Below are 111,507 nucleotides of genomic sequence, written 5' to 3'. Positions count from 1 at the left end.
CGCCGGAAATGGAATTTTTCCTCGTGGCTCGGAACACCGACCCGGCCAAGGAAATCGAACCCATGATGGGCCGCTCAGGCCGCCCTGCCGCAGCACGTCAGGCCTATTCCATGACGGCGGTCGACGAATTCGGGCCGGTGATCGACGACATCTATGACTTTGCCGAAGCGCAGGGTTTTGAAATTGACGGCATCACCCAAGAAGGCGGAGCGGGCCAGTTGGAGATTAACCTGATCCACGGAGATCCCGTGGAACTGGCCGACCAAGTCTTTTATTTCAAACGCCTGATCCGAGAAGCAGCCTTGCGGCACGATTGTTATGCAACCTTCATGGCAAAGCCGATCGAAAACGAACCCGGTTCCGCAATGCATATCCACCACTCGGTGATTGATATCGAAACCGGCCAAAACATCTTTAGCGGCCCGCAAGGCGGCGACACCGACGCCTTCTTCCACTTTATTGCGGGCCTTCAGAACCACTTGCCCTCCGCCATCGCGGTATTGGCCCCCTATGTGAATAGCTACCGCCGGTACGTGCGCGATCATGCTGCTCCGATCAACCTCGAATGGGCACGCGACAATCGCACAACAGGTATCCGAATTCCACTGTCCAGTCCCGAAGCCCGCCGCGTTGAGAACCGCATCGCCGGTATGGACTGCAATCCTTATCTCGGCATCGCCGCGTCCTTGGCATGTGGCTACTTGGGGCTGATCGAACAGGAACGGCCTGACAAACAGTACAAGGGGGACGCATACGATGGCGAGGAAGCCATCCCGCGTATTTTGGGCGGCGCACTGGATTTGTTCGACGAGGCAACAGCCCTTCATTCTGTGCTAGGAGAAGAATTCGCTCGCGTGTACTCCATCGTGAAACGCGCTGAATATGAAGAGTTTCTTGCCGTAATCTCTCCTTGGGAACGCGAGCACCTGTTGCTGAACGTCTAAGAATCACACAGCACAACGAACGGGAAGCCGAGGCGAGCGCATGAACCTGCTCTACAGCAATGATCGCAAGGGAGAGTATCCCGACAGTTGGTATGCCGCCACTGCAGAACCCTTGCCCCCTTTCGCCGCTTTGCAAGGAGACCGGCAGACCGACGTTTGCATCGTCGGTGGGGGTTATACCGGCCTGTCCACTGCGCTCCATCTGGCGCAGCGCGGGATTTCCGTGATCCTGCTTGAGGCGCAACGCGTAGGCTTCGGCGCCTCGGGGCGCAATGGCGGTCAACTCGGCACCGGCCAGCGTATGGAACAAGACGGGCTCGAAAAGCTGGTCGGACAAGATGATGCCACGAAACTCTGGAAACTCGCCGAAGAGGCCAAATCACTTGTCCGAAATCTGATCGACACCCACGACATCCCCTGTCACTACAAACCCGGCATCGCCCATGCGTGCTTCTCCGAACGGGAAACGCGCGAAGAACACGCCTACACCGACCATCTGCGCGAGCGGTATGGCTATGACCAAATCGAAAAGCTTGACCGGGATGCGATGCAGGCCGTGTGCCCGTCTCCCAAATACGTTGGCGGGAGCCTCGACTTGGGCGCAGGCCATTTGCATCCGCTCAGATACGCACTCGGCCTGGCCCGAGCGGCACATTCTGCCGGCGCTGAGATTTTCGAAACCAGCGAAGTCACTGGCATCTCGGAAGGCAGCAAAATCACCATCCGCACTCGCGCTGGCAAGGTCACCGCGGATCACCTTGTTCTTGCCTGCAATGGTTATCTCGGAGACCTTGAACCAAAGGTTGCCGGGCGAGTGATGCCCATAAACAATTTTATTGCCGCAACCGAACCTCTCGGAGAAGAGGCGGCCAAGGTGCTGACGAAAGATGTGGCGATCGCAGACACAAAATTTGTCATCAACTACTTCCGCCTTAGCAATGACAAACGCCTGCTTTTTGGTGGAGGAGAAAGCTATGGCTATCGCTTCCCAGCCGACATCGCGGCCACGGTTCGCAAGCCCATGGTCGAAATCTTCCCACATCTTAAGAATGTAAAGATAGACTACGCTTGGGGCGGCACTCTTGCGATCACCATGAAGCGCATGCCTTATTTGCGACGACTATCCAACAAGGTCATTACCGCATCCGGCTACTCCGGCCACGGGGTTGGCACAGCGACGCACGCAGGCCAACTCATCGCGGCAGCCATCGCTGGTCAGGCAGATGGGTTTGACACGATGGCTCGGGTGCCTGCCACACCGTTCCCTGGCGGCGCTCGCCTGCGCAGCCCGCTTCTCGCGCTCGCAATGACGTGGTTTAGCTTACGGGACCGTCTCGGCGTCTAGCGCAACACAGAACGGCGATTTCATACAATCTTCACGTAAAAAGTGCGGAAATGCCTAGCCATGCCCGCCCGATTGATTTAGATTTTTGAAAGTCGAGCTTAAGAAAGATGAAATCTATGACTCTTCCGCCGAACGTTTACGACGCCGAACCGATCCCAGAAGCAGCCCGAGCCGAAGTCGAGCGCTTACTACAAACTGGCGATCTGTTCCGCTACACGGCACCTGAGAACGCGCCGGTGTCCCTGCTGGAATCCGAGTTCGCGGCAATGCTTGGAACCAAGTATGCTCTTGCCGTATCCTCCTGTTCTGCCGCGCTTTTCCTGTCCTTGAAGGCCTTGAATCTACCGCGTGACGCGCGTGTTCTCCTTCCCGGATTCACGTTTGCCGCAGTGCCGTCTTCGGTCGTTCACGCGGATTGCGTTCCCGTACTTTGCGAAGTCGGGGAAAACTACCGCATCGACATTGAAGACTTCGAACAGCGACTCGACGACGACATCGACGCCGTCATCATCAGCCACATGCGCGGACACACCTCCGATATGGACGCGATCATGGACTTGTGTGGCGCGCGAAACATCCCTGTCATCGAAGACGCGGCGCATAGTCTCGGCACCACGTGGAACGGACACAACATCGGTACGATTGCCAACGTTGGATGCTTTTCTTTCCAGTCCTACAAGCTGGTCAACTCGGGCGAAGGCGGAATTATGGTCACCGACGACGCTGACCTGATTGCCCGCGCTGTCATCATGTCCGGTGCATATGAACACAACTGGAAAAAGCACAAAGCCCCCGAAGGCGACAACACAGGGGAGCTTGAAGAAGCATTTGGTCGCTGGCAAAATCAGTTGCCACTCTACAACCTGCGCCTGTCCAACATGGCAGCCGCCATTATCCGCCCGCAGTTGGGCGAAGTACCGCGTCGGGTGCGCGATGGACGCGCCAATCACGATTACGTCGCAGCGATTCTCAATGGCTCCGACTGGCTCCAGGTTCCCGAGAAACTTGACCCCGAGGAACGTGCTCCCGACAGCATCCAGTTCAATTTGGTTGGCTTGGACACCAAGCAGATCCTTGCATTCCAGGAGGCAGCCAATGCCCGCGGTGTGAAAGTTCAGGTCTTTGGCCAGTCAACCGACAACGCACGTGCCTTCTGGAACTGGCAATTTGTGCCCAACCTACCCGAGCTGCCAAAAACCCGAGCTATGTTGATGAAAGCATGCGACGTGCGCTTGCCTGCGCGCCTCAAAACAGAAGAACTGGACATCATTGCCAGCGCCCTAACCGGTGCAGCAGAAGATGTCATGGGACGTGCCGCAGCCTAAAGGCACGTCAACCCAGCGACTAAAAAAGGCAGGGCCTCGGCCCTGCCTTTCTATTTCAACTTGGAAAGCTTGTCTTGCAACTCCGCAAGCTGCTTCTTGATGTCGTCAAGCTCCTCGCCCTCGCTTGGCTTTTCGCTTGCTTCACCCGGTTGCGTCGAGCCCCAGTTCATCCCGCCAGTCATTGCCTTCATAAAGGCTTCTTGCTGGGCCTGCATGGCCTCAAATCCCGGCATCTTCATCCCGCCGCCCATACTCTCCATGACTTTTTCCTGGCTCTCGCGCAGCATGTCGAAAGAGGTCTGCAAAAACTGGGGCACCATGGATGTTGCTTGCGTCGTGTAGGCCCGAACGAGATCGTTCAACACATTCACCGGCAGGACATTCTCGCCCCGGCTTTCGTGTTCGGCAATGATTTGCAAAAGGTACTGTCGGGTCAGGTCGTCACCACTTTTCAGATCAACGATCTGAACTTCGCGGCCCGACCGGATGAAGCCGGCTATGTCGTCCAGCGTGACGTAGTCGCTGGTCTCAGTGTTGTACAGGCGCCGGCTGGCGTAGCGTTTGATCAAGAGTGGTTTGTTGTCGTCCGCCACTTCAGTCTCCCCAGATTTTTGTGCGCTGCGGAAAAGCTTATGCGAGTGCAGAAAAATGAGCAAAGAAAAAAGAAAGGGCAGGCCAATGGCCTGCCCGCGCGATCCGCTACTGCTGGGGAGGAAGTGAGTAGCCGACCGTCGCCGATTACTTGGCAGTCGCTTTTTTCGCTGCGGTAGTCACCTCATCGGTAGCCTTTTTTACAGCGGCGGTTGCCTCTTCGGTGGCTTCTTTGCCAGCCGCCATGAGCAACTCGACGGTGTCCATCTGAACCTTTTTCGCAACTTCAGCGAAAGCGGCCATGTTCTCAGCTGCAACTTCAGCCTGAGCGGAAGCGAAGTCGGTCATTGCTTTGGCATAGTCGGCGGGCTCGGCTTTCGCCTTGGACATATCAGCCAGTTTGGCGATGGTGTCTTTGGTCCACTTGGAAGAGATCTCAGAAGATTTCTCTGCTGCAGACAGAGCAACGCCTGCCAGTTTTTCGTTCAGAGACGCGGTGTTTTTGAACGCGCCTTCAAATGCAGAAGTGTCGACCGGGAATGCACCCATCATGTCTTTCAGGAATGCGGTTGCATCGGTAGCTGCTGCTTTAGCCATAGTCTCTAGTCCTCAAATCGGGTGCGGGCAGTAAATTCTGGGGAGGGCCCGCGTTTCTAGTCTCGAGACCAATATCTATTCTGCGCCGCAGCATTTCAAGTTTTTTCTTGCTGCGCTGCAGCAAAAATATTGAAATGTCTTTTAAATCAGATAATTGCCCGCTTCAAAACATATGAACCAGGCGCGTCGGCCATGGCTTTATGTGTCGAATCGCCGGGGACACGTGCTGCAATTTTCTTTCCAGACCTCGAAGACAGCCATGTATCCCAACGTGGCCACCAGGATCCTTCATGAAAAGTAGCCCCCGCCATCCATTCGTCGGCGGAGCCTTTCAGGTCCTTGTTCGTATAGTGACCATACTTTTTCTTACTCGGTGGGTTAACGATGCCCGCGATGTGGCCCGACTGCGAGACAATAAAGGTCTTCGATCGGCTTTTGGCTTTCTGAAAGCCGGAGTAGCAGTCTTTCCAACGTGCGATGTGGTCTGTCTCGCAAGTGACCGCGCACATCGGCACATCCACATCGGAAATATGCAAACGCTCGCCGCAAAACTCGACACCCTCATTTACAAACTGGTTGTCCTGACAAAGGCGCCGCAAATATTCATGCGCCATCTTGCCCGGAAGTCCCGATCCGTCTCCGTTCCAATATAGTAGGTCAAAAGCAGGTGGCGCCTCTCCCATCATGTACGACTTGATCGCTGGCCCATACACTAGGTCGTTGGACCGCAGAAAACTGAAGGTGCGTTGCATGATGAACGAACGCAAGAACCCCGTCTCCTCGATCTCCCGATCAATTCCATCGATGAAATCATTCTGAAGGAATGGCGTAAACTCTCCCTGATCGTTGAAATCGGTAAGCGTCGTAAAGAAGGTCGCCGACTTGATAGACTTGTCCCCACGGTGCTTCATAAGCGCCAGAGTGAGGTTGAGAGTCGTCCCCGCGATACAATAGCCGACGGTATTGATCTGCTCCTGCCCGCTGATCTGTTTGACTTGGTCGATCGCGGTCAAGAAACCCTCTTCGATATAGGTGTCCATACCCACATCGGAATAACTCGGGTCAGGGTTAACCCAACTGACCACAAAGACGGAGTACCCTTGGTCGGTGAGCCAGCGGATCAGGCTGTTCTGCTCTTTAAGGTCGAGGATGTAGTACTTGTTGATCCACGGCGGAAAGATCAGCAAAGGCACCTCATAGACATTCTCGGTCGTGGGTGAAAACTGCAACAACTCGAACATACGATTGCGGAAAACCACTTTGCCGGGGGCTGTCGCAATGTTGCGTCCGATTTCGAACGCAGTGTCATCCGCAAGCTTTACCAAAAGCTCACCGTTGTTGGCCTCGAGATCATCAATCAGGTTTTCAAGACCGTCGACCAGTGACTGTCCGTCCGTCTCCAAAGCCTTTTCAAGCGCCTCTGGGTTGGTACCCAAAAAATTGGTGGGGGCCATCATATCGATGATCTGCTGGCTGAAATATTCAACCCGCTGGCGCTCCTTGATGGACAGTCCTTCAAGATTTTTTACAGCTGTCTCGACTGCCTCTTTATTGAGCATGTACTGCTGCTTGATGAAGTTGAAGTAGGGGTTGGTTTGCCACATTTCGTGGGAGAATCGCCGGTCCCTTGGCGTGTCATCCTGCGGTGCAGCAAACTTGCCTTGCATCAACATGTGCTGCGCATCAACGTAGTGCTTAACCGACTTTGCCCAGAGATCCATCTGACTTTCGAGGACTTTTCCGGGGTTGTCTGCCATTGCCTGCCAATAGACAGCAGCCGCATTGACAAACATTCCGGCTTCCGGCGCATTTAGCTCTGATCTCAATGGCTTATGCTGCCCCATAATGTCCAAAAGGCGGCGCGATAATTCTTCGACTTTGGCCAGATTGGCGTTCAAGAGGTCCAAATTCTGGCCCGGAACTGTGTCTTTTGTTGTCATCTTAACCTAATCGCCCTAGTCTCGCTGCTACGCAGCATTCACATGGCTCCCCCTTAAAATATCATAGGGAGCTTTCAGAGTTGGGGATACCCCAACGTAAAGGAGAACCCCATGCGTTACATGGCCACGTATGATTTTATGGAAACCATGCGCAACACCAACCAATGGTTGGGGGCCACCGCCACCGCTATGGCGTCTTCTCCCGCAATGGCGTTGTTCCCGAACCCAGCCATTCAGTGGATGGCGGCTTGGGGCGAAGTCACCGAACGCAGTTTCCAGCGGATGATTGTCAAACCTGACTGGCACATTGACAGCTTTACCTGCGAAGACGGCAAGGATCACATCGTCAACGTCAACACAGTTGTTGAGCGTCCGTTCGGCGACTTGATCCACTTTGACGTTTCCGGCCGCAAGCCGATGGACCGCAAGGTCCTGCTCGTGGCGCCGATGTCCGGCCACTACGCGACCCTGCTTCGCTCCACTGTTAAAAGCCTGATCCCTGACTGCGAAGTCTACATCACAGATTGGCATAATGCGCGCGACATCCCCGTAAGCGAAGGCAAATTCGATATTGAGGATTACACGCTCTATCTTGTCGATTTTATGAAAGAACTCGGTGCCGACACACACGTTATTGCAGTTTGTCAGCCTGCCCCGTTGACCTTGGCAGCAACAGCCTACCTCGCAGAGGAAGACCCCAAGGCTCAGCCTCTTTCGCTCACGCTGATAGGCGGACCAATTGATCCGAATGCCGCCGCTACTGACGTTACCGACTTTGGTCATCGCGTTACCATGGGCCAACTCGAAGAGACCATGATCCAACGTGTTGGCTTCAAATATCCCGGCGTTGGAAGAATGGTTTATCCAGGGCTGCTACAGCTCTATTCCTTTATGTCCATGAACGCCGACCGCCATTCCAAGGCGTTCTCCGATCAAATCATGCGCGTCGCTCAGGGCGAAGCCTCCGAGCATGACGCCCACAATAGATTTTACGATGAATACCTTGCTGTCATGGACATGACTGCGGAATTTTATCTAACAACCGTTGAACGCATCTTCAAAAAGGGCGAAATCGCCAAGAACGAATTTGTTGTCGCGGGCCGCAAGGTGGACATCGGAAAAATCACCACTGTCGCTGTTAAAACCGTTGAGGGCGCCAAAGACGACATCACCGCGCCCGGACAGTGCATCGCCGCCCTCGACCTCTGCACAGGCTTGCCCGACAATAAGAAGGCGAGCCATGTTGAACCTGGCGCAGGACACTACGGGATTTTCGCGGGCAAAAGCTGGCGCAACAACATCCGCCCATTGGTGCTCGAATTTATCGACGCAAACAGTCCCAAACCCAAACGCAAAGCGGCTAACAAGAACGCCGCTTGAATTTAAGAGACATAAAAATTCGGGGTCCAGCGGACCCCGAATTTCTTTTGACGCACCGTTCCCGCCCTTGGAGTTCGAGCGATTGTCCCTATCTTGGGTCCACGCAATCAGGACAATCCGATGATCCCCTACTCCTTGCTCGACCTCGCCCCGATCCCTTCTGGCCAAACCGCAGGTGACGCTCTCCGTCACACACTGGATCTTGCACAACATGCTGAACGCTGGGGCTACGCGCGCTACTGGCTGGCCGAGCATCACAATTCACGTGGAATCGCGTCTTCGGCCACCGCTGTCCTGATCGGCCAGGTTTTGGCGGCCACGCGATCGATCCGCGTTGGTTCTGGCGGGATTATGTTGCCTAATCACGCGCCTCTGGTGGTTGCCGAACAGTTCGGCACGTTGGCTACACTGTACCCCGACCGCGTTGATCTTGGCCTCGGACGGGCGCCCGGAACCGACATGAATACGATGCGGGCACTCCGTCGCGGTATGTCAGGAGCAGATCGTTTCCCCGAGGAAGTGATTGAACTCATGGGTTTTTTGCAAGAGCCGAACGAAGCCCAACCAGTGCGGGCCGTTCCGGGCGAAGGCACAGGTGTGCCTGTATGGATTCTTGGCTCCAGCCTCTTTGGCGCGCAGCTTGCCGGCCAACTCGGCCTGCCTTACGCCTTCGCCAGCCATTTCGCACCGGACGCGCTGGAAGAAGCCGTCACGCTCTACCGTCACCGGTTTCAGCCGGGCATCACACAAGAGCCTCGCTTCATGCTCGCGGTGAACGTCTTTGCCGCGGAAACCAACTCCGAGGCAACCCGCATACGCACGTCTATGCAACAAGGCTTCCTAAACCTTCGCAAAGGCAGCCCCGGCCCATTACCCGCTCCTGTTGATGATTTTCTAGAGGTTGCCACCGAGGGTGAGGCCCGCGCCGTCAACCACGCTCTTCGTGTCACGGCACAGGGAGATCGGGACCACGTCCGCAAAGATCTTGAAACATTGATTGCGCGTTACCAACCCGATGAACTCATTCTGACGAGTATGATTCACAATCATCAGGCACGCCTGAAGAGCTTCGAAATTGCGGCCGACGTGATGCGTGATCTGGACTAGGGCTCTCTGCACCCCAACTTGCGCTTCAGCCAACGCCAATCCATTGCGACTATCGTGACACCCAATGGTAGCATCCAGAAACCTACCACAGGCAAAAACCCGACGAGCCCGCATAAGATCAACAGAACACCAAGCCCAAATCGAAACCCGTTTGGCACTTTCAAGCGCACCCAGGCCTTGAAGCGGCGGATGCGGCGTTTCAGATCGGTTTTGTCATTTGCATTCATTGCAAGACAAATGGTTGTCCCATCCAGTCTTGCAAGGCCTTGGTAGTCGCTTCAGGCTGCTCCAGTACCGGCAGATGCCCTGCGTCGGCAATAACCCGCAACTCTGCATATGGGATCAGCTCCGCCATGAACTGGTGACGTTTCACGGGAGTTAAGCCATCGTGCTCGCCGCATAAAACAAGCGCCGGACACTTAAGCCGTCGCAGCGTTTTCTGCTGGTCCATGCGACGTTGCAGCGCGCGCGCCTGTTGGACAAAAACCTCAGGGCCCATGCTTCGCGCCATAGCTTGCACCTGTGCCAAAACTTTTGCCCGCCCAGCCCCCGGCGCAAGGTACTCCGGGCGCATGAAATCGGCCATAACATCATCCAGCTGACCAGCCATCGCTTTGACAATCCATGGTTCGTAAGCCGCCGCCGAAGTCGGAGACTCCGACAATGGATTGGTGTCCAACAAGGCTATTCGGGTCACTCTCTCCGGTGCGCGACGCAAAATTTCCATGGCCACGATGCCGCCCATGCTCAGCCCTGCCAAAGCAAACTTTTCCGGCAACTGGGACAGCAAAAACGCGGCAATGTCGCCAATGCGTTCGCCTTGTGTGATTGGCGCAATTGTCACGGCGCGATCACGTGAAAGCGCCGCCATCTGGTGCGTAAACACACGCGCATCACACATCATGCCCGGAAGCAAAACCAATGGTTCGCTCATGCCCGTTCCCCAGTCTTGTTCTTTTTCGCCAATCTGCCCGAAATCGGCAAAAGGTCAATGCTGTCAGTACCCTTCCCAGCGAAATTCACCCTTTGGCGACAGCTTGGAAAAGGGGTTGTGCGCAACTTCCCAAATGTGTCCGTCAAGATCCGCAAAATAGCCGATAAACCCTCCCCAGAATACTTCGCCAGCCGGGCGCAAAATCCGCCCACCTGCTTCTTCCGCTCGCGTCAGAAGGGGCGCAACATCGGCCTCGCTACGCACATTATGGCTTAGAGTGATGCCCGAGAACCCACCAACACTTTCCGCCGGCACCCCCAGATCGTCAGCCAATGCTGCGCGGTCATATAGGCCGAGAGTCTGTCCAATGAGATCAAAGGCGATCACACCATCCGGACTCGGCACGCGCTGCCATCCCAGAGCTTCATAGAAGCCTGCAGCTCTTTCCAGATCACTGGCTGCCAATGTGATCAGACTAATCCGTTGCTCGAACTTCACATGAGACATGAGAAACCACCTACAAGCTGTTAATAAAATTCAATATTTCCGATACATCACCTTCGATCTCGGCCGGAGAAATGATCGCGCCGGAAATCACGTGTTCAAAAGGGTCCGATCCTTCTGAAAGGGTTTGGGGCGCAAGCGTTACAGGTCCGCCCCACCGTTCCGCCACCGCGCGTGTCTTTGCAGGTTGAACCACTCTGTCTCCGTCAGAAAAAACGAACATTGCCGGTTGAGTCAGGCCTTCAAAATCTTGACCGTCCGTGTGTTTTACGAGCGCCGCCATCTGCATCACCGCGACCGTTGGGTATGCAGTTGTCCAATATTTCGCGTGTGCGTCATTTGACGCCTCAAACGCCCGCTCCGAGCCAACGATCAATGGAATCCAGTGGCGCGCACCTGGCCACGTCAGCAATGCCGCTGCCGGGTCGTAGATTTCAAAGTTCGGCGATACAAAGACCAATCCTTTGACGTTTGCCATAACCTCGGGTTGATCAGCCATTGCCGCGATAACTGTGCCGCCTGTTGATGTCCCTATGACAACGACATCATCGGCAATGCGCCGTGCGACAATCATCGCTTCCGCAAAATCATCGGCCCATTGTTGGGCGGTAGCCGCGGCCAGCGCTTCACCGTCCCGTCCGTGACCTGCAAGACGTGTGAATACGAGGTTCGCACCCAGTTCTTCTGCAACAAGGTCTGGAACCGGCCGGATCTCCTCACTTGTCGCGGAAAAGCCATGCACATAAACGATGGCCAAATCTGTGCGCGCGCCCTTCTCACCTGCCCAGATAACCCGCTTTTCCACACCTTCGGTGATGTCGGTAAAGCGCGCTTCCTGAGCCGCAAAATATGCTTCGACGTCAGCATCCACATCGGCCTCAGAAATCGTCGGTTCGACAGAAATGCTTTCATATGGACCGAAAATCCACATCGCGCCCGCAACCAGGATCAACAAAACGATCAAGCGTCCGAGAAATTTTCCAAATGTCCGCATTATGCAACTTCCGACGCTTTCAGCACCGCCTCCACCTTTGTTTCAATCAATTTTAGACAAAATTGATCCGAAAACCTATGGTCCTTCCCTTTTACCATCAACAGCTGCATGTCTGTGCCGTCCGCGTGCTCAATCAATTTGATCGCCGTTTCGCTGGTAACCGCTGTGTCCTCGGTGCCCTGCAGGAACCAGACAGGGAACGGCAGGGAAAGGGGTGTGCGCAAAACAAGACGTTTGCGCCCATCCTCGATCATCCGCCGCGTAATGCGGTAAGGCTCCATATAGTCGGACGGCAAATCGACGTATCCAACGGCTTCCAGGGCCGCCTTCTGCGCGTCGTCAAAGCCCGCCCAATAGCTGTCCTCGGTAAAATCCGGCGCTGCGGCGATTGTAACCAAGCCGACGATCCGCTCAGGCATCGCCTTTGCCAGCAAAAGCGCCTGCCAACCGCCCATCGAAGATCCAACGACAACCAAAGGTCCTTCAGTTAGCGCGCTGACTGCAGCCACCGTGTCTTCGTGCCAATCGCCGATGCAACCGTCCTCGAAAGTGCCGCTGCTTTCTCCATGGCCTGAGTAGTCAAATCGCAAAAACGCCTGGCCTCGGGTCCTTGCCCACTCCTCCAAATGGATTGCCTTCGTGCCCTCCATGTCAGACTTCAAACCTCCGAGAAAGACCACGGTAGGCCCAACCCCGTCGGTCTTGTGGTACGCGATTCGCCGCCCTTGCGGCGTTTTCAGCATCGACACCATGCCAACTCCCCAAAAAACTTCTGGCTGATTTAGCCTGCAAACACAGACCTTTGGAAGAAAATTCGCCGCTGACCGCACGTCGCCAATAGGTTACCATATTGTCACGTGATCTATTGGTAACCTATAAGACTTCTATGGACGCGATCTTTAAAGCTATGGGCGACCCAGCCCGCCGCACCCTTCTGGACAGCTTGCGCCGGAAGAATGGGCAAACCTTGCAAGAGCTTCAAACACAGCTCGAAATGACCCGTTTCGGCGTCATGAAGCATCTCTCTGTGTTGGAAGAAGCCGGATTGGTCGTGGCCCACAAAAGAGGCCGTTTCAAACATCACTACCTGAACGTTTTACCACTTCAACAGGCCATAGATCACTGGATCGATCCTTTGATCGAGAAACCCAGCGCCAGAGCAGTATTGAACCTAAAATCTCAATTGGAGAGCCCTGAAATGACTGTGCCTGCCCCTGACTTTGTTATGCAAACCTTCATAGAAACCACCCATGACCGCCTTTGGGATGCCCTGACAAAGGGCGACCTCGCCGCCCAGTATCACTTTGCGTGCGACACCGTACGCGGTGATCTGTCAGCCTCAGGCGACCGGCAATCGTTTTTACTGCCAGACGGGTCCCGCATGCTCGATTTTGAACTCACAGCGATCGACCCCAAGAGCCGGATCGAATTGACATTCGAGCCGCATTTCTTCGGACCTGACGCCCCCGCGTCCAAATGCGTGTATCTGGTCGAAGCTTCTGGCGATGCCATGAAACTCACCATCGAACATTACAATATCCCGCAGGGCCAAGATGGGGTCGGAGAAGGTTGGGCGCGCCTTGCATCGGCCCTAAAGTCCTTCCTTGAGGTCGGCCCTGCCCGCCGCTTCGGCTACCCACTGGGATAAATGTCATGCCAACGGAAATCGGTATTCTCACATGTCTTATGATCTTTGCCGCCTCGATGTGGATTCCCTTTATCGTGGGTGTGAACAAATATGAGGTTTCAGGCGATAGCTTTGCCCGGCCAGCCGACCTGCGCGAATACCCTGAGTGGGTGCACCGCGCACATCGCGCACATCTCAACCTGCTGGAACAACTCCTCCCGTTCGCCGGACTGGTACTTATCCTGAACCAGCAGGATGGCTTCACATCACTTACTTTATGGGCAGCCGTTGTGTTTTTTGCGTTGCGGGTCGCTCATGCGATCGGAATGATTTCCGGCATCGCGCGCTTGCCGGTGCGTCCTATGATATATCTGGGTGGATGGGTCTGCGTTCTCTTGATGGCCTATTCCGTTTTCCGCATCGGATTTAACTGACAATTCGCGGGCGCTCTGACAGGAGCGCCCCGATCTGTTTCTTGACTTGCCTAAAAACCCGCGTAAAACACGCATCGAACCATATACCCGCAACCGGGCGTTCCGTGGGCGCCAAACTGACGAGGAGCTTGAGGCTAATGGCCGATATTTCCCTTACTTTTCCTGATGGTAACGCACGTTCCTATGAGAGCGGCATTACTCCTGCCGAGGTCGCATCCTCGATTTCCACCTCGCTGGGCAAGAAAGCAATCTCCGCGACGGTCGACGGCAAACACTGGGATCTCCAGTGGCCAATTGATTCAGATGCAAGCATTGCAATCAACACCATCAAGGACAACGACGCCGAAGCGCTCGAACTGATCCGTCACGACTGCGCGCACATCATGGCGCGCGCGGTTCAGGAGATCTGGCCTGATGTCAAAGTGACCATCGGCCCAGTAATCGAGCACGGTTGGTATTACGACTTCGATCGGGAAGAACCCTTTACCCCTGAAGATCTAGGTCTCATCGAAAAGAAGATGAAAGAGATCATCAACAAGCGTGAGCCCGTGACCACCGAGGTCTGGGACCGCCCGCGCGCGATCAAACACTACGAAGACAACAACGAGCCCTACAAAGTAGAACTGATCGAAGCGATCCCTGGCGACGAGCCGCTGCGCATGTATTGGCACGGCGACTGGCAGGATCTCTGCCGTGGTCCTCACCTCGCCCACACCGGTCAGGTACCTGCAGACGCGTTCAAACTCATGTCAGTTGCTGGCGCCTACTGGCGCGGCGACAGCGACCGCGCGATGCTGCAACGCATCTACGGGGTCGCCTTCAAGAACAAAGAAGACCTCAAGAAACACCTTCATATGCTGGAAGAGGCCGAAAAGCGCGACCATCGTCGTCTTGGGCGCGAAATGAACCTGTTCCACCTACAGCCGGAAGCGCCAGGCCAGATCTTCTGGCACCCGAACGGCTGGACCATTTACACCATGCTGCAGGACTACATGCGCCGCGCCCAGAAACGCGGTGGATATGTCGAGGTGAATACGCCTCAGGTTGTAGATCGCAAACTTTGGGAGCAGTCCGGACACTGGGACAAATACCAGGAGAACATGTTCATAGTCGAAGTGGACGAAGAACACGCTCGCGAGAAAGCGATCAACGCGCTCAAACCAATGAACTGTCCCTGCCATGTTGAAATCTTCAAACAGGGCCTGAAATCCTACCGTGATCTGCCACTGCGTATGGCCGAGTTCGGTTCCTGCGCGCGATACGAGCCATCAGGCGCCCTGCACGGCATCATGCGCGTGCGCGGGTTCACTCAAGACGACGCACACATCTTCTCAACCGAGGAACAGATCGGTGCGGAGTGTGCCGAGTTCATCCGCTTCCTTTCCGCGGTTTACAAGGACCTTGGGTTCGAGGAATTCCGCATTCTGTTCTCCGACCGCCCTGAAACGCGTTCGGGAAGCGACGAAGTGTGGGACAAGGCTGAGAAAGCTTTGCTCGATGCAACGCGCGCCGCAGGTGTTGAGCCCGAAATGAACCCGGGTGAAGGGGCATTCTACGGACCAAAACTCGAGTTCTCCCTGACCGACGCTATTGGTCGGGTCTGGCAATGCGGCACCTTCCAGGTCGATTTCGTTCTGCCCGAGCGTCTGGATGCGCATTACATCGGAGCGGACGGCGAGAAACACAGGCCGGTTATGCTGCACCGCGCGTGCCTTGGCTCCTTTGAGCGGTTCATTGGCATTCTCATCGAGGAACATGCAGGGAAACTGCCTTTCTGGATTGCCCCGCGTCAGGTCGTGGTGGCCTCTATTGTTTCGGATGCAGACGATTACTGTCTCGAAGTGGTCGAAGCACTCAAGGCCGCCGGTGTCCGCGCAGAAGCGGACCTGCGCAACGAAAAGATCAATTACAAGGTGCGCGAGCACTCGGTTGGCAAAGTTCCGGTAATTCTTGCCATCGGCAAGAAAGAGGTAGAGGACCGCACGGTTTCGGCCCGTCGCCTCGGTGAAAAACAAACACAAGTTAAGTCTTTGGACGAGATGGTGTCCCAGCTTTCTGTCGAGGCAACCCCGCCAGACTTGCTCGCCGACTGACACCGATACTAACCTGAAACAAACTTATGGGGTGCGAATTCGCGCCCCATTTCCTTTTGTATATGCACCGCAGATCAATGACCCTGACAGGTAATCGCTGGCGACCAATGACTTGACCATAGACGGCGCGCCCTACCCTGCGGGACCCATCATCGCAAGCGGCGATCGACTCTTATCCTACTACATCCCACGGTCACCTTTGTCGTTGTTAGGATCGGCACGGGCACCTCTAATCCCGGCAACAACCTCTTTATGTTCGCAGCATCGACAGTTTTTGGCAGGTCAAACTTTCAATATTTCCGGCGTCAGCGACGGTCCAATGCCCCCTAATACACGATCTGCTTCGCCGAGTGCCCGTTGATGGCCACACCAAAGGGCGATTCCACAACCTCAGACCTTTCCGAGGCCCATGAATTGTTACAGAAGCGGGCATCGACCGTGCTCTCGGGTTCGACAGCCGTCGATTTACCGCGCTTGATCTTTGTAACAATCGCCGTTTTCGCCCCGGTTGTGTGACAAAACCGGTCTCGGCGCCGGCAAACCAAATGCGGATTTCCACCTGTTCTCGCAACTTCGCGTTCCGCATTCAGTGTGACGGACTGATCGTCTTTTCGGCCAGAGCGAAGTGCGTGGCCCGATCAAATCCTTGGCCGACGAGCGGGCAATCCTAACTGACCGGAAATCGCAAACTGTGATCTATTTTCACTTTGTACTGGAAGGCAAGGTTTTCTCAAAGCCCAAGGAAAATGGGCCGAAAGCCTTTTTTCTGACGCGGAAACCGCCCCCGCTCTGACCGCAGCACAAATCGCAAAGATAGACAATTTGCGCCCAGAATTCTTGGAGGGATCTGTACCGCGCTTCACGCAGGCACACCTGCTTCAATGCCCGGTGCAAGCCGGCATTTTTTGCGTCTAACTCGACAACATTTCCCTTTGTTACAGCCGATAACATACCTGTGGCACACAGGCGTGTGATTGGCACGTTACAGTGCTGGAACCTTAGTGTTGAGACATGCCGAGGCGGAAATGCCCGGCCGAGTTCAACACCGAAAGGGAAATGAAGATGTCGAACACCGTCAAAACTCTCGCCGTTGCAGGCGCCGTCGCAGCTGCTCTGAGCGCACACGCAACAACCGCTTCTGCCGCTGAAAAAGAGAAGTGCTACGGCGTTGCTCTGGCAGGCGAAAACGACTGCGCCGCCGGCCCCGGCACAACCTGCGCAGGTACCTCCACCGTAGATTATCAGGGCAACGCATGGAAACTGGTTGACGCCGGCACATGCGCGGACATGGAACTGCCTGCAATGGCAGATGGCTCCGCCCGCATGGGTGCCCTGGAAGCTCTGGAGCGTGATATCCCGGGTTGATCCCGACACGCGAGGCCCCGGGTTCATCCCCCCGGGGCCTCACACTTCAAGCAGGGATGGGTTATTCTCCCCCAATATCGACGCCAACTCTGGAGACATGCCATGCTGGATGAAACCCGTATTACTGCCCTGCCCAATAGACCCGGCGTCGGATACAAACCCCAACACTACAGCGATCTGATCTCTGACGCCGGCGACGTCGCATGGCTCGAGGTTCATGCTGAAAACTATATGGGTTCAGGTGGACGGCCACTCGCACAACTCCGACATCTTGCCGAACGTTTTCCGATTTCCGTTCACGGTGTTGGCTTGTCCATTGGCGGTGAAGGCGCACTTGACCCCGAACATCTGGCGCGGCTGAAACACTTGGTCGGTTGGCTAAATCCAACGGTTTTCTCAGAGCATCTTGCTTGGTCTACGCATGATGGCGCATTTCTGAATGACTTGCTGCCGCTGCCATACACACAAGCGACCCTGACCCGCGTCGCAGATCATATAGATCAACTGCAAAATACCATCGGGCGGCAAATGATGCTGGAAAACCCGTCAAGCTACCTCGCCTTTTCCGAGTCCACGTGGTCCGAACCGGACTTTTTGCGCGAAGTGTCTGAGCGGACAGGCTGCGGACTGCTGCTTGACGTGAACAACGTCTTCGTCTCGGCCACCAATCTGCACTACGACCCAAAGGACTACATCGCGGATTACCCGCTTGATAAAGTTGGCGAAATCCACCTTGGCGGTCACGACGAAGATGAAGACGATCACGGTCGCCCTTTGTTGATCGACAGTCACGGAAAACCAGTGGTTGACCCCGTCTGGGCGCTTCTGGATCACACACTGGCACTCTCCGGTCCACGTCCCATCCTCATTGAGTGGGACAATGATGTGCCGGAATGGACCGTGCTGCATGACGAAGCCACACGCGCAACAGCGGCATTGTCAAAGGTGCCGGCATGATCGTCTCTCAAACCGAATTCCGCGGCGCATTGCTTGACGGAGCGCGGGACCGCCCTCTGGGATTGGTAGACGACAAAGGCCGTGCCGCAGGCCGCAGGTTCGACGTCTATCGCAACAACGTCGCCGTCTCCCTGACCGAGGCTCTCGCGCAAGGTTTCCCGACCATCGCAAAGCTACTTGGCGAGGAAAACTTCAACGCGATCGCAGGCGTCTTTCTTCGACAATCGCCTCCTGCTTCACCACTCATGATGCACTATGGAGCGGGGTTTCCTGAATTCCTCTCAGCTTTTGAGCCGCTGCAACATCTGGGCTATCTTGGGGATGTTGCTAAGCTGGAGCTTGCTTTGCGTCGTGCGTACCACGCCGAAGATGCCAGCCCGATTGCGCCGGATGCGCTGGCAGAAATCGATCCATTGCAACTTGGCAACGTGGTTATGACCTTTGCCCCGGCTCTCGAAATCCTGCAATCGCCGTGGCCGCAGCACGCCATCTGGGCTTTCAATATGGCCAACGGACCGAAACCCGAGGCCACCGCACAAGATGTTTTGATCACCCGAGCCGAGTTCGATCCGACACCGCACGCTCTTCCTGCCGGCGCTTACGCCTGCATGGCGGCGTTGATGGAAGGCAAAACACTGGGCGAAGGCGTCTCCGCTGGCTCCGAAGTTGCTGCGAACTTTGACCTTGGCGCGTTGCTCGCGCTTCTGCTCGGAGGAAACGCGATCACATCGCTGAAAATTACACCCTGAAAACAGGGGATTATTGAAGGGAAGGACCATGAGAAATCTTATCGCACTGTATAGCAGCCTCACCGAAAGGTTGGACCAGCTTGAACAACATGTGCCGACGTTGGCTCGGCTTACGTTTCTCGCTGTACTGTTCTTCTACTTTTGGAATTCTGCGCTGCTCAAGATAGATGGCAGCATCTTCTCCCCCTCTTCTGGCGCCTTTGGCCAGATTTTCCCCAAAGCCGCCGAAGCCGTCCTCTGGGACGTAAGCCAGATGTCGCTCTTTCAGCGTCTTGTCATTTTTGCGGGGACATTAGCCGAATTCGTTTTGCCGGTCCTGATTGTGATTGGACTGCTCACGCGTCTGGCTGCTTTGGGCATGATTGGCTTCGTTGCTGTGCAGACTCTCGTTGATGTAACTGGGCATGGAGCCAAACTCGGGTCGCTGTTCGACAGTCCGCAAGAGCTTTTGGATCAGCGCACAATGTGGGTATTTCTTTTCGCTGTCCTGGTGATCAGGGGGGCCGGTCCGCTGTCGCTCGACCGGCTTTTCAAAGCAAGAGCCTGATCAGAAATGAGCTTTCGGCTCATCCGGTTTTCCTGCAGCCAAGGCCAGAATACCGCCCAAACCCGCAAAGCTGATCGGGAACATCGTGAAAACATTGAACCCGAAAGCGGCATACATGCCCAGGGCAGATAGGATCAAAAGCACACCGCCCCAAAGCGCGCGTGCTTTTGCCATTGCGCCACCGGCAATCGCAAGCATTGGCGCCAACAAAGCGCCCGCGCGCACCAGCTGTATATTGTCTACCTGCTCGGCGACGTCTGGGATCTCCCCCCAGCGCTCGATGGCCTCAGTATAGCCCCAACCGAAAAAACCGATGATCATACCGATCACGCCCGCAATAATTCCAAGCGTTAGTGCCGCGTTGCGCATTGCATTCTCCTGTAACCTGCTGCCTCACATAGGGGCGCCGAAGGTGTTATCCAAGCGCAGCCTGCACTTCCTTGGTCCATCCGAGATAGAGCACGTCGCCGCTTTCGATAAGCGGTCGCTTCATCAAAGTCGGATAAGCAGAAAGCAATTCCAAGACCGGCTTTTGACGCTCTTCGGCGTCAAGCTGGCGCCACGTGGTCGAACGGGTGTTTAACAATCTGTCGCCAAATTCATCAAACGCGCGGGTCATTATATCTGCAGGAACACCATCTGTCCGCACATCGATGAACTCAGCATTATTTAGAGCTTTCAAAGCCTTGCGGCAGGTATCACAGTTTTTCAGACCGTAAAGTCGCACGATTTGGCCTCCCTAGCCGACAATTTCTCCAAAGGCTTACCGCACTGAACCGATGGTTTCGAGTTGGTTTTGCTTGATTTTTACATCGGCCATGCAATCCTCTTAGCAGGTGCAACTCATTTTCTGCATCCGTGCAAATTTATATCGGTGATTGGATCGAGGTGCGCCCCCGGAAACAACGGTCCGGGTTGTACTGGAAAATAGAGGAGAACGGTATGCCACGCGGTACCGTAAAGTGGTTCAATACCACAAAGGGATTTGGATTTATTGAACCGGAAGAAGGCGGCAAGGACGTATTTGTCCACATTTCTGTCGTCGAAAGATCGGGCCTCAAGGGGCTCGCGGACAATCAGAAAGTCGAGTACGAAATGACGCAGGGCCGGGACGGCCGCGACATGGCCGGCGAACTTAAGTTATTGTAATATCTAAGGATTGGGGCGCATTTAGCGCCCCGCCCTGCCTTCTCAGCTACAACCTTTTTGACCTGCCGGGCAGCTCATTGATTTGCCGTGGCTGCTGCCGCCTGCGCGGTTGTAATAGGTTTCGCTCGTGGTCGGTTCGCCACAGCAGATGACCCCGCCCATAGTCACAGGCTGCAAGCCCTGCGGACAGTGGTTTGCGCTCGCAGGATACGGATGGATCAACAGGCCTTCCGGTTTGTTAACTGGGCCAATAACCGGAGCATTGCTGCTCCATGTTTGCGCCACTGCAGGCGCTGCGGTGACCAATGTGGTGGCCACTGCCAAGACAATAAAACGTTTCATCGGGCACTCGCTCCGGCTGCTGCAACAACAATTTGTCAAAAATAAGACTAAATCTTTCGTCTAGAAACTGTCAATTTCCCTTTGGGAAACAATGTGTTTCGCCCCACGCTTCAAGTCGTCTCTCTGCGCATGTATTCCCGCACCACCGAACGCGGCTCTGCGCCTGCTAGCAACTGTTCGTATTCAAGACGCCAATGGTTGGAGTCAAATTCAGGAAAAAAAGTGTCTGCGTCCTCGATAACCGTATCAACATCCGTGATCAGCATCCGGTCCGCGATTTTCATCATCTCGCGATAGATTCCCGCTCCGCCTATTCCGTAAACGCGGTGGTACCCTTCCGACCGCGCCAGCGCGACGGCCTCATCGACAGACCCCACCACGACTTCCGCCGCATCGCGTTGTGAACTCACCACAATATTAAACCGCCGCGGCAAGGGTTTCTTCGGCAGGCTGTCCCACGTGTTCCGACCCATGATAATTGCGCCGCCCAACGTCTCGCGCTGGAATGTCATCAAATCCTCGGGGATATGCCACGGAATATCACCATCTCTCCCGATAGCTCCGTTTGCCGCCCGTCCAACAACCAAAGAGATCATATTTATACCGCCACTACGCCTTTGATCGTTGGATGAGGATCGTATCCCTCAAACACGAAGTCTTCGAATTTGAAATCAAAGATCGAGTTGACCTTACGGTTGATTTTCAGGGTTGGCAGGGCCCTCGGGCTACGGCTGAGCTGTAGCTGCACCTGGTCCATATGGTTGGAGTAGATGTGCGCATCCCCTATCGAGTGCACGAAGTCACCCGGCTCATAGCCCGTCACATGCGCCAGCATCACCTGGAGTAATGCATAGGACGCAATATTGAACGGCACCCCAAGGAACATGTCGGCAGACCGCTGGTAAAGCTGAAGGTGCAGTTTTCCGTTCAAAACCCGCACTTGCCACATCGTGTGGCACGGCGGCAAAGCCATGTCAGGTACGTCACCCGGGTTCCATGCACTGACAATCAAGCGACGACTGTCGGGCGTTGTTTTGATCATCTCGACCAGATCGGCCACCTGATCCACTCCGCGCTCGGTATAGATCGGCGTACCGCGGGCATCTTGTCCAGCCGGTACCAAAGCGGGGAATGCGCGCCACTGATGTCCGTATACCGGACCCAAGTCGCCGTTTTCATCCGCCCATTCGTCCCAGATGCGCACCCCGTTTTCCTTGAGGTATTTTATGTTGGTGTCACCAGCAAGAAACCACAATAACTCATGGATGATCGACTTCAGATGCAGCTTTTTGGTAGTGACCAAAGGAAACCCGTCCGCAAGGCGATAGCGCATCTGCATACCGAAATAGGAGGTTGTGCCAGTGCCCGTCCGGTCACCCGAAACTTCGCCATGTTCCAGAATGGTTTTTAGTCCGTCGTGATACTGCTGCACCGTCTGCCCTGCCCGATTTGTGCCGCGTACCTTGCCATTCCTAGCGATTCTGCCGCGACCTGCTTCTGTGAATAGGCAGACTATATATTGTGGTCTCATCGGTGCAAACCGCAGGTTTGCCGCAAAATGTGCAGGGTCATTTAATCCGAGAGGCAAATTTTCCGGAAATTGATCGGCTCGCCTCTAGCAAAGCCTGCGCCGCTGGTGTTTCCTGACGCCAGCTCAAAAAGGGAAACAAATATGCACGTAAAATACCTGCACACCATGGTGCGTGTCGCGGACCTCGAGGCGTCGATGGCCTTCTATGCTTTGCTCGGCCTCAAGGAAATCAAGCGCTACACCGTAGAAGAAGCTCGCTTCACATTGGTTTATCTGGCGGCGGACGGTGACCACGACGCACCTCTGGAACTGACTTACAACTGGGATGGCGACGAGGGCCTGCCTTCTGACAGCCGCCATTTCGGTCACCTCGCCTATGAGGTCGGCAACATCTATGAAATGTGCCAGCACCTTATGGACAACGGCGTCACCATCAACCGCCCGCCGCGCGACGGGCGCATGGCGTTTGTTCGCTCCCCTGACAACATCTCTGTCGAGCTTCTCCAGCAGGGCGACGCCCTGCCTCCGGCTGAGCCATGGGCCAGCATGGAGAGCACCGGTCACTGGTGATCCGCGCAGCTCTTGTTGCCACACTGACAATGGCTCTCGCCGCAACAGCGGCGCGGGCCTCCGACTGTCGCCTTGCGCTCTTACTCGCGATGGACGTTTCCTCATCGGTCGACCCCTACGAAGACGCGCTCCAACGCAATGGCCTCGCCAACGCCTTGCTGTCGCCGCAAGTCCGCAGCGCGTTCTTTGCCGCCCCCTCGCCGGTTGCACTGGCTATTTTTGAATGGAGCGGTACGTCCCATCAGACTGTCATCGTCGACTGGACTGTGATCGACCGACCGGCAGCCTTGCTCGCCGTTGCCGAAACCGTCACAAGCACACCGCGCAGCGCCAACCAGTTTTCCACAGCAATCGGCCACGCACTCGGCTTCGCCCATGATATGTTCCGGCGGGCGCCAGACTGTCAGGATTTCACCCTCGACGTCAGCGGCGACGGCCCGAACAACGACGGCTATCACACCGGCGTTGCCTATGGTCGGTTCCCTTTCGAAGGCGTCACGGTGAATGCACTGGCCATCGAAACCACAGGAACGAAAGGCGCGTCGTTGACCGCCGTCCCGGGAGACATGGAACGGTATTATCGCGAGCGCCTGATCCGCGGCCCCGACGCCTTTGTCGAAGTCGCGGATGGCTTTGATGATTTTGAACGCGCCATGCGCCGCAAGCTTGAACGCGAATTGGGGGTCGCCATTCTAGGAAGATTAAGCCCCGCTGCCAAACGCCGGCCTTGAAATGCAAACAAGGCCCGCCGCATCGCGACGAGCCCTGTTTTTGCGGCAACGATCTGACAACAGTGCCTGCGCAATACCAAAAGCGCGCGCACTGTGTCCTGATGCACCTCAGTAAATGTAACGGATCTGATCCGTCCAATACCGCTCCATCCGGCGAAGCGAATGGGTGATTTCGGTAAAGCCGTTTTCGCCCAGTACACCTTTGGACTGCAGTCCTTCGGCGTGGCGCAGGAACAGGGCTGCAACGATGTCGCGAATCTCGCGGCCCTTTTCAGTCAAACGCACGCGAACAGAGCGGCGGTCGATTTCGCAGCGCTGGTGGTGCATATAGCCGGTCTCGACCAGTTTCTTCAGGTTGTAGCTCACATTGGAGCCCTGATAGTAACCGCGCGACTTCAGTTCGCCGGCAGTCACCTCGTTGTCGCCGATATTGAACAGCAACAGCGCCTGAACCGCGTTGATTTCCAGAACGCCTACGCGCTCAAATTCATCCTTGATCACGTCCAACAGCAGGCGGTGCAGTCGTTCCACCAGTGCGAGCGAATCCAGGTACTCGGTCATGAACGCCTCGTTAGAGCCGCTCTCCATATTCGAATGAAAGCTCATCCTTATCTCCGTCATCTTGCATTGGAGGCAAATTGACGGAAATTAGCGAACAAGTCGTTAAGTCGTGCAAAAAGCGGGTCAAATTCGGTTTAGTTTTGCCCACTAATTGCGATAGATATGGCGGAAATCAGCCGATCGAACCTTTCTGGGGCCGATTTTTGGCCTGTGACCCATTGATAGAGGTCCTGATCGTTCTCCAACAGCAGCGAGTCATAGAGATCCAACTCGGAATCACTCATCGTTGCCAGATTGTCCTCGGCATAACGCTGCAGGATGATGTCCATCTCTTTGATGCCACGGCGCATCGACCGCATCATCATCCGCTTCAACCGGTTTTCGCGGGTCTCGCTCATCTGCCTGACCTTCTCAGAGTTTCTTGCGCAACGCCTTTTCCAGCTTCGCCAACTGTTCCAGATCGTTTTTCATCCGCGTGCGGATATCGCGGATTTGCTGCAGGATCGCAAGCAGGTCGGCGTCCGTCGTGCTTTCGCCCTCCTGAGGGGCGTCTACGCCGTCGCCTTCCCCCACCAGCAACCAGCGGATCGAAACGTTCAGCACCCCGGCCATCATCGCCAATCGGTTCGCTCGCGGCTCCGAAAGATCCTCTTCCCAAGCTGCAATTGTGGACTTCTTTACCCCGATCCGCTTGGCAAGTTCGCCTTGTTTCAAACCCGCCGCTTCACGCGCGGCTGCCAACCGGTCGCCAAATGTCGCGACATCCTCGGTGTACCAATCTTCTTCCGGCGTCAGATCTGTTTCCTGTGTCAATTTCTGCTCTCCCGGTAATGGTTCTTGATCGGCTGTTGCGCGCACCCTAAGACATGGAACCAGTGAACACAAACGAGGCCCCCAATGTCCTTCCTTTCCAAGACCCTGTCCCGCGTGAAACCGTCTCCGACCATCGCGGTTACGACGTTGGCAGCCGAATTGCGGGCTCAGGGAAAGGACATCATCGCCCTTGGTGCCGGCGAGCCTGATTTCGACACTCCGGAAAACATCCGCGAGGCGGGAAAAACCGCAATCGATACCGGCAAAACGCGCTATACCGCGCCCGATGGCATCCCCGAACTCAAGGAAGCGATCTGTGCCAAATTCAAGCGCGACAATGGACTGGAGTATTCACCCGCCCAGATCACGGTAAACTCCGGCGGCAAGCAAACTCTCTACAATGCACTCATGGCCACCATCAATCCGGGAGACGAAGTGATCATCCCCGCGCCTTATTGGGTGTCCTATCCTGACATGGTGCTTCTGGCTGGCGGCGAGCCGGTGATTGCTGAAACCTCGCTCCAGACCCATTTCAAAATGACCGCAGACCAGCTTGAGGCCGCGATCACTCCGAAAACCAAATGGCTGATCTTCAATTCGCCTTCCAATCCCACTGGCGCCGGCTATTCCCGGAACGAACTCAAGGAACTGACGGATGTGTTGCTGCGCCATCCCCACGTCTGGGTGATGACTGACGACATGTACGAGCATCTTGCCTACGACGATTTCACGTTCTGCACGCCCGCACAGGTCGAACCACTCCTTTATGACCGCACTCTCACTTGCAACGGCGTTTCGAAAGCTTACGCCATGACCGGTTGGCGCATTGGCTACGCGGGCGGCCCCCAAGAACTCATCGCAGCCATGCGCAAAGTTCAGTCTCAGTCGACTTCCAACCCCTGTTCAATCAGTCAACAGGCCGCACTGGAGGCTCTCAATGGCACGCAAGATTTCCTTGCTCCCCACAACGAGATCTTCGTGCGCCGGCGCAACCTCGTGGTTGAGAAACTCAACGCTATCGACGGCATTTCATGTCCAGTGCCAGAGGGCGCATTCTACGTTTATCCATCCATCGCCGGATTGATCGGGAAAAAGACCCCCGAGGGCAAAGTGATCGACTCTGACGAAACTTTCTGCACCGAACTGCTGCAAAGCCACGGTGTCGCCGTGGTCTTCGGCGCAGCGTTCGGTCTTTCGCCCAACTTCCGCGTCAGCTACGCTACATCAGACGACGCTCTGAGCGAGGCCTGCGACCGTATCCGCGCCTTCTGCGAAACACTGAGCGCATAAGACAAAGGGGCCAGGGCAATGGGCGGCGATCTTCCAGAATATTTCTTTCGCGTGCGTGACAACGGCGCGATGGTGTTTCGCGTCGACACGCAAAACCAGCAGCGTCGTATCGAAATGGATCAGATCGCCGTGGTGAACGTCAAAAATGGCGAAATCAAAGCCAACGGCGACCGCAAATTGTCCGACACTGACATCGAAGAAATCAGCGCCTGGATGGAAGAGCGCCGAGAGCTTCTGGCCGAACGCGACATCGATGACATCCTGCGGACTGTGGATCACCTCAACCAGACGGCCCAATGGGCACAGTCAAAGGCCGCCCCGGAACAACTGGAAGAAGTCACAGACGCCTTGCTTCTGGCCATGCATGACCTGCGCTCGGTGCTCGTACGCAAAAAAGCGGACCGGTTGTTAAAGGGAAAGTAAGCCTGCACTTAGCCTGCGAACTTAACCCGAAGTCGCGCAAGGTCGGTCACCCAGAACCGGTACAGCAGAAGAATTGCAGCTGCCGTCAGGCCAAGCACCAGCCCAAGCCAGACACCTTCGCCGCCAAGGCCAACAACAAAGCCAAGCACATAGGCGCTCGGAACACCAATCATCCAGTAACTGATTGCTGCCATAACCATTGGCCCTCGCGTGTCCTGCACGCCGCGCAACAGGCCCAGCGCCAGAACCTGCGCCCCGTCCATAAACTGAAACAGCGCCGCCATATATAAAAGTGAAACGCCTGCTGCCAGAATGGCATCACGCTCCGGTTCGTCCGGCTTGATAAAGGCGCCCAACAGCGGCTCGGGGAAAATCACAAAGACTGCGACCGCGACACAGGCGAAAACCATCGACATGGCAATCGCCACTTTGGCACCGCGGGCCATATGGTTCGCATCCCGACGCCCCATCGCATTGCCCACCCGCACGGTGGCAGCATTCGAAAGACCGAGATGCAGCATGAACGCAAGGCTCGCCAGTTGCAGCGCGATCCCGTGCGCCGCAAGTTGGATCGTACCCAACCATCCCATCATCACCGACGAAGCGGTAAACAGGCTCACCTCAGCCAGATTGGTCAGGCCAATCGGTAGCCCAAGCCGGAACACGCGTGCAAACACTTCCCAGTCCGGGCGCCAAATACGTTGGAACAACGCATGCTCGGGCAGTGCTTGTACCGCATAGATGACGACACCGCCTAGCGATACAAACTGAACGATGATCGAAGCCACAGCCGCGCCCTGAACGCCCATCTCAGGGAAACCCCAGTTGCCAAATATCAGAGCGTAGTTGACGACTGCGTTGACGGGAACTGCCGCAACCGTAACCCAGAAAACGACCCGCGTCCGCTCAAGCGCCGCGAGGTAGCTTTTGAGCACCATCACCAGAAGCGCGGGTGTCAGCCCAAAACCTGCAACACGCAAATAAATTTGCGCCAATTCGGCGACTTCGGGCTCTTGCTTGAGAGCGAGCAGTATCGGTGCCGACGCAAAAAACAGCGGCAGCAACAGAACACCAAAAATCACGGACAACCACAGCCCCATACGGGTCACACGCCGCAGAAGAATCTGGTCGTCCTGCGCGTCCGCCTCAGCCACCAGAGGCATCACGGCTATGGCAAAGCCCGACCCGAGAATAAACAGCACAAAAAAGAAACTGCTGCCGATCACCACCGAGGCCAGTGCTTCAACCGAATACCAGCCCAACATCACAGTATCGGTCAGACCGATACCGAACTGCGCAATGTGCCCGCCGATCAACGGCAGGCCAATGCGCAACAATGCACGCACGTGTCCCGATGTGCTCATGACTGTGTTCATTACTCAGCCTTATGTCCGATGGAGTGAGGCCGCAATAGGCCCCTCGAAGTTGAATGATCTTCTTGGTTTTGCCACCATATCCAAACGACTGTCCTTTCAAAGCTTTATTTAAGGTTGCCTCATGTCATCGGAATTTTCCCGCCTGCTCCTTGAAACCCGCGCTTTCCTCAACGAGTTGGCAGACAACAACACGCGCGACTGGTTCACAGCCAACAAGCCGAGGTACGATGCAGAACTGCGCCTTCCGGCTATGGCATTGCTGGATACCATCGGGGCTGACCTTGAACGCGCAATTGGCGCGCCGCCAACACCGAAACTCTTCCGCCCCCAGCGGGATGTCCGCTTCTCCAAGGACAAGACCCCTTATCACCTGCATCTTCACATGCTCTGGTCCACGCCCCCTGTTGGTTGGTTCCTTGGTATCGGCCGCGACTACCTGTCTGCTGGCGGCGGTGTCATGGGGTTTGACAAAAACGGTCTCACGGACTGGCGTGAAGCGATCGACAGTCCCAAGGGCGAGGAACTATCCGAGATCATCGCCGACCTTCAGTCAAACGGGGGACGCCTCGACGCTCCTGAACTGAAACGCGTGCCCGCGCCCTTCGACAAAGACCACCCCCGTGGCGAATTGCTGAAACGCAAATCGATCACGATGTGGTTTGACCTCTCAGATCAGGACGTCTCAAGCAAAGGACTCGAGCGCGCGACGCTGGATGCGTTCGAGAAATTGGTGGCGCTGCAGCTGGCTTTGCGCGACATTTTCTAGGTACGTCTTTGCCCCCCGTCGAAGTCGACAACTCTTGCGAGCTGCGCTGCCCCGATCTTCAAGTCACCAAAATACTTCCTTCGGACCTCTATGGCATCAAGCACGCTCATGCCTCCCCCTTGGATCCCGGGAATTCATCGGCCATCAACCGGACCAGCAAAAAACCCGCCGCCCCAAACGGGGCGGCGGGTTTTCTCACTGTCTACAGAACCGCAAAGCTATTCTATTAGTCCATACTCAACAGCTTGATCATGCGAAAGCCAGCGCAGTTCGTGTGAAGGCGTGTCCAGAGAGTCCAAAACAATTCTCGAATCTACACCTCCCGCTTCAAAATATTTGACCCGCTCCGAGAGCATTTTCTGGGTTGTCGATAGGCTTGTTTCGTCACCATCTACAGCCATGGCATGAACGCCAAATTTTGCCTTGTCGGAGTAGTATCTTTTTACACCACCCGCATAAAGTTCAACACATGCAGAAGCACAGGCTCCATCAATTGAGGTGGCAATCTCGCGCTGCCTCAAAAATTGTCCTGCCGCCAAAGCCTCTCCAAGAAGGCCTCCGTTTGACTGCTCGATTACCAGATAGTCAAAGTCACCCAGTTGCTTGAGTGCATTCGAAAATCCACGAGATATCGTGCCGTTGAAATACACAACCGAGCCAGCAGATGTTTCTTCTTTTTTTAGTTCATACAAGCTTGAAAACAGTCCCGGAACCGGTTCATCGCGCTTAGGGGGCGTTTTGGGCGTGGGCTCCGACTTTGTTGTTGGGTATTCTTCCAAGTATGCGAAGCACTTTTCGACGATCGCATTGGCGGCAGCCATGGACCCCCTCAGAGAAAACCAGTAATATTCTTCGCGCTCACCGTATTGGTACACATAAAGTTTCAAACCCTGTCTAATTTCATAAAGCAGGCGGTCTACTCTTTTCCAATCGTTGGGACCGCTCAAATCTACGAACAGAGAGTTGCCGCGGCCATTTGCGGGCATGTCCCAACGAGGATGACGGTCGATTTGCAATTGAAATTTTCGTCCCGACTTCCACCCACTATAATCTGCAGCAGCATCAAAAACCTGCAGATCAGCATTCATATTACCGTCGATATTTAAGCTCAACGCAATACCATCGCCTCGAACTTCCATAACGCAGGCGTTCCATCCTTCCCCTTCGTCGCTGAAAACATAGTCAACAGACCAATGTTTGTAGGAATGCAGTTGGATGGACTTCAGCTCCGCAACCAAAACGCTCGGAGCCCAAATTGCCGCAAACAATAGAACAATGAGTTTCAAGGGATTTCCTTTCTTGTTTGGGAACAAAGCTTGGGATTTCGACGAGGTCGAGATCCACAACTGTGGACCAACCGCGCCAAAGGTTCGCTTAAACTGAAAATTTTAATGAACCCTGAACGGTTCATATCCAAACAAAAGTGCGAGCAAAAACCCGCCGCCCCAAACGAGGCGACGGGCGTCTTCACCGTCCACAGGCCTTGTGGCCCTCGTTATGCCTTTCGCGTGTCAGGGTGCAGCGCTGTCCCGAGGATATGATCCGCCTTGTGGATCACGTGGCTGGCCTCGTTCACGATCAACGGGTCGGGCGCCTTGACGATCTTTTCGTCCTTGCCCGGATAATCGAGAGAATTCAGGAAGTGCAGCATACAGTTCAGGCGCGCACGCTTCTTGTCGTCTGACTTTATCACCGTCCAGGGTGCATCCGCCGTATCGGTATAAAAGAACATCGCTTCTTTGGCTTCAGTGTAGTCATCCCACTTGCCGAGCGACGCCTTGTCGATCGGGCTCAACTTCCACTGTTTGAGCGGATCTGTCTCGCGGCTTTCAAAACGACGTTTCTGCTCATCCTGAGTGACAGAGAACCAATATTTGTACATGCGGATGCCGGAACGCACGAGCATGCGTTCAAACTCTGGCGTCTGTCGCATGAACTCAAGGTATTCCGCCGGTTCACAGAAGCCCATGACGCGCTCGACACCTGCACGATTGTACCAGCTGCGGTCATACAAAACGATTTCGCCAGCGGTAGGCAGGTGGTTCACATAACGCTGGAAATACCACTGCCCCTGCTCTTCCTCAGTTGGCTTGTTCAAAGCCACGACACGGGCCGCCCGAGGGTTAAGGTGTTCGGTAAAGCGCTTGATCGTCCCACCCTTGCCGGCCGCATCACGCCCCTCAAAAAGCATCACAAACTTCTGACCGGTTTCCTGCGCCCAGAGCTGCACCTTGAGCAACTCGGCCTGAATCTCGGCTTTTTGCCGCTCGTATACGCGGCGCGACAGTTTGATATCATAAGGATATTCGCCGCGCTCGAATGCCTTGCGGATGGCTTCTTTGGAGGGATTTTTGGCTTTGGCGGGCGGGGTCAGCGGAGGTGCATTCGGCCCCGATTGCAGTCCACCATTCACCTTCTGCGCTTCCTGAGTGGTTTCGGCCATGTGCGTCTCCTTTCTACTGACATCCTGAACTCGCCCAAAAGACTACTTCATCTACCAAACTTCTGCTTTGATGCAGCGCAAACCTTGTTACCAAATTGTTACCCGCATTCGGCAACGTGCCTTTTGAACCCCGCGTCACTTTCGCATAGCAAAGATGCTTTTTCGGTTTTTTTCGCTTCTAATTTCCGCCATGCAACAGGAGGACTTCTGATGATAACAATGAGAGCTGCTTTGGTGTCGCTGACTCTGGCCACGCCCGTTCTGGCCGAAAACCGCATAGACCAGATTCGCCCCGATGCGCCGGAACTGGCCGCACATGGCGATCACGTGGTGGGCGTCACCACACGCACATTTTCAAACCCAGATCAGTTGGATGTGCTGAATTCCACAGCCGACGCGTTGGTGAACTACACCCGTGATCTGACTGTCGAGATCTGGTATCCGGCCGCAGAGGGCACTGCGCCTGGCGGCACTTATACCGCGCCCCTGCGTGATCCGTCCGTCGAAGTGACATTGCACGGCATGGCTGCGCGTGACGCAGAACCGGCCACCGGTGAAACCTTCCCGCTGATCGTGATTTCCCACGGCTATCCGGGCAATCGTTTCCTGCTCAGCCATCTAGGTGAAAACCTTGCTTCCAAAGGCTATGTTGTGGCCTCTATCGACCACACCGACAGCACCTATTCCGATCAGGCTGCGTTTGGCTCAACCCTCCTGAACCGCCCCATCGACCAGAAGTTCGTGATCAACAGCATGGAAGCACTTGATGGCCCTATCGGCGCCATCACCGACGCCTCTACCACTGGCGTAATCGGCTATTCCATGGGCGGCTACGGCGCGTTGATCTTCGGCGGCGCTGGCCTTGTAGCAGGCGTCGAGCAATCTCCGTTCGCGCCACCCCAAGGCACGCTGATCCACAATGTCGCTGGCACCGACACGCACGAAGCCCTCGTGGACGAGCGCGTCAAGGCCATGATCGCGATCGGCCCGTGGGGTCGCAACTACGGCCTTTGGGACGACGCCGGTCTTGCCGGCCTGCGCAAGCCAACCATGATCATGGCCGGTTCTGTGGACGACGTGTCCGTGTATGACGCCATGCGCCAGATTTTCACCGGTGCGACCGGGACAGACCGCCACCTGCTGACCTTTGAAAACGCCAACCACAATGCCGCCGCGCCCATGGGCTCTCCACTCGAGGGTTGGGCCATGTCCGAGGCGCTCGGTTTCCCCGCGTTTGAGCACTATGCAGACGCCGTCTGGGACAACACGCGCATGAACAACATCGCACAGCACTTTGCGACGGCCTTCATGGATCTGCACCTCAAGGCCGATGCAGACAAAGCGGCTTATCTTGATCTGGTCCCGAATGCCAAGGACGGCGTGTTCTCGGCAGAGGAAGACGGCACTTTGAAGGACGATCACACCTATTGGAAAGGTTTCCCGGCCCGCACCGCGATCGGCCTGCAGTTCGAGACCTTGAACAAAGGCGAATAAACCGAAACGAAGCTCCCGAGAAAAATCGGGAGCTTCTTTTTTGTCTCAACAGGTCAACCGTCTTCCCGCCAGAAAGATGCCACCTCGTTTGGCGCAAGCGGCGGAAACCTGTTTTTCCAATAGACTTGGTGAAACTTCAGCCCCAATAACGTGACAATCCCGTCGTGCGGAGGTGGAGTGGCCTTCATGTAGTCGGGCGTTATCACAAACACACGCGTTCCCGGCCGTGCAAATATCAAGTTGGAAATCTCGGCGCCACGCACCATTGCAAGCCCGCGACATCGCCGGAAGGCCCAAGCCTGCCCTGCCAGATCATGCACGCCGCAATCAAACGGCAGCACTGAAAGTCCTTTTCGGCCAAGCGTTTCAACCGCGGCGTCGACGTTTCTGATCGCCCGACGCGTCTCGCCATATCCCTTGACCGCAGCGCCGCCATCTTCGGCATAAAACGGCAATTCCTTGGACCGCCGCAAAATCAGATGGCTGTCCCAAGGAACCGACTCTGATTGCTCCAGATGCGCCAGCAACCAGTTTCGCACCATCAAAACATCATGCTGAAATGCTCCAGACAATTCAGGCGCCGACAAATCATTCCAGTGTTCCGGACGGTTGTCCTTTACGAATTCCTGCACAGCCAAGAAAGACCGACCGATGCCCTCCGGTAGCGCGTTCCAGCTTTTATGCAGACAAAGCAAATCCCAGCGCGGCACCCGTATGTCGACCTCACCGTGCATGGTGTCCGCATCGACGACGAGAATGCTCAATCCGAGCGCGCTTCCGACTTCGTGGATCAGCGGCGTCATCTTCGGACCACAGTCTTCGAAAACATATGTCTCCCGTGCGTGATCGCGTGAGAGAATTTGCGACAGGGCTGGGAACAGATACCCCCAGGAAAAATGGAAATAGTGTTCGTGGGATCCGAATTTGATGCCTCGGTCATAGTTCAGCACCACGGTGCGCCGGTTATCCAACCCCTGCTGCATGTAGGATGCCCTAGACCGGTGCCTTTACCGACGCCGCACCGAGCGCCGCCGCGTTGTCGATGCAATAACGGATCGAGCGTTCGAAGGTTTCCTGCAAACCTGTCTGCGGTGTCCACCCCAACGACTGTATTTTGCCGATGTCCGGCATGCGACGGTCACAGTCCTCATAACCCGCACCGTAAAATTCCTCGGAAGCCACAGGCTCGATTGTCACCTGCGCGCCCGCACCTGTCTCCTGCCGGTAAATACCGCGCATCAGTTCTGCCAGTTCCGCAATGGTGGTCTCGTTCGCTGGATTGCCGATGTTGAAGATTTGGTTCCTCGCACGTTCAGGCTCCCGCATGATGTGGACCAGCGCCGACGTCGCGTCTTCGATATAGGTGAAACAACGCCGGCTTTTTCCGCCGTCGACAAGCTGCATCGGGCGTTCCTGTAAAAGCGCGTTCAAAAAGCTGGCAAACACACGGGGCACGTCATCCGCATCATCGCCGAGCCAGTCCATCAAAGGGCCCACAAAGTTGAACGGACGCACAATTGCGTAGTCCAAATCGCCCGCAAGCCCATGCGCATGGATGATACGATCAAGCAACTGCTTGGATGTACTGTAAATCCAGCGGTGATTGTCGATCGGACCCAATGTACAATCGCTATGGTCTTCCGAAAAAGGTGCCTCGCTTCCACCTGTCTTTCCATACACTTCGCTGGTGGAAAAATGGATCAGGCGTGTCTTGTTCCGGACCGCTGCGTTGATCACGTTCATAGACCCATGCAGCGTCACATCGATCACACCCAACGGGTTGTCCAGAAAGGTTTTGGGCAAAACATGCGACACGAGATTGACGACAATGTCCGCCTCTTGAACGGCCTCTTCCAGAACATCTGTGTCCTGCAAGACGTCGCAGCGCCGAAACGCGCAGGGCGCTTCAGACGCAAACCGCAAAGCCAGTTTCTCGTCAGTCGTATCCAGTACAAACGGGTCAAAGTCGCTGCTTTGCGCCAAGGCCAGTGCAAGATTGCTGCCCACAAAGCCGGAGCCACCAACCAACGCAACGCGCTGGGGCACTGAAACGTCCCGAGCCATTGAAATTCCCCCATCAGCATTCACTTACTTGCAAGCTGTCGAAGCGTGGCGCGAAACGCAACAAAATACTGTTTTGGGGGTTAGAAATATAGCGCCTGAGGTCCTTGACCGTTCAGGAGTTGGACAAAAGTCGTGGCAGGAAAGCAAGCGACCGGCCGCATAGTCCTTTCCAGTCATTTGCGCGCTTCCCACTTTCCCCTCTCGGAACTCCCTGCCATAATACGCGCCAAGCAACACCAACAAGAGCAGCCCGCGAATGCCCAACGACCTTTTGGCCGACACGCAGCCGACCGATTACGACGCCTCCTCCATCGAAGTCCTTGAGGGCCTCGAACCCGTTCGAAAACGTCCGGGCATGTATATCGGCGGCACCGACGAACGGGCGTTGCACCACATGGTCGCCGAAGTGCTCGACAACTCGATGGACGAAGCTGTCGCTGGCTTTGCCAACCGCATCGAGGTCGAACTGCACGAAGACTACTCGATCACCATTCGTGACAACGGTCGCGGCATCCCTGTCGATCCGCACCCGAAGTTTCCCGACAAATCCGCGCTGGAGGTCATCCTCTGCACGCTTCACGCAGGCGGCAAATTTTCCGGCAAAGCCTATCAGACGTCAGGTGGTTTGCACGGCGTTGGCGCATCCGTTGTGAATGCCCTGTCCGATCTGATGGTCGTTCAAGTGGCGCGCGACAAGAAACTGTTTGAACAGCGCTTTTCGCGCGGCATCCCGCAGGGTCCGGTCGAACAGGTCGGCGCAGCACCGAACCGACGCGGCACCACCGTAACCTTCCACGCGGACGAACAAATCTTCGGCCACCACCGTTTCAAACCGGCCCGCCTGTTCAAATCGATCCGTTCCAAGGCCTATCTCTTCTCTGGCGTCGAAATCCGCTGGAAAACCGCCATCGACGACGGCGAAACCCCAAAGGAAGCCACCTTCCACTTCCCCGGCGGGCTGTCTGACTATCTCAAGGAAACCATGAACGGCGCTACCACATACGCCGAACAGCCTTTCTCGGGCACCGTGGACTTCCAGGAACGTTTCAACACGCCGGGCAAGGTCGAGTGGGCGATCAACTGGACGCCCTCACGTGACGGTTTCATCCAGTCTTACTGTAACACCGTCCCAACGCCAGAGGGCGGCACCCACGTCGCCGGTTTCTGGGCGGCTGTGCTCAAAGGCATCAAGGCTTATGGCGAGCTTGTGAACAACAAGAAAGCCAGCCAGATCACCCGCGACGACCTGATCACCGGCGGCTGCGCGCTGGTCTCCTGCTTTATCCGCGAACCGGAATTTGTCGGCCAGACCAAGGATCGACTTGCCACGGTCGAGGCCCAGCGCCTTGTGGAAAACGCGGTGCGCGACCACTTTGACAACTGGCTGGCGTCTGACAACAAATCTGCCGGTGCCATTCTCGACTTCCTCGTGCTGCGCGCCGAAGAACGCTTGCGTCGCCGCCAGGAAAAAGAAACCGCGCGCAAGACCGCAACCAAGAAACTCCGCCTGCCCGGCAAATTGGTGGATTGTTCTGCCACCAACCGCGAAGGCACAGAGCTTTTCATCGTGGAAGGCGACTCCGCGGGCGGCTCCGCCAAAATGGCCCGCAACCGCAAGACGCAGGCTCTGCTGCCCCTGCGCGGTAAAATCCTGAACGTTCTGGGCGCGGCCAGCTCCAAGCTTGGCTCCAATCAGGAAATCAACGACCTGACACAGGCGCTTGGCGTCGGTTTGGGCACAAAATTCAACGTCGACGACCTGCGCTATGACAAGGTCATCATCATGACCGACGCGGACGTCGACGGCGCGCATATCGCCGCGCTCCTGATGACTTTCTTTTACACCCAAATGCGCCCGATGATTGACGCCGGCCACCTCTACATGGCCTGCCCGCCCCTCTTCCGCCTGACCCAAGGCGCCAAGCGGGTTTACTGCGTGGACGAAGCCGAGCGCGACGTGTGGCTTGAAAAAGGTCTGGGCGGCAAAGGCAAAATCGACGTGAGCCGCTTCAAAGGCCTTGGCGAAATGGACGCCAAAGACCTGAAAGAAACCACGATGGATCCTGAAAGCCGCAAGCTGATCCGCATCACGATTGATGAGGACGAACCGGGCGAAACCGATGGTCTGGTGGGCGACCTGATGGGCAAAAAGCCCGAGAAGCGCTTCCAGTACATTCAGGAAAACGCGCGGTTTGTGGAGGAGTTGGATGTTTAGCGCGCTGCCTTAGGAAAGTCTGCTTGCAGCGCATTTTGCCATTTTTGGAAACCCAGCAAACGACTTTGAAGAACTTCAACGCTTTTACAATAATCGTGTTCGACAAGAAGATCGCTAATCCGTTTTGCTTCCCTTTCAACACAACAGGGCTCTAGCCAGCTATTCAAATAAATTCGCTTCAAGGAAGCTTTAGGGAAGCTCAGCGTGTGATCGTCACGCGACGGCTGAACTATGCGATACTCTCGTTCGTCGCTATTCTGAGCTCGCTTAGTGAATGCTGCGTTTTTTGGGCGTTTGCCACAAAATTTCAGCTTTCCGTTTTTGGCTGTCGAGTAGATAACATCCCCATGTTGAATACCGAGGCGGTCATTCAAACCGCCAACGAACTCAGATTTGTCAAACCAAAGGCAAACTCCAAGTTCTTTGCCTCCATAGTCTGACCACATGTGAAATCTATCCGGCCCTTGGCTCATGCAAAGTACTCGCGCGCCATCTGGATATGCGTGATCAATTGCAAACGCGTCATTTCGATCGGGCCAAGAGGACGGATCGCCCATGTAAAGCCCATTGTTTGACGGAGTACCTTCTAGGTGCTCTAGCTTTGTAAATTTTTTGAGCCAATCTTTCCTTTTCGATTTCGTCATCAAATACATCTCCGTTGATCGCACCTAGCATCCTGACAATTCTCAAAACTTCAACCTGTGTCAGCGCCTGACCCGAGGGTGGGTGCGGAACGCGCCCTCCCATGGGGGAGGGTCGGGCGCGGCGGAATGCAAGGCATTCCGCATTAGGTTGTGGAACACGCCACACCCTGCCAAACTCCCCCCCCATGCGCCCTGCCCTCACCCTGACCCTCGCCCTCCTACTCGCCTTGCTGCTCCCTGCAACGGACGCCCTCGCCCAAGCCCGCAAAGACAGCGCTCGGCATCAGAACCACTTCATGTCCCCGCAAAGCCAGCAGCGCTCCAATCAGCCGTCTTTGAACACCAACAAAGGCACCCAGCAATGGCCGCAGGACCAACCGCGCACACAGCTCTTTTGTGACCAATACGCCCGCGCTGCTGCGGGTATGCGGGGCCGCGTGCAAGGCGGACAGACAGGGGCGCAACTGGGTTACGGGCTGGGCTACATCGGCACGCGCGACCACTACGACGCGCTTGGTGCTGCCGCCATTGCCGGTGCAATCGGCTCCTCCGCCGGGGCCGCACAGGACCGGAAGTTCTACGATTTCCATTTCGGCGAGTGCATGATCGGCGGCCGGTTGGCCACCACCCCTAGGTAACGCCCCACCGACACGTGAACCTTGTTTCAGCCGCCAGAGGCTATGCTGCCCCTATGGCCGCGTTTTTGCAAACTTATCAACTGCCCCTGATCCTTGGTTGCTTTGTGTTGGGCTGCCTCGCCGCCTTCACACTGTTCAAACGCACAGAGGACACCCGCGCATGGCAAATTGCCGACATTGTCTGGGTCGCGCTTGGCGGCGTAGGCGCCGTGGTCGCCATCGCTGCAGGCATCTATCAGGAAGACAGCACCGCCCTGAATCGTCAGATCACCGTCGCCTACACCGCCTCGCGCAGCTTTGACACCGACGCGGCCCGTTTCCGCCTGCGTTACTGCGCGAACCCCGACACACAAGACGTGAAAACGCTTTGCGAAAAGGTCGAATTCCTTTCAGCCTCCTCCGCTGGCAACACCGCCCTTCCCCTGTTTCTCGACATCACCAACCGCCGCACCCCTCTTGAAGGCATATCACTTCTCTTTGGCCAGCCGCGCGCGCAGGTCGCCATGCAGCAGGCCGCCGACAAGCTCACTGTCGAATTCCTCGCTTTTGAGACCCGCGATGTGGAGACAGTCATGGCGCTGGAGGCGCTTGAACCATTGCGCGCCGACATTGCCGCCGACTACCGTGTACTCGCCCTTACCTATGACGCGCTCATCACCGAAACCGAGGCGTTACAGATGGCTTGGACCCAACTGCAATCCGGACGGGCGCTTCTGATCTTGCAAGTCATAGCGCTGTGTCTGGTGGCTTTCGCCGCGCCCTTCCGGCTGGGACGCACTATTGACGGACTTGTGTGATATCCGACCTTGCTCCTTGTCCCCCCGATGCTAGGGTCAGGCCATGCGCGCGACACTCGTTCTAATTTGTCTGTTTCTGATCTCCTGTGGCCGCCCGCTGACGGAAACCGAACGCGCTTTCATGGAAGACCTCGCGGGCGAAACCTTCGAGGCCAAACCCGTCCGCATCACCAAAAACGCGCCCCTTGGCGTGGCCACCTTTCAACGAGAAGCCCGCCCGCGTGTGGCCTGCCGCGAACGCATTTTCCCGCCGATAAAAGAAGAGGTTGTGACCACCTCTCCGGCAGGCGTTGTTTTGTGGAACCAGCTTTACACATCCAAAGACTGGTCGACGGCAAACTACATGCCGTCCTATCCGGAAAAGATCCACCTGAACGCCGCAATGTATTTCGCCCACGAAATGGTACACGTCTGGCAATGGCAGAACCGCGAGATGACCGGCTATTCGCCATGGAAGGCCGCCGAAGAGCACCAGTACTCTGACGATCCGTACCTTTTTGAAGTAACGGACAATGCCAGCTTTCTGAACTACGGCTACGAACAACAAGCCAGCGTGGTCGAAGAGTATCTTTGCTGCGCGCTGCTGGATCCCGACGCCCCACGCACCAGCCGCCTGGCCGAGCTGGTCGCCGAAGTCTTTCCAATCGAAAACCTGCCTCAGCCCAGCGAAGTCATACTGCCTTGGGATGAAGCCGAAACACGCGGTATCTGCCGCTGAAACCCTCACCGACGTTTTACCGACGTAAAACCGACGTGATGCAGCCCCGCCTTTCTGTTGCATTTCAACGCGCCGGACCTCAAGACTGCGGGCAAACAAAATACAGGGAGTTCCCCCATGAACGACACACCCAAAGAGACCATGATTGCCGTGATCGGAGGCTCCGGCATCTATGATATTGACGGGCTCGAAGACGCTACATGGCAATCTGTTCAAAGCCCTTTCGGGGCACCGTCTGATGACATTCTCACCGGCCGCCTGAACGGCGTGAAAATGGCCTTTTTGCCGCGTCATGGCCGCGGTCACGTACACTCCCCCACTTCGGTACCCTACCGCGCCAACATCGACGCTCTCAAACGTCTAGGCGCTACAGACGTGATCTCTGTTTCCGCCACGGGTTCTTTCCGCGAAGACATGGCGCCTGGCGATTTTGTTGTTGTAGATCAATTCATTGACCGTACTTTTGCGCGTGAAAAATCGTTTTTCGGGCCTGGCCTGGTGGCGCATGTTTCCGTCGCTCATCCTACCTGCCCCCGACTGTCAGAAGCCTGCTATTCCGCCGCCAAGGACGCAGGTATCAACATCCACAAGGGTGGGACATATCTGGCAATGGAAGGTCCGCAGTTTTCCACTTTGGCAGAGTCCAAAATGTACCGCGAAAGCTGGAAGGCGGATGTCATCGGCATGACCAACATGCCTGAGGCCAAACTGGCACGCGAGGCCGAGCTTTGTTACGCGTCTGTGGCCATGGTCACTGACTACGATAGCTGGCACCCGGAACATGGTGAGGTCGATGTGTCTGAAATCATTTCGATTTTGACAGGTAACGCCGACAAGGGCCGCGAAATGGTCCGCCGCCTACCAGCGCTACTCGGGGCCGAGCGTACTCCCTGTGAGCACGGCTGCGACAGGGCTCTGGAATTCGCAATACTGACAGCACCGGACAAGCGTGACCCGGCTATGGTGGCGAAACTCGACGCCATTGCGGGCCGCGTTCTGGGTTAACGTCTGGACAGCCGGAAAAAACCAATGCTTGATGGGCCTGCACCATAACCGCAGGCCCTCTTAAATGTCTCTTGATCTCTGGTTGACGTTCGTCGCTGCCTCTACGGCTCTTTTGCTAATCCCCGGTCCAACCATCCTGCTGGTGCTGAGTTATGCGCTCACGCAGGGTCGCAAGGTGGCCGTCGCCACAGCCGCAGGCGTCGCTCTCGGCGATCTGATCGCGATGACAGCTTCGCTGCTTGGTCTTGGCGCAGTTGTACTGGCTTCCGCAACAGCATTCACCGTATTGAAATGGGTCGGCGCAGTCTATCTGATCTGGCTGGGCTTCAAGATGTTGCGCAGCGCGAAAAAGGCAACACTCGGGGATTTGGCTGTTACAGGAGAGATGCCCGCGCAGAGCGTCTTCACCCATGCGGCTGCCGTCACAGCGCTTAATCCCAAAAGCATCGGATTCTTCATCGCCTTTGTTCCCCAGTTTATCCAGCCTTCGCAGCCTCTGGTTCCACAGTTTTCCATTCTTATCAGCACCTTCGTGGCTCTGGCCGCGGTCAATGCACTGCTCTATGCGCTTCTGGCAGACCGCCTGCGGACGCGGATTTCGCGTCCTGCGGTAATGCAATGGCTGACACGTGCTGGCGGATGTACTCTGATCGGAATGGGACTTCTGACGGCAACGCTGCGACGGGCCGCCTGAGCAAGAGGTCTACTCCTCTTCATGCTCCTTCATGAAACCGCGGATGAAGCGCCTGATTTCGCGTGCAGCGCTGGTGTCCAGGTCCTTGCAAAGCTCGACAAATGCATCGCGCTCTTCCTTGTCCAGCCGCAAAACCAACTGGCTGTCCTTCTTGGATTTGCGCTTGGCCTTATCCTTAACCTTTTGTTTGGATTTGGCCTTCACTCTATCTGTTTCGGCGTTATCGTTCTTGCCCAAGTCTGGTCGTCCGGTTGCATAATCTTGATTTTGACATCGCATGTATATACATTAGTTATACAAAGCAAAGCAATAATACACGCTAGCAGTTTTAAAGAGGCTTCAAAATGAATTTGCAGACAGCAAAACACCTTCTGGTTCGTGACCGCATGGATTGGCACAAGCCGCACGCCGCATGGCTGACAAGAACCATGTATAGGCTGCGGCGTTTCCGCAGCCAATAAGCTCGCTCTGGCCACAGAAAACTTGCGCAAATGACGCGCATTTGACAAAGCTGCCCCGTAACATTTCTACGGGGAACAGCCATGCCCAAAAGCGCCAACGTTAAAGACTATATCCGCACAATCGTGGACTTTCCTCACGAAGGGATCATGTTCCGGGATGTGACCACCCTGTTCGCTGACCCGCGTGGTTTTCGCATGGCAATCGACCAGATGCTGCACCCCTACGCCGGTACCCGGATCGACAAAGTCGTGGGACTTGAGGCCCGCGGATTTATCCTCGGCGGCGCCATCGCGCACCAGCTTTCAGTCGGTTTTGTTCCAATTCGGAAAAAAGGCAAGCTGCCTGGCACCACGATCAGTCAAGACTACAAACTTGAATACGGCGAAGCGATTGTCGAAGTTCACGACGACGCAATCCAACCCGGTGAACAAGTTCTGGTTGTGGACGACCTTTTGGCAACCGGCGGCACAGCGGAGGCGGGTATCAAACTGATCGAACGCCTCGGAGGCGAAATCATCTCGTGTTCCTTTATCATTGACCTGCCGGAACTCGGCGGGCGCAAGAAACTCGAAGATATGGGTATGGACGTGCACGTCCTGTGCGAGTTCGAAGGCCTGTAATCAAACGGAACCCTCGGCTCGTCAAAGCACCGCGCCAGGGTTCATTATCCCGTTCGGATCAAGAGCGGCCTTGATTGACTTCATCGCCGCCAACCGTGCGGGATCAGCGTATTTCTGCAAGGCCGCGACCTTCATGCGCCCAACCCCATGCTCGGCACTGAACGATCCACCGAAACCGTGGACCAGTTCGTATATCAAATCACTGACTTGGTGGCGCTGCGTGTCATATGCCTCACGAGTTTCCCCTTTGGGGGGAAATATATTGTAGTGCAAATTGCCATCGCCCAGATGCCCAAAGCAGTTGATCCGATAGGGACCAAGCTGCGCGACTTTTGCCCCTGCCTCCGAAATAAACGCGGGAACCGCCCCAAGCGGTAACGAAATGTCGTGGCTCGCTACAGAGCCAATTGCCTTGTTCGCAACCGGGATATGCTCCCTCAAGCTCCAAAGCGCCTGTCGTTGTGCATCGCTCCGTGCGATCACACCATCGCTAACGAGGCCCATCTCCACAGCGGCGCCAAAAATCTCTTCAAGCGCGGCATCTGCAGCCTGGGCCATTCCCAGCTCCACAAGAACAGACCACTCAGGAATATCTGTGAAGGGCAGACGCACATCCGGAAGCGTTTCTTGGACAAAGCGCATTCCTTGCCCGTGCAACAGTTCGAAAGCACTGACACTTTCGCCAGCAATTTCACGGCTCATAGCCAGCAATTCCAGTGCAGATTGGGGATTGCTCACAACCATCACCGCCGTACCGATAGACCGCGGTCGCGGATAAAGTTTCAAAGCAGCGGCGGTAATTATTCCTAATGTCCCTTCCGCTCCAACCATCAGGTTGCGCAGATCATACCCCGTATTGTCCTTGCGCAGCCGCGTCAGCCCATGCCAGATTTCCCCGTTTGGCAGAACCGCCTCCAGCCCGAGACAAAGGTCACGTGCGTTGCCATACCGGAGGACATTCACGCCACCGGCGTTTGTCGATAAATTCCCACCAATGCGCGCCGATCCTTCCGCACCAAGCGACAGGGGAAACAGCCTATCCGACTCTTGTGCCGCGGACTGCACCTCTGCCAATACACAACCGGCCTCAGCCACCAGCACGTTTTCCAGAGGGTAAACCGCTCGTATTGTATTCATTCGCTCCAGCGACAGGATAACCGGCCTGACGTCTCCGGGCATCACCTGTGCCCCAACCAATCCGGTTCCTCCACCGTACGGCACAACCGCAACATGCGCCGAGTTGCAAGCCTTGACGATGGTCGAGACTTCTTCAGCGGATCGTGGACGCGCCAAAACACCGCCTTGGCCGAAATATCGACCTCGCGGCTCTTCCAGATAGGCCGAGCTTGCGTTTCCTATCGTTTTTTCAGGCAACTGTGCCTCGAGACAGGCAACAAAGTCGGGTGTGGCGTCGTTCAATGTCATGCAAACAGGGGTAAGTGGCGCGCCATCAAAGGTCTAGGGGTCTTGCAGATATCTTGGATAGAGCAATTTGATCGTCGGCTGTGATGGCAAGGTTCGCAAGGAAACCTCAAGACTGTTGCCTTCGCTGCGGTCAATAACATAGTCCTCAGACATTCCTTGCAAAAAACCTGTCAGCGTCCAGTCTTCAAACCAATGCATGGGTATCACCACCTGCGCGCGCAGCCGCTTTAAAACCCGCATCATTGTCGGCACGTCCAGGCTCATGCCGCCGTCCACGGCCGCCATAACCACATCCAGCCTCCCTAATGCCGCATACTGGGCTTCGTTGGGCTCGTGGTGCAGGTGTCCGAGGTGACCGATACACAGACCTGACACCTCGAAAATGAATATTGAGTTTCCCTTTTCCTCAACGCCACCAAAACTTCGGATGTCTGTCGACACATTGCGCACCAGCATGCTGCCGACTTCCAGATGATGTTGAATTCCTTTCCCATACGGTCCCCAACCGGGCAACACATGCGGAATGCGTGGATCCGGTGCCGCAGTCCAATGCGTGTCGTGGGCGTGGTTCATTGTGACCACCTCAGGCACCAGATCGGTCACGCCAATGAAGCCAGTATAGTCGGTAATCACGTCAATACCGTCGTCGGATTGAATGAGAAAAGACGCGTGCCCAAGATAGCTGATCCGTACCGCATACTTTTCCACCGGTTCGCGATAGGTAGCTTTGTGCACATAGGAAATACCCGGCACTTGCGCCAAGGCGATACAATGGCTCGGCTTGCGATCTTGGGCATGTGCGGCCGTTGCAAGCACCAAACTGAAGAAAAACAAGAAAACACGCATCTGCTACCCCTCCTGTTTCGAAGCTAGCAGATATTTTGCGACCGTGTGGTCACTCTTTTTTGGGTAGGTCGTCCACGACATCGATCACCCGCCCGCCATAGTGAAAATGGCTGAGAGATTTCAGTTCATCGGGCAAAATCCCGTCGTTGTTCTTCGCCATAAGATGCTGCGACACTACGCGCCAATCCATTGCGTTTGTGTTGAACATCACTTCCCCACATTTGCCGCAGTAGATCTTGCGCATCTTGAGGTAAGGGTGCTGAAAATCGATGAGGTCAGCTTCACCTGACGTTATTCTGACTTGCTCAGGCATCCAGGCATTCACTGAATGATACGGGGTATTAAGCAGCGTACGGCATGCCTGACAATGGCAATGTCCCCGAACACGCGGCTCGCCGGTAAGGCTCATCCCGACAGCGCCGCAGTCACAGGTTACATGATAATCTGTCATTTCATCACCTAAGAGTTTGCTTGCGCTTCATCCTGAGGCGGAATGACATGCACGTCTAGTGAGGGATCGAAAGTTATACTTGTCCAGCCAAGGTGCGCCCACGCCTGTCATTGCGTAGGGCTGCATACAGCACGTGTGTGCGCCAGCGTCCATTTATCTGCAAGTAACTCTGGGCGACGCCTTCGTACTTGAAACCGGATTTTTCTAGAACGCCCCGACTGGCGACGTTTTCCGGCAGGCAGGCGGCTTCGATCCGGCTGAGATCCATGCGTTGAAACGCGTGATGTACAACGGCCTCAATGGCCTCGCTCATGTATCCCTCACGGGCATAGGGCTGACCGATCCAGTACCCTAGTGTCCCCGCTTGCGCAGGGCCACGACGGATGTTGTCCAGAGTGATCGCGCCCAGCAATCGATCATCACCGCGACGGATCAAAAAGAGCGGCACTGCAGTGTCATTCGCAATCGAACGCTGCGCCCAGTAAACTCTATTGGTAAAACTCTTGCGGCTCAGGTGCGACGCTGCCCAGACAGGCTCCCAGGGGATCAGGAAATCCGCGCTCAGCGACCGCAATTCAGCCCATTCCCGAAAGTCAGAATGCACCGGCGCGCGCAATATCATTCGCTCCGTGTCCAGTTTGACTTTGCGACGGTTGATAAGCATCAGGCCGCGCGCCTTTCCTGCAAGGCCTCCAAAGCCGGCGCATCTGCGACCGGCCCATACAGAGCCATGGCAGGGCGCGCTGCAACCGCCATATGCTCGGCAAACCGGCGCACATCCTCGTCGGTAACTGCATCGATACGCTCCACGGTCTCAGCAAGAGTCGGCACACGGTCCCAGATCGCAATCATGCGGGCCTGCCGTTCCGCACGGCTCGACGGGCTTTCCAGGCCCATCAAAAGGCCAGCCTTCATCTGGATTCTCGCGCGCGCTATTTCCGCTTCTGACATGTCCTCGGCAGCACGCTTCAGCTCGTCGATGGTGATTTGCGCCAACTCCTCAATCTGGCTGCCGCTGGTGCCCGCATAGATCGTGGTCATACCTGTGTCCGAATAGGCACCGGTCTGGGCGTATATCGAGTAACACAGCCCGCGTTTCTCACGCACTTCCTGAAAGAGACGGCTCGACATGCCGCCACCAAGCGCAGTGGAATATATCTGCGCTGTGTAAATATCAGGGCTACAGTAATCGGGGCTTTCCAGGCCAAGCGCAAAATGTGCCTGCTCCAGCGACTTTTCAGTGCGGTATTCACCCCCGGCAAACCGCGCAGGTGCGAGAGACACTCCGGGCCCCTTGGTCAGATGCCCAAACTGCGCTTCGGCAAGTCGGACGATTTCTTCGTGGTCGATACCACCCGCAGCGGACAGGATCATTCGGTCCGGCGCATAGTGTTCACCCACAAAACCGGCGAGATCATCGCGGCCGAAGCCGCGAACAAAGTCGCCTTCACCCAGGATCGTCCGGCCCAAAGGCTGATCCGGATAGGCCCGCTCCTGCAACCAGTCAAAGATTACGTCATCCGGCGTGTCCAGTGCTTGGCCGATCTCCTGAAGGATCACACCGCGTTCGACTTCGATTTCGGCGGGGTCAAACACAGGATTCAGTACGATATCGCCCACGACATCCAGCGCCAGCGGCACGTCGTCTTTCAAAACCCGCGCATAATAGGCGGTCACCTCTCGGCTGGTATAGGCATTGATGTAGCCACCGACGTCTTCGATCGCCTCGGCTATATCCAAGGCATCGCGCCGTTCGGTACCCTTGAACGCCATATGTTCCAGAAAATGGGCTATGCCGTTCTGTTCGGGCCGCTCATGGCGTCCTCCCGCATTTACCCAGATACCTATAGCCGCGGACTCCAGGCCGGGCATATGCTCGGTTACAATACGAAAGCCGTTGGAAAGTGTGTGCAGTTTAACCGTCAACGCTGTGCGATCCGTTCCTTGATGAGTGTCTCCAGCGCGCCCAAATCATTGGGCACGCGGGTCACGCGTTCGTCTTTGTCCATCATGTCCGCCATATGCGGAGGCAATCCCGGACGGGTGCCCATTGCGGCCTCCACCGCATCCGGGAATTTCGCCGGATGTGCTGTTGCAAGCGTGATCATTGGTGTTGCCGAAAGATGGTCATTGCCAACCCTTACCCCAACCGCTGAATGCGGGCAAAGAACTTCTCCACACGCCGCAAATTCCGCTTTGATCGTGGCGCTGGTTTCGTCTTCAGAAACGCGACCGCTGGCGAAATTCTCGCGCAGCGCTTCCATCGCGCCCTGACTGATGGCGAAAGATCCGCTTTTGAGCTCTTCCATCAGTTGCGCCACAGCCCTGCCGTCTCTGCCATATGCGTCAAACAGTGCACGTTCGAAGTTGGAGCTGACCTGAATGTCCATCGACGGGCTGATAGACGGGGTCACACCTTCCTTGGTGTAGGCGCCAGTTTCCATAGTACGGTGCAGGATATCATTCTGGTTGGTCGCAATCACCAGCTTGTCGATTGGCAGACCCATTTTCTTGGCAATGTAGCCTGCGAAAATGTCTCCGAAATTTCCGGTGGGCACCGTAAAGCTGACTTTACGGTGAGGTGCGCCAAGGCTTACTGCGGAGGTAAAGTAATATACCACCTGCGCAAGCACCCGCGCCCAGTTGATCGAGTTCACACCGGCCAACCTCACGCCATCGCGGAAGTCAAAGTCGTTGAACATATCTTTCAGCCGCGCTTGGCAGTCGTCAAAGTCACCATCCAGCGCCAGTGCATGCACATTGGCGTCGTTTGGCGTTGTCATCTGCTTTCGTTGGATGTCCGACACTCGGCCATGCGGGAACAGGATAAAGACGTCCACGTTGTCCAGACCGCGAAAGGCTTCTATCGCCGCCGATCCGGTGTCGCCGGAGGTCGCGCCCACAATGGTCACGCGCTCGTCGCGCCGGGCTAACGAGAACTGGAACAGCTGGCCGATCAACTGCATTGCAAAATCTTTGAACGCCAACGTCGGGCCGTGGAAAAGCTCAAGCAGATAATGGTTTGGCGACAGCTGTACCAATGGCGCGCGCGCATCATGGCGGAAATTGGCATAGGCACGTGCAATGATGCCTTTGAACTCTTCGTCCGTGAACGCGTCGCCCACAAACGAACGCATCACAACGAAAGCTGCTTCTTCATATGACATCCCCGCAAGTGCTGCGATTTCAGCTTCTGACAGGGTCGGAATGCTTTCCGGAACGTATAGGCCGCCATCACGCGCGAGGCCGGTCAACATAGCTTCTTCAAAGCTCAATTCCGGAGCATTTCCACGGGTCGAAATGTATTTCACGTTTCTCAGGCCTTTTTGGTTTTGCGCGTCCGGCGCAGGTAATACAGGGTCATGGCCACCCAGACAATCGCAAGTCCGTACCAGGTGACCGCATAGCCCAGATGGTCATTGGGAATACCGGCGGTGTCGACGGGCAATGGCGTCACACCCGCGCTGTTTTCCGACACCTCCCGCGCCACAACCAGTACAGGCTCGGTCATTAACGCTTCCGCCATTTGCCCGATGTCGCGCGCAAACCAGATATTGCCGTCCACATCATTGTCGGGAGTAAAGTTGTCGCGCTCGTCAGGCCAGTGCAGGTTGCCAACAATGATCGCCTCAGCGGCCCCGCGGTTCACATTCTTGTCTTCGGTTTTCACCCAACCGCGATCCACCATAACCGCGCGGCCAGCGTCCGTTTCAAACCGTGCGACAACGCGATAAACTGCACCCGCCTGTTTGGTAGAGGCCAGAAAGTGCAGTTCCTCGCCGGTAAATGCCCCAGACACAGTAACAGGCAGATATCGATCAGAGTCTTCGTCCGGCGCGGCAGGCAATGCAACAGGTTCCGCCACGATCCGCTCGTTGATGTCGGCAAGCACCTCTTCTTTCCAAGCCAACCGTTGGACCTGCCAGTTTCCAAGCGACACCAGCACAACGGTGCCAAGAATGCCGAAGAAGAGAGGCAGGATAAGGCGCAATGAAGTGGTCCCTTGATAGAAAAATCGCGGCAAGGAGTGGCCTTGCCGCGATCTGCTTTAAATCCGATTGGCTTTGCGGGATCAACCGTGCATCAAAGCCATTTTTCTGCGGCTTACTGACCCCAGATGTAGATCGCTGCAAAGAGGAAAAGCCAAACCACGTCCACGAAGTGCCAGTACCAGGCCGCCGCTTCGAAACCGATGTGTTTCTCCTGAGTGAAATGCCCCTTCATGAGGCGGATCAGGCAGACCAACAGGAAGATGGTGCCAATGATCACGTGGAAGCCGTGGAAACCAGTCGCCATGAAGAAGGACGCGCCGTAGATATTGCCAGCAAACCCGAACGCTGCGTGGCTGTACTCATACGCCTGGAAGTAGGTGAACAGCAGGCCCAGCAAAACCGCAATGATCAGGCCGTTTTTCATGTCTTTACGGTTGTTTTCATGCGCCAGTGCGTGGTGCGCCCAGGTCGCGGCACAGCCGGAAAGCAGAAGGATAAGCGTGTTGATCAGAGGCAGGTGCCACGGGTCGAACGTCTCAATGCCAACGGGCGGCCATACACCATCAACAGCAGGGCTTTCCGGGCTCATGGGGTAGAGCGCGTGCTTGAAGAAAGTCCAGAACCACGCTGCGAAGAACATGACCTCGGACATAATGAACAGGATGACGCCATAGCGCAGACCGATCTGCACCACAGGGGTATGATCACCCACCTGGCTTTCAGCGACAACGTCTGCCCACCAGCCGAACATGACGTACAGAACGCCAACCAGGCCGATCAGGAACATCCAAGGACCGCTGTCGTGCATCCAAAGCACGGCACCGAACAACATGATGAAACCACCGAGCGCGCCAAGAAGCGGCCACGCCGACGGCGCTAGAATGTGATAATCGTGATTTTTTGCATGCGCCATTGTGTTTAGTCCCTCGTTGGAAGGCGTATTTAGTTTACGTCTTTGTTGGTTGCTTGCGTCAAGGAGGCAGTCTCCTCGGGCAGGTCGATTTCATAAAATGTGTACCCCAGCGTGATCACCTTGACGTACTTTGCGTCACGGTCCTCAACGATCTCGGGATCAACATAGAAGCTTACGGGCATAGTTACCCGCTCACCCGGTTGCAGTACCTGCTCCTCAAAGCAGAAACAGTCGATTTTGGTAAAGAACCCGCCGGCGTCGTAAGGCACCACGTTGTAGCTCGCGCTCCCTGCCACCGGACGATCCGTGGGGTTGTAGGCCTCATAGAAAGCGAGACCTGTTTCGCCGATACGGACTTCCATCTCGCGCTGCATGGGTGTGAACTCCCATGGCATATCGCGCTCGGTAGAGGCGTCAAAACGGATCTTGATGGTTTTATCAAGGATCACTTCGCTTCCAGCGTCGGCGGTATTTGTAACCCCACCAAAGCCAGTCACACGGCAGAACCAGTCATAAAAGGGCACTGATGCCCAAGCCAGCCCACCCATGAGCAGCACGACACCGGCGGTCTGGGCCAGAGTTTTATGTTTCGGATCCATTGCCATCAGCGTTCAACGCTCGTGTTTGCTGGTTCATAGTCGCCGCGGGTCACCTTTACATAGGTCAGCCCGAAGACGATGAAGATAAAGCTCACAAGCACCAAGGCGACCCCAAGGTTACGGCCAAACCGGCGTTTGTGCAGTTCATGCGGTTCCTTGAAGCTCATGTCACCAGCCTCCCCAACCGTAGGGCGCCAACAGGGCTTCTGCCAAAATCGCGCCGAAATGCAGGAAGAGATACAGCAAAGACAGCGCAAAGAAGGCCTTTTCGCGTTTGTAACCGTCTGCTTCGGCGACCGCTTCGTCGCGGCGCCAGATCGAAACAGCACCCGCCAGGAACAGGCCGTTCAGCACAAGAGCCGTTGTCAAATAGATTGGACCACCGACGCCGGTAAACGCCATTCCAACGGCAATGACCGCCAGCAGAACGGTGTAGACAAGAATGTGGTTGCGGGTCACCCGCCGCCCATGCGTCACATGCAGCATCGGCACTCCAGCGTCTTTGTAGTCCGACTTCATGAACAAACATAGCGCCCAGAAGTGCGGCGGTGTCCACATGAACGTCAGGGTGAACATCAGAACAGACTCAATCGCCACACCACCGGTCACGGCGGCCCAGCCAATCATCGGGGGAAAGGCACCCGCCGCGCCGCCGATCACGATGTTCTGCGGAGTCCAGCGCTTGAGCCACATCGTGTAGATCACGGCGTAGAAGAAGATGGTGAAAGCGAGCAGTCCTGCAGCTACCCAGTTGGTCGCAAGACCTAACATCACTACCGAGAACCCGGAAAGCGCAACGCCAATTGCCAGCGCCTCGTCGCGCTGCACCTTCCCAGCGGGGATAGGACGACCCTGCGTACGCTTCATCAACTGATCGATGTCGCTATCAAACCACATGTTCAGGGCGCCCGATGCGCCACCGCCCACCGCGATAAACAAGATTGCACAAAACGCCTCGAAAGGGTGCAGGCTTCCCGGAGCGGCCAATAGGCCAACGGCAGCTGTGAACACCACCAAGGACATCACGCGAGGCTTTAACAGGGCGAAATAGTCGCCGAAGCTGGCCTCTCCTGTGCTGGCTTGCGTATTGATGCTTGCGTCGCTCATGGTCTTCCTTGTCGCAAAGGCGCGTCAGTTCCAAGCGCCTTCATTCGCCTCCAAAGGGCGGGGACTTCACCCCGCCAGTTGATGCATTTGTTCAGTCGGCTGCGGCCACTTTGACGGCCGGAAGAGTTGCCGGGTTACCCGCATACTCCTCGATCGCGCCTTTCAGCCACTCGTTGTATTTCTCCTCGGAAACAACTTCGACAGTGATCGGCATATAGGCGTGGTCCTTGCCGCACAGCTCAGAGCACTGACCGAAGTAGACACCCTCTTTGTCGGCTTCAAACCAAAGCTGTGCAATGCGGCCGGGCACTGCATCTTGCTTCACGCCGAACGACGGAATGGTCCAGCTGTGGATCACGTCGGCACCGGTAACGTCCATCACGACAGTCTTGCCAAGCGGCACGACAACTTTGGTGTCGGTCGCCAGCAAATATTCGTCGTCGTTGTAGCCATTCGCCGCCAGTTCCTCTTTCGGAAGCAGGAAGCTTTCGAATTCGAACTCGTGGTCTGTGTATTCGTAGCCCCAGTACCACTGATACCCTGTCACTTTGATGTGGATTTCGCCCTCAGGGATTTCTTGCTGGTTGAACAGAACCGGCAAGCTGTTTGCACCGATGAAAAGCAAAATCAGAATCGGGATCACTGTCCATGCGACCTCAAGGGTAGTGTGGTGAGTAAAGCTGGACGGGTTCGGGTTGGAGCGGCGGTTGTAGCGCACGATGCAGTACGCCAGCAGAAGAGTCACAAAAAGCGTGATGATGGAAATTATCCACAGCAGCAGAGTGTCCAAAGATTGAATTTGGCGTGCAAGTTCGGTTGCGGCCGGCTGGAAGCCTGTCGCGTTTGGAACCGGCTTGCCGATGTGTTCAGCCTCCTGCGCGAGCGCCGGAACGGCGGTTACAGCTGCCATAAGGCCCAGGAATGTCGATAGAATTCGCATGTCTCACCCTGATCGGTTGCGGTGTTTCTTTTGTTCAGATTCGCGCGATTCACACCATGTAGGCGGAATCCCGCTGTTGTTTCGCGCCTTGAAACCATATTCTGGCGCCTAGATAAAGATCGAAGCTTGCGGCGAACAGTCGCTTTTTTGATTTAGATCAAAACCCGAGTGAGCACAGACCGAATGACAAACACCCCTTTCCGCCCGTTTGAGACCACCCTGGATGAGGGCGCAGCCCTACGTTTGTTGCGTCAGGCAACGGCAGGCGCCGAAGACGGAGAGCTCTTTCTGGAGCGCCGAAGCTCCGAAGCGCTCGTATTCGATGATGGCCGCCTCAAGACCTCCAGCTTTGACGCAGCGCAAGGATTCGGCCTGCGCGCCGTAAACGGCGAGGTATCCGGTTATGCGCACAGCTCCGATATCTCAGAAGACGCCATCGCACGGGCAGTGGAAACAACACGTCTGGCCGTGGCCGAAGGCGGTGCGGTTTTGGCAGAGGCGCCGCAGCCGACGAACCGGAAACTTTATACAGACGCCGACCCAATCGGCGGTGTCTCATTTCCCGTAAAGATCGAAACGCTGCGCGAGATTGATGCCTTTGCGCGCGATTTGGATACCCGAGTGGTTCAAGTATCTGCGACCTTGGCGGCCTCCCATCAGGAAGTTGTCATTTTACGGCCGGATGGCGCCCGCATCGCTGACGTCCGCCCCATGACACGGGTAAACGTTTCTGTGATCGTGGAACAAAACGGGCGTCGTGAATCCGGTACCGCCGGCGGCGGCGGTCGCATCGGCCTTGATGGTTTGCTTGATCCGGCTGACTGGCAGTCCAAGGCTAAGGAAGCGCTACGCATTGCGTTGGTCAACCTTGACGCTGAACCCGCGCCTGCGGGCCCTATGGAAGTTGTGCTGGGCCCAGGTTGGCCGGGCATTCTCCTGCATGAAGCAGTCGGCCACGGCCTCGAAGGCGACTTCAACCGCAAAGGCACATCCAAGTTCGCCGGCCAAATCGGACAACAGGTGGCATCAAAAGGCGTGACCGTAATTGATGACGGAACCATTCCGGACCGTCGTGGCTCTATTACCGTTGATGACGAAGGGACGCCCTCCGGTAAAACAACCCTGATTGAGGATGGCATTCTCGTTGGTTACATGCAGGACCGCCAAAACGCGCGCCTCATGGGCGTGGCGCCAACAGGCAACGGGCGGCGCGAAAGCTATGCGCACGCTCCAATGCCTCGCATGACAAATACTTACATGAATGGCGGTACGTCTGATCCCGCAGACCTCGTCGCATCCCTGAAGGACGGCATTTATGCTGTTGGGTTTGGTGGTGGTCAGGTCGACATCACCAATGGCAAGTTCGTTTTCTCCTGTACCGAAGCCTATCGGGTTCAAAATGGCCAAATCAGCGCTCCGGTGAAAGGAGCTACTCTCATTGGCGACGGCGCCACCGCGATGATGCAGATCAAGGGCCTTGGCAACGACATGGCTCTCGATCCGGGAATGGGCAACTGCGGCAAGGCCGGCCAGTGGGTTCCTGTGGGTGTAGGTCAACCCACTGTATTAATGGAAGGTTTGACAGTTGGAGGCTCTGCCGCCTAATCCGACTTGGCGAGGCGCAGACTATCTGCGTCGCGCCCTGCCATGGTGAACAAACCGAATACGCATCCTTAAAATCCCGTTAGCGTTTACCGATCGTTAACGAGATTCGCCCTAACGTTGTGCAGCAAGGAGGCGGAGCTAAGGATGACTGAAGATCACAATTCTTCCACTCACCCCCAACTCCCACCCACCACGGAAGATGAGAGATTTTTGCGGCTTCGCCTCTTGCGTTCTCGTCGCGTTGGACCAACGACATTTCACCGCCTTTTGGACGAACACGGTTCTGCCGCAGCTGCGTTGGATGCGCTTCCAGCTGTGGCGCGGGCGGCAGGTGTCGACGATTATGTGCCCTGCCCCCACGAAGTCGCTGCGAAAGAATTAAAAGCAGCCCGCTCTGCCAAAGCGCGCGCAGTGTTCTTTGACGAACCCGACTACCCGTCCCACCTCGCCACCATTTCTGATGCCCCGCCAATGCTTTGGCTGCGCGGGGACCGTACTTTGCTCAAAAAACCGATGATCGCCATTGTGGGCGCCCGCAACGCTTCGGCGCTTGGAAACCGGACGGCGCGCGCGCTCAGCAAAGAACTGGCCGAAAATGGTTTTGTCATAGTGTCCGGTCTTGCACGTGGTATCGACGCCTCCGCCCACCGCGCCGCTCTGAAAACCGGGACAATTGCGGTTTTTGCCGGCGGCATTGACGTCATTTATCCAGCCGAAAACAGCCAGCTGGGCCATGACATCGCGGCCCAAGGCCTCTGTATATCCGAGCATCCCCCGGGGCTCGCCCCCCGCGCCCGACACTTTCCCTCTCGCAACCGGATAGTCTCTGGGCTCGCTCGCGCGGTTGTCGTGGTAGAAGCCGCGGCAAAATCCGGCAGCTTGATCACGGCCCGCACCGCTCTTGATCAGGGGCGTGAGGTTCTTGCTGTTCCAGGACATCCATTCGATGCCCGCGCCTCAGGGTGCAATTTACTGATCCGAGACGGAGCGCCCCTTGTGCGCAATGCAGAAGACGTCATCGAAGCCTTGAGCCTCCAGCAACAGGACACCCCACCTACAGGCGGCAAGAACGACTTAGTGACGGAGGAGGTTAAACCGGCGGCGGCACAGAAACGCAACCTGCGCGAAACCCATGCGCTGCATCTGGAAATTCTCAATCGCCTCGGTCCAACCCCGATCGCCGAGGATCAGTTGATACGCGACATTCAGGCTGATGCTGAAGACATCAGCCCTGCCTTGCTTGAGTTGGAATTAGAAGGCCAGATAACCCGCCAGTCGGGTGGGCTATTGTCCAGAAACTGATGTTTCCGACGCGATGCGAACCGGTGACATCCACTCAAATTTTAGCAATCCAACTACGCGATTTTTCGCAACGCATTGACAATCCCCCCTTTCGCCCCACATTTTTCGCCGCCATATAGCTCGCTCCGAGTCGAGAGGAATTTTCATGCCAGTTGTCGTTGTCGAATCCCCGGCAAAAGCCAAAACAATCAACAAATATTTGGGGTCCGACTACACCGTTCTTGCGTCCTACGGGCATGTCCGCGACTTGCCGGCGAAGAACGGTTCGGTTGATCCGGACTCCGATTTTGACATGCTCTGGGAGGTCGGCACCGACTCCCGAAAACATGTGAAAGCGATTGCCGACGCTCTCAAAGAAGACAACAACCTGATCCTCGCGACCGACCCCGATCGCGAAGGCGAGGCCATCAGCTGGCATCTGGAAGAAGCACTGCGCAAGCGCCGTGCCATCAAGAAAGACACACCTGTATCACGCGTAGTTTTCAACGCGATCACCAAATCCGCCGTGACCGAAGCAATGCAAAATCCGCGGCAGGTGGACCAGCCTCTGGTCGATGCATATCTCGCCCGTCGCGCATTGGATTATCTTGTTGGTTTCAATCTGTCGCCGGTTCTGTGGCGAAAACTTCCCGGCGCGCGCTCTGCCGGTCGCGTACAATCGGTCTGTTTGCGCCTCATCGTTGAACGAGAGATGGAAATCGAGGCCTTCAAGGCGCGCGAGTATTGGTCGGTCAAGGCGCTGCTTTCGACACCGCGCGGCAAGGAGTTCGAGGCCCGCCTTACAGTCTTAGGTGGCGAAAAACTCGACAAGTTCTCGATTGAAAACTCGACCGCTGCCGAACTGGCCGTACAGGCAATCGAAAGCCGCAACCTTTCTGTTGCCCGTGTCGAAGCCAAACCGGCATCGCGTAACCCGTCCGCGCCCTTCATGACATCGACCCTGCAGCAGGAAGCCAGCCGCAAGTTCGGCATGGGCGCGCGCCATTGCATGAACGCAGCCCAGCGCCTCTATGAAGCAGGCTACATTACCTACATGCGAACAGACGGGATCGACATGGCACCCGAAGCGGTGCAGGGCACACGAGACGCCATCAAGGAATTCTACGGCGCCGACTACGTGCCCGAAAAGCCGCGCATATACAAAAACAAGGCCAAGAATGCTCAAGAGGCGCACGAGTGTATCCGTCCAACGGACATGATGCGCAAGCCGGCAGATCTGAAAGTATCCGAAGACGACCAGCGGAAGTTGTACGACTTGATCTGGAAGCGCACGCTTGCCTGTCAGATGGAGGGTGCGCGCCTGGAGCGCACCACTGTCGATATCGCCTCTGACGACAAGCAAGTCGAGTTGCGCGCCACTGGACAGGTTGTTCTATTTGACGGTTTCCTACGGGTCTACGAGGAAGGCCGGGACGATCAGGTGGTCGACAGCGACGATGACAAGCGCCTTCCTCAGATCATGCAGGGCGAAAAAACCGACAAGCGCTCGGTTTCGCCAGAGCAGCATTTCACGCAGCCCCCGCCCCGCTACACAGAAGCGACGCTGGTCAAACGCATGGAAGAGCTCGGCATTGGGCGTCCATCGACTTATGCCTCGGTGATCACCACCATCCAGGACCGCGACTATGTGCGAAAGGAAAAAAACCGCCTTTTCCCTGAAGACAAAGGCCGGATCGTAACCATCTTCCTGCTAAATTTCTTCCGTAAGTACGTCGGCTACGAGTTCACCGCAAATCTGGAAGAAGAACTCGACGACGTCTCCGCTGGTGATCGCAACTATAAAAATGTGCTCGCCCGCTTCTGGAAAGACTTCAACACCGCGATCGCTGAAACCAGCGACCTGCGCATATCCGAAGTGCTTGATATTCTCGACGAAGCGCTCGCGCCACAGCTGTATCCTCCGCGTGAAGATGGCTCTGATCCGCGTGTCTGCCCTAAGTGTGGCAATGGCCAGCTACACCTCAAAACCTCCCGAACTGGTGGCTTTGTGGGCTGCGGCAACTACCCTGAGTGCAACTACACCCGTCCCATTTCCGGCGAAGGGGCCGAAGGCTACGAAAAGGTTCTTGGCGAGGACAATGGAGACGAGATCCACCTGAAATCTGGTCGCTTCGGTCCGTATGTACAGCGTGGGGAAGCAACCCCAGAAAATAAGAAGCCGCCACGCTCTTCCCTGCCCAAACAAGGCAAGGAGTTCCTTCCGGGCTGGGGGCCCAACGAAGTCACGTTGGAACAGGCCGTAACTTTGCTTACCTTGCCTCGAGAAATCGGCCCGCACCCCGACGGCGGCATGATTTCGTCCAACTTGGGACGCTTTGGTCCCTACATCATGCACCAGTTGCCGGATGAGGAAAAACCCGTCTATGCCAATCTCAAGGAAACGCTCGACGTATTTGAAATAGGCATGAACCGCGCGGTGGAAATGATCACCGAGAAGCGCAACAATCCGGGGCGCGGACGACGCGCTGCGGCCAAGGCTCTGCGTGAACTTGGCGATCACCCGGACGGCGGCCCGGTGAACATCATGGACGGGCGTTACGGACCCTATGTGAAATGGGAAAAGGTCAACGCAACGATCCCGAAAGAGGTCGAGGTCAAGGACGTGACCATGGAACAGGCTCTCGAATGGATTTCAGAAAAGGCGGGGAAAAAGAAGGCCACCCGTAAGAAAGCGCCGGCAAAGAAAAAAACCGCCGCAAAGAAAGCCTCTTCCAAATAATCATTGCAGGATGATGGGCGGTTCTCCGCCCATCATCCTCATGACACGCCTTGCTCACGAAAGTTTTAGAAACCGCGGAATTGCGTTTTTTGATGTGTGCCTGCACATCAATCACAAAACAGAGCAGGTCCGCACCATGAACCCTTCCCGAATGCCCCGCCGTGCTTTCCTTTTGGCGATGCCCACGCTTGCACTCACTGCTCGCGCCGGGCTCGCTCAAGAAGAAGTGGAAGCACCGGTGACAGCCGTCCGAAACATCTCAAGCTTCTCGCAACAGAACTGGCGCGATCACTTTGACACTCTGGGCAAGGCCACCATTGTTGCGGACACAACTTCGCGCGCGTTGCATTATTGGAGCGCAGATGGAAGCGATTATCGCGTCTACCCCACCTCTGTTCCGATGACAGAAGACCTCACCAAACGCGGTTATACAAAAATCGTGCGCAAACGCGTGGGTCCGGACTGGACGCCGACGCCCAGCATGGTCGAGCGCAATCCGGAACTGAAGTATATGCCTCCGGGTCCAGACAATCCGCTGGGAACCCACGCCATGTATCTGGAATGGCCAGCCTACCTCATCCATGGCACTCATGACACACGCAAGATCGGTCGTCGCAGCTCTGACGGCTGTATTGGGTTGTACAACCCATCGATCGCAGAACTCTTTGAAATAAGCCCCGTCGGCACTCAAGTGCGCATCATTTGATGCGCCCCGTAGTAATACGCGATACCCCTTCCAAACGTTGACTCCCCGGTGACGCGCCGTCACAACGTCCGCAATTCCGAATAAGGGGAGACATCCATGAAAAAGGTATATGCAAATGCCGCCGATGCGCTCGAGGGCGTTCTGAGCGACGGCATGTTCATTGCCTCAGGCGGCTTCGGCCTCTGCGGCATTCCCGAGCTATTGCTCGACGCCATCAAAGACAGCGGTGTAAAAGACTTAACGTTTGCCTCTAACAATGCGGGCGTTGACGACTTTGGGATCGGCATCCTTTTGCAGACCAAGCAGGTCAAAAAGATGATCAGCTCCTATGTGGGTGAGAACGCGGAGTTCATGCGTCAGTATCTCTCTGGCGAACTCGAGCTTGAGTTCAACCCGCAAGGCACGTTGGCTGAACGCATGCGCGCCGGCGGCGCCGGTATACCCGGCTTCTTCACCAAAACTGGTGTCGGCACCGTGATCGCCGACGGCAAAATGGAGAAGCAATTCCCGACTGGCCCTGACGGCGCGATGGAAGACTACATCATGGAAGAAGGTATCTTTGCCGATCTGGCCATCGTTAAGGCGTGGAAAGCCGACGAAACCGGCAACCTCGTATTCCGCAAGACCGCGCGGAACTTCAACGCACCGGCGGCTACATGCGGCAAAATCTGTATCGCAGAGGTCGAGGAAATTGTGCCCACAGGCTCTTTGGACCCCGACAGTATCCATTTGCCCGGTATCTATGTGCATCGCCTTGTTCAGGGTGAACACGAAAAACGTATCGAACAGCGCACTGTGCGCCAGAAGGAGGCGTAACAATGGCTTGGGATCGCAATCAAATGGCGGCTCGCGCCGCACAGGAACTCCAGGATGGTTGGTATGTGAACCTTGGCATCGGAATCCCGACGCTCGTTTCCAACTACATCCCTGAGGGCGTCGAAGTGACTCTTCAGTCAGAGAACGGCATGCTGGGCATGGGTCCCTTCCCCTACGAAGGAGAGGAAGACCCCGACCTGATCAACGCGGGCAAGCAGACAATTACCGAACTGCCTCAAACCGCCTACTTTGACAGTGCGCAGTCCTTTGCGATGATCCGTGGCGGCAAGATCGCCATGGCCATTCTCGGTGCAATGGAAGTGGCCGAAAACGGCGACCTCGCGAACTGGATGATTCCGGGCAAGCTGGTCAAAGGCATGGGCGGAGCAATGGATCTCGTCGCTGGCGTTGGCCGCGTGGTGGTCGTAATGGATCACGCCAACAAGCACGGCGACTCCAAGGTGCTGAAGGAATGCACCCTTCCCCTTACTGGCAAAGGTGTAGTGGACCGTATCATCACCAACCTCGGCGTCCTTGACGTGGTCGAGGGCGGGCTCGAAATCGTAGAGTGTGCCGAAGGCGTATCCGAGGACGAACTCCGCGCCGCGACTGAGGCGACTATTGTCAATTAAGTCTCGCCAAAGCGAATCCAGAAGCCCGGCCACCGCGCCGGGCTTTTTTGTGACTCACAACAAAACTTCCCCTCTGCGCAATCCTGTGCCAAAAACTGGCCTCATGGACCAAAATACCCTCGCCTTTGAACATGCCCCAGTTGGGCTGATTCTTTTGGAAAACCGTGTTATTCGACGCGCCAATCCACGGTTTGGCGAAATGTTCGGTCTCACGCCTTCCGATTGCGAAGGCCTGCCAATCGCGGAAATCTATGCCTCCGAAGAAGATTTCCAGACCATCGGAGCCAAGGTATATACCGCGATCCGAGAGACCGGCCGCTATTCTGACGAACGTGTCATGAAGCGCGCCGACGGTTCGTTATTCTGGTGCCGTGTGCGCGGTCAGGCGGCCACCACCGATACCCCAGAAAACCCGTTCAGCACGTCAGTATGGTCGTTTGCAGACCTGTCGGAGGACCGGCCAATCGTTTCGCTTACGCAACGCGAACGCGAAGTGGCGATACTGACGTGTCGAGGTCTGACATCGAAGGAAATCGGGCTGGAACTCGAACTGAGTTACCGCACCGTTGAAGAGTATCGCGCCCGCCTTCTGCGAAAGTTCGGGGCTCGTAAACTGGCGGAACTCGTTGCCAAACTCTCCGGAATGCCGCTCTAGCCCTAACGCCTGCCGGAACGCCGTTACCGCTCGCACTTCTCATGACGGTTCGGCTTTCCTAAGGGCAGCTTTTCACCTATAAGGCCCCGTTAGGGGAAACCAAAAAAGACTCAACCGCGCACCGCGTGCAGAGGATAGAAAACGGACAATGAGCAAGAAAAACCACGATTCCGACGTCGCCTTCATTCAGGCTCTGGCAGAGCTGCTTCGCGAAAACGACCTGACCGAACTCGAGGTCATGCGTGAATACGGCGAAGATGACAGCCTGAACGTGCGCGTCAGCCGCCAAACCCAAGTCGCGGCCGCGCCTGTAGCCGTAGCAGCAGCGCCCGTTGCAGCCGCACCAGCACCGGCTGCGCCTGCTGCAGCACCGGCGGAAGCCACGGCGGCACCCGCCGCGGAAGCAGATCCCGCCAGCCACCCAGGCGCTGTGACGTCGCCAATGGTAGGTACTGTTTACCTTCAGGCCGAACCCGGCGCCCCGACCTTTGTGTCCGCCGGCCAGTCTGTCTCCGAAGGCGACACCCTGCTGATCGTCGAGGCCATGAAAACCATGAACCACATCCCGGCGCCGAAATCCGGCACCGTAACTCGCATTCTGGTTGGCGATGGCGACACCGTTGAATACGGCGCACCGCTGGTTATCATCGAATAAGGGCCTGCAATGTTTGAGAAAATCCTGATCGCAAACCGCGGAGAGATCGCGCTGCGCGTGATCCGCGCGGCCCGCGAAATGGGCATTGCCACGGTTGCAGTCCACTCCACTGCGGATTCAGACGCCATGCACGTGCGCATGGCTGACGAGGCTATCTGCATTGGACCGGCACCGGGCACCGAAAGCTATCTGAACAAGGCTGCAATCATCGCGGCCTGCGAAGTCACCGGCGCGCAAGCGATTCACCCCGGCTACGGCTTTCTCAGTGAAAATGCCGAATTCGTGCAAATGGTCGAAGACCATGGCCTGACATTCATTGGCCCCACAGCGGAACACATCCGCATCATGGGCGACAAGATCACGGCCAAGGACACCATGATCAAGCTAGGCGTGCCCTGTGTGCCCGGCTCTGACGGCGGGGTGCCAGATCTCGACGCGGCAAAGAAACTGGGCGCAGAAATGGGCTACCCGGTCATCATCAAGGCAACCGCCGGCGGTGGTGGTCGTGGAATGAAAGTCGCGGCGACGGCTGCCGACATGGAAAGCGCATTCATGACCGCGCGCGCCGAAGGCAAAGCTGCCTTTGGCAACGACGAGGTCTACATCGAGAAATACCTCACCACGCCACGCCATATCGAGATTCAGGTCTTCGGTGACGGCAAAGGCAAAGCCGTACACCTCGGTGAACGCGACTGCTCTTTGCAGCGCCGCCACCAGAAGGTTTTCGAGGAAGCCCCAGGCCCCTCAATCACGCCTGAAGAGCGTGCCAAGATCGGTAAAGTGTGTGCGGACGCGGTCGCCAAGATCAACTACATCGGCGCGGGTACCATCGAGTTCCTTTATGAGAACGGCGAGTTCTACTTCATCGAAATGAACACCCGCCTACAAGTGGAACACCCAGTTACCGAAGCCATCTTTGGTGTGGATCTCGTCCGCGAGCAAATCCGCGTCTCAGAAGGCCTTCCGATGTCATTCGGACAGGATGACTTGGAAATCAACGGGCACGCGATCGAAGTACGGATCAACGCGGAGAAACTGCCCGATTTCTCGCCCCGTCCCGGCAAAATCACACACTATCATGCTCCCGGCGGCTTGGGAGTGCGAATGGATAGTGCTCTTTATGACGGGTATAATATCCCACCCTACTATGACAGCCTGATCGGCAAGCTCATCGTTCATGGCCGGGACCGTGCAGAAGCTCTTGCCCGCCTGAACCGTGCATTGGGCGAGCTGATCATCGATGGCATCGACACAACCACGCCTCTCTTTGAAGCGCTTTTGGCAGAGGACGACATCCACTCCGGGGATTACAATATCCACTGGTTGGAGAAGTGGCTCGAATCCAATATGGCCGAGGGCTAAGCATAAATGGGCGCGCGTCATGGGTGATCTGACACCCGAACTGTTGATGCGCGCCTATTCAATGGGGGTCTTCCCCATGTCGGAACATCGAGACGATCCAGATATTTTTTGGGTTGATCCAATCCGGCGCGGCATCTTTCCACTCGACTCCTTCCACATTTCCCGCAGCCTTGCCCGCGCCATCCGGCGCGCCGATTACTCAATCACGCTTGATGCGGATTTCGAAGGGGTCTTGAACGCCTGCGCGGATCGCGAAGAAACATGGATCAGTGGCGAAATCCACAGCCTTTACATGGCGTTGCACACCACGGGAAAGGCCCACTCACTAGAGGTTTGGCAAGACAACACCCTTGCTGGAGGTGTTTACGGCGTCGTTCTGGGTGGGGCATTTTTCGGCGAAAGCATGTTTTCCAACCGCACCAATGGATCCAAGATAGCGCTGGCCTATTTGATAGCTCACCTGCGTCTATCCGGCTTCACGTTGTTTGACACACAGTTCATCACTGACCACCTGGCCTCACTCGGTGCGATAGAAATTCCTCGAGCGGACTATCACAAACTGCTGACGTGGGCGGTACGACAAAACGCAGACATCACCGCTCAGTCGCTCCCTTCCCCATCGGAAGTGCTTTCATCCTGAGGCTTAGCGGACACCTTGCAGCGCAAAACCCAGACGTCATACCTGGCATGGTCCAAGGCCATCAGCGCGGGACTTGAGGCAATCATCCAGCCTTGAAACAGCGTGTCTCCTTCACCGCGCTGATCAAGCACGGTCAAATAGGCATAAGCCTCACCAGTGGCGTTATCGGCCGGGTGGCGGCATTGCGCCATGTCCACCCTTAAAGGGCCCAGAAACGTCGAATACCCGTTCTGCAATTCGAAATCGACCCGTTCACCGGTCAATTTATCCAGCCCCCGCAGCATCGCGCCTTCTGCAACTGTCGCGGCCACAACAGACTCCGAGGACACATCTCCCAGAACTTCCGGTGTCGGAGACAGCGTTTCAAACTCCAAAGGCGCAATTGGCAGTGTTTCGATCACCACGTCCTGCGCAGCAACGGACGCAGGTATCATTGCCAGAGCAAAAACCAGTGCCCGCATCATTCGTCCCCACCACTAACAAATTTCAGCAACAGCGACACAAGGCTTACAGAGCTTTGCGTGTCCTCAATCTCGTCGCCTTCCTCGAAGTTGAAAGGCGATCCGCCGGGTAGAATCTCAACGAAATTGCCCCCCAAGAGCCCTTCTGAACTGATAACAACTGCGCTGTCATCCGGAAGATCAATACCGCCGGCGACGGTGAACTCAGTCAAAGCGCGAAACGTCGTCGGGTCTAGCGTGATGTCGGTCACTGTTCCGATTTTCACACCGGCCAAGCGAACGTCCGTACCTACGCTGACACCCTCAACCGAGCGGAAAGACGCACTCAGAGCGTATCCGGCATCTCGAGAACCCTTACCTGCGAATTGGCTGGCATAGATCAAAAAACTCGCCGCGGCAGCCAAAACAGCCGCGCCGACCAGAGCCTCTGTGCGCACCGCTGACATAAGTTTACTCGGGGCTCCATGCCTCGTAGTCACGCCGGTCTTCTGGCGCGCCCGCAGCACGAATAGACCCTACCGGCGCATAGGCAGCCGCCGACCCTGTCAGGTTCTCCTGATGCGGCTTTTCCCATTCTTTGTGTGGCAAGGTTTTCTCAGAGGGAACATCCTTAAAAGTGTGATGCAGCCAACCGTGCCAGTCCGCGTCGATTCGACTCGCTTCGACCTCACCGTTGAACATCACCCATCGCTTGCTGTCATCTGCATTGCGATAATAGACATTCCCCGCGGCGTCTTCTCCCACTTTCACACCCTTACGACGGGTGTAAAGCATGGTATTCAGGGTTCCCCCGTTCCACCAGGTCAGTACGCTGTTGATGGTGTTCAGAATGCCCATGAGTGCCTCCGCAAAGTTCCTCCCTCTAATGGACCATTTGCTGCCAAAGGTCCAGTCTCGCAGCTTCATCGAAATCGCCTTGAGAATTCTCATCCGTGCCCCCGAAACTGTGGCAATCCAAATGCAGCCTCAAGGTGACGCAAGCGACGGCCTCTTCCGTGCGAGAATTTGTGCGCGCACAGCTTACGGCACGGCCCGTGGCCCGGTGTAAAACCGGACGTATGACCCATTCCGACAGGGTTGTTGGCGGCCTCGCCGCAGCAACCCGCATCGGTGTGTAGGCAATCTCTACCCGCAGCGTTTCAGGCGATCCGCCAAAGGCCTAGCGCGCCGCAACCTTGCCGCGCAGCATGATAAAAAGCCCTGACAAAACGATCAGACCACACCCAAGCCACGTGGCACCGTCGATGCTTTCTCCGAACGCCAACACGCCAAGCGCCACGCCAAAAAGCAAACGCGTATATCTGAACGGCGTAACAGCAGACACTTCGCCGGTCCGCATCGCCTTCATCAGGGCTGTGTAGGCAAAGACCCCCGTCACGATTGCGGCGCCAAGCGCGAGACCGCTGCTGCCTTCTGGCAAGACAAAGGCACGTTGTTCATAGATTGCGTAAAACCCGCCCGCCGCGATAACCGTCAAGAATCCGTAGAGTCCCAGCAAAATTGTGCTCAACCCGGCCGGTGCTGCCCGACTGGCCAGATCACGGCCGGCGAATCCCAACATCCCGGCCACGGCCAGCAACGACAGCACGGAGAAGCTGTCTCCGCCTGGACGCACGATAACTACAACGCCTGCCAGACCGATGCCGATCGCAACCCATCGGCGCCAACCAACGGTTTCGCCAAACACCAACGCCGCAGCCCCCACGACCACCAAAGGCGTGGCTTGCAAGATAACGGTCGCGGACGACAGTGGTGTCAGCGCCAGAGCGAGAAAATAAAATAGCCGCCCGAACACCTCGAAGAACACACGCACCCGCACTGCGGGTGCCTTCGCTTCTTCAGGAAACAGAGCCAGCCCTTGCGCCTTCGCGAGCCCGGCAAAAATCGTTGCACCTCCCGCCCCAAAGATCACCAGAATTTGGCTCATCGGCAGACCCTGCGCAGCAGCCTTGATGAGCGCATCCTCTATCGCAAACAAGGCCATGCCCGCGACCATCCACAAGCTGCCAACGAGGTTGGCATGCGTATGTGTCATTGGCTCAGGAGATGTGGAACGACTCAATATCTCACTCGGAAATGCGTGCTGTAACTTCGATCTCAATCTTCATGGCCTCTTCCATGAGGTCCGCGATGATCATGGTCGCCGCCGGCTTTGCTTTGGCAAAGACCGCGCTTGTGACCGGCCAGCATTTTTCGAAATCTTTGCCATCAGGCAAAATGTAGTTCACCCGTACGACATCATCGAGCGAGCTGCCTGCCTCTTCCAGTGCATTGCCGATTGTCTGCAATGTGTTGCGGCACTGGTCCACTACATCTTCTGGCAACGTCATGGTCTCATAGTCGTAACCTGTTGTTCCGGATACAAAAACCCAACCATCTGCGACCACGGCGCGGCTGTAGCCAATCTTTTCTTCAAACGGGGATCCTGTCGAAATGTGGCGCACAGACATGGCGAATTCCTTCTCAATCATTCTTTGCGCGCACCCTTTCGCGCCAACAATAAAAGGTCAACCACCCCCGGCTATTTCGGCTCCAATTACCCTGTGCGACTGCCGCCGCCTGCTGCAATGCTCGCAAACCAAAAGGGCGCCCCATTGGAACGCCCTTCTCATCAGAATTTCTGTTGTATCACCCTGCGGAAGCAGGCTCTTTTTCGCCTTCGCCGTGGATCATAAGCGGTGCCGCAGAACTGGTGACGGCCTCTTCGTTGACCACAACCTCGGTCACACTATCCATGCCGGGAAGTTCGAACATTGTATCCAGAAGGATGTCTTCCAGAATGGACCGCAAACCACGCGCGCCGGTCTTGCGTTCAATCGCACGCTTGGCGATTGCGCTCAGGGCGTCGTCGGTAAAGGTCAGTTGCGCATCTTCCAACTCGAACAGACGCTGGTACTGTTTTACCAAAGCGTTTTTCGGCTGCGTCAGAATGGTGACCAAAGCGTCTTCGTCCAGATCTTCCAGCGTTGCCAAAACCGGCAAGCGCCCGACAAATTCCGGAATGAGACCAAACTTCAGCAGGTCTTCGGGCTCAAGGTCCTGGAAAATTTCACCAACGCCACGCTCGTCGTTGTCCCGCACGTCAGCGCCAAAGCCCATCGCAGACCCTTTGCCACGCTGCGCGATAATCCGGTCCAATCCGGCAAAGGCCCCGCCGCAGATGAACAGGATGTTGGTGGTGTCCACCTGCAGGAATTCCTGCTGCGGATGCTTTCGACCACCCTGCGGCGGCACAGAGGCCACCGTGCCTTCCATCAGCTTCAGGAGCGCTTGCTGCACGCCTTCGCCCGACACATCGCGCGTGATCGACGGGTTCTCGGACTTACGCGTGATCTTGTCGACCTCGTCGATATAGACGATGCCACGCTGTGCACGCTCCACATTGTATTCCGACGCTTGCAACAGCTTCAGAATGATATTCTCGACGTCTTCACCCACGTAGCCCGCTTCAGTCAGCGTCGTGGCGTCTGCCATTGTGAAAGGAACATCCAGAATCCGAGCAAGAGTCTGAGCGAGAAGTGTCTTGCCGCAACCCGTCGGACCGATCAGCAAGATATTGGACTTTGCTAGCTCAATGTCACCCGTCTTCTGGGCGTGGTTCAAGCGCTTGTAGTGGTTGTGCACAGCAACAGAAAGAACCCGCTTCGCCATGGCCTGACCGATCACATAGTCGTCCAGCACATCGCAAATCTCGCGCGGCGCCGGAACACCTTCGGAAGATTTCAGACCACTGGCCTTGGTCTCCTCGCGGATGATGTCCATGCAGAGTTCGACGCATTCATCACAAATGAACACAGTCGGGCCCGCAATAAGCTTGCGCACCTCATGCTGGCTCTTACCGCAAAAGCTGCAGTAAAGCGTATTTTTGCTGTCAGAGCCGGACGTATTCGACATGTCTTCCCTTTCAGGCCTGCTACCCGTCCCAACCTTGGGACAACCCGCGTTTCAGTCAGCTTAAGTCAGCCGCCAAACGGGTACAATGCGAAAGTGTCCGTCAAGGTTTACGACCCTACGGACACTCCCAAATTCTTAACTTTCTTCGTCGTCGCCCTTAGCGCGGTTCTCGACAATCTCGTCAATCAAACCCCACTCCTTGGCTTCTTCCGGGCTCATGAAGTTATCGCGCTCAAGACCAGCTTCCACCTCCTCATAGGTGCGACCGGTGTGCTTCACGTAAATCTCGTTCAGGCGCTTCTTCAATTTGAGCGTCTCTTCCGCGTGGATCATGATGTCGGTTGCCTGACCCTGATAGCCACCGGACGGCTGGTGCACCATCACGCGGGAGTTTGGCAGGCTGAAGCGCATGCCAGCCTCACCGGCTGTCAGCAGCAAGGAGCCCATTGAGGCCGCCTGACCAATCACCAGCGTGCTCACCTTCGGTTTGATGTATTGCATCGTGTCGTAGATCGACAGACCAGAAGTCACCACGCCACCCGGGCTGTTGATATACATGCTGATCTCTTTGGACGGGTTTTCCGCCTCAAGATGCAAGAGCTGCGCCACGATCAGCGAGGACATACCGTCATGCACCGGACCGTTGAGGAAAATGATGCGCTCTTTCAGCAGGCGCGAGAAAATATCGTAGGCGCGTTCGCCACGGCTGGTCTGTTCCACCACCATGGGCACGAGGGTGTTCATATAGGTCTCAAACGGATCGTTCATAATCGCCTGCCTGTTGTCGCTTTGGTTGCAGCTGTGCGGTTCCGCACGCGAAACCTCTCCCACAGAGTCTTAGTAGCGGGCTTTGGGGGCTGCAAGACCACCTAATGATTTTTGAGTTAAGGACGGGTAAAGCCTGCGAGAGCACGTAAGGTCACGAAGTGCGTTGCGGACTTGTCTGTCGCATTGGTGCATCAGATTGGAAGCGTTTCTTCCATAGCCTTAGAGCCGCGTTGACCGGCACACGAACGATCTCGACCGGCACTGTCGCATTTCTGAGCCTACTGTGGATCGTATACAAACCACATCTCCACTGGATTTTTGAGGTTCGATGCAAACATACTCGCCGGAGACCGCACCACTTGGAAAAAGCTATGCGAACTTTCGACGACCTCTTTGCCATTTCCGCCGAGCGCAAAGGCGGTGCCGACGCGCTCGAAGCCATGTTGGACAAACCCAAGTCCGCCGAAGACCTCGCCCAAATCCCCGAGGACCGCTGGCTCGCGCAATTCACCAAAGGCGTGTTTCAAGCGGGCTTCAATTGGAAGGTTATCGAAAACAAATGGGAAGGTTTCGAAGCCGCCTTTCACGGCTTTGACGTCGACCGCTGCGCCTTCATGCATGACGAGGACATGGATCGCCTGATGAGCGACAAGGGCATTGTCCGCAATGGGCCAAAGATCCGCACGGTGATGGACAACGCCCATTTTCTGCAATCCCTGCGCGACGACGGCGGCGCCGGTCGGGTGCTCGGGGGCTGGCCCTCCACAGACTACGTCGGACTATTGGAATTTATGAAGAAAGGCGGCTCAAGGATCGGCGGCAACACGGGTCAATACAGCCTGCGCTTTCTCGGCAAAGACAGCTTTATCTTGTCACGCGATGTGGTCGCCCGCCTGATCGCCGAGGGGGTAATCGACAAGCAACCGACCTCCAAAAGCGCCATGAAAAAGGTTCAGGAAGCCTTCAATATCTGGATGGACCAATCCGGCCGTTCCCTCACCGAAATCAGCCGTGTGCTGGCGACGAGCCTTTGAGGCGAAATAACATATGTTGCGGAACAATCTGTTGCCAAATCTAAAATCAGAAGCCGTAAAGGCACTTGAATCTCCCTGTTGTCGGGCTTAAGTGCCGCTCGCAGACGTTTTTCTTGTCGACCACTGTCTCCCTTTAAACGGCGTTCAGTCTTTCGATTCAGACCGACCACGCCGAGCTGTCGCATACCGCGGACAGGACACATATAGGAGAATACGGAATGGCTACTGGCACCGTAAAATGGTTCAACTCAACCAAAGGTTTTGGCTTCATCGCACCCGACGGCGGCAGCAAAGATGTGTTCGTACACATTTCCGCAGTTGAGCGCTCCGGTCTCACCGGTCTGGCTGACAACCAGAAAGTCACTTTCGACATCGAGGCAGGCCGCGACGGACGCGAATCCGCGACCAATCTCGCCCTGGCATAAGCTGATCTCAAAAGATTTGCTCGAACGCGGTCCCTTTGGGCCGCGTTTTTTTTGTTGCGAAACTGGCATCAGGCCAGAGCAGAAAAAACCCGAACACTCCTGCCATACTGGGACCACCCGTTGAGAACGGACAGCAAAAGTGGTGACAGTCACTTGCTGTTCCGGCATCTTAGGCATTTTGACGCAATGATTTCCGGAGCTATTCCATGCCCCTCACCGCAGCCGACGCCCAAGCGTTTCTACCCACGGGTTTCGCGCCGTGGGTTAGAGCTCTGAATTTGACGATCACCGATATCTCGACCGCTGGCGCCACGCTGACCATGCCCATTACCGAAGACCTCGCCCGTATGGGGGGCATCATTTCTGGACAAGCACTGGCCGCCATGGCGGACACCGCTATGGTCTTCGCCTGCTTTGGTCACATGGACGGTTTCAAACCGGTCGCGACCACCAATCTGGACACACAGTTTCTGCGACCGGGCACTGGTGACACAATTCGTTGCGAGGCCGAAATCATCCGCGCAGGCAAGGCCCTGATCTTTGCTCGTGCCACGATGGTTGCCCTGCCTTCGGACAAAGCCGTCGCAACCGCCACTGCGACATTCTACGTGCCTTGATCCGAAAGTTCGGGATGCAAATAAGCCTCTGGATAAGACATCGGCTTTAGAGGTCCTAGTGGCACCACCCCGTTCCATGACCGCCCGAAATACCCTTGCCGGCAATGGACAAGAGAACTCGCTTCCGCGACCCCCTCGATAGCATAAACGCGGCACAGCCACCGCCACAAATGTGGGTAATCTAGGATACGCGCCCCATTCAATTTCATCCTCACATAATACACCGGATCATGCCGGAAGAGGGTCGGAAACAAGCGCAGGTCTGCTTCGGTGAATTTCGCGCCCGTCAGAAACTGACGTCCGTCCGCCAACAGGTCTTCAAGGAACGCCAGCGTTTCGAAATAGGCGTCGTAAGCCTTGGCATAGACTGCTTGATCCGAGGAAAAACCCGCCTTGTAGGCTCCGTTGTTGATCGCAACATAAACCCGCTCATTGAGCGCATCGATTTCAGCCTCAATTGACTCCGGCAAAAGCTTTGTTCGTTCAGCTTGGTTTCCACCAAGCGCCGCCGCATGCCGATCGAGCATCCTCAATATTTCGGCGCTTTCGTTGTTCACAATGCGCCCCGCAACCTTGTCGTAAAGGATCGGCACGGATTGCTCATGTGACCCTTCCCGCTGGTATATCTGCTTGGCCAGCCGAAGGCATTCACCGGTACCGGTTTCCCACGTACATTCCGGTAGCCCTTGCCCCGTCAAAGTCGCCACCCGGTCCGGATTGAACTCCCAAAGGTTTGGCCCTACCGGATCATCTTCGCCTGTCCTGTTTGGAAAAGCGACGTCCATGGAAATGCTGTTTTGCAAACCGAGGACCGAGCGCGCCAAGGTAACGCGATGGCACCATGGGCAATTCAGGGAAACGAAAAGATGATAACGTCCCGGTTCCGGCGGGAATTCCGGATCACCGATGGCATGCCGGAAACCGCTCACACCGCGCACAAACTCGCCTTTTGCGCGCCGCTTCGCCGCGCCGGACTGATCTTCCTGAGTGGATAATTCATTGGTCATGCCTCAGGCTTCCACGCCAGAGGCTACAAGGCAATCCTACGGTCACGCAGACGCGCTGTTCACCCTTGCACCAAAACCCCGTCCTCAAGCCGCACAACCCGATCCATCCGTGCTGCCAGATCAAGATTGTGTGTCGCTACGAGCGCTGACAAACCGGTGCCACGCACCAGCTCCATTAGCGCCTCAAACACCTGATCCGATGTCCCGGGATCAAGGTTACCCGTGGGCTCGTCCGCCAACATCACGCGCGGCGCGTTTGCCAAAGCCCGACAAAAGGCCACCCGCTGCTGTTCTCCGCCCGACAACGCTGCGGGTCGATGTCCCGCGCGATGGTCGACCCCGACTTTGCCAAGCAACTCCAAGCCACGGATCTCGGCTGCTGCCTTTGCAACTCCATTGGCCATCTGCGGCAAGGCTATGTTTTCCAAGGCGCTGAATTCAGGCAACAAATGATGAAATTGATAGACGAAGCCGATGTCGCGACGTCGTGCGTTTGTGCGCCGACGGTCCGTCCGGCCGCTCAACACGTCACCGCCAACCGAGACCTCCCCCGCGTCTGGCGTGTCCAGCAGTCCGGCAATGTGCAACAAGGTGGATTTACCTGCGCCGGAAGGTGCAACCAGTGCGACCATCTCGCCCGCATTCAGCGCCAGATCAACACCGCGCAGCACATGCACTTCGTTGGCCAAGCCCTTGTTATAAAATTTCTCGACGCCATTGAGGCGCAACGTGACATCACTCATAACGCAGCGCCTCTACCGGGTTCATCCGCGCCGCACGGCGCGCTGGGAAAATTGTCACCACAAATGACAACCCTAATGACAACGTCATGGCTGTCACGACGTCCCCCATCTCCAACTTGGCCGGCAAATGATAGATCCCGCGTATGGTTGGGTCCCAGACGCCGCCGCCCATCATTGCATTCACAAATGAGAAAATCGGATCGATATAGAGCGCAAACAGGCATCCAAGCAGTACGCCCAGTATTGTTCCGAGAGTGCCGGTGAAGGCGCCACAGATGAAAAATACGCGCAACACCGAACCTTCGGTCAAACCAACCGTGCGCAAAATTCCGATATCGCGCCCCTTGTTTTTCACAAGCATAATCAATCCCGACACAATGTTCATTGTCGCGATCAGAACGAGGATCGACAGAATGATGAACATCACGTTGTCTTCCACTTCAAGAGCTCGCAGAAACCCGCCCGATGCATCTTTCCAAGTCCACACCAGCGCGCGATCGCCACCCGCCTGCATCAACGGTACAAGCATCTTCTCCACCTCTTCCGGTGCGGTGATCATCACCTCGATCTCGTCAGCAACCCCTTCGCGGTTGAAAAACGCCTGAGCTTCGGCAAAAGGCAAATAGACCCGTGTGCGATCAATGTCATAGCGCCCCGCGCTGAAGATATAGACCACCTCGTAAGCATTGATCCGTGGCGAAGTTCCAAAAGCCGTCTTTACACCGTTCGGAGAGATGATCTTAATTTTGTCCCCGACCATGACGCCCAATTCTCTCGCCACGCCACTGCCAATCGCAATCCCCTCTTCGAATCGTGCGATATCGCCGTCACTGGTCTCCGGATCGGCAATCCTTGGCAACTCCGCAAGGTTCTCTGCCCGAATGCCAAAGACCTCAACACCCGCATTTCTCTGGCGCAGGTTCGCCATGACCTGCCCCTTCACCAAAGGCGCGGCCCGCGTAACTCCTTCGACATTACGCAACCGCTCAGCCATCGCTTCATATTCGGAAATCGAGCGATCTATCCGTCCCGTCGCTTCGCTCACTTCGCCGGTCTGATACACCGTCACATGGGCATTTGCGCCCAGAATGGTGTCAACAAACTCTGCCCGAAACCCGGCCCTGACAGCCAAGGTCGCGATCAATGCAAACACCGCAAGAGTGATGCCAATCAGGCTGATCCAGGTCATTGTGCTGACCCCGCCTTCAGCTTTGCGCGCACGCAAATACCGCCAGGCGATCATCCATTCAAAACGTGAAAACGGCGCTGTCGTGCCTGCCATGTCTGCTCCGGCCTTTTGTTTGCACCGATATACACCCACCGGATCAAAAGGCCAATTACCTCCCTGAGGTGCGGCGGTCGACCGTTGGTTGTTCTTGGGTTTCGCGATCTTGCAGTGCTAAATAAAACGGGTGATTTGAGTTATAGATTTACGAGGCCCAGCATGCGCGCCATCGCATTTGATCCTTCCAGCGACCGCTTTTCCCTTCGCGATCTCCCTGTTCCCGCCGTGTCTGACGGCGAAGTACGTGTCAAAGTCGCTGCCTGCGGTCTTAATCCCGTGGATGCCAAGATTGACCTATGGAAAGACGCTGCCGTGGATATGTCCGACACTTGGGTTGGCGGGCTCGATGTTTCTGGCACGATCGATGCCGTCGGCGCAGGCGTCACCGAATGGCGAGTCGGAGACCGCGTTCTTTACCACGGCAACATGTTTCGCCCGAATGGCGGTTTTGCCGAGTTTGCCACCCACAAGGCTGCAACGCTGGTTGCGCATCCGGATTTGCCTTCGGCAACTGCCGCGGCAACACCTTGTACGGGATGGACTGCCTGGCGTGCCATGCTAGATAAGCTGCGCGTCGCCAAAGACATGCCCATTTTTATCAATGGCGCGGGTGCCGTCGGCCTTTTCGCGATTCAAATTGCGCGCATGGTTGGTGCACATCCAATCATCGCAACCTGTTCGGAAAACACAGATTCTGCCGCGCGAGCATCCGGCGCGACCCACACAATAAACTACCGCACAACGCCAAACATTCCCGAAGCCGTACGCGCCATTTGCCCCGACGGCGTCGCTCGGGCATTTGATACAGTTGGCATGGGGGGAGATATCCTCGCGGCTCAGTGCCTTGGCTACGAAGGCGAAATGCTTGCACTCGTGGATGAAGTTCGCCCGTCCTCTTACCCGGAGCCGTTCATGCAAGGCCTGAGCTTTCACCAGTTGTCCCTCGGTTCCGGCCACCGCAATGGCCCTCAAGGCGAGATGACGCTCTTGCGCGCAGGTCATGACTTCAACGCGGCATTCACGCGCGGAGACCTTACAGTGCCGTCGTTCCGGACCGTCGCCTTCGAGGACATGCCGGCACGTTTATCTGAAATACGCACCGGTCGTCCGTCCGCGAAATTCGTGTTGGAGCCTTAGAGGTTCCCCACCCCAAGCGGACAGGCCTCCGCCAACCGCGTCTCCACTACCGCACGCAGTTCGCCCAGCGTCTTCATGCGCGCGTCAATTTCTGCCAGCTTTTCGCGCAAGATCGCTTCGATCTCCGTTTGCGACAGCCCGCTTCCCAGCCCTTTTAACAAAGCGCCAATTTCGGCCAGCGAAAATCCGAGTGCCTGCGCCTGACGGATCAACCCGACCAGAACAACGACGCCGTCCGGATAATCCCTGTAACCATTCTGATGCCTGTCTGCAGAAATCAAACCTTCACGCTCATAGAACCGCAACGCATCCCGGCTAACGCCGGTCTTTGCCGCCAAAACACCAATGCGCATGATTTCCTTCCTTGACCTTGGACCTAACTCCAAGGTTTACACATCGTGGCATCCAAAACAACGCAAAGGATGCACCCATGACCCCGACAACCTTTCAGAAAATCTACTGGTTTTCGGCCTACTACGATCTTGTCGTGACATGGCCCTACGCCACGCCGATCACGCTCGCTCTATTCTGGAGCGCCCTTGGCGGCGCGCACTCAGCTTTTGGCCTCGCGCCACTTCCGGATCTCAACGCCTATGCAACGCTCTTTGCCAACTTCTTTGGAACTGTGGTTCTGGTCTGGTCGGTTCTGCGACTGCGCAAAAACGATCCGGCACTTGCACGTTATGACGCTGTCGGCCGCTGGCTATTTTCAGCATGGATGATCAACGCTCTGCTCAACGGCGCCAGTCCTGTACTTTGGGGATTTCTTGCGATCGAACTGGCCTTCGCGGTTCTGCAATCGCTTCCCATACGCGAGCAACAAACCGACTGAACAAAAAAAACCCCGGCTCAAGCCGGGGTTCTTTTTCGACCTCCGAGGCCGACTATTCCATCGTGTGTGGCTCCCAACCCCACGTCTCGCCATCCTCGAGCTTTACGCATTTCAGCAGCTGCTTTTGTGTCGCCGTCGGGCTCTCGCGGCGAAATGGTACGTCGACCGTGACCACCGACGCCGGAGAATACGCCAAGCCAGCATAGTAGCAGGCCGGACCAGAAGGAGCCGTAGGTGTCATAAGAACAGGTTGTGACGTCTGCGCCACCGCCCCCGTCGCCCACATCACGCCAATTAATCCAGTCAATATCCGCATCTCGCACCTCCGCGCTGTAAATAGTCTTTGCAAGAACACTGTGTCACCTTGCCCAGTTCAGGCAAGCCTCAATTTTGTTGGACCCTAAAACAAAAAACCCCGCGCAAAGGGCGGGGTTTTCAATTCGACCCACGCGCCCGCAAAGGCGCATCCAAAGTCAGAGCCCGATTACACGATGATCGGCGTAAATTTCGATCAGTTTTGCGACCGCAGCTTCCGGCGCCAACTCTTCGCTTTCTCCGGTCCGACGAGACGTTAGTTCGACAACGCCATTCTTCAAACCACGTGGGCCGACGGTGATGCGCCAAGGCAAACCAATGAGGTCCATGGTGGCAAATTTCCCGCCTGCGCGCTCCTTGCGGTCATCATAAAGCGGTTCAAGACCGGCGGCGACCAATGCCTTTTCCAGCGCTTCACAAGCAGCGTCGGCTTCTTCATCACCTTGTTTGAGGTTGACGATACCCGCATGGAACGGCGTCACACCTTCCGGCCAGATGATGCCATTCTCATCATGGCTCGCTTCGATGATCGCTCCCAGCAGTCGGCTCACGCCGATCCCGTGGCTTCCCATGTGAACAGGAACCTTTTGCCCGTCGGCGGTTTGAACTGTTGCCCCCATCGCCTCGGAATACTTCGTACCAAAATAGAAGATCTGTCCCACTTCGATCCCACGCGCGGTACGGCGACGTTCTTCGGGAATCTCATTAAACAGCGCTTCGTCATGCGTCTCGTCGGTCCGCGCATATTTGGACGTGAATTCTTCCAGCACCCCTTGGCACTGTTCGACACTGTCGTAGTCGATCTCACGGTCGCCGAAAGTCAGATCAGTGACAGCGCTGTCGTAGAAGACTTCGCTCTCACCGGTATCGGCCAACACAAGGAACTCATGAGTGTCATCGCCGCCAATCGGGCCGGAGTCAGCCCGCATCGGAATAGCCTGAAGGCCCATACGCTCGTACGTGCGCAGATAACTGACCAGGTGACGGTTATAAGCGTGCAACGCATCCTCTTTGGTCAGGTCGAAATTGTAACCGTCCTTCATATAGAACTCACGACCGCGCATAACGCCGAAACGCGGACGGATCTCATCGCGGAATTTCCATTGGATCTGGTACATTGTCAGCGGCAGGTCTTTGTAGGACGACACGTTGGAGCGGAAAATATCTGTGATCAGCTCCTCCGCCGTAGGGGTGTAGAGCATCTCCCGATCCTGGCGGTCGGTGATGCGCAGCATTTCCTCGCCATACGCGTCATAACGGCCGCTTTCGCGCCAAAGGTCCGCGCTTTGCAACGTCGGCATTTGCATCGGGATGTGACCGGCGCGGATCTGTTCCTCATGTACGATGTTTTCGATCTTGCGCAGCACCTTGAACCCCAGCGGCAGCCAGGAATAGATCCCCGCTGCGGACTGCTTGATCATGCCAGCCCGCAACATCAAACGGTGGCTGACAATCTGTGCCTCGGCAGGCGTTTCTTTCAACACAGGCAGGAAATAGCGGCTCAGGCGCATCGGCAAAACTCTCTCAGGTGGCTGCGTCGCACAGACGCAATATCATGTTGCCCTCTCGCTAGCCCAAAGGGTCGCGCGAGGCAAGCAACCAACAATACTGAGCGTCCGGATGCAAAACCCGTCATCGCACCACGTGACAGTTCACGACCAACAAAATCCGATTTGTGATTGCCTTAAATTGTCAGGAACTTGAAGGCTCCAAACGCCGACATAAGACCGCGTTTTCACGCAGGATTAAGAAATAAGAGTGCATCTAGCGGCAACTCGAAAACGCATGGCGTATTTCGGAATCACAAATGAAACGGCCGCTCAGCGCCACCCAAGAGCAGTATCACATGGTCATGCACGCCCAACCCAATTCGGACACGGCAGAACCCGCTTCGGTGGAAATTGAACACGTATCCACGCCCCCTTCCGGACGAGCTGACGCCGCCGGCACGGCGGCAGCCTTCGACAATCTGACGGCACTGGCTAGGCAGGTTGTCGGCGCAAAGTTTGCCGTACTGTCCATCACTCCAGAAAGCGTCCTTGATCTGGACATCAAGAGCGCCGCCGGCCTGCCACCGCACGTTCTGGCCAAAGCGGCAGGTGGTTTAAAAAACTGCCCTTGCCGCCATGTTCAGGAAACCAACGCGCCCTTGATGATCCACGACATCAACGACGCTATTCATACGGAACTCCATTCCAGCCTTTGCGAACTAGAGGTCACCGCCTATCTTGGCGTTCCGGTTTATCTTTCAGATGGCACTCCGGCAGGCAGCCTCGCTGTAATGGAAGACAGCCCAAGGAAATGGACGGACGCTGATCTGAAAACACTCGAGCAGCTTGCCCATTGCGTGGACGATCAGCTCGCCTTCAAGCAAGCGCTGCACGCAGCCGAAGAAGCCGAAGAACGCGCGCAGGAAGCTGCCGACGCGCGCGAACAGTTTCTTGCTCACATGGCCCACGAAATCCGGACGCCTCTGAACGGGATTATGGGCTCCGTTGATGTGCTGGCATCGATGGCAGACTATGACGATCCGAATGGCGACTTCACCCGCATGCTCCAAACAGTGGACCAATCCACCCAAGGTCTTCTGCGCATTCTGAATGACGCGTTGGACATTGCAAAAATCGACGCTGGCAAACTCGAGCTTGACGAGACCCCGTTCGATCTGTGCGAACTGGGCAACGAAGTCACCAAACTCTTTTCCGTGACCGCGGAATCCAAAGGCATCAGGCTCCTGTGTGATTGGGATCATGTAGAAGACGGAGAGATGCGGTTTGGAGACGGCTTCCGCCTGCGCCAAATTCTCAACAACCTGCTCTCGAATGCCATTAAATTCACTGACGAAGGCGACGTGCGCGTGACGATCACCGGTGGTCAGGACGACATCCTTTTGACGGTAAAGGACAGCGGCTGCGGTATGACGCAGGCTCAGATGGACTCGATCTTTGACGCCTATACTCAAGCCGACAAAACCGTAGCGCGTCGCAAAGGCGGTACTGGTCTCGGCCTGTCGATTGTGCGCAACCTCGTGCAACTCATGGACGGCCAGATCGCCGTTTCCGGAGAAGTTGGCAAGGGCACTCGCTTCGATGTGCGGCTTCCAATGCCGGTGCATGAGTTTGAACCCCTACCAGACCTTCCGACCTTCTCTCCAGAAGACGTCTTCATTGGTGCACGCGTCCTTGTCGCTGACGACAGCCCCGTCAACCGACTTGTTCTTGGCAAATTGCTGAACGGCCTACAGGCCGAGGTCGTCATGGCCGAAAATGGCAAGGAAACCATGGAACGCGCAGCGGAGGGCGGATTTGACTGGCTGCTGATCGACATCAACATGCCAGACATGAACGGCGATCAGGTTGTCCGTGCCTTGCGCGAATCCGGCATCCTGAGCAATCTCGCCAAACCCTGTCGCGTTGTCGCGGTGACGGCCAACGTCTTCCCCGAACAGATCGCATCATATCTGGACGCCGGATTTGATGCCTGCCTCGGTAAGCCGCTACGTCGCGACGATCTTGTCGCCTTGGCCATGCAGCACCAGTTCTGATTCCTCTCGGTAGCAGGGCTTGCAACCGCTCGCCCTATCAGCGATCACTTGGTCCAACACGCGAGCAACAGTGGGGCCCAAATGGCGCTTTCTCCGCAGAAACAAATGCAGTTCTGGGGCCTTTTTACGGTCCTGTTTGCGGTCATTCTCTGGGCCTTGGGCGACGTTTTGCTGCCTTTCGTTCTGGGCGGGGCGATCGCCTATTTCCTGGACCCAGTGGCGGACCGACTGGAAGAGGCCGGTCTTTCCCGCGCCCTCGCAACAACTGTCATCACGGTTTGCAGCATTCTGATTTTTGTGGTCATGATCCTCGCGGTGGTACCGACACTGGTTGCTCAGGCTGCCTCTCTGATCGAAACACTTCCTCAACTCGTGAGAGACCTACAAGCCTTTGTAAACGCACGTTTCCCTAGCCTACTGCAACCTGAAGGCGTGGTGCATGACGCTTTAAAATCCGCCGGCGAATTTCTTCAAACCAAAGGACCGGAGCTGTTTCAGGGCGCGTTGCATTCAGCAGCCTCTCTTCTCAACGTTGTAATGCTGCTGGTGATTGTGCCCGTCGTTGCTTTCTACTTGCTCCTGGATTGGGACCGCATGATCGCAGAGGTCGACTCATTGCTGCCGCGCGACCATGCGCCAACCGTTCGCATGCTGGCAAAACAAATGGACAACACGCTGGCTTCGTTTGTGCGCGGCATGGGCACGGTTTGCCTGATCCTCGGCACCTATTACGCCGTGGCTCTGATGATCGTAGGTCTGCAATTCGGCCTTGTTGTAGGCTTCATCGCTGGGCTCGTGACTTTCATACCCTACCTAGGTGCTCTCATTGGCGGAGTTCTCGCCATCGGACTTGCCTTGTTCCAGTTTTGGGGTGACTGGATTTCTATCGGGCTTGTTGGCGCGATCTTTGCCATCGGCCAAATGGTCGAAGGCAACGTGCTCACCCCCAAACTCGTTGGCAAATCCGTCGGCCTTCATCCTGTATGGCTTTTGCTGGCGCTCTCGGTCTTTGGAGCCCTATTTGGTTTCATCGGAATGCTTGTTGCAGTGCCCGTAGCTGCCGCAATTGGCGTGCTTGCGCGCTTCGTGGCAACCCAATACACCACCTCCAAACTCTACCTCGGCCACAGCAACGCCGAAGCAGAGCTGGAAGAGACCGAAAACGACTGATTTATGGCGGAACAACTGAACTTTGACCTGCCCGTCCGGGCAGCCTTGGGGCGTGAAGACTTCTTCGTCAGCCCCGCGAACGCTATGGCCCTCGGTCTGGTGGAGAGTTGGCCTAACTGGTCTGGTGGCAAACTTGTAATTTCCGGTCCGTCAGGTTCCGGCAAATCGCATCTCGTTCAGGTGTGGGCTCATATGTCCGGTGCACAGGTCGTCGCTGCCGCCGATCTGACCGAAGCCAACGTTCCACACCTAGCCAAACATCCCGTTGCTGTCGAAGACGTTCATCGGATCGCCGGAGTTCCCGATGCGCAGACCGCGCTCTTTCACCTCCACAATCTCACTCTGGCAGAGGGCAATACACTGCTTCTGACAGGCATCGGTGCGCCACCACAATGGGGCCTTGACCTGCCCGACCTGCTTAGCCGCATGCAAGGCGCAACAGTTGCCGTAATGGAAGACCCCGACGACATGTTGCTGATGGCAGTGATGGCGAAACAATTCGGGGATCGCCAACTCATGCCCAACCCGGACACCTTGAGCTATCTGGTCAAGCACATGGAGCGGTCGTTTGCCGATGTCGCCCGTGTCGTACAAGAGCTGGACTCACTCAGCCTCAGCGAAAAACGACCGATAACCAAAGTTCTCGCGAAAAGGGTTCTCGAACCATAATCCCAAAACAACCCAAGGACCTTTTGGGGTGTTTATGAATGGTCATTGCCTCCGGCAGTAGGAGTCCGAAAAGCGGCGTGGGTCTTTGGTCAGCCTCGTCAAAATGACTATCAGATTCGTTATTCAACCCTCGAAAACCCGTCCAACGAAATCCGCTTCTCATCGGGGAACATAGAGCTTTCACGCGCGGCTTGCTGTCCGAGTTGGCACCCGTCCTCATCTTCAGAAATTTTGGTGCTATCGCATCGGGCAACCGCGCAGAATTTCGCCAACCGCAGCTCGTCCGCCTCCCCGCGACACCCCGTTCTCTGGACCCTCCTGCCAAAGCGCCCTAAAGTCATCTTCTCGTTACCTGCCAATGGCATGAGACCGATATGACCCAAGCTGACTTTTTGAAATCCGACTTCCCTACCCCCAAAGAGATGCCGCATCTGGACCTCACCGGCCCCGATCGCTTCTATAATCGCGAACTCTCGTGGCTAGGCTTTAACTGGCGGGTTCTGGAAGAAGCCGAAAACACGCGTGTTCCTCTGCTGGAACGGTTGCGGTTCTTGTCCATCTCCGCAACCAACCTTGACGAATTCTACACCGTCCGGGTTGCGGGTCTGCGCGAACTCGCCCGCGAAGGTAATATGACCCCAGCTCAAGACGGCCTTACACCTGCTGAGCAACTTGTCCTGATCAACGATGATGCCCGAAACCTGCTTCAGGAACAGCAACGCATGTTCAACGTGCTGCGTGGCGAACTCGAAGAGGCCAACATCCACATTCTGGACCGCCACGCGCTCTCCGAAGAGGATCGCGCCTTCCTTGCTGATGTCTTCCTGAACCGCGTATTTCCTGTTCTTTCGCCGCTCGCGATCGACCCCGCACACCCTTTCCCGTTCATTCCGAACCTTGGCTACTCCCTTGCGCTGCAACTGGAACGCACCAAATCCAAACGCGCCCTGCTCGCCCTGCTCCCGATCCCGCATCAGATCGACCGCTTCGTGTTTTTACCCTCGGAAGATGGCTCGTATCGCGCACTGCCTCTCGAGGAGCTGCTTCTTCTGCATCTGGACAGCCTGTTCCCTGGCTACAAGGAAAAAGGTCATTGTGCGTTTCGGGTGCTGCGCGACAGCGACCTCGAAGTAGAGGACGAGGCCGAAGACCTCGTGCGCGAGTTTGAAGTTGCGCTCAAACGGCGCCGCCGCGGCGAAGTTGTGCGCATGAAGATCTCCACCGATGCGCCGACTGCATTGCGTAGCCTTATCATGGAAGAGCTTGAGGTTACCGAAGACGAAGTGGTCGAAATCGATGGCATGATTGGCCTCGCGGATTTGTCGGAACTGGTTCTGGACGAGCGGCATGACTTGCTTTGGCCAACCTTCGCACCCCGTGTTCCGGAACGCGTGCAAGACTTCGACGGCGACATGTTTGCAGCCATCCGTCAAAAAGACATGTTGCTGCACCATCCCTACGAAACCTTCGACATGGTCGTGCGCTTCCTACAACAAGCCGCACGCGATCCCAACGTAGTGGCGATCAAGCAGACGCTTTATCGTACCTCCAAGAAATCACCGATCGTGGAAGCGCTTTGCGAAGCCGCCGAAGACGGCAAATCCGTGACTGCACTCGTGGAACTCAAAGCCCGATTTGACGAGGCCGCCAACATTCGCCAATCGCGGCGCCTCGAACGAGCGGGGGCGCATGTGGTCTACGGGTTTACCGACTGGAAAACCCACGCAAAAATTTCGACGGTGGTGCGCCGCGAAGGCGAACAGCTTGTGACTTACACACATTACGGCACGGGCAACTACCACCCTATCACCGCCAAGATTTACACCGATCTCAGTTTCTTCACCTGTGACGCGGATCTCGGTCGCGACGCCACTAAGGTTTTCAACTACCTCTCAGGCTACGTGAAGCCGGAAACGCTCGTGAACCTTGCGATTTCGCCGCATTCCCTGAAATCGACGCTGATAGAACGGATCGACGGCGAAATCGAACACGCCAAGGCCGGCAAACCAGCGGAAATCTGGGCCAAGATGAACTCGCTGATCGAGCCCGAAGTCATCGACGCGCTCTATCGCGCCAGTCAGGCCGGCGTGAAAATCAGCCTTGTGATCCGAGGCATCTGCGGCCTCCGCCCGGGCATCAAGGGCCTGTCTGAGAACATCCGCGTAAAATCCATCGTCGGCCGCTTTCTGGAGCATTCTCGCATTGTCTGTTTCGGCAACGGTGGCGGGCTGCCATCCAAGAAATCCCGCGTCTTTATTTCCTCAGCCGACTGGATGGGTCGCAACCTAAACCGTCGCATTGAAACACTGGTCGAGGTCCGGAATAACACCGTCAAGGCACAGATCGTATCGCAGGTCATGGCGGCAAACCTTGCGGACGTTGCGCAAAGCTGGGTGATGAAACCCGATGGCACCTTTGACCGGCTGCCGGTCCCTGAAGGGGCCTTTGCCTTCAACTGCCATAGGTTCTTCATGGAAAACCCCTCTCTGTCGGGCCGGGGCTCTGCCGGCGCATCAGATGTTCCCAAATTGACTCACACCGAAGATTGACCCAAAAGCCGCGGTGCCTCACATTGAGGCACCCCGCCTTGGGGACGTCTTTTGGGGATGACTATGACGACCGACCTCACCGACCCAATCGCACAGGAAAGCGGGTTGTTTGACCTCCCGATTTTCGAGGACCCAGAGGCCCGCGCGTTGTCGCGTGTAGGTGTCGTGGATGTCGGATCGAACTCCGTCCGCCTAGTCGTTTTTGATGGGGCTGCCCGCAGTCCGGCCTATTTCTACAATGAAAAGATCATGTGCGCCCTTGGCGCGGGTTTGGCTCAGTCCGGCAAGCTGAACCCCGAGGGTCGCAAGCGCGCGCTTGCAGCCATTGCCCGCTTCCAGCGTCTGGCTGACGGAATGCGGCTTTACGGGCTTACCGCAGTCGCCACAGCTGCCGTGCGCGAAGCCGAAGACGGACCCGACTTCTGCGAAGAAGTCCGCCGCGAAACTGGTGTCCACATCCACGTCATTGACGGTCAGGAGGAGGCGCGCCTTTCGGCACAAGGCGTTCTGCTCGGCTGGCCCGGTGCCTATGGACTCGTCTGCGACATTGGTGGGTCTTCTATGGAACTTGCCGAAATTGAGGACGGAAAAGTCGGCCGCCGCGTCACATCGTCCCTCGGCCCGCTCAAGCTGCGCGATGTCAAAGGCGGCAAAAAAGGCCGGAAGGCTTACATCAACGAAACATTGGACAAACTGCACGCCGAAATGGGCAAACAAAAAAACCGCCTGTTTCTTGTCGGCGGTTCGTGGCGTGCCATTGCCCGTGTCGACATGCACCGACGCGGCTATCCGCTGCATGTCCTGCACGAGTACCGCATGTCCACTTCTGCGGTTCAAAAGACGGCAAAGTACATAGCAAACAGCGATCTGAACGAACTGCGCCAGGAGTGCGGTATATCCGCGTCCCGGATGGACCTCGTGCCACTCGCCATCGAAGTGCTTAAAGGGGTCTTGCGCCGCTTCAAGCCGCGTGATGTCGCCATAAGTTCCTACGGCATACGCGAAGGCATGCTCTATGAGCAAATGCCTGACCATGTGCGGGAACGCGATCCGTTAATCGAGGCTTGCCGCTTTCAGGAAGCTAAGGACGCACGCATGCCGGGATTTGGCCGCTCGCTGTACAAATTCATTCTGCCGCTCTTTCCGCACGCCAAAAGCTACGAGCGCCAACGCCTGCTCAGAGCTGCTTCACTGCTGCATGACGTGAGCTGGAGAGCCCACCCGGACTATCGCGCTGAAACCTGTTTCGACGCGATCACGCAAGCCAACCTTGGCGGTTTGAAGCACTCTGAACGTGTCTACATCGGTCTCGCCTTGCTCTATCGCTACCGCAATCGCCGTGAAGGCACACGTTTTGAGGACATCTACGAACTCATTGACGACAAAGCAAAAAAAGAAGCTGAAGTCCTTGGAAAGGCGATGCGTTTCGGCGCTATGCTCTGGATGCAAAACCGCGAGGACATGGGCTCTCTGCGCTGGCGCCCCAAGAAACGAGAGCTACACCTGAGCTTGCCTCCCGCAACGGGCGCACTTTTTGGCGAAGTCGCCGAAGCCCGTTTTCATTCCCTTTGCCGCGCACTCGACGCGGAGCCCGTGATCAAGATCGGGACGTAGCCACGCGCCGGAGCACGCTGATTGTTAAGCCTCAAAGATCTATGGCGCCTTCGCCGGTCTCCACCTCCGGATCTACCATCTCTTCAGGGGTCTTCTTGCGCAGAATTATGTCACCGTTGGGCAGCACCTCTGGCGCGTGGTAACTGCTCCAGTCCTCAACCTTGTTGACGATCTCAGCCATTGCAGGCCCCATCTCAAGCATGAACTCCTGCATTTTGGGGCCGACTTGTTCAGCCAGACCGCGCATGCCTTCCAACGCCGGGGCCATTTCTTCTTGTAGGCCTTTGAAAAACAGGCGCGCACCTTCTTCCATCAAGCTCGTGCCCGTATCCGGCTCCTCTGTCGGTGTCGCCTCTTCAGCCCACACAGGGCCTGCCGCCAGCGCGGCACACAAAATCAAAACATGTCTCATAGCACCGATATGGGCCCCCGCCCTGATCAGGTCAAATATCGATATCCAGAACCACAGGAAAATGGTCACTGGCAAGCAACAAGGCCTCGCGTAATTCTGACACTGCGTAACATCCGTGATCCTCAAACGGATGCCATATCCGCCATTTCGGATTGGCCGACCTCAGTCCCTCTGAAATGAACACATAGTCCAGAAGGGCCTGCAAATAGCGGTTTTCATCCGAGATAAAGAACCTCGCCGACGAGGGCTGCGCCCCGATTTTTTGGCGCAGCGCCATTTGCGCATGCGGATCATACAAACGCGGCTCGTTGCCAGTGCCCATGACGATCTCTACGGATGAACGGCCGAATAGGTCTTCGTATTCATCTAGTCCGGGACCATCGTTCAAGTCGCCCAAAACAATCAGGTCCTCACCCTTTGACAGGTGTCGCTCGATCCGCCGTCGTAACCAGATTGCCTGCGCCAACTGCTTGCGCCGGTTGGCAATCGACACCCGCATGACCTCGTCCCGCGTCTTCGCGCCATGGGGCGCCTTGGATTTCAGGTGCGCACCAATCATCCTCAAGTGACGCCCCGACTTTGTCTGCAAAGCCAGCTCCAGAGGCGGTTTTGAAAAAACCACCTGATCCTTGGTTGCATCCACGTCCAGATCAATGCTGAACACGCCGTCAAACCTTGGCGCTTCAGTTGTCGTGTTGTGCCCCACAGGGTCATGCCGCGCCTCAAGAACATCCGGATCATACATCAACGCAATCTCTTGCTGCGTATCATTGGAAAACCCCATTACGGCTTCCCGCGCCCGCAACCCGAAAACTTGTGCAAAATGCTCTAGCGCCTCAACCGTCCGGCGCACCCGCCCCTGATCCGGTGCTTCGATCACCATCACGGCATCCGCATCCAGTGCCGTAAAGACCACCCCCAGCGCTTCAGCCTGCTGGGCCCGCGTTACGCCACGACGGCTTGACCATCCGTCATCCATGACCAGCTTGTTGTCATCGTCAAAAAGCGAAGAAAACCATTCCACGTTATATGCGGCGATCCGCATCAGGCGGCCTCGTTGATCTGTTCCCAGGCGCGGTTCACATCAATCATCCGCTTTTCGGCCAGCTTGATCGCCTCTTCCGGCACACCCCTTGCAATCATCGCATCCGGGTGTGTTTCCCTTACCAGCTTACGCCACGCCTTGCGGATATCAGCTTTGTCCATGTCTGGGGTCACACCCAGCACCGTGTAGGGGTCCGCTTCCGCATCAGGTACAAAACGCGCTCGCATTGCAACGAAACTGCGTTCCTCAACGCCGAGAATTTCCGCCACCCGTAATAAGAATGCATCCTCATTCGGATGGTACTCGCCGTCCGCCACCGCGATATGAAAAAGCCCCTCCATAAGGTCATCCGGCGCTGTTTTATTGGCGCCAAACAACCCGGAAATACGCGACGCATACTCCTCGAAACCTGCCACGTCCTGCCGCGCCATGTTAAAAACCCTGGCGGCATTCGCTTCGTCTTCGGGCGCAATTTGGAACACTTCGCGAAAGGCCGTAACCTCATCTCGTGTAACCAACCCATCCGCTTTGGCCATTTTCGCTCCAAGCGCGATTACGGCAATCGTAAACGCCACCGATCGCTCGGGCGGCGCGCGCAGATGTTCAAAAACGGTAGACAGCGGCTCTCCTTGACTAAGGGCCGCCAATGCTTGGGAAATTCGGGTCCAGATCGACATGGAACCACCTTAACTTTTGCAGGCGCAGAATCAATTGTGGCTTACAGGACTTTCTGCATCAGTACGAGATCCATCCACCGATCGAACTTGCGTCCAACCTCAGGCATCCGCCCGACGTGTTCGAATCCCATTCGCTCATGGAACGCTACTCCGGCGGCATTCTCACCGCTGATACCGGCCACAAGTATGTGCACATCCGCCGCCCGCGCCCTGTCCTCAAGCGCAGAGAGCAACTGCCGCCCGGCGCCCTTGCCCCGCGCACGGGGCGCAAGATGGATGGTATATTCCATCGTGTGCGCATAGCCCGGACCGCCACGAAACTGAAAAAAAGTGGCGAAACCAAGCAACTCGCCCGCTTCTTCGGCCACAAGAAATGCATCCCCGCGGTCAGCGATATCGGCATCCAGCCCCATTTCGGTCTTTTCAGCCGTCGTAAATGTAGTCACGCCTTCGCGTATTTCATGATTCCAGATCACCGCGACACCGGCAGCATCACCGATCCGCGCCGTGCGAATGATCATTGCAAAACCCTCTTTCCGTGCGGTGTGTCGAAACTTGCGCGCAGTGCGGTTGTTCCTTCGACATAAACAATCCTCGGATCAATTAACGGCACTGCGGCCTGCAGGTCTCCTGCATCAGGATGCGCGACCTCCAGCCGAAGCAAGGTGCAACCCGATCCCGCCAGCAAACTTGCAGGCGTGGGCGATACATCCCACTGCATCAACGCCGGAAAGCAATCTCCATAGGGCAACACGCCACTGTCCGGCACCGCCATCCGCCAGCGCAAATCCCCACGCGTCAAAGCCACCGGCAAACCCACATCTAGAGGGATCGAGGCCACATCCGCCTCAAGATCATCGCTGCGGCAAATCCAGTTGCCCAGCCGTGGCGAGCCTTCGAACCGGTCCAGATCAAACCACCGTGCGTGGGGCAAAGACCCGACTGAGGGGTCTGTCGCGATCGCCTCCAGATACAGCCCGTCGCCCAGGCCCAAAAGCTGGTTGTGCGTGCCATATCGCGCGTGTTGCCCTCCGGGCAACATTTTCACACCTAACGCGTCCTCAACATGCGCCACAGCCGCCTCTAGGCTCTCGCCCGCGACCGCCAGATGATCCAGTTCCAACATCTGCGATTCCCCTTCAATCCGCGCTTCAGCAAACCCCAAAGACTCGACCTCTACAACGGCAATTTCCTTTCAATGCGCGCCAACAAAAAAAGGGGCGCCTCAGCGCCCCTTCCCAAAACCCGTTCAAAGCGGAGTTTACCCTCGCGCTTCGCGGATCAACTTCAGGATATCCTGCGCTGCCTCGGGAATATTGGTGCCCGGACCAAAGATCGCCTTCACACCAGCTTTCTGCAGGAACTCATAATCCTGCTGCGGAATGACGCCGCCGCAAATGACGATAATGTCTTCGGCATCCTTGGTCTTCAGGGCCTCAATTAGCTGCGGCGCCAGAGTCTTGTGACCGGCCGCCTGAGAGGAAATCCCCACCACATGCACATCATTGTCGACTGCATCCTGTGCGGCTTCGTCCGGCGTCTGGAACAGAGGACCCACGTCGACGTCAAAGCCAATGTCGGCAAAGGCTGTCGCGATCACTTTGGCGCCACGGTCATGCCCGTCCTGTCCCATCTTCACCACGAGCAAACGCGGACGGCGCCCCTCTTCTTCCGCGAATTCTTCGATGGACTTCTGGATGGCTGCAAAGCCTTCGTCGCCTTCATAAGCTGCGCCATACACACCTGCCAAAGTTTTCACTTCCGCGCGGTGGCGTCCGAACTCTTTCTCCATCGCCATGCTGATCTCTCCCACGGACGCACGTGCCCGCGCTGCCTCCACTGCCGCGGCCAACAAGTTGCCGCCCTCTTTTGCCACTTTGGTCAGGTTGTCCAGTGCCGCTTCACAAGCCTCGCTGTCGCGCTCGGCGCGGATGGTCTCAAGCCGCGCAATTTGACTTTCCCGAACCGCGACGTTGTCCACGTCGAGGATGTCGATCGGGTCTTCCTGCTCCTTGCGGTACTTGTTCACGCCCACGATGACCTCGTCACCCTTGTCGATCATTGCTTGGCGGGTCGCAGCGCTTTCCTCGATCCGGAGCTTCGGCATGCCGGACGCCACCGCCTTGGTCATGCCGCCCATTTCCTCGACCTCTTCCATAAGCGCCCAGGCTTTCTGGATCAGGTCATCTGTCAGCGCCTCAACGTAATAAGAACCCGCCAGCGGATCGACCACGTTCGTCACGCCAGTCTCTTCCTGCAACACCAGCTGTGTGTTGCGTGCGATGCGTGCCGAAAAGTCCGTCGGCAGCGCAATGGCCTCATCCAGCGCGTTTGTGTGCAAGGACTGCGTGCCACCCAAAACAGCCGACAGCGCCTCGTAAGCAGTGCGGATCACGTTGTTATACGGGTCTTGTTCCTGAAGGCTTACGCCCGACGTCTGACAGTGGGTGCGCAGCATTTTCGAGCGTTCATTCTTCGCGCCAAACTCGGTCATCACCTTGTGCCAGAGGAAACGCGCCGCCCGCAGCTTCGCCGCTTCCATGAAAAAGTTCATGCCAATTGCAAAGAAGAAACTCAGACGCCCCGCAAACTTGTCTACATCCATACCCGCGTTCATCGCGGCGCGTACATATTCACGCCCGTCCGCCAGCGTATAGGCCAGCTCCTGCACAAGGTTCGCGCCGGCTTCCTGCATGTGATAGCCGGAGATCGAGATCGAATTGAATTTCGGCATCTCGTTGGACGTGTATTCGATGATATCGGAAATAATCCGCATGCTCGGCTCTGGCGGATAGATATATGTGTTTCGCACCATGAACTCTTTCAGAATGTCGTTCTGAATGGTCCCGGCCAAAAGCGCCTTGTCATGCCCCTGCTCTTCGCCAGCGACAATAAAGTTTGCCAGGATCGGAACAACGGCACCGTTCATGGTCATCGATACCGACACCTTGTCTAACGGTATGCCGTCAAACAGGATTTTCATGTCCTCGACAGAGTCGATCGCTACCCCTGCCTTGCCAACGTCACCAACCACCCGCTCGTGATCGCTGTCATAGCCACGGTGCGTGGCGAGATCGAAGGCCACCGAAACACCCTGCTGACCGGCTGCGAGGTTGCGGCGGTAAAAGGCATTGGATTCCTCCGCTGTCGAGAACCCGGCGTATTGGCGGATGGTCCACGGACGCCCCGCATACATCGTTGCTTTTGGTCCGCGCGTAAACGGGCCGAAACCGGGCAGCGATCCCATGTGGTCCAGCCCTTGTGTGTCCGCCTCGGTATAAAGCGGTTTGACGTCAATGCCTTCCAACGTCTTCCACGTAAGGTCTTCCAACGGCCGACCGCGCAGTTCCTTCTCGGCCAACTCTTCCCACTTCTTGGTATCGCTCATCGCAATGTCCCTCTTTCTTGTCCCTCGGTCAGGTCCCGACCAACGGTTTCCTCAACCGCAACGGATCCTTCTCCTCAATCAAATATGCGAGCCCTTCCGCGCCCGACCGCAACCAAGCCAGGTCCGACGCATAGATTGCCCGCAAAGTCTCAACCTGCACCGAATTGAACGGCTGCCACCGTCCATTGCCCTCCGGCAGGCTTTCCTCATCCTCGAACCGGTCCAGCAACGCCTCGCGCAACGCATCCAGATGCGGCACTTGCGGCGTTATGCCGACACGCAAAGGCGTAGGAGCGTCAAACCGGCCCTGAACGGCGAATTCGACAACATCATCCGGTTTCTCGCCAATGCGCTCGAATGGCGCCACAAGTATGTCCGCCTCCGGAGCCGCAGCGGCAATGTCGGTGATCACCCGACGCCAACTGCGCGGCTGCGTCACCAAGCGGTCCAGTTCGGATTGCAGCGGCAACGGAAACCCGTTCTGTACCGCATGGGCCAACGCTGCAGCCCAGTAATCTTCCAGCGCCCGAATATTGATGATCACACGTTTCACCCGACCATCAAACGCATGCGCCATCCGCGCCAACCGCTCGCCGGCTGCAGGATAAAGCCGCTCGGTGGCCACGTTGTCACAGACGCCGCCGAGCATCCCCGGATCACAGACAAGCAATTCCTTTGCACGCGCCCGTTCAAGACTGGCGCAACGCAGCCGCACACGTCCCGCGCCCCGCATCCGACGCCGCTCGACGCCGTAAAGGCCCGAACGCAGGGTCAGCCCGTCAAAAAGCCCTTTTCGCGTGTCCGTCATTGTCCACAACGCAAGGCCACGGTTGCGCAACGCGCGTCGATTCCGATCCAGATAATACGTCAACGAGGTCACGCCGGTCATATGCGCGCCCACATGCAAAATAACGTCCATGTTGCCATGCACCCCTTCAGAGGCCGCCAACGCGGGCGTTACCGGCCGGATATCACTTACGTGCATCATGCCGCCGCACCTGTGCATTTCGGGTTAATCACATGAATTTTGCTGACCTGCTCGCCAAAGGTGGTCGTATTGCCAGTAAAAGCGCTTATATTGCCTCTAACAGGAGACATCATGAAACACCGCTTAGCCTTTGTTATGACGAGCTTTCTGGCCTTTCTGACCGCACCGGTTCTGGCCGCTGAGGAAACGCCTACGGAAACGCTAATACGCCCGGCTTCAGAGGTTGTTCTCGACGATTTCCTTTGGCTCAACAGACCCCTCGTTGTTTTTGCCGATACAGACCGCGATCCACGCTTCGTCGAGCAAATGGCGCTGATCGAAGCGAGGGCGGCGGACCTTGCCGAACGCGATGTTGTCGTGATTGTGGATACCGACACCGACACGCCCTCCGCTGTCCGCGAACGGCTCCGTCCTCGCGGCTTCATGCTCGTGTTAATCGGGAAAGACGGTATCCCGTACCTGCGCAAACCGTTTCCGTGGGACGTTCGGGAGATCTCTGCATCCATCGACAAAATGCCGATGCGCCAGCAGGAAATCCGCGACCGCCGCAACTGAGGCGTGATATGAGCACACGATCGCCTCACGGCATCGGCGCCCCACGGGCCGCAACCAGAACATCGTACCAGTCCTGCCGGCTGAGCGAGACGTCAAAAGCCTTTGCCGACTCCCTTATTCTGCCCACGTTTTGGGTCCCGATCAGCGCAAAAACATTCGCCGGGTGTGCCAACACCCAAGCCAAAGCCACGTGATCCACGCCGACGCCTTCACGTGTTGCAATGCCATCCAGCACAGCCAGAACCCGCGCTTCCTGTGTGCCAGCGTCGGGGTGATGCGCACCGGTCAGCCGTCCACCGCCAAGCGGTGACCACGCCATGGTGGCCATGTCAAATTCCTGCGCCACATCGAGCGTGCCGTCTTCCAGAGGCGCGATAGCCAATGGCGAAAACTCCGGCTGCGTGGCCACCAGTGGGAAATCCAGTTTACTCTGCAGCGCCCGTACCTGGGTATGAGTAAAATTGCTGACCCCCGCTGCGCGGACTTTGCCGTCAGCGCGCAATTTCGTCAAAGCTGCCGCAACCTCTTCAAAGGATGCAAGGAGGTCCGGTCTATGGATCAGGAAAACGTCGATCGCATCGGTTCTGAGCCGCGCGAGCGACGCCTCGCAACTCTCAATCAGATTTGACGCGCGGCTGTCGTAGGGCACCGGAGGATGAATGCCCGCCTTGGTGACCAGAACCGTGCGGTCGCGCAGGCCACTTTGCGCTGCATAGACGTCACCCAGCACAGCCTCGGCCGCACCAAATCCCTGATCTCCGAAGCCATAAATGGCTGCTGTATCAAGCAAATTTGCTCCGATCTCCAGCGCCGCCTCAATTTTCCTTGTCGCCTCGGAGACCGTCGAGCCCGCAAAACGCCAGCACCCGTAGGCCAGCCTTCCGGCCTCAAATCCACCAATCCGGCCGGTGCGCTCAATGGACAAAACGCCCTCTGTCTGGCTCTGGTCTTTCACAGCGCTTCCGCCCCCTTCAAATGTATCAAGAGAAACCCGCCTCCGAAAAATATCACCACATATGCCAGCGCGACGGCCCCGAGCGGCCCGATAAGCCCCCAATAGCCAAGCAGCCCCGACAAAAACGCGACAGCCAGTACGGTTCCGAACCGGCCCCAGAACCACCCTTCGTCCCGCAAATCGCCGCTCAGAACTTCAAACAGCCAGCCGTGCACCGCCACCAGAAGCGCCACCTGAACCAGAAGCCAGAACGCAGCCAGCGACCAGACAATCACCACGAGGTTCGTGCCACCCCCGCCGAAAATCAGGGGAGCGCCGATGAAACCAAGCACAACAGTCACAGCAAAGCCGCCCAGAAACGCGCCCAAATGCGCGAGCCATTTCCAGACGGCTTCATGCATTATTCGAACTCCATGATCACATCATCAACCGCAAGACTGTCGCCCGCCGCGGCGTTGATCTTGGTGACGACAGTGGTCTTCTCAGCCCGCAGGATGTTTTCCATCTTCATGGCTTCCACCGTGCAAAGCGCCTGACCTTCCTGAACTGTGTCACCGACCTCGACGTCGACCTTCACGATCAGACCCGGCATCGGGCAGAGCAGCATCTTGGAAGTGTCTGGCGCGACTTTTTCCGGCATTAGCTTGGCCAACTCCGCCTGACGAGGGCTTCGCACATGAACGTCCAGCTCTGCGCCCCGGCTCCGAATGCAGAAGCCACCGGAAATTTTGCCCACTTTGAGAACCAACGTCTCGCCACCTACTTTTAGGGTCGCCAGCTGGTCACCAGGTGTCCAGTCGGAAGACACGCGCAGCTTTTCGCCATCGGCAAACTTGATGGTTGAACCTTTCTTGTCGGCTTTCACTTTCACAGGGAATTCCTGATCCTGCAGCGTAACCACCCATTTTGTTCCGACGCGGCGCTCATGGTTGTCCATACGACCCGACACACGCGTGCGGCGGATTTCGGCAACGCGGTACATCGCTGCGGCAGCCGCTGCAATTTTGCGGAGTGCCTCGTCCGGCAGGCTCACGCCTTCAAAGCCCTCGGGATATTCTTCCTCGATGAATGCCGTCGTCATGTCGCCCGAGATGAATTTCGGGTGATCCATAACCGCAGCAACAAACGGCAGGTTGTGTCCGATGCCTTCAAGCTCGAAACCGTCCAGAGCAGTACGCATCGCCTCGATCGCCTCATCGCGGGTTGGAGCCCAGGTACAGAGCTTCGCGATCATCGGGTCGTAGTACATGCTGATCTCGCCGCCCTCATAGACACCGGTATCGTTTCGCACTGCGAAGGCCTTGCCTTCGATCGCATCGTCCGCCCACTTTCCATTGTCTTGCATGGGACCTGCGGCAATCTCCGCTGGCGGCCGATAACGGGTCAAACGGCCAATTGACGGCAGGAAGTTCCGATAAGGATCTTCAGCGTAGACGCGGTTCTCGATAGCCCAGCCGTTGATACCAACATCATCTTGCGTGATCGTCAGCGGTTCGCCGTTGGCAACGCGGATCATCTGCTCCACAAGGTCGACACCTGTGATCAGCTCTGTCACCGGGTGCTCCACCTGCAAGCGGGTGTTCATCTCCAGAAAGTAGAAGTTCTTGTCGCCATCTACGATAAATTCCACAGTACCTGCAGAGGCATAACCCACAGCTTTGGCCAGTGCCACAGACTGTTCGCCCATGGCTTTGCGGGTGGCTTCGTCAAGGAAAGGTGACGGAGCTTCCTCTACAACCTTCTGGTTGCGGCGCTGAATGGAGCATTCCCGCTCGTTCAGATAGATGCCGTTGCCATGCGCGTCACAAAGTACCTGAATTTCGATGTGGCGTGGCTGGGTGACGAACTTCTCGATAAAGATCCGGTCATCGCCAAAACTGTTGGCCGCTTCGTTCTTGGAGGACTGAAACCCTTCCCGCGCTTCCTGATCGTTCCACGCAATCCGCATGCCCTTGCCGCCACCACCGGCAGAGGCCTTGATCATCACAGGATAACCAATCTCGTTTGAGATCTTCACGGCCTCGTCCGCATCTTCGATCAAACCCATGTAGCCGGGAACCGTAGACACTTGCGCATCCTGAGCGATCTTCTTGGACGTGATCTTGTCACCCATGGCCTCGATGGCGCCCTTGGGCGGGCCCACAAACGCCACACCAGCTTCTTCCAATGCCTCGGCAAACTTGGCGTTTTCCGAAAGGAATCCATACCCTGGATGCACAGCCTGAGCGCCGGACTGCTTGATCGCATCCATGACCTTGTCGATGACAATATAAGACTGGTTCGCGGGCGGCGGGCCAATGTGAATGGCTTCGTCCGCCATTTGCACATGCAGAGCCTGCTTGTCGGCGTCGGAATAAATCGCCACCGTCTTGATGCCCATCTTGCGGGCGGTCTTGATCACGCGACAGGCGATCTCGCCCCGGTTTGCAATCAGGATCTTGTCGAACATCTTATCGTCCTTCTTGGTCTTGGCCTGCGGTGCGACCCGCAGACATTGGCAACAAAAAAGCCACCGCCGCGCTGTCGCGCGTCGATGGCTTGTGTGTGTCGGAAGACTGCCGCGCAGTCAGGGTGTCTTGGGGCGTCAGCCCGTGGTCAGCATTTGCCTGGATTGAGCTGGCAATAGGCAACGTTCGCGCCACCTGCGACGAGCGCACCGGTGACCAGGTTCCCGTCGACAACAGCCGCGGCAAGCGCCCCCGCGCCAGCGCCGATTGCGGCCTGCTCGCCGATGGTCTCGCCACACGCGGCGAGCCCGAGCGCTGCCGCAAAGGCAAGTGCGAGTTTCTTTGTATGCATGAACCTGTTCCTTCTGCCTTGCCGGCGTCTCCGGCCGGCTTTTCTGTATCAAAGCAACAGTGCGCCACCCCGGCGCTGATAACTGCAACACACCCGCTATCGTCGCGGATCAAAAAATCGGGTGATCCTGCAGGGACACCACAGAACCACCCGAAAGGGGAAGGGTAACGGAATACACTGTTACAGGAGCCGGCCGCTCCCGACCGAGCCTCCATGTGATGGACCATGGCACAGGCAGCGCCGGGCACAATTAACAGATTTGTAACACCTGTCGGATGAGCACGTTTTCGCCCGTTCGCGTTATGCGTCGGCGAATTCATGCCCATTCCTCTCCGCCACCGTTAAAGGCATCAGGAAAGGACGCTTGCGCAACATCTACATCGATCCGCAACAGGGCGTCGTAACTCGCTGGATCAAATGGATCTTCTGCCGGAACAACTTCGCGGCCAAAGAGCCAGCTCAACCGGCCTGCATCCAGGTTTCCGCGTTCGAAAGGTTCCTCACCAAACTGCTCCCACAGCGCCTGCATGAACCCCGCATCGGCACGACGATCGGCAGGCTTGCGGTCGCGGAACCGCTCGCGCCGAGTGATGGGCGTGACACCTTTGGGGTTGGCGCGACGGATAACAAACTGGAAATCGGTACCGGGAAGACGCCCGGGGAAGCCGCGATGTTTGATCATGCCGCGCCTCCTTTCTGCAAAGAGGCGCTCGATCGCGCGGTTATGGGGTGGACAGGCCCACCGGCCTGTCCAAATCTTGCGTAACCGGAGTTACTTGTATTTTCCGGTGTATGCCGGTTCGGTCGAAATCGGCTCGGGGTCGACGACCACGTACTCTTCAACCGGTGCGGTGTCGGCGCAGGCTGCGACAACGGCAACCAGCCCAACGGCCAGGAATGCTTTGATGCTCTTGGACATCTCTGTCTCCACGTATTGTTTTCATGTTTAGCAGGGCCTTGTGACCCTGCCTGCCTCAAAGCCGTGCGGACACGGCATGGGCGCACAATAGCGGATTCATCAGCAAAAAGATACAGATAGCGGGTACAGCTAATGCGCTGTGGCGGCAAAGTCGCAACTTCCCGCCTATGGCTCTGCTTGGTCGCTAGATGTTGTGGTGTCATCAGAAACCCTCCCAGATACAGGCTCCGTTTTCGATGCTGAATGCCTCGAAATACTGGGTAGCTAGGGTGGTTGTGACACCAAATTCGGTTTCGCGATCCGCCATCGAGATGATGACCTGATCGACCTCTTTCTGCTCAACAGCAAGATAGGGCACCGCAACGCCGATACAGAGATGGAAGAAGTCTTCCTCTATTTCGTGAAACTCCAAACCATGCCGGATCAAAGGCATCACATACCGGAACCGGGCGACCTGAGAGTTGTCCTGGCGGGTCTCGTAAATGATTTCCTGCAATCGGATTTCATTACCGGAAGGCACGGCCGGTGTCTCCTCCAAGGCCCCGGCCGTGGTCGCGCCCCAAAGGGTCCCTCCAAACGCGACGAATACTGTTGCGAGAGCGTGTCTCATGCGGCGGCCCTCCCGCGGTTGGCATGACGCAGCCAGCGCGCTCGACGTGTCGGGTCGTCCAGAACGCCCTGTATGGCAGCTTGCACGTGCGCCTTTGCCACTGGCCCGTCGACCTGCCCGCCTGCAGTCACATGCAGAACACCACCCTGACGGCACACAGTCACCACCGGCGCAAATCCGCGAAGGGTCTGCAACGCCCGCCACATGTCCTGCCGCACCTGCTGTGCCACAGCCAACCGCCCGCCATCGGGCAACTCTGTGGACGCGGACACATCAAACCGCGCACGAGCCAATCGACTCAGCGTCAGCGTGTCCCCATCGCGCGCGATATGCCAGCGAGACTTGGTCACGCCGGCGCGTCCTCGTCTTTCGTTTCAAACTCAGCGGGGCTGATGATCTCGATCAGTTCCAGATCATCGGAATGGCGCACCTCGCGGTGTTTGATCCCCGGCGGCTGCAACACGCACGATCCCTCTCGAAGAACGTGCTCGCCCTGCCCCTCATACTCAAACACCACCCAGCCTTTGGTCACATAGACCATCTGGAAATCCAGTTCGTGGCTGTGCCACGCCGCCGGACTCTCCATTCCCGGCACAGCCCGAATGACATGCGCCCCGAACTTGCCTTTGGTGGCGTCCTGAATACCGAGATCGCGATACTCAAAAAACGCCCGCAACCCTTTGCCAACGAATTTGGAATCGTCGGCATGGGACACGGTGAAAGCCTGGTTTTTCCAAAGCTGCGTCATTTGTTGTCTTTCTCGTCAATCCGGCAGACAGGGCCCGCAGCTGGCGCGACGGGCAATCAGATTACAACGGAATGTTGTCGTGCTTCTTCCACGGGTTCTCGAGCTTCTTGTTGCGAAGGCTCGCAAACGCGCGGCTGACGCGCATCCGCGTGCTCTGTGGCATGATCACCTCGTCGATAAAGCCCCGCTCAGCCGCCACGAATGGCGTTGCAAAGCGGTCTTCATAGTCCTGAGTATGGGCCGCGATCTTCTCTGGATCGCCAAGATCCGCGCGGTGGATAATCTCCGTTGCGCCCTTCGCACCCATCACCGCGATCTCAGCGGTCGGCCAGGCATAGTTGAAATCGCCGCGCAGGTGCTTGGACGCCATCACGTCATAGGCACCACCGTAAGCTTTCCGCGTAATCACCGTCACCTTCGGCACCGTTGCCTCACCATAAGCAAACAACAGCTTCGCACCGTGCTTGATCACGCCGCCGTATTCCTGCGACGTCCCTGGCAGGAAGCCCGGCACATCCACCAGCGTCAGGATCGGGATCTCAAAGCAGTCACAGAAGCGCACGAACCGCGCCGCCTTGCGTGAACTGTCGATGTCCAGACAGCCTGCCAATACCATCGGCTGGTTGGCAACGACTCCGACGGTCTGCCCTTCCAGACGGATAAAGCCGGTCAGAATGTTCTTGGCGTAATCTTCCTGAATTTCATAGAAATCTCCCTCATCCGCGACCTTGTGAATGAGTTCCTTCATGTCGTACGGCGTGTTCGGGTTTTCCGGCACAAGCGTATCGAGGCTCTTCTCGACCCGACCCGGTTCGTCAAAGAATGGACGTACGGGCGGTTTCTCACGGTTGTTGAGAGGCAAGAAATCAACAAGACGGCGAACTTCGGCCATCGCTTCCACGTCATTTTCAAACGCGCCATCCGCCACAGAAGATTTCTTGGTGTGCGTCGAGGCACCACCCAATTCTTCGGCAGTCACGACTTCATTGGTGACGGTTTTCACGACATCTGGGCCGGTCACGAACATATAGGATGTGTCTTTGACCATAAAGATAAAGTCGGTCATGGCCGGCGAATACACCGCACCACCCGCACACGGACCCATGATCACCGAAATCTGGGGCACAACACCGGAAGCCATGATATTGCGCTGGAACACCTCAGCATATCCTGCAAGTGAGTCGACACCTTCCTGAATGCGCGCACCACCCGAGTCGTTCAGGCCGATAATCGGCGCACCGTTTTGAACTGCCATATCCTGAATTTTACAAATCTTCTGCGCATGAGTTTCCGAAAGGGAACCGCCAAAAACCGTGAAATCCTGCGAGAACACATAGACCATTCGCCCATTGATCGTGCCCCAGCCAGTGATCACACCATCGCCCGCAGGCTTTTGATTTTCCATGCCAAATTCGGTGCAACGGTGCGTCTTGAACATGTCGAACTCTTCAAAACTGCCTTCATCGAGCAGGAGTTCGATGCGCTCACGCGCCGTCAGCTTGCCTTTGGCGTGTTGGCTGTCAATGCGACGCTGACCGCCCCCCAATCGGGCGATTTCACGGCGTTCTTCGAGTTGTTGGAGGATATCTTTCATAGCAGGACCCCTGTAATTTGAGGCAGACCATAGTCGCCCATGCTGCAGTGCAAAAGGATTTTCCCGCAAATTTGCAAAACCAACAGCACTCACGATGAGTAAATTGCAAATTAGCAAATATTTTACAGTTTAACGACCCCATGGACATTTCTTGCGCGCGCGCCTACCTCTAACGATATGAACGATCATTCACCTGCCAAATTTCTGGACCGGTCGTCCCCGCCCAACATCGCCACGCTGATCCTGCTGGCGGGTGTTTCGGCGCTTTGCATGAACATCTTCCTGCCAAGCCTTCCGTCGATGACCGCGTATTTCAACACGGACTACGGCATCATGCAGCTGTCGATTGCGGTCTATCTTGGTGTGAACGCAGTCCTTCAGATTGTGGTCGGCCCAATATCGGACAAACTCGGACGCCGCCCGGTCATTCTCTGGGGGCTGGTGATTTTCCTTTTGGCAACGCTCGGCTGCATCTATGCGCCCACTGCCGCCATCTTCCTCACATTCCGAATGCTGCAAGCCGCCGTTGTGGTGGCGATGGTTCTGTCGCGCGCCGTAGTCCGCGATATGGTACCGGCCGACCAGGCCGCCAGCATGATTGGCTATGTCACCATGGGCATGACCGTCGTGCCAATGCTCGGCCCGGCCCTAGGCGGCGTCCTTGACCAGTACTTCGGCTGGCAGGCCTCCTTCTGGATGTTGTTCCTCGTCGGCCTTGCCATCTTCTGGCTTACATGGCGCGACCTTGGTGAAACCAAATCCAGCTCCGGTCTTACGCTCGCTCAACAATTCCGCGAATATCCCGAACTCCTGCTCAGCCCGCGCTTCTGGGGATACAGCCTCGCCAACGGGTTCACTTCGGGGGCGTTCTTCGCCTATCTCGGCGGCGCCCCATTTGTGGCCACGGAACTCTTCGGAATGACCAGCGCGCAAATGGGCATCTTCTTCGGTGCACCTGCTGTGGGATACTTTGTCGGGAACTTCCTCTCCGGGCGATACTCAGCGCGCTTCGGCATCAACCGCATGGTGCTCGCGGGCTGCGCCATCTGCGGCATCGGTGTCACCATTTCGCTAAGCATCTTCCTGTCCGGGCATGGGTCAGCCGAAGTTTTCTTCGGTTATATGACCCTCGTAGGGATCGGCAACGGCCTCGCCATTCCCAATGCCACCGCCGGCGCCCTGTCTGTCCGACCTCACCTCGCTGGCACTGCTTCTGGCCTCACAGGCGCGATCATGATCGGCGGCGGCGCTGCGCTGTCAGCACTGGCTGGTGCCCTGCTCAGCGTCGAGACCGGCGCATTGCCGCTTCTGGTTCTGATGGTGGCGACAAGCATCGCCGGGCTGACCTCCATCTTGCTCGTGATCTGGCGAGAAAAAAGTCTCGGCCTCTGAAAAGGAAGTCCCGACGGGCAAACCGAAATTTACACAGCCGCGATACCGACTCGATGCAGACGCGATGCCGACAGCAGTTCGCCAGCGTAACCAAAGGCATAAACGACCATTCGCCGCAGGCTTAAGGAACGTCTGGCGCAAGAGACTTTGCAAAGTTATCTTTGCAGATATGCAATCGGGAGACTCACATGCCCACGCAAAAGCTCTACGCAGGCGCAAAACTCCGTGAAATCCGCACACGGCTTGATCTCACACAAAAGGACTTTGCCCAGAAACTCGGGGTTTCGCTGCCCTATTTGAACCAGATGGAAAACAACAACCGTCCGGTTTCAACAACGGTCGTGCTCTCGCTCGCTCAGGAATTCGGGCTAGACGTCACCGAGCTTTCCGCCGGCGACAGCGAACGCCTTGTAAGCGACATGCGCGAAGCCCTTGCGGACCCCGTTCTGACTGACGTTTCCGTGCCGCTTGCCGACTTGCGACTGACGGCATCCAACGCGCCTGCACTGGCCCGCGCCTTCCTAGAGCTACACCGTGCCTATCGCCAGACGCACGAACGTCTCGCCTCTCTGGACGAGGCATTGGGGCGCACCGACGGACAGGCGCAGGCCAGCCCATGGGACGAGGTGCGAGACTTTTTCCACTATTGCGACAACTACATAGACGCCGTTGACCGAGCTGCCGAGCACTTCGCCAGTTCTGCCGCTGAAAAAGGTGGCATTCGCGCCGCCGCCATTGTCGCGCTACAGACTCGCGGTATCACCGTCGCTTTCACGGACATCGACTCGCTGCGCGATTTTGACGCCAAAGGACAGACCCTTCAGATTTCCCGTTACGCCCAACCGGAAACGCAAACCTTCCAGTTGCTGCTTCAAGTGGCTCTCCTGCAAAGCGACAAACTGCTCGAAGCCACTCTGGACTTTGCCCGCTTCCAGACCGATGCCGCCCGCTCCATCGCAAAAATTGGCCTTGCCAACTATTTCGCGGGCGCAGCCCTCATGCCTTACGGCGAGTTCCTCTCGACGGCACATGACACACGCCATGACCTGGAACTCCTTGCAAACCGCTTCGGCGCCTCGATCGAACAGGTGGCGCACAGGCTTTCCACCCTGCAACGCCCTGGAAACAAAGGTATTCCCTTCTTTTTTGTGCGAGTCGATCAGGCCGGCACCATCACCAAACGCCACTCAGCAACCCGCCTGCAATTCGCCCGCTTCGGGGGGGCCTGTCCGCTCTGGAACGTGCACCGCGCCTTTGAAACGCCAGGCCATTTCCTGCGCCAACTCGCCGAAACGCCCGACGGAGTGCGCTACATTTCTCTTGCCCGTGACGTCTCCAAGTCCGGAGGACACTTCGGCGCGCCCGTCCGTCGCTACGCCATCGCCTTGGGCTGCGAAATTCGCCACGCCGACGCGCTGGTCTACGCCGATCATATGGAACTGGATAATCCACAAGCCTTTGAGCCAATCGGCATATCCTGCCGCATCTGCGAACGCACCGACTGCCACCAGCGCTCTGTACCGCCACTGGAACGCCGCCTGACGATCAACGAAAACGCCCGCGGCGTGCTGCCATACGAGGTCGGCTGATGCGCCTCGCATTCCGGCTCCTGTCGCTCTGCATCATGCTGGCCTTCGCGGCCGTGACGCTCGCAGGCCCCGCCGAGCGCATGATCATCTACCCTTTTGACGCCACGCATGTGAGCCCCGCCGAGGCAGGTTTGCCGCAAGTCACTGAAGACATCGTCGAGGTTGGAGAAAACAGCACTATTGTCTGGACTGCACCGCCTGCCAAAGGCAAGCCCGTGATCTTTTACCTGCATGGAAACGCCGGCAATCTTGCCAACCGCGCGGGCCGATTTCGCCGCTTCATGGACCGCGGCTATGGGCTGATCGCTTTGGCCTATCCCGGCAGCAGCGGCAGCACGGGGACGCCGTCAGAAGACACCTTGAAGGCGGCTGCCGCCCACCTCTGGTTGGAAAAAACCACTCTTTTTCCATCGTCATCTCCGACCATCCTCTATGGAGAAAGCCTTGGTACTGCAGTTGCCATTCACCTCAACGCCTCCGTGGCCTCCGACACGGTCAAAGGCGCAGGCCCCGCCGCGGCCCTCATTCTCGAAGCCCCTTTCGCGTCCATCCCGGCCATGGCGGACTACCACTACCCCGGCACGGGAGAACTTGCGAAAAACCTGCAAAATCAATGGGACAGCCTGACCGCAGCGCAATCCATCTCTGTTCCGCTGTTCATCTTCCATGGCACCAACGATACGCTGATCCCCATAGAAATGGGGCGGCAGATCTACGCTGCCGCCCCATCAAAATCCAAAGAGTTTCTTGCCGTAAAAGGCGCAGGCCACAATGATCTTTGGCGTTCCGATGTGCTGCCGGAACTCTACAGGTTTATTGATCAGTTCGCTCTGAGATAGGCGTAGATTTCATCCTTCAGCGCCCCACGCCGCTTGCGAAGATCAATCTCGGCCAACTCTTCTCGTGGCATTACGTTGGTCTCTGCCGCATGCACCTTTCGGTTCAGGTCGTGATAGTCATTTGCAAGCTTTGCAAAATGCTTGTCCGTCACCTTCAAAGAACTCATTTTTTCTACAAACTCCGGGAATTCCTCTGCCAGTTCGTGCGGAGTGTTCGCCATATCATTCGGCTCCTTTTGCAATGTTCACCACAAGTGTAGCAACACCGCCGAACCAGAACCTTGACCCCGATCAAGAAGGCGTCAAAACCATCTCGTGACAGGGCGCCCCGCGGTGATGTAGCCTCGCCGGCAAAAGACTTTTCAAACACTATTCAGCACCAACTTTTTGAGGGACGATATGCACATTCTTAAACCGGCGACCATGCTCACCGCCGCGCTTTTTCTAACAGCTTGCCTACGTGACGGTGATGTGGTGGCGGTGAATCTCGACTACGCCAAGACAAATTACGGCTACATCAACTCCGGCGACTTCAAGGCAGGAAGCTTTTTCCTTTGGGACAAGGGCGAAAAGCGCATGGTTCATCTCTCCGACATCCCTGGTTTTGACGCTCCGCCCAACCCGCGGGACAAAACGCGACAGGTAGCAGATTACACAAGTGGGGCCGACTTCGGCGCAGGTGTCCAGAAAGCGGGTCTGAAGGCCAAGGCAGACGCGATGATCGCCAGCCGCTCAGCCTTTGAAATTTCCTATCCGAACTCGGTCGTTTACGACAACACGATCACGCGCATCACTGGATATTTGGGGGACGACATCCGCGAGGGCGGCGGACTTTTGGATGAATGGGGTTTCCGCAACGCGGTGAACGACCCCGAGCAATATTACGTGCTTGTGCGCAAGGTGACCTACGGTGACGGCATCAAGCTTCTTGTCGATGGAGAGGCCGAAGTTGGTGGCGGGTTCTCGGTGATTATCAAAGGTGCGGATGTAAACGTGCGCCTTCAGGGCAAAGGCCTAAACGCGATCCAAGGCACCGACACAGAAGTCGCCTTTGATGTGTATGTCCTGAAACCGGTCTGGAGCGACACCAGCGGCGGGCAGAACCCGAGTTTTGCCGTGGACCACTTTGTCGAGGTCAAGGACCTCCCCGACCTATTCCGATCCACGTCCCGCCGCGATGGTTAACGCTGCTGGGTTTCCCACTGAGGATGGAACCAAGGTTCCGCGTTTGACGACGGAAGCCTCCGGCCCAAAATGTGGTCGGAAGCTTTCTCTCCGGTCATAATCGAAGGCCCGTTCAAGTTTCCGTTTGTGATCCGCGGGAAAATCGAACTGTCCGCGACCCGAAGACCCTCGACGCCAATCACACGACACTCCGGATCGACAACTGCTGTCGGATCATCGACTGCACCCATTTTGCAGGTCCCGCAAGGGTGATAGGCGCTTTCGGCGTGCTGTCGAATGAAACCATCGAGCTCATCGTCGCTCTGCAGCGCATCACCCGGCTGTATTTCGTGCTTGAGATACGGCTTCATCGCGTCCTGTGCGAAAATCTCCCGCGTCAACCTCAGGCACGCTCGGAAATCAATCCAGTCCTGTTCGGTCGACATGTAGTTGAAAAAGATGTGCGGCGCCTCTTTCGGGTCGCTTGAATTCAGCGTCACCGCGCCTCGCGAAGGCGAGCGCATTGGCCCCACATGCGCCTGAAAGCCGTGCCCTTCAGCAGGCGCCTGCCCGTCGTACCGCACCGCAATCGGCAGGAAGTGGTATTGGATGTCCGGGTATTTGATCCCGGCGCGTGATCGAATGAAACCAGCACTCTCAAACTGGTTGGACGCGCCGAGACCCTTCTTGGCAAAGAGCCACTTTGCCCCGACCATCGCTTTGCCCAACAGGTTGAAATATTTATACAATGTGATGGGCTGCGTGCAGGCCATCTGCATGTATACTTCAAGGTGATCCTGCAGGTTTTGACCGACGCCCGCCCGATCCGCAACAACGTCAATGCCGTGCTCAGCAAGGTGCTCAGCCGGCCCGATGCCCGAAAGCATCAAGAGCTTGGGTGAGTTGATCGAGCTTGCAGCAAGAATGACCTCGGCGTTGGCGCGCACAACTTGCACCTGTCCACCGCGCTCAATTTCGACACCGACCGCTCTGCCATTTTCCATGACCACACGCCTTGCAAGGCCACGGACCAAATCACAATTCTCACGTTTCAGGGCAGGCTTGAGATAAGCGTTCGCAGCCGACCAACGCCGCCCCTTGTAAACGGTCATATCCATCGGGCCGAAGCCTTCCTGCTGATGCCCGTTGTAATCCTGTGTCACAGGATAACCGGCCTGACGCCCCGCGTTGACAAAGGCCGCATGCAAAGGATTGTCACGCGGTCCGCGACTGACGTGAAGAGGGCCATCCTTACCGCGCCATTCCGGGTCACCGCCCTGCCCGCTTTCATGCCAGTGCTCCATACGCTTAAAATACGGCAGCACGTCCGCATAATTCCAGCCGGTCGCACCGCTTTCAGCCCAGTGTTCATAATCGCCCGCATGTCCACGCACATAGACCATGCCGTTGATCGAGCTTGAGCCGCCGACCACCTTGCCACGGGGACACACCAACTGGCGCCCGCCCAGACCAGGTTCCGGCGCACTAAGATATCCCCAGTCATAGGTCCGCATGTTCATCGGATAGCTCAGAGCCGCCGGCATCTGGATCAATGGCCCGGCGTCCGTACCGCCATGCTCAATGACAAGAACCGACTTGCCAGCTTCGCTCAACCGGTACGCCATGGCGCAACCTGCGCTGCCTGCTCCAACGATCACATAATCCGCCTGCATCAGACGTACCCTCTAATGTTCTGAAAAACTGGCCTTTGGACAAAAGGGGAAAGGCCGGACCGCATCAAAACGGAGCCTCGACATCGCCCATGCGCACGTAGACACTTTTGACCTGACTGTAGTGGTTGATCGCTTCCTTGGAGTTCTCGCGTCCGACGCCACTGTTTTTCACCCCGCCAAACGGTGCTTCCACGGGCGCGTCGTTGTAGGAGTTGATGAAGCAGCTGCCCGCTTCCAATTTTCCGATCACTCGGTGGCCACGGCTCAAATCAGACGTAAAGACACCCGCCGAAAGACCGAACTCCGTGGCGTTGGCCCGCTCGATGACTTCTTCCTCAGTTTCGAAATCGAGCACCGACATTACCGGCCCGAAAATTTCCTCACGCGCGATGGTCATGCCATCGGTCACGTCCGCAAAAACTGTGGGTTCGAGATAGAAACCCTCGCGATCCAACCGGTTTCCGCCGCAGACCAGTCGCGCGCCTTCTTCGGAGCCCTTGGCCATATACCCAAGAACTATCTCCATTTGTCGTTCACTGACCATCGGTCCAAATGATGTGGCTTCGTCCAACGGATCGCCGATCACGGCGCCCTCAAGCCGCTCTGAAAGTCGCGCAAGGAAGGCCTCCTTGATCCCCTTTTGAACAAAAACCCGTGTTCCGTTGCTGCACACCTGTCCAGAGCTGTAAAAATTTCCCAAAATGGCTCCGCCCACGGCGTTCTCGACATCCGCATCATCAAAGATGATCAATGGTGACTTGCCGCCCAATTCCATCGTCACGTGCTTCATGTGGCTGGCCGCGGCGGAATAGACCTTCTTGCCCGTTGGTACAGACCCGGTCAGAGACACTTTGTCTACGCGCGGATCATTGACCAGCGCAGCTCCAACCTCTCCCATCCCCTGTACAACGTTATAGACACCTGCAGGAAGGCCAGCCTCATGCAGGATTTCGGCCACTTTCAGAGCGCACATCGGTGTGGTTTCCGAGGGTTTGAACACCATTGCGTTTCCGCAAGCCAGTGCGGGGGCCCCTTTCCAGCACGCAATCTGCGTCGGATAATTCCAGGCACCAATACCGACACAAACCCCCAACGGTTCACGCACCGTGTACACCCAGTCTTCGCCCAGCGGTATGTGCTCGCCGGTCAGTGTCGCAGCCAGACCACCAAAATACTCCAGCGCGTCCGCACCGCTGGTGGCATCCACCGCGATGGTTTCCTGATAGGGCTTACCAGTATCATAGGTTTCCAGAACGGAAAGGTCGTGGTTGCGCTCCATGATCATCGCCGCGGCGCGTGTCATAATACGCCCCCGTTCGCGGCCGGACATCGCGGCCCAGATCTTTTGACCAGCCTTCGCACTTTCCAGCGCACGCTCGATAATGTCAGTGGTGGCGGCATAGACAGTACCAATCACTTCGCCGGTCGCCGGATAGACAATTTCAATCGGTGTGCCGGTTTTATCCTCAACGTATTCGCCGCCAATAAAATGGCTCGCAGTCGGTTGCAGCTGCATCGCGCGCTCCTTGCAAATGGCCTTTCTCAGGCACCCCAATTCACCGGAATCTCTCCGGCGATCCAAACCGTAGCATTGGCCAACAAATTTTTAAATGGTCATTTAAAAAATTTATTTGACCCACAATATTGCGCCGAGGGCCCGCTCCCGTCAAAGTAGCGCCATGGGCCGAACACGTATCCGCGATATCCGACATGAAGAGTTGATCCACGCCACCGTGACGGCTGTGCATAAACGCGGCTATGCCGCTGTCACTATGGCAGAAATCGCAGCCGAAGCCGGCGCGTCCGCTGCCTCGATCAACTACTATTTCGGCTCAAAGGAAAAACTGATGGAGGCCACCATGCGGCGCATGTTGACACTCCTGAAAGAAGCGCAGCTTGAGCGCTATGCCAATGCCGAAACGCCGCTAGACCGGCTTATGGCCGTGATCGACGCCAACTTTTCCGATCGGCTCTATACAATCGAGCAGTGTTCCATCTGGATGCAATTCTGGGCCAATGCCCCCTATGTTGACAGCCTGTCACGCCTGCACCGCATCAACCGTGCCCGCGTGACCAGCCACTTCCGTGCCGAACTCCGGAGCCTGCTGCCTGACAGCCGACGCGAAATCGTGCGCGAAGCTCTTCAAAGTTATATGGATGGTGTTTGGTTGGAGGCCGCGCAAGCCAACGAAGCCCTTGATGCTGCCGCAGCCCGCGCCGAGGCTCGCCGCTTTGCCATGCTGATGCTGGACAACGCGGCCTGACGCCTCACGGACGAATGTAAATCGCCTGCGCTCCGTCCCCGCCCACAAGACGCGCCCGGATCTGTTCAGGCGTGACCGTGTCGAGGATCAAACAAGCCGGATCGTCCCACGGATTGGCCCAGGCGATCAACACCGGCCCTTGTTCATTGGCACCGTTGCAGGTGTGTGCCAGCTCCATCACATATTCCGACTGAACCTGGCCATCCGCGTATTCGGTCACGTTAGAGCCATCCACGTGGCTCTGGTATTTCGGATTTGCCGCGAGCATCCATTGCCCTTGCAAAAAACCGCGGGTTTCCGCAAACCAATCCAGATCTGGATCCAGCTCAAAACTGTGGATGGCGATATCGGCCGACACATCCCCCAAGGAAATGATGTCCGCCCGCAGCATCAACGGCGCATTCTGATAGAGCGTACCGATTGCCTCCAACACATACCCGGGTGTCGGAGCCTCCCAGGTCGCATAAAAGGTCGCCCCACCGGCAATAAAGCTGCAATAAGGCTCTTCGGCTTCAAAAATACATTCCTGCAGCAACACGGCGCCTTCGTAAGGGTCCCCGTGCGTGCCCATCTCCTCGCCCGTATCGACCATCATGTTGCCCGCCACCGCTGCCATAGGCACCAGCCCGGCAACTGCCGAAAAAAGTGTTGATCTCTTCATCCTGCTCTCCCTTTACGCGAGAGACTAACGCCTTGGGAACAAAACGCAAAGACAGCCTAGACCTTGGTCTGCCCAACCAGCGGCGTCACCTGTCTGCGCTTTATCACAGCCTCGCGCCACGTCATGAAACTAATGGCGGCGATTATCACACCTGCACCAACAATAACCCAGAAGTCAGGCTCCTCCTGAAACACAACCCAGCCCAACAAAACCGCCCAAACCATCTGCAAAAAACTGACAGGTTGCGTGACGGTCACCGGTGCCGCGGCAAAGGCCAGTGTCATCGTGTAGTGCCCTGCCGTGGCGAAGCATGCAACAGCGAACAAGATTGCCAATTCCGACGCCGTCGGCGTCACCCAAACCGCAGCGGCCAAAGGCGCCAAACCAATTGTCACCGTCACTGACAACATCCCGACGACCACCGTCGCGCTGACCTCTTCACTCAGGATTTTGGCGATCAGATACCCGCCGGCAAACGACAATGCCGTTCCCAGCATCGCGATGTGCCCGGAACTCAGTTCACGAAATCCGGGGCGTAGAATGATCAGCACTCCAATCAAGGCCATCGCCACGGCGAAAATCCTCCGCGCCGCCAGCTTCTCCCCAAGAAAAAGCGCAGCGCCAACAGTCACATACACCGGGGACAGGTAATTCATCGCGGTGACCTCAGCGATGGGAATGCGCGCCATCGCGTAAAACCAGAGCACCACTCCAGCCGTGTGCATCACGCCACGTGACGCAAACAAGCCTACCTGCCGCTTGGTCAGGTTGGCCTGCAAAATCGGCCGGATCATGGGGATGAGAAAAACGATGCCTAGCGCATATCGAAGAAACGCTGTTTCCGCAGCCGGCAACCTCGGACCGACCATTTTGACCAACGCCGTCACAGCGACAAAGCACAGCCCTGTAACGAGCATCCAAAAAACGCCCTTAACCGGATTATGTGCGTGCTGATCTGCCATGGCCGCAATGGATCATGGCAGATCAGGAATGTCGAGATAGCAAACAGGTTAACGACTTTAGGATT

At 56.6% G+C, this 111,507-nt stretch carries 121 protein-coding genes (1 of these 121 only partly in view); 52 read left to right on the top strand and 69 right to left on the bottom strand.

Features of this window, described 5'->3' with window-relative positions; all coding sequences use genetic code 11:
• From BXY66_RS05070 to BXY66_RS05060, 3 genes are all read left to right on the top strand, one after another.
• Positions 1-944: the 3' portion of a glutamine synthetase family protein gene (locus BXY66_RS05070; protein WP_132859076.1), read on the top strand. Its footprint begins 415 nt before the window's first position; only the last 944 of its 1,359 coding nucleotides appear in the window; its start codon lies off the left edge, out of view; its stop codon occupies positions 942-944.
• Between the two features lie 40 nt (positions 945-984).
• The gene (locus BXY66_RS05065) at positions 985-2,289 is read left to right on the top strand and encodes an NAD(P)/FAD-dependent oxidoreductase (RefSeq protein ID WP_132859075.1); all 1,305 of its coding nucleotides are present in this window, start codon (positions 985-987) and stop codon (positions 2,287-2,289) included.
• Positions 2,290-2,405: 116 nt separating this feature from the next.
• Positions 2,406-3,614, top strand: coding sequence for a DegT/DnrJ/EryC1/StrS family aminotransferase (locus BXY66_RS05060; RefSeq protein WP_132859074.1), 1,209 nt, complete (start codon positions 2,406-2,408; stop codon positions 3,612-3,614).
• A 50-nt stretch (positions 3,615-3,664) separates the two neighbouring features.
• On the opposite strand, the gene phaR is transcribed toward BXY66_RS05060, so the two are convergent.
• From phaR to phaC, 3 genes are all read right to left on the bottom strand, one after another.
• Positions 3,665-4,207 carry a polyhydroxyalkanoate synthesis repressor PhaR gene (gene phaR, locus BXY66_RS05055; RefSeq protein ID WP_132859073.1) on the bottom strand — a complete coding sequence of 181 codons (543 nt, stop codon included), beginning with the start codon at positions 4,205-4,207 and terminating at the stop codon, positions 3,665-3,667.
• A gap of 145 nt (positions 4,208-4,352) precedes the next feature.
• Positions 4,353-4,802 (bottom strand): phasin, PhaP, encoded by a 450-nt coding sequence (locus tag BXY66_RS05050; RefSeq protein ID WP_132859072.1) that lies wholly within the window; start codon positions 4,800-4,802, stop codon positions 4,353-4,355.
• Positions 4,803-4,948: 146 nt separating this feature from the next.
• On the bottom strand, positions 4,949-6,742 hold the full coding sequence (phaC, locus tag BXY66_RS05045) for a class I poly(R)-hydroxyalkanoic acid synthase (RefSeq protein WP_132859071.1): 1,794 nt from the start codon (positions 6,740-6,742) through the stop codon (positions 4,949-4,951).
• 111 nt (positions 6,743-6,853) lie between these two features.
• Between phaC and phaZ the strand changes: the two genes are divergently transcribed.
• Positions 6,854-8,122 (top strand): polyhydroxyalkanoate depolymerase, encoded by a 1,269-nt coding sequence (gene phaZ, locus BXY66_RS05040; protein WP_132859070.1) that lies wholly within the window; start codon positions 6,854-6,856, stop codon positions 8,120-8,122.
• A 120-nt stretch (positions 8,123-8,242) separates the two neighbouring features.
• Positions 8,243-9,229 carry an LLM class flavin-dependent oxidoreductase gene (locus tag BXY66_RS05035; protein ID WP_132859069.1) on the top strand — a complete coding sequence of 329 codons (987 nt, stop codon included), beginning with the start codon at positions 8,243-8,245 and terminating at the stop codon, positions 9,227-9,229.
• Positions 9,230-9,452: 223 nt separating this feature from the next.
• On the opposite strand, the gene BXY66_RS05025 is transcribed toward BXY66_RS05035, so the two are convergent.
• The 4 genes from BXY66_RS05025 to BXY66_RS05010 form a co-directional block, all read right to left on the bottom strand.
• A complete protein-coding gene (locus BXY66_RS05025; protein ID WP_132859067.1) occupies positions 9,453-10,163 on the bottom strand; it encodes an alpha/beta fold hydrolase in 711 nt (236 codons plus the stop codon).
• Between the two features lie 63 nt (positions 10,164-10,226).
• A complete protein-coding gene (locus tag BXY66_RS05020) occupies positions 10,227-10,670 on the bottom strand; it encodes a VOC family protein (RefSeq protein WP_132859066.1) in 444 nt (147 codons plus the stop codon).
• A gap of 10 nt (positions 10,671-10,680) precedes the next feature.
• Positions 10,681-11,661, bottom strand: a complete 981-nt coding sequence (locus tag BXY66_RS05015; protein WP_132859065.1) for an alpha/beta hydrolase — start codon at positions 11,659-11,661, stop codon at positions 10,681-10,683.
• A complete protein-coding gene (locus BXY66_RS05010; protein ID WP_132859064.1) occupies positions 11,661-12,413 on the bottom strand; it encodes an alpha/beta fold hydrolase in 753 nt (250 codons plus the stop codon). Before BXY66_RS05010 ends, BXY66_RS05015 begins: the two co-directional genes overlap by 1 nt.
• A gap of 134 nt (positions 12,414-12,547) precedes the next feature.
• Here BXY66_RS05010 and BXY66_RS05005 point away from each other — a divergent pair, with 134 nt between their 5' ends.
• The 7 genes from BXY66_RS05005 (at position 12,548) to BXY66_RS04975 (ending at position 19,433) form a co-directional block, all read left to right on the top strand.
• Positions 12,548-13,309: an ArsR/SmtB family transcription factor gene (locus BXY66_RS05005; RefSeq protein ID WP_132859063.1), complete on the top strand. Its 762-nt coding sequence runs from the start codon at positions 12,548-12,550 to the stop codon at positions 13,307-13,309.
• A 5-nt stretch (positions 13,310-13,314) separates the two neighbouring features.
• Entirely contained in the window at positions 13,315-13,722 is a 408-nt protein-coding gene (locus BXY66_RS05000) for an MAPEG family protein (RefSeq protein ID WP_243694294.1), read from the top strand.
• A 137-nt stretch (positions 13,723-13,859) separates the two neighbouring features.
• Positions 13,860-15,815, top strand: coding sequence for a threonine--tRNA ligase (gene thrS, locus BXY66_RS04995; RefSeq protein WP_132859061.1), 1,956 nt, complete (start codon positions 13,860-13,862; stop codon positions 15,813-15,815).
• A gap of 1,062 nt (positions 15,816-16,877) precedes the next feature.
• Positions 16,878-17,180, top strand: coding sequence for a BufA1 family periplasmic bufferin-type metallophore (locus tag BXY66_RS04990; protein ID WP_132859060.1), 303 nt, complete (start codon positions 16,878-16,880; stop codon positions 17,178-17,180).
• A gap of 102 nt (positions 17,181-17,282) precedes the next feature.
• Positions 17,283-18,137 carry an MNIO family bufferin maturase gene (gene bufB / locus BXY66_RS04985; protein ID WP_132859059.1) on the top strand — a complete coding sequence of 285 codons (855 nt, stop codon included), beginning with the start codon at positions 17,283-17,285 and terminating at the stop codon, positions 18,135-18,137.
• Positions 18,134-18,886 carry an HvfC/BufC N-terminal domain-containing protein gene (locus BXY66_RS04980; RefSeq protein WP_132859058.1) on the top strand — a complete coding sequence of 251 codons (753 nt, stop codon included), beginning with the start codon at positions 18,134-18,136 and terminating at the stop codon, positions 18,884-18,886. The genes bufB and BXY66_RS04980 overlap by 4 nt, the downstream gene beginning before the upstream one ends.
• A 28-nt stretch (positions 18,887-18,914) precedes the next feature.
• Complete coding sequence (locus BXY66_RS04975; RefSeq protein ID WP_132859057.1) at positions 18,915-19,433, top strand: DoxX family protein; 519 nt, start codon at positions 18,915-18,917, stop codon at positions 19,431-19,433.
• On the opposite strand, the gene BXY66_RS04970 is transcribed toward BXY66_RS04975, so the two are convergent.
• A complete protein-coding gene (locus BXY66_RS04970) occupies positions 19,434-19,802 on the bottom strand; it encodes a hypothetical protein (protein WP_132859056.1) in 369 nt (122 codons plus the stop codon).
• A 46-nt stretch (positions 19,803-19,848) separates the two neighbouring features.
• Positions 19,849-20,160 carry an ArsC/Spx/MgsR family protein gene (locus BXY66_RS04965; RefSeq protein WP_132859055.1) on the bottom strand — a complete coding sequence of 104 codons (312 nt, stop codon included), beginning with the start codon at positions 20,158-20,160 and terminating at the stop codon, positions 19,849-19,851.
• 215 nt (positions 20,161-20,375) lie between these two features.
• On the opposite strand from BXY66_RS04965, the gene BXY66_RS04960 reads away from it, so the two are divergent.
• Positions 20,376-20,582, top strand: a complete 207-nt coding sequence (locus BXY66_RS04960; protein ID WP_132859054.1) for a cold-shock protein — start codon at positions 20,376-20,378, stop codon at positions 20,580-20,582.
• A 42-nt stretch (positions 20,583-20,624) separates the two neighbouring features.
• On the opposite strand, the gene BXY66_RS04955 is transcribed toward BXY66_RS04960, so the two are convergent.
• The 3 genes from BXY66_RS04955 to BXY66_RS04945 form a co-directional block, all read right to left on the bottom strand.
• Positions 20,625-20,924 (bottom strand): hypothetical protein, encoded by a 300-nt coding sequence (locus BXY66_RS04955; protein WP_132859053.1) that lies wholly within the window; start codon positions 20,922-20,924, stop codon positions 20,625-20,627.
• A 110-nt stretch (positions 20,925-21,034) separates the two neighbouring features.
• Entirely contained in the window at positions 21,035-21,520 is a 486-nt protein-coding gene (locus tag BXY66_RS04950) for a dihydrofolate reductase (protein WP_132859052.1), read from the bottom strand.
• Positions 21,521-21,522: 2 nt separating this feature from the next.
• Entirely contained in the window at positions 21,523-22,356 is an 834-nt protein-coding gene (locus BXY66_RS04945; RefSeq protein ID WP_132859051.1) for a thymidylate synthase, read from the bottom strand.
• 240 nt (positions 22,357-22,596) lie between these two features.
• Here BXY66_RS04945 and BXY66_RS04940 point away from each other — a divergent pair, with 240 nt between their 5' ends.
• Positions 22,597-23,025: a VOC family protein gene (locus BXY66_RS04940; protein WP_132859050.1), complete on the top strand. Its 429-nt coding sequence runs from the start codon at positions 22,597-22,599 to the stop codon at positions 23,023-23,025.
• A complete protein-coding gene (locus BXY66_RS04935; RefSeq protein ID WP_243694293.1) occupies positions 22,992-23,756 on the top strand; it encodes a DUF1194 domain-containing protein in 765 nt (254 codons plus the stop codon). Before BXY66_RS04940 ends, BXY66_RS04935 begins: the two co-directional genes overlap by 34 nt.
• 108 nt (positions 23,757-23,864) lie before the next feature.
• Here the strand turns inward: BXY66_RS04935 and BXY66_RS04930 are convergent, their stop codons facing one another.
• From BXY66_RS04930 to BXY66_RS04920, 3 genes are all read right to left on the bottom strand, one after another.
• Positions 23,865-24,362, bottom strand: a complete 498-nt coding sequence (locus BXY66_RS04930; RefSeq protein ID WP_132859049.1) for a MarR family winged helix-turn-helix transcriptional regulator — start codon at positions 24,360-24,362, stop codon at positions 23,865-23,867.
• An 89-nt stretch (positions 24,363-24,451) separates the two neighbouring features.
• Complete coding sequence (locus BXY66_RS04925; RefSeq protein WP_132859048.1) at positions 24,452-24,715, bottom strand: succinate dehydrogenase assembly factor 2; 264 nt, start codon at positions 24,713-24,715, stop codon at positions 24,452-24,454.
• A gap of 13 nt (positions 24,716-24,728) precedes the next feature.
• Positions 24,729-25,130, bottom strand: a complete 402-nt coding sequence (locus BXY66_RS04920) for a helix-turn-helix domain-containing protein (RefSeq protein WP_425057058.1) — start codon at positions 25,128-25,130, stop codon at positions 24,729-24,731.
• An 84-nt stretch (positions 25,131-25,214) separates the two neighbouring features.
• On the opposite strand from BXY66_RS04920, the gene BXY66_RS04915 reads away from it, so the two are divergent.
• Positions 25,215-26,420 (top strand): pyridoxal phosphate-dependent aminotransferase, encoded by a 1,206-nt coding sequence (locus BXY66_RS04915; protein WP_132859047.1) that lies wholly within the window; start codon positions 25,215-25,217, stop codon positions 26,418-26,420.
• Positions 26,421-26,438: 18 nt separating this feature from the next.
• Positions 26,439-26,843 carry a hypothetical protein gene (locus BXY66_RS04910; RefSeq protein ID WP_132859046.1) on the top strand — a complete coding sequence of 135 codons (405 nt, stop codon included), beginning with the start codon at positions 26,439-26,441 and terminating at the stop codon, positions 26,841-26,843.
• Positions 26,844-26,851: 8 nt separating this feature from the next.
• Here BXY66_RS04910 and BXY66_RS04905 read toward each other — a convergent pair whose 3' ends face one another.
• The gene (locus BXY66_RS04905) at positions 26,852-28,207 is read right to left on the bottom strand and encodes an MATE family efflux transporter (RefSeq protein ID WP_243694292.1); all 1,356 of its coding nucleotides are present in this window, start codon (positions 28,205-28,207) and stop codon (positions 26,852-26,854) included.
• A 133-nt stretch (positions 28,208-28,340) separates the two neighbouring features.
• Between BXY66_RS04905 and BXY66_RS04900 the strand changes: the two genes are divergently transcribed.
• On the top strand, positions 28,341-28,985 hold the full coding sequence (locus BXY66_RS04900; RefSeq protein WP_132859044.1) for a TIGR02453 family protein: 645 nt from the start codon (positions 28,341-28,343) through the stop codon (positions 28,983-28,985).
• A gap of 218 nt (positions 28,986-29,203) precedes the next feature.
• Here BXY66_RS04900 and BXY66_RS04895 read toward each other — a convergent pair whose 3' ends face one another.
• Both BXY66_RS04895 and ppk2 read right to left on the bottom strand, forming a co-directional pair.
• A complete protein-coding gene (locus BXY66_RS04895) occupies positions 29,204-30,271 on the bottom strand; it encodes a COG3904 family protein (RefSeq protein ID WP_132859043.1) in 1,068 nt (355 codons plus the stop codon).
• A 209-nt stretch (positions 30,272-30,480) separates the two neighbouring features.
• Positions 30,481-31,428 (bottom strand): polyphosphate kinase 2, encoded by a 948-nt coding sequence (gene ppk2 / locus BXY66_RS04890; RefSeq protein WP_132859042.1) that lies wholly within the window; start codon positions 31,426-31,428, stop codon positions 30,481-30,483.
• A gap of 210 nt (positions 31,429-31,638) precedes the next feature.
• On the opposite strand from ppk2, the gene BXY66_RS04885 reads away from it, so the two are divergent.
• Complete coding sequence (locus BXY66_RS04885) at positions 31,639-32,922, top strand: alpha/beta hydrolase family protein (RefSeq protein ID WP_132859041.1); 1,284 nt, start codon at positions 31,639-31,641, stop codon at positions 32,920-32,922.
• Positions 32,923-32,975: 53 nt separating this feature from the next.
• Here BXY66_RS04885 and BXY66_RS04880 read toward each other — a convergent pair whose 3' ends face one another.
• Together BXY66_RS04880 and BXY66_RS04875 are read right to left on the bottom strand one after the other, a co-directional pair.
• Positions 32,976-33,905 carry a glycosyltransferase family 61 protein gene (locus BXY66_RS04880; protein WP_132859040.1) on the bottom strand — a complete coding sequence of 310 codons (930 nt, stop codon included), beginning with the start codon at positions 33,903-33,905 and terminating at the stop codon, positions 32,976-32,978.
• Positions 33,906-33,915: 10 nt separating this feature from the next.
• Positions 33,916-34,986 carry an NAD-dependent epimerase/dehydratase family protein gene (locus BXY66_RS04875; protein WP_132859039.1) on the bottom strand — a complete coding sequence of 357 codons (1,071 nt, stop codon included), beginning with the start codon at positions 34,984-34,986 and terminating at the stop codon, positions 33,916-33,918.
• Between the two features lie 256 nt (positions 34,987-35,242).
• On the opposite strand from BXY66_RS04875, the gene parE reads away from it, so the two are divergent.
• On the top strand, positions 35,243-37,201 hold the full coding sequence (gene parE / locus BXY66_RS04870; protein ID WP_132859038.1) for a DNA topoisomerase IV subunit B: 1,959 nt from the start codon (positions 35,243-35,245) through the stop codon (positions 37,199-37,201).
• On the opposite strand, the gene BXY66_RS04865 is transcribed toward parE, so the two are convergent.
• On the bottom strand, positions 37,198-37,845 hold the full coding sequence (locus BXY66_RS04865) for a DUF2971 domain-containing protein (RefSeq protein WP_165929105.1): 648 nt from the start codon (positions 37,843-37,845) through the stop codon (positions 37,198-37,200). The two genes, parE and BXY66_RS04865, sit on opposite strands and share 4 nt — an antisense overlap.
• A 185-nt stretch (positions 37,846-38,030) precedes the next feature.
• Between BXY66_RS04865 and BXY66_RS04860 the strand changes: the two genes are divergently transcribed.
• The 5 genes from BXY66_RS04860 (at position 38,031) to BXY66_RS04840 (ending at position 41,697) form a co-directional block, all read left to right on the top strand.
• Positions 38,031-38,483 carry a hypothetical protein gene (locus BXY66_RS04860; RefSeq protein ID WP_165929104.1) on the top strand — a complete coding sequence of 151 codons (453 nt, stop codon included), beginning with the start codon at positions 38,031-38,033 and terminating at the stop codon, positions 38,481-38,483.
• A 14-nt stretch (positions 38,484-38,497) separates the two neighbouring features.
• The gene (locus BXY66_RS04855; RefSeq protein WP_165929103.1) at positions 38,498-39,280 is read left to right on the top strand and encodes a hypothetical protein; all 783 of its coding nucleotides are present in this window, start codon (positions 38,498-38,500) and stop codon (positions 39,278-39,280) included.
• A gap of 43 nt (positions 39,281-39,323) precedes the next feature.
• Positions 39,324-39,998 carry a hypothetical protein gene (locus BXY66_RS04850; RefSeq protein ID WP_132859034.1) on the top strand — a complete coding sequence of 225 codons (675 nt, stop codon included), beginning with the start codon at positions 39,324-39,326 and terminating at the stop codon, positions 39,996-39,998.
• 117 nt (positions 39,999-40,115) lie between these two features.
• Entirely contained in the window at positions 40,116-41,003 is an 888-nt protein-coding gene (locus BXY66_RS04845) for an S-methyl-5'-thioadenosine phosphorylase (protein WP_132859033.1), read from the top strand.
• Between the two features lie 64 nt (positions 41,004-41,067).
• Positions 41,068-41,697, top strand: coding sequence for a LysE family translocator (locus BXY66_RS04840; RefSeq protein ID WP_132859032.1), 630 nt, complete (start codon positions 41,068-41,070; stop codon positions 41,695-41,697).
• A gap of 9 nt (positions 41,698-41,706) precedes the next feature.
• Here BXY66_RS04840 and BXY66_RS04835 read toward each other — a convergent pair whose 3' ends face one another.
• The gene (locus BXY66_RS04835) at positions 41,707-41,934 is read right to left on the bottom strand and encodes a hypothetical protein (protein ID WP_243694291.1); all 228 of its coding nucleotides are present in this window, start codon (positions 41,932-41,934) and stop codon (positions 41,707-41,709) included.
• Positions 41,935-42,239: 305 nt separating this feature from the next.
• On the opposite strand from BXY66_RS04835, the gene BXY66_RS04830 reads away from it, so the two are divergent.
• Complete coding sequence (locus BXY66_RS04830) at positions 42,240-42,779, top strand: adenine phosphoribosyltransferase (RefSeq protein ID WP_132859031.1); 540 nt, start codon at positions 42,240-42,242, stop codon at positions 42,777-42,779.
• A 21-nt stretch (positions 42,780-42,800) separates the two neighbouring features.
• Here the strand turns inward: BXY66_RS04830 and BXY66_RS04825 are convergent, their stop codons facing one another.
• The 12 genes from BXY66_RS04825 to coxB all read right to left on the bottom strand — a co-directional run bounded on the left by BXY66_RS04825 (position 42,801) and on the right by coxB (position 53,052).
• Positions 42,801-44,204, bottom strand: coding sequence for an FAD-binding oxidoreductase (locus BXY66_RS04825; RefSeq protein WP_132859030.1), 1,404 nt, complete (start codon positions 44,202-44,204; stop codon positions 42,801-42,803).
• A gap of 33 nt (positions 44,205-44,237) precedes the next feature.
• The gene (locus BXY66_RS04820; protein ID WP_132859029.1) at positions 44,238-45,050 is read right to left on the bottom strand and encodes an MBL fold metallo-hydrolase; all 813 of its coding nucleotides are present in this window, start codon (positions 45,048-45,050) and stop codon (positions 44,238-44,240) included.
• 49 nt (positions 45,051-45,099) lie between these two features.
• On the bottom strand, positions 45,100-45,501 hold the full coding sequence (locus tag BXY66_RS04815) for a GFA family protein (RefSeq protein ID WP_132859028.1): 402 nt from the start codon (positions 45,499-45,501) through the stop codon (positions 45,100-45,102).
• Positions 45,502-45,574: 73 nt separating this feature from the next.
• The gene (locus BXY66_RS04810) at positions 45,575-46,165 is read right to left on the bottom strand and encodes a GNAT family N-acetyltransferase (RefSeq protein ID WP_132859027.1); all 591 of its coding nucleotides are present in this window, start codon (positions 46,163-46,165) and stop codon (positions 45,575-45,577) included.
• Positions 46,165-47,427, bottom strand: a complete 1,263-nt coding sequence (locus BXY66_RS04805; protein ID WP_132859026.1) for a M16 family metallopeptidase — start codon at positions 47,425-47,427, stop codon at positions 46,165-46,167. The genes BXY66_RS04810 and BXY66_RS04805 overlap by 1 nt, the downstream gene beginning before the upstream one ends.
• On the bottom strand, positions 47,424-48,812 hold the full coding sequence (gene thrC, locus BXY66_RS04800) for a threonine synthase (RefSeq protein ID WP_132859025.1): 1,389 nt from the start codon (positions 48,810-48,812) through the stop codon (positions 47,424-47,426). The genes BXY66_RS04805 and thrC overlap by 4 nt, the downstream gene beginning before the upstream one ends.
• Before the next feature lie 5 nt (positions 48,813-48,817).
• The gene (locus BXY66_RS04795) at positions 48,818-49,492 is read right to left on the bottom strand and encodes an SURF1 family protein (RefSeq protein WP_132859024.1); all 675 of its coding nucleotides are present in this window, start codon (positions 49,490-49,492) and stop codon (positions 48,818-48,820) included.
• A gap of 113 nt (positions 49,493-49,605) precedes the next feature.
• The gene (locus BXY66_RS04790; protein WP_132859023.1) at positions 49,606-50,406 is read right to left on the bottom strand and encodes a cytochrome c oxidase subunit 3; all 801 of its coding nucleotides are present in this window, start codon (positions 50,404-50,406) and stop codon (positions 49,606-49,608) included.
• A 29-nt stretch (positions 50,407-50,435) separates the two neighbouring features.
• Positions 50,436-51,011, bottom strand: coding sequence for a cytochrome c oxidase assembly protein (locus BXY66_RS04785; protein ID WP_132859022.1), 576 nt, complete (start codon positions 51,009-51,011; stop codon positions 50,436-50,438).
• On the bottom strand, positions 51,011-51,172 hold the full coding sequence (locus BXY66_RS04780; RefSeq protein WP_132859021.1) for a cytochrome C oxidase assembly protein: 162 nt from the start codon (positions 51,170-51,172) through the stop codon (positions 51,011-51,013). The genes BXY66_RS04785 and BXY66_RS04780 overlap by 1 nt, the downstream gene beginning before the upstream one ends.
• A 1-nt stretch (position 51,173) precedes the next feature.
• Entirely contained in the window at positions 51,174-52,112 is a 939-nt protein-coding gene (gene cyoE, locus BXY66_RS04775) for a heme o synthase (RefSeq protein ID WP_132859020.1), read from the bottom strand.
• Between the two features lie 91 nt (positions 52,113-52,203).
• Positions 52,204-53,052: a cytochrome c oxidase subunit II gene (gene coxB / locus BXY66_RS04770; RefSeq protein ID WP_132859019.1), complete on the bottom strand. Its 849-nt coding sequence runs from the start codon at positions 53,050-53,052 to the stop codon at positions 52,204-52,206.
• A gap of 183 nt (positions 53,053-53,235) precedes the next feature.
• Here coxB and tldD point away from each other — a divergent pair, with 183 nt between their 5' ends.
• The 10 genes from tldD (at position 53,236) to aat (ending at position 64,144) form a co-directional block, all read left to right on the top strand.
• Positions 53,236-54,657, top strand: a complete 1,422-nt coding sequence (gene tldD, locus BXY66_RS04765; protein WP_132859018.1) for a metalloprotease TldD — start codon at positions 53,236-53,238, stop codon at positions 54,655-54,657.
• Between the two features lie 144 nt (positions 54,658-54,801).
• Positions 54,802-55,959 carry a DNA-processing protein DprA gene (gene dprA / locus BXY66_RS04760; RefSeq protein WP_132859017.1) on the top strand — a complete coding sequence of 386 codons (1,158 nt, stop codon included), beginning with the start codon at positions 54,802-54,804 and terminating at the stop codon, positions 55,957-55,959.
• Positions 55,960-56,104: 145 nt separating this feature from the next.
• The gene (gene topA / locus BXY66_RS04755) at positions 56,105-58,678 is read left to right on the top strand and encodes a type I DNA topoisomerase (protein ID WP_132859016.1); all 2,574 of its coding nucleotides are present in this window, start codon (positions 56,105-56,107) and stop codon (positions 58,676-58,678) included.
• A gap of 178 nt (positions 58,679-58,856) precedes the next feature.
• Entirely contained in the window at positions 58,857-59,384 is a 528-nt protein-coding gene (locus BXY66_RS04750; protein ID WP_243694359.1) for a L,D-transpeptidase, read from the top strand.
• A 96-nt stretch (positions 59,385-59,480) separates the two neighbouring features.
• Positions 59,481-60,200 carry a CoA transferase subunit A gene (locus BXY66_RS04745; RefSeq protein ID WP_132859014.1) on the top strand — a complete coding sequence of 240 codons (720 nt, stop codon included), beginning with the start codon at positions 59,481-59,483 and terminating at the stop codon, positions 60,198-60,200.
• Between the two features lie 2 nt (positions 60,201-60,202).
• Positions 60,203-60,832 (top strand): CoA transferase subunit B, encoded by a 630-nt coding sequence (locus BXY66_RS04740; RefSeq protein WP_132859013.1) that lies wholly within the window; start codon positions 60,203-60,205, stop codon positions 60,830-60,832.
• Between the two features lie 103 nt (positions 60,833-60,935).
• Entirely contained in the window at positions 60,936-61,487 is a 552-nt protein-coding gene (locus BXY66_RS04735; protein WP_132859012.1) for a LuxR C-terminal-related transcriptional regulator, read from the top strand.
• A 148-nt stretch (positions 61,488-61,635) separates the two neighbouring features.
• Positions 61,636-62,142, top strand: coding sequence for an acetyl-CoA carboxylase biotin carboxyl carrier protein (accB, locus tag BXY66_RS04730; RefSeq protein WP_132859011.1), 507 nt, complete (start codon positions 61,636-61,638; stop codon positions 62,140-62,142).
• A gap of 9 nt (positions 62,143-62,151) precedes the next feature.
• Positions 62,152-63,504 carry an acetyl-CoA carboxylase biotin carboxylase subunit gene (accC, locus tag BXY66_RS04725; RefSeq protein WP_132859010.1) on the top strand — a complete coding sequence of 451 codons (1,353 nt, stop codon included), beginning with the start codon at positions 62,152-62,154 and terminating at the stop codon, positions 63,502-63,504.
• A gap of 19 nt (positions 63,505-63,523) precedes the next feature.
• Positions 63,524-64,144: a leucyl/phenylalanyl-tRNA--protein transferase gene (aat, locus tag BXY66_RS04720; protein WP_132859009.1), complete on the top strand. Its 621-nt coding sequence runs from the start codon at positions 63,524-63,526 to the stop codon at positions 64,142-64,144.
• On the opposite strand, the gene BXY66_RS04715 is transcribed toward aat, so the two are convergent.
• The 7 genes from BXY66_RS04715 to BXY66_RS04685 all read right to left on the bottom strand — a co-directional run bounded on the left by BXY66_RS04715 (position 64,105) and on the right by BXY66_RS04685 (position 69,267).
• Positions 64,105-64,608: a DUF2155 domain-containing protein gene (locus BXY66_RS04715; protein WP_243694290.1), complete on the bottom strand. Its 504-nt coding sequence runs from the start codon at positions 64,606-64,608 to the stop codon at positions 64,105-64,107. The two genes, aat and BXY66_RS04715, sit on opposite strands and share 40 nt — an antisense overlap.
• Positions 64,605-65,051, bottom strand: a complete 447-nt coding sequence (gene mlaD / locus BXY66_RS04710; protein WP_132859008.1) for an outer membrane lipid asymmetry maintenance protein MlaD — start codon at positions 65,049-65,051, stop codon at positions 64,605-64,607. Before mlaD ends, BXY66_RS04715 begins: the two co-directional genes overlap by 4 nt.
• Positions 65,052-65,055: 4 nt before the next feature.
• Positions 65,056-65,442, bottom strand: a complete 387-nt coding sequence (locus tag BXY66_RS04705; RefSeq protein ID WP_132860341.1) for an NADH:ubiquinone oxidoreductase subunit NDUFA12 — start codon at positions 65,440-65,442, stop codon at positions 65,056-65,058.
• 322 nt (positions 65,443-65,764) lie between these two features.
• Positions 65,765-66,640, bottom strand: coding sequence for a DMT family transporter (locus BXY66_RS04700; protein ID WP_243694289.1), 876 nt, complete (start codon positions 66,638-66,640; stop codon positions 65,765-65,767).
• 31 nt (positions 66,641-66,671) lie between these two features.
• The gene (locus BXY66_RS04695; protein WP_132860339.1) at positions 66,672-67,055 is read right to left on the bottom strand and encodes a RidA family protein; all 384 of its coding nucleotides are present in this window, start codon (positions 67,053-67,055) and stop codon (positions 66,672-66,674) included.
• A gap of 178 nt (positions 67,056-67,233) precedes the next feature.
• Positions 67,234-68,499 (bottom strand): ATP-dependent Clp protease ATP-binding subunit ClpX, encoded by a 1,266-nt coding sequence (clpX, locus tag BXY66_RS04690; protein ID WP_132859007.1) that lies wholly within the window; start codon positions 68,497-68,499, stop codon positions 67,234-67,236.
• 135 nt (positions 68,500-68,634) lie between these two features.
• Positions 68,635-69,267 carry an ATP-dependent Clp protease proteolytic subunit gene (locus BXY66_RS04685; protein WP_132859006.1) on the bottom strand — a complete coding sequence of 211 codons (633 nt, stop codon included), beginning with the start codon at positions 69,265-69,267 and terminating at the stop codon, positions 68,635-68,637.
• A 371-nt stretch (positions 69,268-69,638) separates the two neighbouring features.
• Between BXY66_RS04685 and BXY66_RS04680 the strand changes: the two genes are divergently transcribed.
• From BXY66_RS04680 to BXY66_RS04670, 3 genes are all read left to right on the top strand, one after another.
• A complete protein-coding gene (locus tag BXY66_RS04680) occupies positions 69,639-70,301 on the top strand; it encodes a DNA-3-methyladenine glycosylase I (protein ID WP_132859005.1) in 663 nt (220 codons plus the stop codon).
• Positions 70,302-70,519: 218 nt separating this feature from the next.
• Positions 70,520-70,726 carry a cold-shock protein gene (locus BXY66_RS04675; protein ID WP_132859004.1) on the top strand — a complete coding sequence of 69 codons (207 nt, stop codon included), beginning with the start codon at positions 70,520-70,522 and terminating at the stop codon, positions 70,724-70,726.
• 206 nt (positions 70,727-70,932) lie between these two features.
• Complete coding sequence (locus tag BXY66_RS04670) at positions 70,933-71,343, top strand: PaaI family thioesterase (RefSeq protein WP_132859003.1); 411 nt, start codon at positions 70,933-70,935, stop codon at positions 71,341-71,343.
• On the opposite strand, the gene BXY66_RS04665 is transcribed toward BXY66_RS04670, so the two are convergent.
• Genes BXY66_RS04665 through BXY66_RS04655 form a run of 3 tightly spaced genes read right to left on the bottom strand, consistent with a single transcriptional unit; the run spans position 71,331 to position 74,375 of the window.
• Positions 71,331-72,350, bottom strand: a complete 1,020-nt coding sequence (locus tag BXY66_RS04665; protein WP_132859002.1) for a glutathione S-transferase C-terminal domain-containing protein — start codon at positions 72,348-72,350, stop codon at positions 71,331-71,333. The two genes, BXY66_RS04670 and BXY66_RS04665, sit on opposite strands and share 13 nt — an antisense overlap.
• A gap of 59 nt (positions 72,351-72,409) precedes the next feature.
• The gene (locus BXY66_RS04660; RefSeq protein WP_132859001.1) at positions 72,410-73,093 is read right to left on the bottom strand and encodes an ABC transporter ATP-binding protein; all 684 of its coding nucleotides are present in this window, start codon (positions 73,091-73,093) and stop codon (positions 72,410-72,412) included.
• Complete coding sequence (locus BXY66_RS04655; protein ID WP_132859000.1) at positions 73,086-74,375, bottom strand: lipoprotein-releasing ABC transporter permease subunit; 1,290 nt, start codon at positions 74,373-74,375, stop codon at positions 73,086-73,088. Before BXY66_RS04655 ends, BXY66_RS04660 begins: the two co-directional genes overlap by 8 nt.
• Before the next feature lie 162 nt (positions 74,376-74,537).
• Between BXY66_RS04655 and BXY66_RS04650 the strand changes: the two genes are divergently transcribed.
• Complete coding sequence (locus BXY66_RS04650) at positions 74,538-75,515, top strand: alcohol dehydrogenase catalytic domain-containing protein (protein ID WP_132858999.1); 978 nt, start codon at positions 74,538-74,540, stop codon at positions 75,513-75,515.
• Here BXY66_RS04650 and BXY66_RS04645 read toward each other — a convergent pair.
• Positions 75,512-75,868: a MerR family transcriptional regulator gene (locus tag BXY66_RS04645; RefSeq protein ID WP_132858998.1), complete on the bottom strand. Its 357-nt coding sequence runs from the start codon at positions 75,866-75,868 to the stop codon at positions 75,512-75,514. The genes BXY66_RS04650 and BXY66_RS04645 overlap by 4 nt on opposite strands.
• Positions 75,869-75,945: 77 nt before the next feature.
• Between BXY66_RS04645 and BXY66_RS04640 the strand changes: the two genes are divergently transcribed.
• Complete coding sequence (locus BXY66_RS04640; RefSeq protein ID WP_132858997.1) at positions 75,946-76,347, top strand: hypothetical protein; 402 nt, start codon at positions 75,946-75,948, stop codon at positions 76,345-76,347.
• A 52-nt stretch (positions 76,348-76,399) separates the two neighbouring features.
• Here the strand turns inward: BXY66_RS04640 and BXY66_RS04635 are convergent, their stop codons facing one another.
• A complete protein-coding gene (locus BXY66_RS04635; RefSeq protein ID WP_132858996.1) occupies positions 76,400-76,663 on the bottom strand; it encodes a hypothetical protein in 264 nt (87 codons plus the stop codon).
• A gap of 157 nt (positions 76,664-76,820) precedes the next feature.
• The gene (gene proS / locus BXY66_RS04630; protein ID WP_132858995.1) at positions 76,821-78,173 is read right to left on the bottom strand and encodes a proline--tRNA ligase; all 1,353 of its coding nucleotides are present in this window, start codon (positions 78,171-78,173) and stop codon (positions 76,821-76,823) included.
• Between the two features lie 296 nt (positions 78,174-78,469).
• Between proS and BXY66_RS04625 the strand changes: the two genes are divergently transcribed.
• The 5 genes from BXY66_RS04625 (at position 78,470) to BXY66_RS04605 (ending at position 86,208) form a co-directional block, all read left to right on the top strand.
• Entirely contained in the window at positions 78,470-80,206 is a 1,737-nt protein-coding gene (locus BXY66_RS04625; protein ID WP_132858994.1) for a GAF domain-containing hybrid sensor histidine kinase/response regulator, read from the top strand.
• An 81-nt stretch (positions 80,207-80,287) separates the two neighbouring features.
• Positions 80,288-81,376, top strand: coding sequence for an AI-2E family transporter (locus tag BXY66_RS04620; protein WP_132858993.1), 1,089 nt, complete (start codon positions 80,288-80,290; stop codon positions 81,374-81,376).
• Between the two features lie 3 nt (positions 81,377-81,379).
• Positions 81,380-82,045 carry an HdaA/DnaA family protein gene (locus BXY66_RS04615; RefSeq protein ID WP_132858992.1) on the top strand — a complete coding sequence of 222 codons (666 nt, stop codon included), beginning with the start codon at positions 81,380-81,382 and terminating at the stop codon, positions 82,043-82,045.
• Between the two features lie 374 nt (positions 82,046-82,419).
• Complete coding sequence (locus BXY66_RS04610; RefSeq protein ID WP_132858991.1) at positions 82,420-84,594, top strand: RNA degradosome polyphosphate kinase; 2,175 nt, start codon at positions 82,420-82,422, stop codon at positions 84,592-84,594.
• Positions 84,595-84,657: 63 nt separating this feature from the next.
• Positions 84,658-86,208, top strand: a complete 1,551-nt coding sequence (locus BXY66_RS04605) for a Ppx/GppA family phosphatase (protein ID WP_132858990.1) — start codon at positions 84,658-84,660, stop codon at positions 86,206-86,208.
• A 31-nt stretch (positions 86,209-86,239) separates the two neighbouring features.
• On the opposite strand, the gene BXY66_RS04600 is transcribed toward BXY66_RS04605, so the two are convergent.
• The 7 genes from BXY66_RS04600 to BXY66_RS04570 all read right to left on the bottom strand — a co-directional run bounded on the left by BXY66_RS04600 (position 86,240) and on the right by BXY66_RS04570 (position 92,718).
• Entirely contained in the window at positions 86,240-86,620 is a 381-nt protein-coding gene (locus BXY66_RS04600) for a hypothetical protein (protein ID WP_132858989.1), read from the bottom strand.
• 31 nt (positions 86,621-86,651) lie between these two features.
• Positions 86,652-87,665: an endonuclease/exonuclease/phosphatase family protein gene (locus BXY66_RS04595; protein ID WP_132858988.1), complete on the bottom strand. Its 1,014-nt coding sequence runs from the start codon at positions 87,663-87,665 to the stop codon at positions 86,652-86,654.
• A complete protein-coding gene (locus tag BXY66_RS04590) occupies positions 87,665-88,342 on the bottom strand; it encodes a molecular chaperone DjiA (protein ID WP_132858987.1) in 678 nt (225 codons plus the stop codon). Before BXY66_RS04590 ends, BXY66_RS04595 begins: the two co-directional genes overlap by 1 nt.
• A 41-nt stretch (positions 88,343-88,383) precedes the next feature.
• Positions 88,384-88,863 carry a GNAT family N-acetyltransferase gene (locus BXY66_RS04585; protein WP_132858986.1) on the bottom strand — a complete coding sequence of 160 codons (480 nt, stop codon included), beginning with the start codon at positions 88,861-88,863 and terminating at the stop codon, positions 88,384-88,386.
• Positions 88,860-89,468 carry a VOC family protein gene (locus tag BXY66_RS04580; RefSeq protein ID WP_132858985.1) on the bottom strand — a complete coding sequence of 203 codons (609 nt, stop codon included), beginning with the start codon at positions 89,466-89,468 and terminating at the stop codon, positions 88,860-88,862. The genes BXY66_RS04585 and BXY66_RS04580 overlap by 4 nt, the downstream gene beginning before the upstream one ends.
• Before the next feature lie 135 nt (positions 89,469-89,603).
• Positions 89,604-91,730 carry a methylmalonyl-CoA mutase gene (gene scpA, locus BXY66_RS04575; RefSeq protein ID WP_132858984.1) on the bottom strand — a complete coding sequence of 709 codons (2,127 nt, stop codon included), beginning with the start codon at positions 91,728-91,730 and terminating at the stop codon, positions 89,604-89,606.
• A 28-nt stretch (positions 91,731-91,758) separates the two neighbouring features.
• On the bottom strand, positions 91,759-92,718 hold the full coding sequence (locus BXY66_RS04570; RefSeq protein ID WP_132858983.1) for a hypothetical protein: 960 nt from the start codon (positions 92,716-92,718) through the stop codon (positions 91,759-91,761).
• Positions 92,719-92,829: 111 nt separating this feature from the next.
• Here BXY66_RS04570 and BXY66_RS04565 point away from each other — a divergent pair, with 111 nt between their 5' ends.
• Positions 92,830-93,273, top strand: a complete 444-nt coding sequence (locus BXY66_RS04565) for a DUF4174 domain-containing protein (protein WP_132858982.1) — start codon at positions 92,830-92,832, stop codon at positions 93,271-93,273.
• 25 nt (positions 93,274-93,298) lie between these two features.
• On the opposite strand, the gene BXY66_RS04560 is transcribed toward BXY66_RS04565, so the two are convergent.
• The 10 genes from BXY66_RS04560 to BXY66_RS04520 all read right to left on the bottom strand — a co-directional run bounded on the left by BXY66_RS04560 (position 93,299) and on the right by BXY66_RS04520 (position 100,898).
• A complete protein-coding gene (locus BXY66_RS04560) occupies positions 93,299-94,228 on the bottom strand; it encodes an aldo/keto reductase (RefSeq protein ID WP_207911287.1) in 930 nt (309 codons plus the stop codon).
• Positions 94,225-94,629 carry a hypothetical protein gene (locus BXY66_RS04555; protein ID WP_132858981.1) on the bottom strand — a complete coding sequence of 135 codons (405 nt, stop codon included), beginning with the start codon at positions 94,627-94,629 and terminating at the stop codon, positions 94,225-94,227. The genes BXY66_RS04560 and BXY66_RS04555 overlap by 4 nt, the downstream gene beginning before the upstream one ends.
• Entirely contained in the window at positions 94,629-96,677 is a 2,049-nt protein-coding gene (locus BXY66_RS04550) for an acetyl-CoA carboxylase biotin carboxylase subunit (RefSeq protein WP_132858980.1), read from the bottom strand. Before BXY66_RS04550 ends, BXY66_RS04555 begins: the two co-directional genes overlap by 1 nt.
• A 146-nt stretch (positions 96,678-96,823) precedes the next feature.
• The gene (locus tag BXY66_RS04545; RefSeq protein ID WP_132858979.1) at positions 96,824-97,027 is read right to left on the bottom strand and encodes a hypothetical protein; all 204 of its coding nucleotides are present in this window, start codon (positions 97,025-97,027) and stop codon (positions 96,824-96,826) included.
• Positions 97,028-97,343: 316 nt separating this feature from the next.
• Positions 97,344-97,709, bottom strand: coding sequence for a hypothetical protein (locus tag BXY66_RS04540; protein ID WP_132858978.1), 366 nt, complete (start codon positions 97,707-97,709; stop codon positions 97,344-97,346).
• A gap of 90 nt (positions 97,710-97,799) precedes the next feature.
• A complete protein-coding gene (locus tag BXY66_RS20400; protein WP_165929102.1) occupies positions 97,800-97,946 on the bottom strand; it encodes a hypothetical protein in 147 nt (48 codons plus the stop codon).
• A gap of 202 nt (positions 97,947-98,148) precedes the next feature.
• Positions 98,149-98,556, bottom strand: coding sequence for a DUF6497 family protein (locus tag BXY66_RS04535; RefSeq protein ID WP_132858977.1), 408 nt, complete (start codon positions 98,554-98,556; stop codon positions 98,149-98,151).
• Positions 98,553-98,906, bottom strand: a complete 354-nt coding sequence (locus BXY66_RS04530; RefSeq protein WP_132858976.1) for a hypothetical protein — start codon at positions 98,904-98,906, stop codon at positions 98,553-98,555. The genes BXY66_RS04535 and BXY66_RS04530 overlap by 4 nt, the downstream gene beginning before the upstream one ends.
• Positions 98,903-99,304: a cupin domain-containing protein gene (locus BXY66_RS04525; protein ID WP_132858975.1), complete on the bottom strand. Its 402-nt coding sequence runs from the start codon at positions 99,302-99,304 to the stop codon at positions 98,903-98,905. The genes BXY66_RS04530 and BXY66_RS04525 overlap by 4 nt, the downstream gene beginning before the upstream one ends.
• Positions 99,305-99,365: 61 nt before the next feature.
• Positions 99,366-100,898, bottom strand: coding sequence for an acyl-CoA carboxylase subunit beta (locus tag BXY66_RS04520; protein ID WP_132858974.1), 1,533 nt, complete (start codon positions 100,896-100,898; stop codon positions 99,366-99,368).
• Between the two features lie 177 nt (positions 100,899-101,075).
• Here BXY66_RS04520 and BXY66_RS04515 point away from each other — a divergent pair, with 177 nt between their 5' ends.
• The 3 genes from BXY66_RS04515 (at position 101,076) to BXY66_RS04505 (ending at position 104,718) form a co-directional block, all read left to right on the top strand.
• Complete coding sequence (locus BXY66_RS04515; RefSeq protein WP_132858973.1) at positions 101,076-102,290, top strand: multidrug effflux MFS transporter; 1,215 nt, start codon at positions 101,076-101,078, stop codon at positions 102,288-102,290.
• Positions 102,291-102,478: 188 nt separating this feature from the next.
• Positions 102,479-103,879, top strand: coding sequence for a helix-turn-helix domain-containing protein (locus BXY66_RS04510; RefSeq protein ID WP_132858972.1), 1,401 nt, complete (start codon positions 102,479-102,481; stop codon positions 103,877-103,879).
• A complete protein-coding gene (locus tag BXY66_RS04505; RefSeq protein ID WP_132858971.1) occupies positions 103,879-104,718 on the top strand; it encodes an alpha/beta hydrolase in 840 nt (279 codons plus the stop codon). Before BXY66_RS04510 ends, BXY66_RS04505 begins: the two co-directional genes overlap by 1 nt.
• Here the strand turns inward: BXY66_RS04505 and BXY66_RS04500 are convergent.
• Positions 104,700-104,939, bottom strand: coding sequence for an HP1242/YdcH family protein (locus BXY66_RS04500; protein WP_132858970.1), 240 nt, complete (start codon positions 104,937-104,939; stop codon positions 104,700-104,702). The genes BXY66_RS04505 and BXY66_RS04500 overlap by 19 nt on opposite strands.
• A 178-nt stretch (positions 104,940-105,117) precedes the next feature.
• Between BXY66_RS04500 and BXY66_RS04495 the strand changes: the two genes are divergently transcribed.
• Entirely contained in the window at positions 105,118-105,903 is a 786-nt protein-coding gene (locus tag BXY66_RS04495; RefSeq protein WP_132858969.1) for a hypothetical protein, read from the top strand.
• On the opposite strand, the gene betA is transcribed toward BXY66_RS04495, so the two are convergent.
• On the bottom strand, positions 105,900-107,555 hold the full coding sequence (betA, locus tag BXY66_RS04490) for a choline dehydrogenase (protein ID WP_132858968.1): 1,656 nt from the start codon (positions 107,553-107,555) through the stop codon (positions 105,900-105,902). The two genes, BXY66_RS04495 and betA, sit on opposite strands and share 4 nt — an antisense overlap.
• 64 nt (positions 107,556-107,619) lie before the next feature.
• Complete coding sequence (gene betB / locus BXY66_RS04485; RefSeq protein ID WP_132858967.1) at positions 107,620-109,071, bottom strand: betaine-aldehyde dehydrogenase; 1,452 nt, start codon at positions 109,069-109,071, stop codon at positions 107,620-107,622.
• A gap of 163 nt (positions 109,072-109,234) precedes the next feature.
• Here betB and betI point away from each other — a divergent pair, with 163 nt between their 5' ends.
• Entirely contained in the window at positions 109,235-109,819 is a 585-nt protein-coding gene (gene betI / locus BXY66_RS04480; protein ID WP_132858966.1) for a choline-binding transcriptional repressor BetI, read from the top strand.
• A gap of 4 nt (positions 109,820-109,823) precedes the next feature.
• On the opposite strand, the gene BXY66_RS04475 is transcribed toward betI, so the two are convergent.
• On the bottom strand, positions 109,824-110,480 hold the full coding sequence (locus BXY66_RS04475; protein WP_132858965.1) for a hypothetical protein: 657 nt from the start codon (positions 110,478-110,480) through the stop codon (positions 109,824-109,826).
• A gap of 56 nt (positions 110,481-110,536) precedes the next feature.
• Positions 110,537-111,442, bottom strand: coding sequence for a DMT family transporter (locus tag BXY66_RS04470; RefSeq protein WP_132858964.1), 906 nt, complete (start codon positions 111,440-111,442; stop codon positions 110,537-110,539).
• Positions 111,443-111,507 lie beyond the last annotated feature (65 nt).

It is taken from the genome of Shimia isoporae (assembly GCF_004346865.1).
In the GTDB taxonomy this organism is placed as follows: Bacteria; Pseudomonadota; Alphaproteobacteria; order Rhodobacterales; family Rhodobacteraceae; genus Shimia; species Shimia isoporae.
Note: the sequence above shows the minus strand (reverse complement) of the source record. Positions and strands in the feature narration are given on the sequence as shown.

Excerpts from the sequence above, each read along its gene's own strand:
- BXY66_RS05065 (WP_132859075.1), top strand. The coding sequence starts at position 985 with ATGAACCTGCTCTACAGCAATGATCGCAAGGGAGAGTATCCCGACAGT.
- BXY66_RS05060 (WP_132859074.1), top strand. The coding sequence starts at position 2,406 with ATGACTCTTCCGCCGAACGTTTACGACGCCGAACCGATCCCAGAAGCA.
- BXY66_RS05050 (WP_132859072.1), bottom strand. The coding sequence starts at position 4,802 with ATGGCTAAAGCAGCAGCTACCGATGCAACCGCATTCCTGAAAGACATG.
- phaC (WP_132859071.1), bottom strand. The coding sequence starts at position 6,742 with ATGACAACAAAAGACACAGTTCCGGGCCAGAATTTGGACCTCTTGAAC.
- phaZ (WP_132859070.1), top strand. The coding sequence starts at position 6,854 with ATGCGTTACATGGCCACGTATGATTTTATGGAAACCATGCGCAACACC.
- BXY66_RS05035 (WP_132859069.1), top strand. The coding sequence starts at position 8,243 with ATGATCCCCTACTCCTTGCTCGACCTCGCCCCGATCCCTTCTGGCCAA.
- BXY66_RS05025 (WP_132859067.1), bottom strand. The coding sequence starts at position 10,163 with ATGAGCGAACCATTGGTTTTGCTTCCGGGCATGATGTGTGATGCGCGT.
- BXY66_RS05020 (WP_132859066.1), bottom strand. The coding sequence starts at position 10,670 with ATGTCTCATGTGAAGTTCGAGCAACGGATTAGTCTGATCACATTGGCA.
- BXY66_RS05015 (WP_132859065.1), bottom strand. The coding sequence starts at position 11,661 with ATGCGGACATTTGGAAAATTTCTCGGACGCTTGATCGTTTTGTTGATC.
- BXY66_RS05010 (WP_132859064.1), bottom strand. The coding sequence starts at position 12,413 with ATGGTGTCGATGCTGAAAACGCCGCAAGGGCGGCGAATCGCGTACCAC.
- BXY66_RS05005 (WP_132859063.1), top strand. The coding sequence starts at position 12,548 with ATGGACGCGATCTTTAAAGCTATGGGCGACCCAGCCCGCCGCACCCTT.
- BXY66_RS05000 (WP_243694294.1), top strand. The coding sequence starts at position 13,315 with ATGCCAACGGAAATCGGTATTCTCACATGTCTTATGATCTTTGCCGCC.
- thrS (WP_132859061.1), top strand. The coding sequence starts at position 13,860 with ATGGCCGATATTTCCCTTACTTTTCCTGATGGTAACGCACGTTCCTAT.
- BXY66_RS04990 (WP_132859060.1), top strand. The coding sequence starts at position 16,878 with ATGTCGAACACCGTCAAAACTCTCGCCGTTGCAGGCGCCGTCGCAGCT.
- bufB (WP_132859059.1), top strand. The coding sequence starts at position 17,283 with ATGCTGGATGAAACCCGTATTACTGCCCTGCCCAATAGACCCGGCGTC.
- BXY66_RS04980 (WP_132859058.1), top strand. The coding sequence starts at position 18,134 with ATGATCGTCTCTCAAACCGAATTCCGCGGCGCATTGCTTGACGGAGCG.
- BXY66_RS04975 (WP_132859057.1), top strand. The coding sequence starts at position 18,915 with ATGAGAAATCTTATCGCACTGTATAGCAGCCTCACCGAAAGGTTGGAC.
- BXY66_RS04970 (WP_132859056.1), bottom strand. The coding sequence starts at position 19,802 with ATGCGCAACGCGGCACTAACGCTTGGAATTATTGCGGGCGTGATCGGT.
- BXY66_RS04960 (WP_132859054.1), top strand. The coding sequence starts at position 20,376 with ATGCCACGCGGTACCGTAAAGTGGTTCAATACCACAAAGGGATTTGGA.
- BXY66_RS04955 (WP_132859053.1), bottom strand. The coding sequence starts at position 20,924 with ATGAAACGTTTTATTGTCTTGGCAGTGGCCACCACATTGGTCACCGCA.
- BXY66_RS04950 (WP_132859052.1), bottom strand. The coding sequence starts at position 21,520 with ATGATCTCTTTGGTTGTTGGACGGGCGGCAAACGGAGCTATCGGGAGA.
- BXY66_RS04940 (WP_132859050.1), top strand. The coding sequence starts at position 22,597 with ATGCACGTAAAATACCTGCACACCATGGTGCGTGTCGCGGACCTCGAG.
- BXY66_RS04935 (WP_243694293.1), top strand. The coding sequence starts at position 22,992 with ATGGGCCAGCATGGAGAGCACCGGTCACTGGTGATCCGCGCAGCTCTT.
- BXY66_RS04930 (WP_132859049.1), bottom strand. The coding sequence starts at position 24,362 with ATGAGCTTTCATTCGAATATGGAGAGCGGCTCTAACGAGGCGTTCATG.
- BXY66_RS04925 (WP_132859048.1), bottom strand. The coding sequence starts at position 24,715 with ATGAGCGAGACCCGCGAAAACCGGTTGAAGCGGATGATGATGCGGTCG.
- BXY66_RS04915 (WP_132859047.1), top strand. The coding sequence starts at position 25,215 with ATGTCCTTCCTTTCCAAGACCCTGTCCCGCGTGAAACCGTCTCCGACC.
- BXY66_RS04910 (WP_132859046.1), top strand. The coding sequence starts at position 26,439 with ATGGGCGGCGATCTTCCAGAATATTTCTTTCGCGTGCGTGACAACGGC.
- BXY66_RS04905 (WP_243694292.1), bottom strand. The coding sequence starts at position 28,207 with ATGAGCACATCGGGACACGTGCGTGCATTGTTGCGCATTGGCCTGCCG.
- BXY66_RS04900 (WP_132859044.1), top strand. The coding sequence starts at position 28,341 with ATGTCATCGGAATTTTCCCGCCTGCTCCTTGAAACCCGCGCTTTCCTC.
- ppk2 (WP_132859042.1), bottom strand. The coding sequence starts at position 31,428 with ATGGCCGAAACCACTCAGGAAGCGCAGAAGGTGAATGGTGGACTGCAA.
- BXY66_RS04885 (WP_132859041.1), top strand. The coding sequence starts at position 31,639 with ATGATAACAATGAGAGCTGCTTTGGTGTCGCTGACTCTGGCCACGCCC.
- BXY66_RS04880 (WP_132859040.1), bottom strand. The coding sequence starts at position 33,905 with ATGCAGCAGGGGTTGGATAACCGGCGCACCGTGGTGCTGAACTATGAC.
- BXY66_RS04875 (WP_132859039.1), bottom strand. The coding sequence starts at position 34,986 with ATGGCTCGGGACGTTTCAGTGCCCCAGCGCGTTGCGTTGGTTGGTGGC.
- parE (WP_132859038.1), top strand. The coding sequence starts at position 35,243 with ATGCCCAACGACCTTTTGGCCGACACGCAGCCGACCGATTACGACGCC.
- BXY66_RS04865 (WP_165929105.1), bottom strand. The coding sequence starts at position 37,845 with ATGACGAAATCGAAAAGGAAAGATTGGCTCAAAAAATTTACAAAGCTA.
- BXY66_RS04860 (WP_165929104.1), top strand. The coding sequence starts at position 38,031 with ATGCGCCCTGCCCTCACCCTGACCCTCGCCCTCCTACTCGCCTTGCTG.
- BXY66_RS04850 (WP_132859034.1), top strand. The coding sequence starts at position 39,324 with ATGCGCGCGACACTCGTTCTAATTTGTCTGTTTCTGATCTCCTGTGGC.
- BXY66_RS04845 (WP_132859033.1), top strand. The coding sequence starts at position 40,116 with ATGAACGACACACCCAAAGAGACCATGATTGCCGTGATCGGAGGCTCC.
- BXY66_RS04840 (WP_132859032.1), top strand. The coding sequence starts at position 41,068 with ATGTCTCTTGATCTCTGGTTGACGTTCGTCGCTGCCTCTACGGCTCTT.
- BXY66_RS04830 (WP_132859031.1), top strand. The coding sequence starts at position 42,240 with ATGCCCAAAAGCGCCAACGTTAAAGACTATATCCGCACAATCGTGGAC.
- BXY66_RS04825 (WP_132859030.1), bottom strand. The coding sequence starts at position 44,204 with ATGACATTGAACGACGCCACACCCGACTTTGTTGCCTGTCTCGAGGCA.
- BXY66_RS04820 (WP_132859029.1), bottom strand. The coding sequence starts at position 45,050 with ATGCGTGTTTTCTTGTTTTTCTTCAGTTTGGTGCTTGCAACGGCCGCA.
- BXY66_RS04815 (WP_132859028.1), bottom strand. The coding sequence starts at position 45,501 with ATGACAGATTATCATGTAACCTGTGACTGCGGCGCTGTCGGGATGAGC.
- BXY66_RS04810 (WP_132859027.1), bottom strand. The coding sequence starts at position 46,165 with ATGCTTATCAACCGTCGCAAAGTCAAACTGGACACGGAGCGAATGATA.
- BXY66_RS04790 (WP_132859023.1), bottom strand. The coding sequence starts at position 50,406 with ATGGCGCATGCAAAAAATCACGATTATCACATTCTAGCGCCGTCGGCG.
- BXY66_RS04785 (WP_132859022.1), bottom strand. The coding sequence starts at position 51,011 with ATGGCAATGGATCCGAAACATAAAACTCTGGCCCAGACCGCCGGTGTC.
- BXY66_RS04780 (WP_132859021.1), bottom strand. The coding sequence starts at position 51,172 with ATGAGCTTCAAGGAACCGCATGAACTGCACAAACGCCGGTTTGGCCGT.
- cyoE (WP_132859020.1), bottom strand. The coding sequence starts at position 52,112 with ATGAGCGACGCAAGCATCAATACGCAAGCCAGCACAGGAGAGGCCAGC.
- coxB (WP_132859019.1), bottom strand. The coding sequence starts at position 53,052 with ATGCGAATTCTATCGACATTCCTGGGCCTTATGGCAGCTGTAACCGCC.
- tldD (WP_132859018.1), top strand. The coding sequence starts at position 53,236 with ATGACAAACACCCCTTTCCGCCCGTTTGAGACCACCCTGGATGAGGGC.
- dprA (WP_132859017.1), top strand. The coding sequence starts at position 54,802 with ATGACTGAAGATCACAATTCTTCCACTCACCCCCAACTCCCACCCACC.
- topA (WP_132859016.1), top strand. The coding sequence starts at position 56,105 with ATGCCAGTTGTCGTTGTCGAATCCCCGGCAAAAGCCAAAACAATCAAC.
- BXY66_RS04750 (WP_243694359.1), top strand. The coding sequence starts at position 58,857 with ATGCCCACGCTTGCACTCACTGCTCGCGCCGGGCTCGCTCAAGAAGAA.
- BXY66_RS04745 (WP_132859014.1), top strand. The coding sequence starts at position 59,481 with ATGAAAAAGGTATATGCAAATGCCGCCGATGCGCTCGAGGGCGTTCTG.
- BXY66_RS04740 (WP_132859013.1), top strand. The coding sequence starts at position 60,203 with ATGGCTTGGGATCGCAATCAAATGGCGGCTCGCGCCGCACAGGAACTC.
- BXY66_RS04735 (WP_132859012.1), top strand. The coding sequence starts at position 60,936 with ATGGACCAAAATACCCTCGCCTTTGAACATGCCCCAGTTGGGCTGATT.
- accB (WP_132859011.1), top strand. The coding sequence starts at position 61,636 with ATGAGCAAGAAAAACCACGATTCCGACGTCGCCTTCATTCAGGCTCTG.
- accC (WP_132859010.1), top strand. The coding sequence starts at position 62,152 with ATGTTTGAGAAAATCCTGATCGCAAACCGCGGAGAGATCGCGCTGCGC.
- aat (WP_132859009.1), top strand. The coding sequence starts at position 63,524 with ATGGGTGATCTGACACCCGAACTGTTGATGCGCGCCTATTCAATGGGG.
- BXY66_RS04715 (WP_243694290.1), bottom strand. The coding sequence starts at position 64,608 with ATGATGCGGGCACTGGTTTTTGCTCTGGCAATGATACCTGCGTCCGTT.
- mlaD (WP_132859008.1), bottom strand. The coding sequence starts at position 65,051 with ATGTCAGCGGTGCGCACAGAGGCTCTGGTCGGCGCGGCTGTTTTGGCT.
- BXY66_RS04705 (WP_132860341.1), bottom strand. The coding sequence starts at position 65,442 with ATGGGCATTCTGAACACCATCAACAGCGTACTGACCTGGTGGAACGGG.
- BXY66_RS04700 (WP_243694289.1), bottom strand. The coding sequence starts at position 66,640 with ATGACACATACGCATGCCAACCTCGTTGGCAGCTTGTGGATGGTCGCG.
- BXY66_RS04695 (WP_132860339.1), bottom strand. The coding sequence starts at position 67,055 with ATGTCTGTGCGCCACATTTCGACAGGATCCCCGTTTGAAGAAAAGATT.
- clpX (WP_132859007.1), bottom strand. The coding sequence starts at position 68,499 with ATGTCGAATACGTCCGGCTCTGACAGCAAAAATACGCTTTACTGCAGC.
- BXY66_RS04685 (WP_132859006.1), bottom strand. The coding sequence starts at position 69,267 with ATGAACGATCCGTTTGAGACCTATATGAACACCCTCGTGCCCATGGTG.
- BXY66_RS04680 (WP_132859005.1), top strand. The coding sequence starts at position 69,639 with ATGCGAACTTTCGACGACCTCTTTGCCATTTCCGCCGAGCGCAAAGGC.
- BXY66_RS04675 (WP_132859004.1), top strand. The coding sequence starts at position 70,520 with ATGGCTACTGGCACCGTAAAATGGTTCAACTCAACCAAAGGTTTTGGC.
- BXY66_RS04670 (WP_132859003.1), top strand. The coding sequence starts at position 70,933 with ATGCCCCTCACCGCAGCCGACGCCCAAGCGTTTCTACCCACGGGTTTC.
- BXY66_RS04665 (WP_132859002.1), bottom strand. The coding sequence starts at position 72,350 with ATGACCAATGAATTATCCACTCAGGAAGATCAGTCCGGCGCGGCGAAG.
- BXY66_RS04660 (WP_132859001.1), bottom strand. The coding sequence starts at position 73,093 with ATGAGTGATGTCACGTTGCGCCTCAATGGCGTCGAGAAATTTTATAAC.
- BXY66_RS04655 (WP_132859000.1), bottom strand. The coding sequence starts at position 74,375 with ATGGCAGGCACGACAGCGCCGTTTTCACGTTTTGAATGGATGATCGCC.
- BXY66_RS04650 (WP_132858999.1), top strand. The coding sequence starts at position 74,538 with ATGCGCGCCATCGCATTTGATCCTTCCAGCGACCGCTTTTCCCTTCGC.
- BXY66_RS04645 (WP_132858998.1), bottom strand. The coding sequence starts at position 75,868 with ATGCGCATTGGTGTTTTGGCGGCAAAGACCGGCGTTAGCCGGGATGCG.
- BXY66_RS04640 (WP_132858997.1), top strand. The coding sequence starts at position 75,946 with ATGACCCCGACAACCTTTCAGAAAATCTACTGGTTTTCGGCCTACTAC.
- BXY66_RS04635 (WP_132858996.1), bottom strand. The coding sequence starts at position 76,663 with ATGCGGATATTGACTGGATTAATTGGCGTGATGTGGGCGACGGGGGCG.
- proS (WP_132858995.1), bottom strand. The coding sequence starts at position 78,173 with ATGCGCCTGAGCCGCTATTTCCTGCCTGTGTTGAAAGAAACGCCTGCC.
- BXY66_RS04625 (WP_132858994.1), top strand. The coding sequence starts at position 78,470 with ATGAAACGGCCGCTCAGCGCCACCCAAGAGCAGTATCACATGGTCATG.
- BXY66_RS04620 (WP_132858993.1), top strand. The coding sequence starts at position 80,288 with ATGGCGCTTTCTCCGCAGAAACAAATGCAGTTCTGGGGCCTTTTTACG.
- BXY66_RS04615 (WP_132858992.1), top strand. The coding sequence starts at position 81,380 with ATGGCGGAACAACTGAACTTTGACCTGCCCGTCCGGGCAGCCTTGGGG.
- BXY66_RS04610 (WP_132858991.1), top strand. The coding sequence starts at position 82,420 with ATGACCCAAGCTGACTTTTTGAAATCCGACTTCCCTACCCCCAAAGAG.
- BXY66_RS04605 (WP_132858990.1), top strand. The coding sequence starts at position 84,658 with ATGACGACCGACCTCACCGACCCAATCGCACAGGAAAGCGGGTTGTTT.
- BXY66_RS04600 (WP_132858989.1), bottom strand. The coding sequence starts at position 86,620 with ATGAGACATGTTTTGATTTTGTGTGCCGCGCTGGCGGCAGGCCCTGTG.
- BXY66_RS04595 (WP_132858988.1), bottom strand. The coding sequence starts at position 87,665 with ATGCGGATCGCCGCATATAACGTGGAATGGTTTTCTTCGCTTTTTGAC.
- BXY66_RS04590 (WP_132858987.1), bottom strand. The coding sequence starts at position 88,342 with ATGTCGATCTGGACCCGAATTTCCCAAGCATTGGCGGCCCTTAGTCAA.
- BXY66_RS04585 (WP_132858986.1), bottom strand. The coding sequence starts at position 88,863 with ATGATCATTCGCACGGCGCGGATCGGTGATGCTGCCGGTGTCGCGGTG.
- BXY66_RS04580 (WP_132858985.1), bottom strand. The coding sequence starts at position 89,468 with ATGTTGGAACTGGATCATCTGGCGGTCGCGGGCGAGAGCCTAGAGGCG.
- scpA (WP_132858984.1), bottom strand. The coding sequence starts at position 91,730 with ATGAGCGATACCAAGAAGTGGGAAGAGTTGGCCGAGAAGGAACTGCGC.
- BXY66_RS04570 (WP_132858983.1), bottom strand. The coding sequence starts at position 92,718 with ATGATGCACGTAAGTGATATCCGGCCGGTAACGCCCGCGTTGGCGGCC.
- BXY66_RS04565 (WP_132858982.1), top strand. The coding sequence starts at position 92,830 with ATGAAACACCGCTTAGCCTTTGTTATGACGAGCTTTCTGGCCTTTCTG.
- BXY66_RS04555 (WP_132858981.1), bottom strand. The coding sequence starts at position 94,629 with ATGCATGAAGCCGTCTGGAAATGGCTCGCGCATTTGGGCGCGTTTCTG.
- BXY66_RS04550 (WP_132858980.1), bottom strand. The coding sequence starts at position 96,677 with ATGTTCGACAAGATCCTGATTGCAAACCGGGGCGAGATCGCCTGTCGC.
- BXY66_RS04545 (WP_132858979.1), bottom strand. The coding sequence starts at position 97,027 with ATGCATACAAAGAAACTCGCACTTGCCTTTGCGGCAGCGCTCGGGCTC.
- BXY66_RS04540 (WP_132858978.1), bottom strand. The coding sequence starts at position 97,709 with ATGATCAAACATCGCGGCTTCCCCGGGCGTCTTCCCGGTACCGATTTC.
- BXY66_RS20400 (WP_165929102.1), bottom strand. The coding sequence starts at position 97,946 with ATGTCCAAGAGCATCAAAGCATTCCTGGCCGTTGGGCTGGTTGCCGTT.
- BXY66_RS04535 (WP_132858977.1), bottom strand. The coding sequence starts at position 98,556 with ATGAGACACGCTCTCGCAACAGTATTCGTCGCGTTTGGAGGGACCCTT.
- BXY66_RS04525 (WP_132858975.1), bottom strand. The coding sequence starts at position 99,304 with ATGACGCAGCTTTGGAAAAACCAGGCTTTCACCGTGTCCCATGCCGAC.
- BXY66_RS04520 (WP_132858974.1), bottom strand. The coding sequence starts at position 100,898 with ATGAAAGATATCCTCCAACAACTCGAAGAACGCCGTGAAATCGCCCGA.
- BXY66_RS04515 (WP_132858973.1), top strand. The coding sequence starts at position 101,076 with ATGAACGATCATTCACCTGCCAAATTTCTGGACCGGTCGTCCCCGCCC.
- BXY66_RS04510 (WP_132858972.1), top strand. The coding sequence starts at position 102,479 with ATGCCCACGCAAAAGCTCTACGCAGGCGCAAAACTCCGTGAAATCCGC.
- BXY66_RS04505 (WP_132858971.1), top strand. The coding sequence starts at position 103,879 with ATGCGCCTCGCATTCCGGCTCCTGTCGCTCTGCATCATGCTGGCCTTC.
- BXY66_RS04500 (WP_132858970.1), bottom strand. The coding sequence starts at position 104,939 with ATGGCGAACACTCCGCACGAACTGGCAGAGGAATTCCCGGAGTTTGTA.
- BXY66_RS04495 (WP_132858969.1), top strand. The coding sequence starts at position 105,118 with ATGCACATTCTTAAACCGGCGACCATGCTCACCGCCGCGCTTTTTCTA.
- betA (WP_132858968.1), bottom strand. The coding sequence starts at position 107,555 with ATGCAGGCGGATTATGTGATCGTTGGAGCAGGCAGCGCAGGTTGCGCC.
- betB (WP_132858967.1), bottom strand. The coding sequence starts at position 109,071 with ATGCAGCTGCAACCGACTGCGAGCCATTTTATTGGCGGCGAATACGTT.
- betI (WP_132858966.1), top strand. The coding sequence starts at position 109,235 with ATGGGCCGAACACGTATCCGCGATATCCGACATGAAGAGTTGATCCAC.
- BXY66_RS04475 (WP_132858965.1), bottom strand. The coding sequence starts at position 110,480 with ATGAAGAGATCAACACTTTTTTCGGCAGTTGCCGGGCTGGTGCCTATG.
- BXY66_RS04470 (WP_132858964.1), bottom strand. The coding sequence starts at position 111,442 with ATGGCAGATCAGCACGCACATAATCCGGTTAAGGGCGTTTTTTGGATG.